The sequence below is a fragment of the Huaxiibacter chinensis genome, from assembly GCF_022171985.1.
Taxonomy (GTDB): Bacteria; Pseudomonadota; Gammaproteobacteria; order Enterobacterales; family Enterobacteriaceae; genus Enterobacter; species Enterobacter chinensis_A.
The window spans coordinates 1-91671 of record NZ_JAJVHF010000014.1 but is presented as its reverse complement, the minus strand read 5'-3'; the positions used below and the strand labels follow the sequence as shown (position 1 = coordinate 91671).

The window sequence follows — 91671 nt, the reverse complement described above, 5'->3', positions numbered from 1 at the left end:
CAGTGCGTTGCCTTTTTGCTTTGTCCTTGTGCGGCCGGGTGCCCTCACCCCGGCCCTCTCACACGGGGAGAGGGAGAAAACAGTGCGTTGCCTTTTGCTTTGGCCTTGTGCGGTCGGGTGGCCTCACCCCGGCCCTCTCCCACGGGGAGAGGGAGAAAAGCGGTGCTCTTCTGCTAAGAGAGGGCACCATACGGTTCCCTCTCCCTTAAGGGAGAGGGTTAGGGTGAGGGGGGGAACACGATTAACCGCCCAAATACGCGCTTCGCACCGCTTCGTTTGCCAAAAGCGCATCACCGGTGTCTTCCAGCACCACGTGACCGTTTTCCAGCACGTAGCCGCGGTCGGCGAGCTTCAGCGCCTGGTTGGCGTTCTGCTCGACGAGGAAGATGGTCATCCCCTCCTGGCGCAACTGTTCGATGGTATCGAAAATCTGCTGAATGATGATCGGCGCAAGACCGAGCGACGGCTCATCGAGCAGCAGCAGGCGCGGCTGGCTCATCAGCGCACGGCCAATGGCCAGCATCTGTTGTTCACCGCCGGACATGGTGCCTGCGCGCTGGATACGACGTTCGTACAGGCGCGGGAAAAGTTCGTACACGCGCTTAATGCGGCTTTGATACTGGTCGCGTTCGGCAAAAAAACCGCCCATCGCCAGATTTTCTTCCACCGTCATACGGGAAAACACGCGGCGGCCTTCCGGGACAATCGCCACCGCTTCGCGCATGATTCTGGCGGTCTGCCAGTCGGTAATCTCTTTTCCATCAAAGACAATTCGCCCGCTGCTGGCACGCGGATCGCCGCACAGGGTGCCAAGCAGCGTGGTTTTACCCGCGCCGTTCGCCCCAATCAGGGTGACGATTTCACCCTGATTAATGTGCAGGCTGACGTCGTGCAGCGCCTGAATCTTGCCGTAGTGGGCGCTGACCTTGTCAAACGTTAACATCGCTTTTTCCATCTTATGCCTCACCCAGGTATGCGCGGATCACGTCCGGGTTGTTGCGGATCTCTTCCGGCGTGCCATTCGCCAACGGCGTGCCCTGGTTCACCACGTAAATGCGATCTGAAATGCCCATCACCAGCTTCATGTCATGCTCAATCAGCAAAATAGTGGTGTCATGATGGTTACGCAGCTCAACAATCAGTTCGTCCAGCTCTTTGGTCTCTTTCGGGTTAAGCCCTGCCGCCGGTTCGTCGAGCATCAGGATTTCTGGCTGGGTCACCATACAGCGAATAATTTCCAGACGACGCTGGTCACCGTAGGCCAGGTTGCTCGCCTGACGGTTAGCATGCTGCAGCAGGCCGATACGGTCGAGCCAGGTGGCGGCGCGATCGAGCGCCTCATCCTGAGCACGGCGGAAGGCCGGGGTTTTCAGCAGCCCAGAGAAAAGGCCCGTTTTGAGCTGCTGATGTTGCGCCACCAGCAGGTTCTCAATCACCGTCATCTCACGGAACAGACGCACGTGCTGGAACGTACGCACCACGCCCATGCGGGCAATCTGCTGGCCCGGCAGCCCTTCAAGATGCTGATCGCGCAGCATAATGGTGCCGCCCGTCGGCTTGTAGAAACCGGTCAGGCAGTTAAACACCGTCGTTTTTCCGGCGCCGTTAGGGCCAATCAGAGAGACAATCTCTTTCTTGTGCAGATCCAGAGAGACGTTATTGACCGCCAGCAGGCCGCCAAAACGCATCATCAGGCCGTTTACGGATAATAATGGCTGACTCATGCCTGCTCTCCTTTTACTTCCGCATTTTTAAGCTTCAACTGCGGACGGGTCATCGGCAGCAGACCCTGCGGACGCCAGATCATCATCAGCACCATCAATCCACCCAGCATCAGCATGCTGTACTCGTTAAAGTCGCGCATCAGTTCACGCGATACCACCAGCAGAACGGCGGCCAGAATAACGGCAAACTGCGAGCCCATCCCGCCGAGCACCACAATGGCCAGCACAAAGGCCGATTCGGCAAAGGTGAAAGATTCCGGACTGACGAAACCCTGACGCGCGGCAAACAGCGTACCGGCAAACCCCGCAAACGCGGCGCTGATGGTAAACGCGGTCAGCTTGATGCGGGTTGGGTTAAGACCCAGAGAGCGACAGGCAATTTCATCTTCACGCAGCGCTTCCCACGCGCGGCCCAGCGGCATACGCAGCAGGCGGTTAATCACAAACAGGGTGATGACCACCAGCAGCAACGCCACCAGGTAGAGCCAAATCACGCGGTCTGATGGGTCATACTTCACGCCAAAGAAGTTGCTGAAGGTATCCCAACCGCCTTCACGCGCGCTGCGGCTGAACTCCAGGCCGAAGAAGGTCGGCTTGGGGATCTGGCTGATGCCGTTCGGGCCGCCGGTCACTTCGGTATTGTTGAGCAGCAGGATGCGGACGATTTCACCAAAACCTAAGGTGACGATCGCCAGATAATCACCGCGCAAACGCAGCACCGGGAAGCCCAGCAGGAAGCCCGCCGCGGCGGAGACCAGGCCCGCCAGCGGCAGACAGGTCCAGAAGCCGAGACCGTAATAGTGGTTCAGTAAGGCAAAGGTGTAAGCGCCAATGGCGTAGAATCCGCCATAACCCAGCACCAGCAGGCCCGACAACCCGACCACTACGTTCAGGCCAAGACCCAATATCACGTAAATCATGGTCAGGGTCGCGATATCCACCGTGCCGCGCGAGACCATAAACGGCCATGCCACCGCCGCCACCAGCAGCGCAATCAGGAACAGCTTTTGCTTTACGGTTGTGCCATCGATGGCGGGCAGAACAAACTTCGGCCCGCTGACGTTTTTCATCGTCTTCTGGAACACCGGACGCAGCAGCTGGAACAGGAAGACAACGGCAGTGCCGATTAACACCCACTGCCAGCGGATATCAGCGGCCTTATCGACCACCAGCTTCGTGCCATCCAGCTCTAACTGGACGCCCATAAAGACGCCCGCCAGGACGAAGAAGATGACGGCTGAGAGCAGCGCCATGGCAAAATGCATCGGTTTCATACTTTCTCTACCTCCGGGCGACCCAGAATCCCGGTCGGCATCACCAGCAACACCACAATCAGCAGGGCAAACGACACCACATCTTTATATTCCGTGCTCAGATAGGCTGAAGAGAGCGCTTCGGCCACGCCCAGGATCAGGCCGCCAATCATCGCGCCAGGGATACTGCCGATCCCGCCCAGTACCGCCGCGGTGAAGGCTTTCATCCCGGCCATAAAGCCGATGTAGGGGTTAATAACACCATAGAACTGACCGAGCAGGACGCCCGCCACCGCCGCCATCGCGGCACCGATCACAAAGGTCAGGGCAATGACGCGGTCAGTGTTGATGCCAAGCAGGCTCGCCATCTTCAGATCTTCCGCGCAGGCGCGGCAGGCGCGACCCATGCGGGAATAACGAATGAAGAGAGTCAGGGCCAGCATCGCCAGGAAGGTGACAACCCAGATAACCAGCTGCATGGTGGTAATAGAGGCAGAGAAGTTTTCGCTGGCTCCCACGATCCACTGCCCGTTAAACAGGCTTGGCAGCGCCACGTCGCGCGAGCCTTCGGTGAGGCTGACGTAGTTTTGCAGGAAGATCGACATCCCGATGGCGGAGATCAGCGCAATCAGGCGCTTGGAGCTACGCACCGGCCGGTAGGCCACGCGTTCAATGCTCCAGCCGTAGGCGCTGGCAATCACAATCGCGCCGACAAACCCGGCGGCGACCAGCATCCAGCTGCTGTCGATGCCCATCATCATCAGCGCGGCGATAATCATAAAGGAGACATAGCTGCCGATCATATACACCTCGCCGTGGGCGAAGTTGATCATGCCGATGATGCCGTAAACCATCGTATAGCCGATGGCGATCAGCGCGTAGGTGCTTCCCAGCGTAACGCCGTTAAACATCTGCTGCAGGAAATAGAGAAACTGCTCGGACATAAGAAAACCTTTTCATACCCGCCCGGCACTGCCGGGCGGTGGGATGATTATTTGGCGACCGAGGATGACCCGTCGGCGTGCCACTTAAAGACACCAAATTCAAATCCCTTTAGATCGCCTTTCTCATCCCAGTTCAGCGGCCCAATCACGGTGTTTGCCCCGTGCGCTTTTAAATCTTTCACCAGATCCAGCGGCTCTTTGCTGCCGGTACGATCCATGGCAGTGGCCAGAGACTGTACGGCGGCATAGGTGATCCAGACGTACGGACCACTTGGATCTTTTTTCTGCGCTTTAAGCGCCTCAACGATAGCCGCGTTCGCCGGATCCTGGTCATAGCGTTTTGGCATAGTGACCAGCATCCCTTCCGCCGCATCACCCGCGATGTTAGAGAGCGAAGCATTGCCCACGCCTTCCGGTCCCATAAACTGGGTTTTCAGGCCGGTGGCGCGCGCCTGACGCAGCATCTGGCCCATTTCCGGGTAGTAGCCGCCGTAGTAGACGAAATCGATATTCTCTTTTTGCAGACGGGCGATCAGCGCCGAGAAGTCTTTCTCTCCTGCGGTAATGCCGTCGAAGAAGACGATATTAGCGCCGCCTTTTTTCAGCCCGTCCTGAACGGAACGCGCCAGACCTTCACCGTACTGCTGCTTATCATGAATGATGGCAATGCGCTGCGGTTTGACCGTCTCAAGAATATAGTGGGCGGCGGTAGGCCCCTGAGAGGAGTCCAGACCAGCGGTACGCATGATGTGCTGATAGCCGCGCTGGGTCAGTTCCGGGTTCGTCGCGCCGGGGGTAATCATCAGAATACCTTCGTCTTCGTAGATGTCAGACGCAGGCTGAGTCGAAGAGGAGCACAGATGGCCGATCACATACTGGATGCCATCGTTAACGATTTTGTTGGCTACAGCGACAGCCTGCTTAGGATCGCACGCGTCGTCGTATTCCACGCCGACCAGTTTATCGCCCTTAATGCCGCCTTTTGCATTGATGTCTTTGATGGCCTGGCGTGCGCCGTTAAATTCCATATCACCCCACTGAGCAACCGGACCGGACATCGCACCCACTACCGCAACTTTAATCTCTGCCGCTAAAGCTGCCTGCGACATCGCCAGTGCAACCATTCCCGCGATAAATGTTTTCGCGTTCATTTTCATTTCTGAATCCCCACTCGTGACGTGTTACGTATATATTTTGTTTTATTATGGTTAAAAAGCATTCTGTACTTTTAATGAACAACGCTATTTTTACCAGTGCCTTTAATGGTTTAGCGCAGTTTTTTGGCAAAAACCAGACTAAAATCTCTATATTTCAGGCGATTAAGCAAAGATAATATTCTGAAATCAGGCAGAGATAAACAAATAAAAGTGCAGTTTGCAGCATAAAATAACGGTACAAAGCGCCGAATAAATCACTACCATTTAGGTTAAAATCCTGCTTATTTTTCAATCCATGTGTTTTCGAACTGCGCTTCGCCCCGCCACAAAACTAATCACCTGGTAAATGGACCAAAAAGAGAAAGCCTCTTCCCGAATAAATTGAGTACACTGCTACGACTTTTTTATGATGTGGACATTCAGCTAATGAAACTGACTATCATTCGTCTGATGACCTTTAGCGACCAGGATCAAATAGACCTGGGTAAAATCTGGCCGGAATATTCCCCTGCGTCGCTGATCGTTGATGAAACCCACCGGATCTATGCTGCCCGTTTTAACGAGCGGTTGCTGGGCGCGGTTCGCGTCACGCTGAGCGGCACCCAGGGTGCGCTGGATTCCCTGCGGGTACGCGAAATCACCCGCCGTCGAGGTGTAGGGCAGTATTTGATTGAGGAGATCGTCCGCGATAATCCTTCTGTCACCTCGTGGTGGATGGCGGATGTCGGCGTGGAAGACCGCGGCGTGATGGCGGCATTTATGCAGGCGTTAGGGTTTAGAGCGCAGGAACACGGGTGGGAAAAGCAGTAGGGTTTAGATTGTGCGGCCTGATGCCCTCACCCCTGCCCTCTCCCACGGGGAGAGGGAGAAAACACGACAGCCTTGAGCATCTGCGATCTAGTCCCCTCTCCCTGTGGGAGAGGGTTAGGGTGAGGGCATCAACCCGCACAGGACTGTCCCCTCTCCCTGTGGGAGAGGGTTCGGGTGAGGGCCTCAGCCCGCACCGGGCTGTCCCCTCTCTCTGTGGGAGAGGGTTAGTGTGAGGGCATCAGCCCGCACCGGGCTGTCCCCTCTCCCTGTGGGAGAGGGTTAGTGTGAGGGCATCAACCCGCACCGGGCTGTCCCCTCTTCCTGTGGGAGAGGGTTAGGGTGAGGGCATCAGCCCGCACACGGCTGTCCCCTCTCCCTGTGGGAGAGGGTTAGGGTGAGGGCATCAGCCCGCACCACACTCACTTAGCGTCAGTTGCCGTACCGTTCGCATGCCAGTCAAACACGCCGAACTCAAAGCCCTTCAGATCGCCCTTCTCATCCCAGGAGAGCGGACCCATCACGGTTTCCACGGTATTCGCTTTCAGCCAGGTGGCAATCTCAGCCGGGTCGGCTGACTGGTTCAGGCCGGCCTGCAGCGATTGCAGCGCTGCGTAGGTGGTCCACACAAACGCACCGCTCGGATCCTGTTTCTTCGCTTTGATCGCATCAACAACCGGTTTGTTCGCAGGCACCTGATCGTAGTTCTTCGGCTTGGTTACCAGCAGACCTTCTGCCGATTCGCCTGCGATATTAGACAGCGAAACGTTCGCCACGCCTTCCGGGCCCATAAACTGGGTTTTCAGTCCGGCCGCGCGCGCCTGACGCAGGATCTGGCCCATTTCCGGGTGGTAACCGCCGTAGTAAACGAAATCGATATTCTCTTTCTTCAGACGCGCAACCAGCGTGGAGAAGTCTTTTTCACCCGCGGTGATACCGTCGAAGAAGACCACATTGGCATTCGCTTTCTTCAGATTGTCCTGTACGGAGCGCGCCAGACCCTCACCATACTGCTGTTTATCGTGAACGATGGCGATACGCTTCGGCTTCACTTTCTCAACGATGTATTTCGCAGCCGTCGGACCCTGATCGGAATCCAGACCGGTGGTGCGCAGCACCAGCTTGTAACCACGCGCGGTCAGCTCCGGGGCGGTTGCCGCTGGCGTAATCATCAGGATGCCTTCATCTTCATAGATATCAGAAGCGGGCTGTGTGGAAGAGGAGCACAGGTGACCAATCACGTATTTGATGCCGTCGTTAATGACCTTGTTCGCCACGGCCACCGCTTGTTTCGGGTCACAGGCATCATCATATTTTACGATTTGCAGCTTTTCGCCTTTAATCCCGCCTTTAGCATTAATGTCGGCAACCGCTTGTTCAGCACCGGTAAATTCCTGGTCGCCATACTGCGCTACCGGACCGGACATCGCACCCACCACGGCGACTTTAATGTCAGCCTGCGCCATGGTGCTGAATGCCAACGCGATACATCCTGCCAGTAACGCTTTACCCTTCATATTCATCCTGAGATTCCCCATTATTATGGTTTTAACGATTGTTGTGATGTTGTTGTGCAGCGCTTTATTTCAGTTATAGGTGTGCCGCTCGCGCTTTTTCAGCACACTCTGCTAAAACATACCCCATTTTTATGATTTTGGAATAGCTAATTTGAAATGTATATATGATAAGCCCGGCGTTCTGTGACGCCGGGCAAGGCGCTTTAACGCGTCAGCGCAGCGAAGATAATATCCAGCGCTTTGCGGAACTGCGCTTCAGGCACCGTGAGGGGATAAAGGAAGCGGATGACGTTGCCATGGATGCCGCAGCTCAACAGGAGCAGCCCCTCCTGCAGCGCGCGCTCCTGCACCTGGCGGGTAAATTCCGGTGACGGCATGCCGGTTTGCGGATCGTTAAACTCCACTGCCACCATCGAGCCCTGAGCGCGTATATCGGCGATGAACGGACACGCTGATGTCGCTTTATTCAGCACTTCCACAAGGTGATGACCCAGATGCGCCGCGCGCGTGCACAGATCTTCTTCGTCTATCACCTCCAGCACCGCCAGCGCTGCCGCAATCGCCAATGGGTTCCCGGCGTAGGTGCCGCCCAGACCGCCGGACGCAGGGGCATCCATCACCTCAGCGCGACCCGAAACGGCGGAGAGCGGCATGCCGCCCGCCAGGCTTTTCGCCATGGTGATCAGATCTGGCTTCACGCAGTGATGTTCCATCGAGAATAACTTGCCGGTACGGGCAAATCCCGTCTGCACTTCATCGGCAATCAGCAGAATACCGTGGGTGTCGCATAGCGCCCGCAATCCCTGCATAAAGTCTGCCGGTGCGACGTTAAAGCCGCCTTCCCCCTGAACCGGTTCAATAATAATGGCCGCCACCTGATCCGGGGCGATATCCGCTTTGAACAGGCGATCCAGACTTTTCAGCGCATCCTGGGAGCTGACGCCGTACAGCGTGTTGGGAAATTGAGCGTGATAAACCGAACCGGGGAAAGGACCAAATCCGATTTTATAAGGCGCGACTTTACCGGTCAGCGCCATCGTCATAAAGGTGCGCCCATGGAAGGCGCCGCCGAAGGTGATGAGGCCAGGACGTCGGGTATAAGCCCGGGCAATTTTAACCGCGTTTTCGACCGCTTCAGCACCGGTTGAAAAGAACGCCGTCTTCGCCGGGCCGTCAATCGGGACGCGGGCATTGATTCGCTCCGCAAGCGCGATATAGCCCTCATAGGGGACAATCTGATAAGACGTATGGGTAAAGGCGTGGAGTTGTTTCTCAATGGCGGCAATGACTTTTGGATGGCGATGGCCGGTATTCAGCACCGCGATGCCGGCGGCGAAATCGATAACTTCATTGCCTTCGACGTCCCACAGCGTGGCGTTCTCCGCTTTGTCAGCGTAAAAAGGGCACATCACGCCAATGCCCCGCGGCGTGGCCTGTAAACGCCGTTCATTCAGTTCGTTATTTTTCACCCTGTCCCCCAAAGATGTCCGCATGCTGAGCGCATCTGTAAGTGTTTGCCAGGGGATAAGAATTCGCCAGAGCAGGCGTTAAAAAAACAAAACCCCCGAATTTTCATCCGAGGGTTATTATCCTTTACGGTTTAGATAAAGGAGAGCTTCGTCATCATTACGCTTCGATAGCGGCGCGAAGTTTTTTCATGGCGTTCTTTTCAAGCTGACGCACACGTTCTGCAGAGACGCCGTAGCGGTCGGCCAGCTCCTGAAGCGTGGACTTGTTATCTTCGTCCAGCCAGCGAGCACGGATAATATCCTGGCTACGTTCGTCCAGACCTTCCATCGCGTGGGTCAGTTTATTGGCCGCCTGATCTTCCCAGTTATCCTCTTCAATGCCGTCAGCAAAGTTAGAGGTTTTATCCTGCAGATACAGGACCGGGGCCATCGGCTGGCTGTCAGATGCGTCGTCGTCGGATGACATATCAAACGTCATGTCCTGTGCGGACATCCGCGATTCCATTTCACGCACATCTTTGCTGGTGACACCCAGCTCACGCGCAACCATTTCAACTTCATCCTGATTGAACCAGCCCAAACGCTGCTTGGCTTTACGCAGGTTAAAGAACAGTTTGCGTTGCGCTTTCGTCGTCGCGACTTTCACAATACGCCAGTTACGCAGAACGTATTCATGAATTTCAGCTTTGATCCAGTGCACCGCGAAGGAGACCAGTCGCACACCCACTTCCGGGTTGAAGCGACGCACAGCCTTCATCAGACCGATGTTACCTTCCTGAATCAAGTCTGCCTGCGGCAGGCCGTAGCCCGAATAGTTACGAGCAACGTGAACAACAAAGCGCAGGTGAGACAGGATCAGCGTTTTAGCTGCTTCCAGATCGCCCTGGTAATGCAGCTTTTCAGCCAGCTCCTTTTCTTCCTCAGCCGTCAACATTGGCCAGGTGTTCGCAGCCCGGATGTAAGATTCCAGGTTACCAACAGGGGCTAAAGCTAAAGTTTGCATTTCTTTGGTCATTCATTCCTCTCAATTCGATATCTTCTGGTCCAGGTTATCCCCATCAGGCAACAACCATGCCAAAGCATTTGAGCAACGAGAATAGCATTCACACTTTTATCAGACAGTGATTTTATCCACAAGTTCCCAGTGCAACAGTGAATAAATTACGCACAAAATGTGACACAGAGATGATACTGCGGGGCAGAGACAACAGGGATCTCTTTCCCTGCAGAGCGACGTTCTCATTGCAGGGAAAGATTATACCAGAAAATTTTTATTGGGGAGTAAAGTGGCGTAAATGTTGCACCGTTGCCAGCCATGCGGCGACCCAGCCAATCATGGAGCAGACCAGCAGCAATAACAGGCACTCATCAAAGCCTAACCCACTGATATCAAACCTGGTTCCGAAAACCTGCGCGACGTCGGTCACCGCCGATGACAGTCGCATCACCAAAATTTCTGACAAAATCAGTGAAAGAAATGCACCGGAAAAACCGAGGAGTGCGCCGCCATACAGGAAAGGGCGGAGGATGAAACCATCCGTGGCACCCAGCAGTTTTTGCACGTTGATGGTGTCGCGACGGGCAAAAATGCTCAGGCGGACGCTGTTACCGATGACGAGGAAGACCGCCGCCACCATCAGCACCCCAATCATTGCCGCAACGCGCCCTACCAGGCCGGTAAGCGAGGCCAGACGCGCAAACCAGCTGTCATCCATGCGGACTTCATCAATACCGTTGATACGGGTGATGCGGTCACGCAGCGTGTTGAGCGATTCCGTCCCCTGGAAATCCAGTTTCGGGATCACGACGGCCACAGCGGGCAACGGGTTCTCCTCCAGCATGTCCAGCGCGCCGCCAAACCCGGACCAGTTGCGGAACTCACCCAGCGCTTCGTCACGCGAGAGGTAATTGACCTTCTCCACGCCCTGCTCGGACTGGAGTTGCCCCACCACCTGCGCCGCCGCGTTATCGTCGAGCGCTTTATCCAGATACACCGTGATTTGCGGTGACGGATAATATTGTGATGCCGCCTGATGGACGTTTTTATAGACCATGTAGCACACGCTTGGCAGCGTCAGGGAGATGGCGATCACCATCACCGTCAGGAATGTCGCCAGCGGTTTGCTCTTCAAATCCTGCACGGCGCCCTGGAAGGCGTAGCGCACCTGTTCATTGAAGACGTTGGTTTTACGCGAATGCGGTTTTGGCGCCGCTTTCGCGCGCTTTGGCGCATTGCGGTTATTATCGCCACCGCCCGGGGACTTACGGAACCGGTCAAACCGATTGCCGAACTGTCGAATCTGGTTTATTGCGTCACGCTTATTCACCGTGGCCTCCGTGCAAGTGACCGTCACTGAGCGTCAGCATGCGGTACGAACGACGCGCAATGAGCCCCATGTCGTGCGTCGCCATCAATACCGTTACCCCTACGCGGTTAAACTCTTCGAACAAGCGTAAAATCCCTTCTGAGAGAGCGTCATCCAGGTTCCCGGTCGGTTCATCCGCCAGCAAAACAGCGGGTTTATTTACCACCGCGCGGGCAATACCCACACGCTGCTGTTCACCGCCGGAGAGCTGAATCGGGAAATTCTTCGCTTTGTCGAGCAGACCCACCTTGTCCAGCGCCGCGGAGACGCGACGACGGATATCATCAAAACTGGCGCCCGCAATAATGAGCGGAATCGCCACGTTATCAAAGACGGTACGGTCCATGAGCAAATGGTGATCCTGGAAAATCATGCCGATCTGGCGACGCAGGAACGGCACCTCACGATTTTTAAGGCGGCTAATGTCATGGCCGCTAAACATGATTTTCCCGGCGCTGGGCCGTTCGATCCCACAGATTAGCTTGAGCAGAGTACTTTTCCCTGCGCCGGAATGCCCGGTCAGGAATGCCATCTCGCCTGGCTGCAGGTGGAATGTCACCCCCTGCAGCGCTTGTCTCCCACCAAGATAGGCCTTGCTGACGTGTTCAAAGCGAATCATTGTTAATCCTCTCGGGCAAAGAGTGCCTCAATAAAGTCGTCCGATTTGAAGGGACGCAAATCCTCGATACGTTCGCCAACCCCAATATAACGGATTGGAATACTGAACTGGTCAGCGACGGAGAAGATCACGCCGCCTTTCGCCGTGCCGTCCAGTTTGGTCAGCGTAATGCCCGTCAGGCCCACCGCTTCGTGGAACAGCTTCGCCTGACTGACCGCGTTCTGACCGGTGCTGGCATCAATGGTCAGCATAATCTCATGCGGCGCGTCTTCGTCCAGCTTCTTCATGACGCGGACGATTTTCTTTAACTCTTCCATCAGGTGCGCTTTGTTCTGTAAACGCCCTGCGGTATCCGCAATTAACACATCCACGTTACGGGCTTTCGCGGCCTGGATGGCGTCAAAAATGACGGAAGCTGAATCGGCGCCGGTATGCTGAGCAATCACCGGGATATTGTTGCGCTGACCCCAGACCTGCAGCTGTTCTACCGCTGCCGCACGGAAGGTATCCCCTGCCGCCAGCATGACCGATTTACCCTGCTGCTCGAACTGACGCGCCAGCTTGCCGATGGTGGTGGTTTTACCCACGCCGTTCACGCCCACCATCAAAATAACAAAAGGCGTTTTGCCTTCAATATTAAGCGGTTCGTCAACTTTTGCGAGGATTTCGCCCATTTCGTCTTTCAGCAAGCCGTATAAGGCCTCTGCATCGCGCAGCTGTTTGCGACTGGCGCCTTCGGTCAGGTTCGCAATGATTTTGCGGGTGGTTTCGACACCCACATCGGCGATCAGCAGCTGCTCTTCCAGCTCTTCAAACAGATCATCATCGATTTTTTTGCCGCGGAAAAGACTGATAAATCCGGAACCCAGATTTTCTTTGGTTTTAAGCAGGCTGCGTTTCAGACGGGCGAAGAACCCTTCTTTGGTCGGTTTTTCCTGCTCCTGAATAATCTCTTCTACGGGTTCATCAACGTCGGCAACCGGCACGACCACTACCGCTTCTTCTGCCGCTTCAGCCGCCAGCGCCTGGGCTTCGAGCTCCTCGTCGGTCAGCGCAGGTTCGTTGTCAGCCTCTTCTTCGACGGCGTTGACGATTTCAACGGTTTCAGCTTCAGCCTGCCACTCTTCTGCAGAGACCACTTCTGGCTGGATCTCTTCCGGGAGCGGCAGCTCTTCGTGTTCCACGACCGCCTGCGGCGCTTCGGTAACAACCTCAGGCTCAACCGGTTCGGGCTTTTCGCTCTCCTGAACCTGTTCGGTGACGACCACCACCTCTTCAGCAAAGGCGTCTGTCTCTTCTTTGCTGTGCGCAGGCACTTCGGCTTCTATTACCGCTGCCGTCTCAACAGGCGTCTCTGGCAGTGACTGTTCTTCAACATTCTGCTGCTCGTCGATTTTCTGTTCTGTTTCTTGCTCTTTTTCGCCGAAGCCCAGCCAGGAAAAGAAGCCACGTTTTTTTTGTTTTGCCATCTGAGACGACACTCCTCGCGGTGCTATATACATAGAAGCTAAAAAAATGATGAAATAGTCTAACACTTAACTTAATTGACATCACCGCCTGGAATCGCAGGCCAATTGTTAGCAGAGCTTTCCTTAAAATGAAGAAACCTAACCGTGCCTCCGCCGGACAAATTCGCATTATCGGCGGCCAGTGGCGAGGCCGGAAATTACCGGTGCCCGACAGCCCCGGTCTGCGCCCGACCACCGACCGCGTGCGAGAAACCTTATTTAACTGGCTGGCCCCGTCCATGGTGGATGCGCAGTGCCTTGATTGCTTCGCCGGAAGCGGTGCATTAGGTCTGGAAGCGCTGTCGCGCTATGCAGCAAATGCTACACTCCTGGAGATGGAGCGCAGCGTCGCGCAGCAACTGCAGCAAAATCTCGCGACGCTCAAGGTCACCAATGCCAACGTGGTTAACACCAACACGCTGTCTTATCTGGCAAAACCCGGCACACCGCATAATGTGGTCTTCGTCGATCCCCCTTTCCGTAAAGGGTTGCTGGAAGAGACATTGGACCTGCTGGAAAAGAACGGCTGGCTGGCCGATGACGCGCTCATTTATGTTGAAAGCGAAGTCGAAAACGGTTTACCGCCGGTCCCTGTACACTGGGATCTGCATCGCGAGCAGGTCGCCGGTCAGGTCGCCTATCGTTTATATCATCGTGTAGAACAAGGAGAGTCCGATGCCCGTACTGATTAATGTAGGCCGCCTGTTGATGCTGGGCGTCTGGGCGTTTTTGCTGTTGAACCTGGTGCACCCCTTCCCACGCCCCATGAACATTTTTGTGAATGTGGCGCTGATTTTCACCGCTTTTATGCATGCTTTACAGATGGTGATGCTGAAAAACGGTTTACCAAAAGATGGCCCACCCATGACCGGCTGGCAGCAGCTGCGGGTGTTTATTTTCGGCGTGTTTGAGCTGCTGGTGTGGATGAAAAAATTTAAGGCGCAGGTGAAGAAGTAAAGTGCGGCCTGATGCCCTCACCCTACCCCTCTCCCACCGGGAGAGGGAACCGACCGAGCATTATTCCGGCCTGAACCCTTCAAATCGCGACCCTTTGTAGCTCAGCACTCCTTTCTCCCCCACCGTCAGCTGATGATACTGCTTCGCGTCCAGGCGAAACGTCATCTCCAGGCCGCCCTGTTCAGGTTTAAAGCTTGCCTCGTAGCGCATCGCACTGCCGGCTGGCGTCACCTGCTGCTGACGCGAACGGCGTTCATTGAGGGGTTTCTCTCGCTTGTTGCTCACCACGACGCGTTTCTGCGCCAGCGGCGCGGCGTCGTTATCGACCTTTTCGCGCCGCTGCTGCACAAAACGAAACGAGGCGGCGATCGCGATGATCGCCACCACGATGATGAAAAAAAGCGGCATCTTGCTCATTGTTGAATCCCATAAGATTATGCGGAAATCAGGATACCCTGCCTTCCCCGGCATTGCCAAACGGTCGCCCGCGTCACTACACTGGATAAGAAACTGATAATTCAGTCGCAACAGATACAGGGAGTTTATATGCTTTGGTCATTTATCGCTGTCTGTCTTTCCGCATGGCTTTTCGTCGATGCGTCTTATCGCGGGCCTACCTGGCAACGCTGGTTGTTTAAACCGCTCACGTTACTGCTTTTGCTTCTGCTTGCCTGGCAAGCCCCTATGTTTAGCGCCGTGAGCTATCTGGTGCTCGCCGGTCTGTGCGCCTCGTTGATCGGGGATGCGTTAACGCTACTTCCGCGCCAGCGTCTGCTGTACGCCGTGGGTGCGTTCTTCCTGTCACATCTGCTCTACACCATCTACTTTGCCAGCCAGATGACGCTGTCATTCTTCTGGCCGCTGCCGCTGGTGTTGCTGGTGGTGGGTGCGCTGCTTATTGCGGTCATCTGGACGCGCCTTGAAGAGATGCGTATGCCGGTGTGTACTTTCATCGCGATGACGCTGGTCATGGTGTGGCTGGCGGGCGAACTCTGGTTCTTCCGTCCTACGGCGCCTGCGATGTCGGCTTTCTTTGGTGCGGCGTTGCTGCTTGTCGGGAACGTTGTCTGGCTGGGTAGCCATTATCGTCGTCGCTTCCGGGCGGATAACGCCATCGCTGCGGCCTGCTATTTTGCCGGACACTTCCTGATTGTCCGTTCACTCTATATCTAAATAGCGCTTGACTCTGGAGTCGACTCCAGAGTGCATACTGCGGTTAATGAGAAAGTTATCATTTACCGGAGAGTGCCATGTCGACTCCAGATATTCCTAAAAAAGCGCCGCAATTCTCGACACTTAAGCTGAATCCCGTCGCGGCGAAAGCGCCTTGCTGCTGTGATAAGGCCTGTGAAACCCCACCCGAAACGCTGCCGGAAACGGGCATTCGCTTTAGTTGGATCGTCAACGGCATGGACTGTGCAGCCTGTGCGCGTAAAGTTGAAAACGCCGTTAAACAGGTTGCGGGCGTTCGCCACGTTCAGGTTTTATTCACCACTGAAAAACTGGTCGTCAGTGCGGATACCGACGTGAGCAAGCAGGTGGAAGCCGCCGTCAGCCAGGCGGGCTACAGCCTGCGTAGCGAAACGGCCCCTCCTGAAAAAAGCGCCCCGCTGCGGGAAAACCTGCCCCTTATTACGCTTATCGTCATGATGGCGCTGAGCTGGGGTCTGGCTCAGTTCAGCGCTTCGCTGGGTAATATGGCCTTTATCGCCACCACGGTGGTCGGGCTTTTCCCTGTCGCCCGTCAGGCGCTGCGCCTGATGAAAAGCGGCAGCTGGTTCGCCATTGAAACGCTGATGAGCGTGGCGGCGATCGGGGCGCTGTTTATCGGTGCCACGGCAGAAGCCGCGATGGTCTTGCTGCTCTTTCTGATTGGGGAGCGCCTTGAGGGCTGGGCCGCCAGCCGGGCACGAAAAGGCGTGAGCGCGTTGATGGCGCTGAAACCGGACACCGCCACGCAGGTTGTCAACGGCGAACGTAAAACGGTTGAGATTCAGGCTTTACGCCCGGGCGATATCATCGAAGTGGCCGCAGGCGGACGTCTGCCCGCCGACGGCGCATTGCTCAGCGACTATGCCAGTTTTGATGAAAGCGCCTTAACCGGAGAATCAATCCCGGTGGAGCGCGCCTCGGGCGAAAAAGTGCCCGCCGGCGCCACCAGCGTCGATCGTCTGGTGCAGTTCAGGGTCGTCTCCCGGCCAGGTGAAAGCGCCATCGACAGGATTCTTACGCTGATTGAAGAAGCGGAAGAGCGCCGCGCCCCCGTCGAGCGTTTTATTGACCGCTTTAGCCGGATCTATACCCCCGTTATTATGCTGATCGCCCTGCTGGTGGCCGTTATCCCACCGCTGCTCTTTGGCGGAACTTGGGATGCATGGATTTATAAGGGATTGACCCTGCTGCTGATTGGCTGTCCCTGCGCACTGGTGATCTCCACCCCTGCGGCCATTACCTCTGGTCTTGCCGCCGCCGCGCGACGCGGTGCGTTGATAAAAGGGGGCGCGGCGCTGGAGCAACTGGGCCAGGTGAAACAGGTCGCATTCGATAAAACCGGCACGCTGACCGTTGGCCAGCCGCAGGTGACGGGGATTTATCCTCATACTGTCAGCGAGGAGGCCCTCCTGACGCTGGCCGCGGCGGTAGAGCAAGGCTCCACCCACCCGTTAGCCCAGGCCATCGTGCGGGAAGCGCAGCGCCGCGGGTTAGCGATTCCGGAGGCCACCTCCCAGCGCGCACGGGTGGGGTCGGGCATAGAGGCCCTCGTTGACGGGAAGACCGTATTGATTTGCGCCGCCGATAAGTTTGCGGATAACGCCTTTAGCCAGCAGATCCCTACGCTGGAAGCGTCCGGGCAAACGGTGGTCCTGGTGGCGCAGGAGAATGCGGTGATGGGGCTTCTGACGCTCCGCGATACGCTGCGTCAGGATGCGCGGGAAGCGATCGACGCCCTGCATCAACTGGGCATTCAGGGGGTGATCCTGACCGGCGATAACCCGCGTGCCGCCGCCGCGATTGCCGACGAGCTGGGATTGTCGTTCAAAGCCGAACTCTTACCCGCCGATAAGGTGAACGCGGTGACGGAGCTCAACCAGCAAGCGCCGCTGGCGATGGTGGGTGACGGCATTAACGATGCGCCCGCCATGAAAGCGGCAACCATCGGGATTGCCATGGGAAGCGGAACGGACGTCGCGCTGGAAACCGCCGACGCGGCGCTGACGCACAACCGCCTGACCGGGCTGGCGCAAATGATTAGCCTGGCACGGGCGACGCACGCCAACATCCGGCAAAACATTGCGATTGCACTGGGCCTGAAAGGTATTTTTCTGGTTACCACCCTGCTCGGGATAACCGGACTGTGGCTGGCCGTTCTGGCAGACACCGGCGCGACGGTGCTGGTGACGGCGAACGCGCTGCGGCTGCTGCGTCGCCGGTAAAACAACCCGGCACGGCGTGCTCGCCGTGCCGGGCTTTCACTTATGAGACCCTGGTCGGGGTATCTCTTTTATTGCATCCCTAAAATACCCGGCAACCACAGCGAGATCGCCGGAATATAAGTCACCATCCCTAACACGACCAGCAGCATGGCATAAAACGGCAGCATGGCCCGCACCACGGTTTCAATCTGCTGTTTACTGACCGCACTGGCAACAAACAGCACCGAGCCGACCGGCGGGGTGATCAATCCAATCCCCAGATTCACCATCATGATCATGCCGAAATGCACCGGATCGATACCCAGTGAGTTGGTCACCGGCAGCAAAACGGGCGTCAGGATCAATATGATCGGCGCCATGTCCATCAGCGTGCCAATCAGCAGCAGCATGACGTTGAGATACATGAGGATCACATACTTGTTGTCCGACAACGACGTAAAGAACTCGGTGATTCGCGTCGGCAATTGCATGTAGGTCATCACGGCGCCAAAGGCTGCGGCAAAGCCAATCAGGATCATGACGATCGTAACCGTCTTCACCGTCCGGCACATTAGCTTCGGCAGCTCCCGCCACTTGTAATCGCGATAGATAAACATGGTGACGAAAAAGGCCCACAGGCAGGCGACCGCCGCCGATTCCGTGGCGGTGAAAATTCCCGTTAAGATGCCGCCAAGAATAATCACCACCGTCATCAGTCCCCACAGCGCATCAAGGAAGATTTTCAGCGCCTGCTTAAAGGGGATTCTTTCTCCTTTCGGATAACCACGCTTATGAGCAAACCCCAGGCACATCACCATCAGGCTGACACCCAATAGCAAACCTGGCAGCACGCCGGCAATAAACAGCGTGGCGATAGAGACCGTCCCGCCCGCCGCCAGGGAGTAAATCACCGAGTTATGGCTTGGCGGAATCAAAATCGCCTGTACCGAACCGCTGGCCGTCACCGCGGCCGCATACTCGCGTGGATAACCCTTTTTCTCCATTTCCGGGATCATCACGCTACCGATAGAGGCCGTGTCGGCCACCGATGAACCGGAAATCGCGCCGAAAAAGGTCGATGCGACAATGTTCACCAGCGACAGTCCGCCGCGAATAAACCCAACGAAGATATAGGCAAAATTGACCAGCCGCCGTGCAATTCCCCCTTCGGCCATGATCGCGCCGGCAAGGATAAAGAACGGGATCGCCAGCAGGGTGAATTTATTGACCCCGCTGGTAATCTGGATCATCAACGCCTCCAGAGGCAGTTCGATCCACAATGCGCCTACGACCGCGCTTAACCCTACGGCGAAAGCCACCGGCATACCCACCGCCAGCAACACGGCGAGGGTGAATAACAATACAAAGGCATCCATTGTTCACCCCTAGGCATGGTTGCCGATCATGACGATCGGTCGATTTTCCTGCGAGCCAAACAGCAGGCGCTCGAGGACAAACAGGATCAATATGGCTGAACCTATCGGCAGCGGCAGATAGCTCTCCCCGGAAGTGAGAATCGGGAATTCCGCCACCGGCTGCTCCCACAGCTCAACGCAAAGCCAGAAGCTGTACCAGAACATCAGCCCGGAAATCAGCAGCATCAGCAGGTCTACCAGACGGGCGCACAGGTATTGAAGGCTTGCAGGCAAGCGATCCGTGAGCATATTCACCGCAATGTGCGATCCGGCGCGGTAGCTGACCGCCGCGCCGATAAAGGTGAAGGTCACCATGCAGATGATGGCGATAGGCTCCGGCCAGGATTCTCCGCGATTGAGCACGTAGCGCGAGAAAATGCCAATCGGGATCACGATGGTCATGACTAATAGCGACACGCCCGCCACCGCCATGGCGAGCAGGTACAGGCGGTCCATCCACTTCAGGTAGCGTTCGGACATACGTCCTCCACGGAGCGCAAGTTACTTGACGTCAGCGATGGCTTTCATTAGATCCTGATGCTTGTCGCCATACTGGGCGCGCACCGGCTCTGTCGCCTTGATAAACACGGACTTATCGATTTCATGGAATTGCACGCCGCCCGCCTTCATTTTTTCCAGCGCCTGTTGGTTGTAAGCGTTCCACAGGGTGCGTTGTTCAAGCTGCGCTTCGTGCGCCAGCGTCAGAATTTTTTTCTGCTCATCCGCGCTGAGTTTGTCCCATTTCACTTTTGAATAAAGCAGCATTTCCGGCGTGATAAAGTGGCCGCTGAGCGTGTAATTTTTGGCAACCGGCATGTAGTTGTGAGCAACAAATGTCGGCGGGTTATTCTCCGCACCGTCGATCACGCCGGTCTGCATCCCGCTATACACTTCGCTCACGCCCATTGCCACGGCGTTCGCGCCCATTGCCTTCAGCGTCGCCAGCGCGACCGGGCTGCCCTGCACGCGAATTTTCATGCCTTTTAAATCTTCCGGTTTCACGACAGGGTTTTTAGTAATCAGGTTACGGGTGCCGGAATCCATCCAGCCCAGGAACACCAGGCGGGATTTAGGATTCGCCGTCAGTTTTTCGCCGATCTCCTTGCCGATATCGCCGTCGATCACTTTATGCATATGGTCTTCATCGCGGAAGACATACGGCAGCGTAAAGACTTCAATATCCGGCAGGATGGCGGCAACCGGCGCCATAGAGACGCGAATAATATCAATAGCCCCCATTTGCGCCTGCTCAATCATCTGCTTCTCATCACCGAGCACGCCGCCGGGAAACACTTTGATCTCCAGCTTGCCGTCGGTTTGTTGCTTGAGTTTTTCACCCATGTTCTGAACGGCGACTACGTTTGGATAACCCTCAGGATGGACATCCGCGGCTTTAATAGTTTGAGCAGAAACAGATGCAGCAATAGCAGAGAGGCACAGCGCAGCCAGTAACGGCTTGAGTGTCGTTTTCATCGGGTGAACTCCAGGGTAGTGAGATAAGCGTTAAAACGTCGTTTTATTTTTCCGCTTAAAAACTAGACTACGGTCTGGAAAGGAGAGGTGAAGCGCCTCACAAAAAAACGCTAAAATTTGAAACGATGGTTTGATTTCGTTAATGGCGTCACGCAAGACGAAAATAATTAAGGGTGAAAGCCGCCCCCCAGCAGGTAACCATACCCATACAGCACTACCATCACGCTCACTGAGAGCGAACAGATCGTGGTAACGAAGCGTGAGGCGAGTGTGGTGTCGATCCGCATGAAACGAAGGGCGAAAAAAAGCCCGGCGCCATTCATAATGGGGGCTGCCAGTAAGGTTAAGGCGTCATTCAGTGCAAAGCTTAACAACGTTATCCAGCCAATCAGGGATAACGCCAGGGGCATAAACGTTCTCATTTACAGCCTTCCTTTGCCTGTTGGAAAGAGAGAAACCTAACCCTTACGAATCAAATACCGATACGGCAGCCCTGCCGTCTCCTGCGCCACCAGCTCGTGTTCCATAAAGGTACAGAACCCGGGGATATCGCGCGTGGTTGCCGGATCGTCGGCAATAATCAGCAGCGTTTCGCCCGTTTGCATGGTGCGCACGGTTTTGCGCACCATCATGACAGGCTCGGGGCAACGCAGGCCCTGCGCATCAAGAGTGTGGTCTGGGCTGGAGAACAGGTCAGTCATTGTCTTCTCGTTCATGTAAAAATCGGCTGTAGTTTACGCCCCGGCGTCGTCAATGCAAACCAGGTTAACGATTGCGTGAAAATCAACCATTGCAAAGCATGATGAAAGCAGTATTATGCAGCCGTTTTCTGAATCCGGGCCATTAAGACAGGCAACTAAAATCGCCTTACAGGCCAGGTTCATATTGGGTTCCCTCACCCCAACATTTAAAAAGGTCACAATATGACGTCGTTCTCTCAATCGCAGCGCGTAAAAGCGTTGTTCTGGCTTTCGCTTTTCCATTTGCTGGTGATCACCTCCAGTAACTACCTGGTGCAGCTGCCGATCTCTATTTTCGGTTTCCACACGACCTGGGGCGCGTTTAGCTTTCCCTTTATCTTCCTCGCAACCGATCTGACCGTGCGCATCTTTGGCGCGCCGCTGGCCCGTCGCATTATCTTTGCCGTGATGTTGCCTGCGTTGTTCATCTCGTACGTGATCTCTTCCTTGTTTTATATGGGGAGCTGGCAGGGCTTTGAGGCGCTGCTGAGCTTTAACCTCTTTGTCGCCCGTATTGCCGCCGCCAGTTTTATGGCTTATGCGCTGGGGCAGATCCTGGACGTACACGTCTTTAACCGCCTGCGGCAGAATCACCTCTGGTGGATGGCCCCCACCGCATCGACGCTGTTTGGCAACATCAGCGATACGCTGGCGTTCTTCTTTATCGCCTTCTGGCGTAGCCCGGATGCCTTTATGGCCGAACACTGGATGGAAATCGCGCTGGTAGATTACTGCTTTAAGGTGCTCATCAGCATCGTCTTCTTCCTGCCGATGTATGGCGTGTTGCTGAATATGTTGCTGAAAAGACTGGCAGATAAATCTGAAAACTCAGCATTGCAGGCAGGTTAAGGGTTCGCCTTATCAGTTGTGATAAGATGGATGAATGAGCCGTTATGGCCGTTTATCGAAAGGAAGATGTCAATGCGCAATCTGGTTAAATATGTCGGGATTGGCCTGCTGGTCGTGGGGCTTGCCGCGTGTGATAACAGCGATACAGCGACCCCTGTTCAGGGCGCGTCTGCTGAAAGCAATGCGACCGGTCAGCCCGTCAATCTGATGGATGGCAAACTCAGTTTCTCTCTGCCGGCGGATATGACCGACCAGAGTGGTAAGCTGGGTACTCAGGCTAACAATATGCACGTCTATTCCGATGCGACGGGGCAGAAAGCGGTGATTGTGATTGTCGGCGACGACACCACCGAAGAGTTAAGCGTGCTGGCGAAGCGTCTGGAAGATCAACAGCGCAGCCGTGACCCGCAGCTGCAGGTCGTGACCAACAAAGCTATCGAACTGAAGGGCCACACCCTGCAACAGCTGGACAGCATTATCTCCGCCAAAGGCCAGACCGCGTACTCCTCTGTGGTGCTGGGTAAAGTGGATAACAAACTGCTGACCCTGCAAATTACGCTGCCTGCGGACGATCAGCAGAAAGCACAGGCCACGGCAGAAAACATCATTAACACCCTCGTGATCCAGTAATTTCGGTCACGATGACACGGTCTCCGTCGCTTGCGCCGGGGGCCGTTTTTTTAAACGCCATGTCAGAAGCAACGCCACCGCCACCAGCCCTGCCGCAGCCAGATAAATAACCGGTACACCTGCCCACGCCATCACCAGCCCTGCAAGCGGCCCGGTAATGCCTAACGACATATCCATAAACACCGTATAGGTGGCCAGCGCCGATCCCTGGTTTTGCTGTGGCACCGCGTTGACCGCTACCACCCCAAGCGCCGGGAAGACCAGCGAGAACCCTGCTCCCGCCAGAAATACGCCCACTTTTGCCATCCACGGCGCGTCAGCCAGGCCGGTGACCAGCAGGCCGACAATCTCCACGGCAAAACAGATCATCGCCACGTTCAATCCTCCCAGACGGTTGATGCCGTTAGGGAAAAGTAAGCGTGCGCCCACAAACGCACAGCTAAAGAGCGTGAGCGCAAAGGCGGCCCCCTCCCAGCCTTTTGCATCGTAGAACAGGGTGATGAACGTCGCGATAACCCCAAAGCCCGCCGAGGCGAGCGCGAGCGCCATACCGTACGGCCAGACGCGCCCCAGGACCGCGCGAAACGGCAAAGGCTTACCTTTACTGGCTTTAACTTTTGGCCGCGGCAGCGCAAGCAAAATGGCCAGAAGCGCCACGACCATAATGGTGATCGCCAGCCCCTGCAGCCCGCCCCAGGCATAACAGACCACGCCAAGCGGTGCCCCCAGCGCCATCGCGCCGTAGGTCACAATACCATTCCAGGAGATCACCCGTCCGATATGAGGAGCGCCCACAACGCCCACGCCCCACAACGTCGATCCGGTTCCGGCCAGGCTCTGCCCGATGCCCAAAATCATCCGACCCAGACAGAGCAGCAGCAGGCTGATCGCCGGCCATTCGCTCGTCTCAGCCGCCAACAGATAGCTCAGACCGCTCAGGAAGCAGCCGCATAGCCCAACGACAACGATGCTTTTTGGCCCAAAGAGATCCGCATAACGCCCGGACTGAGGACGGCTTAAAAGGGTGGCGAAATATTGCAGGCTGATCACCAGCCCCGCCCAGAAAGCGCTGTATCCCATTACGTCATGGACATAACCCGGCAACACCGCAAGGGGAAGACCAATCGTGAGGTAGCTGGCAAAGTTAAACATGACGACGGAGACAATGCGCAAATTAAGGCGCAATCCAGTGAGCGCCGGTTCGGCGTCGGGTACGGACATGAGGTTCTACCTGGCTTTTTACAACAGTGTTTCACTATTACCACGTCAGACGATGAAAATCAGCACGGACTTTCAGATTATCAACCCAGACGGCAGACCGCCGGCGCACTACACTTAAGGCCAAACACCAAAAGGAATTCGTATGAAAGCCACTCAACCCGACAAAGCGGGTCTACACATTTTGCTCAAACTCGCCTGTCTGGTGGTGATCCTTGCCGGTATTCATGCGGCAGCCGACATCATTGTTCAGCTTTTACTGGCGCTCTTTTTTGCCATTGTCCTCAACCCGCTCGTGACCTGGTTTATTCGTCGGGGAATTAAAAGACCCGTGGCCATTACCATTGTGGTGATGGTGATGCTGGTCGTGCTGACGGCGCTGTTTGGCGTTCTGGCGGCGTCACTCAGTGAATTTTCGACCATGCTACCGAAATACAATAAAGAGCTGACGCGTAAACTTATCGACCTGCAGGAGATGCTGCCGTTTCTCAATCTGCATATCTCTCCCGAAAGAATGTTGCAGCGAATGGATTCTGAAAAAGTGATGACCTTCGCCACCACGCTGATGACGGGCCTCTCCGGGGCAATGGCCAGCATTCTACTGCTGGTGATGACGGTCGTCTTTATGCTGTTTGAAGTCCGCCATGTGCCGTATAAGCTACGTTTCTCACTGAACAATCCGCAGATTCATATTGCGGGCCTGCACCGTGCGTTAAAAGGCGTCACCAAATATCTGGCGCTTAAAACATTGCTCAGCCTTTGGACCGGCGTGATTATCTGGCTCGGCCTGACGCTAATGGACGTACAGTTCGCCCTGATGTGGGGCGTGCTGGCCTTCTTGCTGAACTATGTCCCTAATATTGGGGCCGTGCTTTCCGCCGTGCCGCCGATGATTCAGGCGTTTCTGTTTAATGGTATCTACGAATGTATGCTGGTAGGGGCGCTGTTCCTCTTAGTGCATATGGTGCTGGGGAACATTCTTGAGCCGCGCATGATGGGCCATCGCCTGGGTATGTCGACTATGGTGGTCTTCCTGTCATTGCTGGTCTGGGGATGGTTACTGGGGCCCGTCGGTATGCTGCTCTCCGTACCGCTGACCAGCGTCTGCAAAATCTGGATGGAGACCACCAAAGGCGGCAGCAAGCTGGCGATCCTGCTTGGCCCGGGCCGACCCAAAAGCCGGCTTCCCGGATAATATCGTTATTTGTAACCTACCCTGATGGGTAGGTTACAAAAAGACTCAGTCCTTTATTATATTCGCCGATTTTTAAAGTCGGCTTTTTATTGTTTTCCCTTCTCAATGCCTGGCGCGATTTTTTAATTTCTTCTTTGCCAAATCGTTAATAAATCACATAATAGCCGCCGCTACCATTCAGAGGCATGTTTAATCGGCCCGGCGAATCCTGATTTGATTTAAATACTCTATTAGTAAAACTATCTGGCATTAATTGTTATTATTGATACGGAGTTGTTGATGAAAAAGCTTATAAAATGGTTTACTGCCTTCGCGATTATTGGCGCCCTGGCAGGGTGTGCACGTACTGCTCCAGTTGAGCAGATTCACTCCACGGTCAGTGCAGGTCATACCGCCGATCAGGTAAAAACGGCGATACTGAAAGCGGGTCTCCACCGCGAATGGATTATGTCTGAGGCAGGTCCTGGCGTGATTAAAGGCCGCCTGCAGGCTCGCGATCACTCTGTTGAAGTTCGTATTCCTTATTCCGCCACCCGCTATTCCATCCTTTACGAAAGCAGCATGAATCTGAAAGCCAAAGACGGCAACATTCATAAGAATTACAACCGTTGGGTTCATAACCTTGACCACGATATTCAGCTGAATCTCTCCGCCGGTGCTGCGCTGTAAATTCCGCTAAAGTTGGGCCTGAAAGGGCCCGATAACCTCTTCTCTCGCGCCGGAAAGGTGACGCAATCATGTACGAAAAGGATACGCTCAGCGCGTTGGATGCTATTACAGAAGCACAACGCATTGCCTTTGCGCCTATGCTGTTTCAAACCGCGCTTTGTTTGCGTAACTCGGGCGTGCTGGCCTGGCTGGATAAACAAGGTTCGCAAGGTGCCAGCCTTGACGAAATTATCCCCCACTGCACGCTGAACGATTATGCCGTCAGCGTTCTGCTGGATATGGGATTAAGCGGCAAAATTGTCACCCACCGCGAGGGACGCTATTACCTGGCTAAAGTGGGCCATTTCTTGCTGCATGACAGCATGACGCGCGTCAATATGGATTTCACCCAGGACGTCTGTTATCAGGGACTTTTCCATTTAGCCGATTCGCTGGAACAGGCTAAACCGGCAGGATTAACCGTCTTTGGCGACTGGCCAACAATATACCCGGCCTTATCGCAACTGCCCGCCAAAGCAAAAGAGAGCTGGTTTGCATTTGATCATTACTATTCCGACGCCGCTTTCGACGCCGCCCTGCCATATATATTCGCAAGCTCGCCGACAAAATTGTACGATGTGGGCGGCAATACGGGTAAATGGGCCATGCGCTGTTGTCAGTATGATGAGAACGTCGCGGTCACGCTTCTGGATTTGCCCCAGCAAATAGCGCTGGCGAAGGAAAATATCGCAAAAGCAGGTTTATCTCATCGCATCGGGTTCCATGCTGTCGATATGCTTAGCGACGCCCCGTTGCCGGGCGAAGCGGACACCTGGTGGATGAGCCAGTTCCTGGACTGTTTCTCACCCGAACAGATCGTCACCCTGCTGCAAAATGTGGCCAGGGTCATGAAGCCGGGTGCCCGACTGTGCATTATGGAACTGTTCTGGGATGCACAGAAATTTGAAGCGGCATCCTTTAGCCTGAATGCGACCTCGCTCTATTTCACCTGTATGGCGAATGGTAACAGTCGCTTTTACAGCGTAGAGAAGTTTATTGACTACTTGGAACAGGCCGGATTCCGCGTGGAGCAACGACTGGATAATCTCGGAATAGGTCATACCCTGCTGATTTGCCAGAAAAACGATTTATAAACCTTAACCACTCAGGCGACTTTATTCGCCCCTTGATGACGGATGTATCGCGGACGCGCGCTGATGAAATTTGCATTCAACATTGTCGACTGGCAGGCCCGGGCACCCGGCCTCAGTGATGCCCTTCAGTGGCAGGCATGGTCACGTCAGGATCAGACCATCGACCCTGCTGCCCCGCTGGCAAAGCTGACGGACCTGCCGATGATGACCGCGCGACGCCTCAACTCTGGCAGCAAACTGGCGGTTGATTGCGGTCTGGCAATGCTGCGTAAACAGCCCATCGACGCCGTGGTCTATTCCAGCCGCCACGGCGAGCTGGAGCGCAACTACCGCATCCTGCACGCCCTGGCGACCGGGCAGGACGTTTCCCCAACCGATTTCGCGATGTCAGTGCATAATTCCGCGGTCGGTAATCTCACCATCGCCGCACGGCAGCCGATTGTCTCTTCCTCGATTTCTGCCGGACTGGAGACCTTTCAGCAAGGCCTCATTGAGGTGATGACGCTGCTACAGGCCGGGTATTCCCGCGTGTTGCTGGTTGATTTTGATGGCTCGCTGCCTGCGTTTTATCATCCTCACCTTCCGCCATCCATGCCGACATGGCCCTATGCGCTGGCGCTGGTGATTGAGGCAGGCGATACCCTGCGCTGCGAAACCCGTGCGGGCAGCGACGGCAAGGAACCTTCTCTGCCACAAAGCCTGGCGTTCCTGGGCCACTATCTCAGTGACGCTTCCTCCTTTGTCATTCCCGGCGAGCGGCTGCTCTGGCAGTGGACGCGGAGATGAACAGGATCATGGCCTCTCTTAATCGGTTATGGCGTCTGGTCATGACCGGATTCTGCTTCGCGCTGTTTGGCACAGGCGGGCTACTGCTGTCGTTGGTCTGGTTCAATTTACTGCTGCTGGTTCAGCGTAATCGCACCAAACGCCGCCGACTGGCACGCCGCAGCATTTCTGCCAGCTTCCGCTTCTTCCTGGGCGTGACCCGTTGGCTTGGCGTACTGGATTACCGCATCCAGAATCTCGATGCGCTGCGCAGCGAGCGCGGCTGCCTGATCGTCGCCAACCATCCCACGCTCATTGACTATGTGATTATTGCCTCGGTGATGCCCGAAACGGACTGTCTGGTGAAAGGCGCCCTCCTGCGAAATCCTTTTGTCAGTGGGGTGATCCGCGCGGCAGATTACCTCATTAACAGTGAAGCAGAAACGCTTCTGGCTGCCAGCCAGCACCGCCTGGCGCAGGGAGACACGCTGTTAATCTTCCCTGAAGGCACCCGCACCCGTAGCGGCGAAGCCATTACTTTGCAGCGCGGCGCGGCCAATATTGCCGTGCGCTGCCAGCGTGATATGCGGCTGGTGATCATTCATTGCAGTGAACATCTGCTGGATAAAAAAAGTCAGTGGTACGATATACCGCCGAAAAAACCTATTTTTAGCGTGAATGTGTGCGAACGCGTGCAGATTCATGATTTTTACGATGCACACCAACAAGAACCGGCGCTGGCGGCAAGACAGTTAAACCGGCATTTGCAGCATCGATTTACATCAGGCCTTCAATCTTTGTCAGGAATTAATGATGCAAGCGCTTTATCTTGAAATAAAAAATCTTATTATCTCAACGCTCAATCTGGACGAACTCACCGATCAGGATATCGATACAGATGCGGCGCTTTTTGGGGATGGTCTGGGTCTCGACTCTATCGACGCCCTTGAGCTGGGTCTGGCCGTAAAAAATCAGTACGGCGTCGTGTTATCGGCGGAAAGTGAAGAGATGCGCCAGCATTTCTATTCCGTCGCCACGCTCGCCTCTTTTATCCAATCCCAACGCGCCTGAGAATTGACCCGTTATGACAGAAAAACACGCCATTTATCAGGAAGTCACCGAACTTCTGGTCAAACTGTTTGAAATCGCTCCAGAGGATATTACCCCTGAGGCACGCCTGTATGAAGACCTTGAACTGGACAGCATCGACGCCGTTGACATGATTGTTCACCTGCAGAAGAAAACCGGAAGAAAAATCAAACCGGAAACCTTCAAGTCTGTCCGCACCGTTCAGGATGTGGTGGACGCGGTAGAACAACTCCTGCACGACGAGTAATTCGCGTGCGTGGTGAACGGACGTTTCCAGCGATCCCGTTACTGACAGGATTAATGCTGCTGGCCTGGCCCTTTCTGATCGGCTTTGGTCTTACGCATAACAGCCTGCACTGGCTGCTGCCGCTTATGGCACTCCTGCTGGTATTACGCCTGCGTCAGGCTCGTCGTCTGACCGGCCCCATGCGCTACGTCATTCAGTGCGTTGCGCTCGCCGGGATCGCGCTCTGTGCAGCAAGCTATCTGTTAAAAGCCCATCAATGGCTACTGCTGTATCCGGTGGTCGTCAACCTGGTGATGCTGGTCGTTTTCGGCGGATCGCTGTGGACATCGATGCCGCTGGTTGAACGTCTGGCCCGTATCCGTGAGCCCCTTTTGCCGCCTGCCGGGGTGCGCTACACGCGACGTGTCACCCAGGTGTGGTGTGGGTTTTTTATCGGGAATGGCGCCATCGCGCTGTTTACCGTTGTCCACGGCGATATGCACCTTTGGACGCTGTGGAACGGTCTGGTCGCCTACCTCCTGATGGGGTCGCTGATGGCAGCGGAGTGGCTGGTACGCCAAAGGGTGATAAAAAAAGAGATGCCGAATGAATAAACCGCCTCTTCCTCTGAGCCAGTGGGTTAATGCGCCTCGCGCGGATAACACGCCCATTGCCTGGCTTGGCGAGCGCACCTGGACGCTTGGCGCGTTACGTCACGACGTAACCCTGCTAATGCATATACTGCGCCAGCAGGAGGGGGAGCGCTGGGCATTATGCTTCGAAAACAGCTATCTGTTTATTGTCGCCCTGCTGGCCACGCTCCACGCCGGGAAGACGCCGGTGATTCCCGGCCACAGCCGCGTCTCGCTTCTGGAAGAACAACGCGGATTATTTGACGGCATCGTAAGCGATCGCACGCTTGGTTTCACTGGCCGGCTGATTGTCGTCGCCGCCTCTCAGGGCGAAGCGGCGCCGTTTGTGCCCTTGCCCGATATTGAGGATTCGCGCGTCATCGAACTCTTTACCTCGGGTTCCACCGGTGCGCCACGCCGGGTGGTCAAACACATCGCCAGCCTCGATCGCGAAGCCGTCCTGCTCGCCACCCGCTTTGGTGAACGTCTTCAGGGCTGCAGCATCGTGGCCTCCGTGGTGCCACAGCATCTCTATGGCCTGACCTTCCGCATCTTTTTACCGATGGCGTCAGGGCTGGAGCTGAACGCCGCCATGCTCTATTACGCTGAACAGCTTGCGGCGCTGCCGCAAAACCGTCGTTACCTGTTTATCAGCAGCCCGGCGTTTCTGAAACGACTCGATACCGATCTGCCTGCACCGCCCGTTGAGATGCTGATCTCCGCAGGGGGAATGCTGCCCTGGGAGGATATTTTCGCCACCCATAGCTGGCTCAACGTCTGGCCGGACGAAATCTATGGCAGTACCGAAACGGGCATTCTGGCATGGCGCCATCGCCAGGAGATGTCTATCCCATGGCTGCCGTTCCCTGACGTGACGTTCATCGCCGAAGAGGAGACCTATCGCGTGACCTCTCCTCTGATTCACGAGGCCGAAGGCCTGTTGCTGGACGATATTCTCCACTTCGACGACAACGGTCAGTTCAACATTGCCGGGCGTCGTGGCCGGGTCGTTAAGATCGAAGAAAAGCGTATTTCCCTGAACGAGATTGAACAACGGCTGCTGGAACTGGAAGGCATCTGCGAAGCCGCCGCCCTGCCCGTCACCCGCGGAGGACGTCAGGGGATCGGCGTCCTGCTGGTGCTGGATGACAAGGCGCGCCAGCGCTGGCAGAAGCGGGGCAAACGCGCACAGGAGTTCGCCTGGCGTCGTGCCCTGCTGCCGTGGCTTGAGCCGGTCGCCGTTCCCCGCTACTGGCGCATCCTTGATGAAATACCGGTCAACACTATGAATAAGCGTGTCTATGCGCAGTTACAGGAGTTTTTTCATGAAGATTCATGAAATCGAGCGCCACCAGGCGCAGCCGCAGCATCTGGACATCGTTTTACATCTCGATCCTGGTCTGTTCTGGTTTAAAGGGCATTTTGCCGCACAGCCCTTGCTGCCCGGTGTCGCCCAGCTCGACTGGGTTATGCATTACGCCACCACATTACTGGCCCCTGAGCACCGGTTTCACAGCATTCAGAACGTCAAATTTCAGGCTCCGCTGTTGCCCGATACCACGGTGACGCTCACTCTCGACTGGGATGCCGGTCGCCAGATTCTGGCCTTCCGTTTTCAGCGTCACGACGGCAGCGAGCGGCATACGGCGAGCAGCGGGAAGATCCGTTTATGTCGTTAACCTTCCGTCCTTGCATCGTGATCCCCTGCTATAACCACGGCGCGATGATGGCGGGCGTACTTGCGCGCCTGACGCCGTTTAACCTGCCCTGTTTCATCGTCGATGACGGCAGTGAGGCGAGCACGCAGCAGGAGCTGACGCGATTGACCGCCGAGCACCCGCAGGTGACCTTGCTCCGGCTCGCCGAAAACGCGGGCAAAGGCATGGCGGTGCTTCAGGGGCTGGAAGCCGCGTCCCGCGCCGGTTTTACCCATGCCGTACAGGTGGACGCCGACGGCCAGCACGCCATTGAAGATATTCCCTCGCTGCTGGCGCTGGCGCAGCACCACCCGGACGACCTGATTTCCGGCCAGCCTGTGTATGACGACTCTATCCCCCGCTCACGCCTGTATGGACGCTGGGTGACGCATATCTGGGTCTGGATTGAAACGTTATCGTTGCAGCTCAAGGACAGCATGTGTGGCTTTCGGGTTTACCCTATCGCCCCAACGCTCTCCCTGGCGCAGCGCGTCGCACTCGGTAAGCGTATGGATTTCGATACCGAAGTGATGGTGCGTCTTTACTGGCAGGGCCACACCAGCCACTTTCTGCCGACCCGCGTCACCTATCCCCAGGATGGGCTGTCTCACTTCGATGCGCTTAAGGACAACATCCGCATTTCGCTGATGCACACCCGGCTGTTTTTCGGCATGCTGCCGCGCATCCCTTCCCTGCTTTTTCGCCATCGTCGTCAACACTGGGCGAAGCAGCAAGAGGTGAAAGGCCTGTGGGGAATGCGCCTGATGCTCCGCGTCTGGCAACTTTTCGGCCGTCGCGCCTTCAACCTGCTTTTATGGCCGGTCATTGGCGTGTACTGGCTCGTCGCCCGCCCGGCGCGTCAGGCGTCGCGGCAGTGGATTGCACAGGTGAAACAGACGCTGACGCAGCGGGAAATGGCCGAGCCGCCGCGGCTGAACAGCTTTTTCCACTTCATGCGCTTTGGTCATGCCATGCTGGATAAAATCGCCAGCTGGCGCGGTGAACTGCAGCTTAATCGCGATATTGTCTTTGCCCCCGGCGCCAGTGACGCGCTTGATATGACGGCCCCACAGGGCAAGCTGTTGCTGGCCTCGCACCTTGGCGACGTGGAAGCCTGCCGCGCCATGGCCCAACGGGAAGGCAGCAAGGTGATTAACGCGCTGGTATTCAGCGATAACGCCCGGCACTTTAAGCAAATCATGGAAGAGATGGCCCCGCAGGCCGGAATTAACCTGATCCCGGTGACCGATATCGGGCCGGAAACCGCGATCGCCATCAAAGAGAAGCTCGATCGCGGCGAATGGGTGGCGATCGTGGGCGATCGCATCGCGGTTAATCCGCAGCGCAATGGCGAATGGCGCGTCATCTGGAGTCCATTTATGGGACGCCTCGCCCCCTTCCCGCAAGGCCCGTTTATTCTGGCCTCTATCTTGCGCTGTCCGGTTTTGCTGATCTTTGCCCTGCGTCAGCAGAAGACCCTGACCATCCACTGCGAAACCTTTGCCGATCCGCTGTTATTGCCGCGCGGTGAACGCCAGCAGGCGTTGCAGCAGGCCGTCGATCGCTACGCCGCGCGGCTGGAACACTACGCGCTTCTGTCGCCGCTCGACTGGTTTAATTTTTTCGATTTCTGGCATCTGCCGGATGCCAAAGAGAAGGAGTAAAGGGTGCTGACCGATCCCCGCTTCACCGCAGAAGTAGAACTGACCGTCCCGTTTCATGATGTCGATATGATGGGCGTGGTCTGGCACGGCAACTATTTCCGTTATTTTGAGGTAGCCCGCGAGGCACTGCTCAATCAGTTTAACTACGGCTATCGCCAGATGAAGGCCTCAGGCTATGTCTGGCCCGTGGTGGACACCCGGGTGAAATACCGCGATGCCGTCACCTTTGAGCAGCGCATCCGCGTGCGTGCCCACATCGAAGAGTTTGAAAACCGTCTGCGCATCGCTTATCAGATTTTCGATGCCCAAAGCGGAAAACGTACCACCACCGGCTACACCATCCAGGTCGCCGTTGAGGAAGCCAGCCGCGAGATGTGTTTTGTCAGCCCGGCGATTTTGTTTGAACGAATGGGAGTGACGCCATGAGATGGTTGACCCTGCTTGCCCTCGTCATCAGCCCGTTCGTCAGTGCGGTTACGCTGGACGAGTTGCAGCAACGCTTTACCGAACAGCCCGTGGTGCGCGCGCACTTTGAACAAACGCGCACCATTAAGGACCTGCCGCAGCCGCTGCGCTCACAGGGCGACATGCTGATTGCCCGCGACAATGGCCTGCTGTGGGATCAAAAATCACCGTTCCCGATGACGCTGCTGCTGGACGATTCGCGCATGGTGCAGGCGATCAATGGCCAGCCACCGCAAACCATTACCGCAGAAAACAACCCGCAGATGTTCCAGTTCAATCATCTTCTGCGCGCCCTGTTCCAGGCCGACCGCAAGGTGCTTGAAGAGAATTTCCGCATCGATTTTACAGACGCTGGCGAAGGGCGCTGGTCGCTGGTCCTGACGCCTGTCACCTCGCCGCTGGATAAGATCTTCGCCACGATGAAACTGGGTGGGGCAACCTATCTGGAGTCTATTGAGCTCAACGATAAGCAGGGCGATCGGACGGATATTCGCCTTTCTCGCCACCAACTGACGCCCGCCAGCCTGACTCATGACGAACGCCAACGCTTTGCAGCCCCGTAAGGCTTTACGCCCGGCGCTGCTGTGGGCCATGGCCTGCCTCATCCTGGCGGGCGTGCTGGTATCGTTGCTGCCCGGCGCACGGCTGAACAGTAGCGTGCTGGCCATGCTGCCAAAACAGACGCTGGGGGCGATCCCCCCGGCGCTCAACGACGGATTTATGCAGCGGCTGGATCGCCAGCTGGTCTGGCTGGTCAGCCCCGGTAAACACCCGGATCCGCGCGTGGCACAACAGTGGCTGACGCTTCTGCAGGGCAGCGCAGCGCTGCACGCGGTGAAAGGCCCGATGGATGCCGCCGGGCAAAAAGCCTGGGGGGAATTCTTCTGGCAGCACCGCAATGGCCTAATCGATCCCGCGACCCGCGCTCGCTTGCAGAACGGCGGTGAAGCGCAAGCCCAGTGGATTTTATCGCAGCTGTACTCGGCGTTTTCGGGCGTCAGCGGCAAAGAGTTGCAAAACGATCCGCTCATGCTGATGCGGGGCTCACAGCTGGCGCTGGCGCAAAACAGCCAAAAGCTGCGGCTGATCGACGGCTGGCTGGTGACCAAAGACAACGCCGGAAACTACTGGTATTTGCTGCACGGTGAGCTGGCCGGTGAATCCTTTGATATGCAGCAAACGCACCGCCTGGTGACCACGCTGCGCTCACTTGAGGCAGAGCTGAAAGCGGGCTATCCGCAGGCTGAATTGCTCTCACGAGGCACCGTTTTTTATAGCGATTACGCCAGCCAGCAGGCGAAGAAAGATATTTCGACTCTGGGAACCGCCACGCTGCTTGGCGTGGTGCTGCTGATTGTGCTGGTGTTCCGTTCGCTGCGCCCCCTGCTCCTGTGCGTCCTTTCTATCGGTGTCGGCGCGCTGGCGGGCACGGTTGCCACGCTGCTGCTGTTTGGCGAGCTGCATCTGATGACGCTGGTGATGAGCATGAGCATTATCGGCATCTCGGCGGATTACACGCTCTACTACCTGACCGAAAGGATGGTACACGGCGCAGAACAGTCGCCGTGGCAAAGCCTGGCGAAGGTCCGTCACGCGCTGCTGCTGGCCCTGCTGACCACCGTCGCCGCGTATATGATCATGATGCTTGCCCCCTTCCCTGGGATTCGCCAGATGGCGGTGTTCGCCGCCGTGGGGCTAAGCGCGTCCTGTCTGACGGTGATTTTCTGGCACCCGTGGTTATGCCGTGGGCTGCCGGTGCGTCCGGTGCCCGCGATGGTGGTGATGCTGCGCTGGCTCGCCGCGTGGCGTCGGGAGAAAAAACTCATCATCGGCCTGCCTCTTGCGCTGGCCCTGGTCTCCCTTGTGGGCATCGTTCATCTGCGGGTGGATGATGATATCGCCCAGCTTCAGGCGCTGCCGCAGGCGATTCTCGCCCAGGAAAAAGCCATAACGGCCCTGACGGGGCAAAGCGTTGATCAAAAATGGTTTGTGGTGCATGGCGCATCGGCCCAGCAAACGCTGGAGCGGCTCGAAGCCTTTACCTCCGCGCTGGCACAGGCACAACAAGCCGGGGCGCTAAAAGCCTGGCGCACGCTGCCGCTGAACTCGCTTAAGCGGCAGCAAAGCGACCTGGCCCTGCTGCAAAACGCCGCGCCAGCCGTGATAAAGGTCCTGCAAAGCGCGGGGCTGCGCACCGTTTCACCCGCGTTGTCTGCCATGCCCGTTACCGTGGAGGCGTGGCTCGCCAGCCCGGCCAGCGAAGGCTGGCGCTTGCTCTGGCTGACGCTGCCTGGCGGAGAAAGCGGCGTGCTTGTTCCCGTGGACGGCGTTAAAAACAGCGCGGCGCTCGGCCGCCTTGCCGAAACGCACCAGGGCGTGGTGTGGGTGGATCGTAAGGCAAGCTTCGACACGCTTTTTGCCCTGTATCGTTCCATCCTGACCGGCCTGCTGGTGGTCGCCCTGGCGGTCATTGGTTGCGGGGCAATTGTGCGCCTTGGCTGGCGTAAGGGCTCGATCAGTTTGATTCCGTCCGTCCTGTCGCTTGGCTGCGGGCTTGCCGCGCTGGCGGCCAGCGGCCATCCGGTGAATCTCTTTTCCCTGCTGGCGCTGGTGCTGGTGCTGGGCATTGGCGTCAACTACACCCTGTTCTTCAGTAACCCTCGCGGCACGCCGCTCACCTCCATGCTGGCGGTCACGCTGGCGATGATCACCACGTTGCTGACGCTGGGTATGCTGGTCTTCAGCGCCACGCAGGCTATCAGCAGTTTCGGGATTGTGCTGGTCAGCGGTATTTTCACCGCCTTCCTGCTTGCCCCGCTGGCGATGCCCGCGAAAAGAGAGAGAAAACGATGATGACCCATTTTGGCCGCGCCGTGGCGCTGGCGGCCGCCCTGCTCCTGGCGGGCTGCAGCCACTCAAATAACAGTGACAGCACGCGTCCGCAGGCCTGGCTACAACCCGGCACAAAAGTGACGCTTCCCCCACCGGGGATCGCACCGGCGGTAAATTCTCAGCAACTCCTGACCGGCAGCTTTAACGGGCAAACCCAGTCACTGCTGGTGATGCTTAACGCCGATGCCCATAAAGTGACGCTCGCCGGGCTCTCCTCGGTGGGCATTCGCTTATTCCTGGCAACCTATGACGACACGGGCATTCATACCGAACAGTCGATTATCGTGCCACAGCTGCCGCCCGCCAGTCAGGTGTTAGCCGATGTGATGCTCAGCCACTGGCCGCTCAGCGCCTGGCAGCCGCAGTTGCCCAAAGGCTGGACGCTGAAGGACAAGGGCGATCGTCGCGAGCTGCGTAACCCACGCGGCGCGCTGGTGACGGAAATCGTCTACCTGCAGCGCAACGGCAAGCGCGAGCCGATCAGTATTGAGCAGCACGTGTTTAAGTACCACATCACCATTCAATACCTGGGTGACTGAGATGATTTACATTTCTGCGGTTGGCATGGTCAACGCACTGGGCAATTCGGCTGACGAAATAGCCCGTAACCTCACGGCAGGCATTGCGCCGGGTATGCGCAGCCGCAGCGGCTGGCTGCAGGGCTGCCCGGATGCGGTGCTGGGCGGCGTTGAGGGCGAATTGCCCCTCATCCCCGACGAGATGGCGGCGCACCGGACCCGCAACAACCAGCTGCTGCTGGCCGCGCTGGCTCAGATTCAGTCTGACGTCGATGCCGCCATTGCCCGCGTGGGCCGCGATCGGGTGGCGGTTGTGCTGGGCACCAGCACCTCCGGCCTGGATGAGGGCGATACGCACGTCAGGTTATCCCTGAAGGGCGAAGCAAGCCCGGCATGGCAGTATCCTCAGCAGGAGCTGGGCGATCCGTCGCGCTTTCTGGCGAAATGGCTGGCGCTGGAAGGCCCGGCGTACACTATTTCGACCGCCTGCTCATCCAGCGCCCGGGCGATCGTCAGCGGACAACGGCTGATTGACGCGGGGCTGGTCGATATTGCGCTTGTCGGCGGGGCGGATACCCTCAGCCGTATGCCGGTTAACGGATTTAACAGCCTTGAAGCGCTGTCGCCGACGCTCTGTGAACCTTTCGGGCGTGACCGTCGCGGTATCACCATTGGTGAAGGCGCAGCGTTAATGATCCTCACCCGTGAGCCGCAGCCCGTCGCGCTCCTGGGCACGGGAGAATCCAGCGATGCCTGGCATATCTCAGCGCCCCATCCGCAGGGAGAAGGGGCGATTCGCGCCATTCATCAGGCACTGCGGGAAGCGCGCCTGCAGCCTGCCGACGTGGGGTATATCAACCTTCACGGCACGGCCACGCCGCTGAACGATCAGATAGAGTCTCAGGTGATTCACGATCTCTTTGGCGAGCAGGTACCCTGCAGTTCAACCAAACATTTAACCGGCCACACGCTGGGTGCGGCAGGCATCACCGAAGCGGCGCTGAGCTGGCTTATCCTGTCGCGCAACCTGCCGTTGCCGCCGCAGGATTTTGGCCGTTACGCGCCTGACGCCACGCTGCCGCCTTGCGGAATTTTGTCTCAGCCTGAGCGGCTGGAAAAACCGGTGATTTTGTCTAACTCGTTCGCGTTTGGCGGCAATAACGCCAGCATTCTGCTGGGGAGAGTGTCATGACCTTTTTATCACCGGGAGAATATCTCCCTCACGACGCGCCAATGATGCTGCTGGGATCAGTAGAGAACGTGACGGAAGAGAGCGCCGTGTGCCGCGTCACCGTCAATGCGCAGAGCGTTCTCGCCCCGTTTTTAAACGCCGATGGCGATCTGCCCGGCTGGTATGCGCTGGAGCTGATGGCCCAGACCGTGGGCGTCTGGTCCGGCTGGCATCGTCAGCAGGACGGCAAGGCGCATATCGCGCTGGGTATGGTGCTGGGCGCGCGCGAACTGGTCTGTGCCGAAGGGCGTTTTATCGCGGGTACGACCTTAACGATTACCGTCAGGCTGCTGATGCAGGATGCGCGTTTTGGCAGCTTTGAATGCGCCATTACCGCCGGTGACGCCACGCTGGCAACCGGCCGCGTGAACACCTTCCAGCCCAGCGCGGAAGAACTTACTTCACTTTTTAATCAGGGATCTCGGACATGAGTCGTTCCGTTCTGGTCACCGGGGCCAGCAAAGGCATTGGTCGTGCCATCGCCCGCCAGCTTGCAGCTGACGGATTTACTATTGGCGTGCATTACCATCGCGATGCCGCAGGTGCCCGGCAGACGCTGGAGGCGATCGTCGCGGCGGGCGGCCAGGGTCGCCTGCTCTCCTTTGACGTGGGTAACCGGGCCGAGTGCCTTGCGGTACTGGAGCAGGAGATCGACACGCACGGCGCCTGGTATGGCGTGGTCAGCAACGCGGGGATCGCCCGCGACGGCGCGTTTCCCGCCCTCAGCGAAGACGACTGGGATAGCGTTATTCACACCAACCTCGACAGCTTCTATAACGTCATTCACCCCTGCATCATGCCGATGATTGGCACCCGTAAAGGAGGACGTATCATCACGTTATCCTCCGTCTCCGGCATAATGGGCAACCGCGGTCAGGTGAACTACAGCGCGGCGAAGGCCGGAATTATTGGCGCAACCAAAGCGCTGGCGATTGAACTGGCGAAGCGAAAAATCACCGTTAACTGCATTGCGCCCGGGTTGATTGACACCGGAATGATCGAGATGGAAGAAGCCGCGCTCAAAGAAGCGATGTCCATCATCCCGATGAAGCGCATGGGTCAGGCGGAAGAAGTGGCGGGTCTGGCCAGCTATCTGATGTCGGATATAGCGGGCTATGTCACCCGCCAGGTGATTTCTGTTAACGGAGGCATGCTATGACACGCCGCGTGGTCATTACAGGCATGGGCGGCGTGACCGCGTTTGGCGAGGACTGGCAATCCGTCTCCGCAAGGCTGCTGACGTATGAAAATGCAGTGCGAAAAATGCCGGAGTGGCAGGTCTACGCTGGCCTGCATACCCTGCTCGGCGCGCCAATCGATGATTTTAGCCTGCCGGAACACTATACCCGCAAACGCATCCGCTCCATGGGCCGCGTGTCGCTGATGTCGACCCGCGCCAGCGAGCTGGCGCTGGAGCAGGCCGGGCTGATTGGCGATCCGGTCCTGACCAATGGAGAGACGGGCATCGCCTACGGCTCCTCTACCGGCAGCACCGGCCCGGTGAGCGAATTTGCCACCATGCTGACCGAAAAGCATACCAATAACATCACGGGCACGACCTATGTGCAGATGATGCCGCATACCACGGCAGTGAACACCGGGTTATTCTTTGGTCTGCGAGGACGCGTTATCCCGACCTCCAGCGCGTGTACGTCCGGCAGCCAGGCGATTGGCTATGCCTGGGAGGCGATCCGCCACGGCTATCAAACCGTCATGGTAGCGGGTGGCGCAGAAGAGCTGTGTCCGTCAGAAGCGGCGGTATTTGATACGCTCTTTGCCACCAGCCAGCGCAACGCGTCGCCAAAAACCACCCCTTCGCCGTTTGATACCCAGCGCGATGGGCTGGTCATTGGCGAAGGCGCGGGGACTCTGGTTCTGGAGGAGCTGGAGCATGCGAAAGCGCGAGGGGCGACCATCTACGGGGAAATTGTCGGGTTCTCAACTAACTGCGACGCGGCGCATATTACCCAACCCCAGCGGGAAACGATGCAAATCTGCATGGAACAGTCGCTGAAAATGGCCGGATTGAGCGCCAGGGATATAGGTTACATTTCGGCGCACGGTACCGCCACCGATCGGGGTGATATTGCTGAGAGCCAGGCGACCGCTGCGATTTACGCGGATAACGTGCCGGTGTCATCGCTGAAAAGCTATTTTGGCCATACTCTGGGTGCTTGCGGCGCGCTGGAAGCCTGGATGAGCCTGCAAATGATGCGCGAAGGCTGGTTCGCCCCAACCCTCAATTTACGTCAACCCGATGAGCAATGCGGCGCTTTAGATTATATTATGGGTGAAGCCCGTCAAATCGACTGCGAGTATCTGCAAAGCAATAACTTTGCTTTCGGCGGCATAAATACCTCCATCATCATCAAACGCTGGGCCTAACTATGTACCAGTTTATACTGGGAAAAATCTCGACACTGAGCGCCGGGCCTGTGGCATCTGCGCTTGCAGAGCAGGCACCGCAAGGTGCACGACGTTCGCCCTGGCTTGCCGGCCGGGCGCTGCTCGCCCATGCTTCATCCCCCCTGCCCCTGCCTGAAATCGTACTGGGCGATCAGGGAAAGCCAGCCTTTGTCGATGACAATCCGTTCTGGTTTAACCTGAGTCATAGCGGAGATGACATTGCCTTGTTCATCAGCGATCGGGGTGAGGTGGGCTGCGATATTGAAGTGGTTCGCCCGCGCGAAAACTGGCAGGCTCTGGCCAATGCCGTTTTCAGCGTAGCGGAACATCAGGAGCTGGAACGTGAAGCGCCGGGTGATAAACTCCCGGCGTTTTGGCGGATCTGGACGCGTAAAGAAGCGATCGTGAAACAGCGCGGTGGCAGTGCCTGGCAGATTGTCAGCGTCGACAGCGCCGCCACGCAATTGCATTCCGTCAGCCATATCGCATTTGGTTCACTAAGCCTGGCGGTCTGTACTCCTACGCCGTTTACCCTCACGTCCGATCTTATTGCCCACCTGTAAGGGGTGTCAGCGGCTTCCCGACGCTTATTTTAAATTTTCCGGGAAGTTCTCTGGCAGCTCGCTGGCGGCACGGTCGATCACGCTCTCATTGTTTGCGCCACAGTTGCGTACAAAGGTAATGGTGGCGAATTCATCAATGACCTCCGTTGGGTAAGCCGGACCCGCATCACGATATGCATTCATTTGCGGAATGTGATCGTTCTGGAAGCAGACCGTTTTTTCAGGGTTATTCATCACCCAGCGCGGGAAGAAAATGGTGCCGTGGAACAGTTTATCCCCCAGGTTAACAATCAGGCTGACGTCTGTCCCGGTGGGCTCAGTCCAGGAGATTTTGTAGATGCTCTCCCCAACACGCACAATGTAAGCCTGCTGGTCTTTCACCCAACGATTTGCCACCAGCCCGCTGTGAATACGGTAGTCGAGGGTGTTTTCATTTTTAACGTAAATTTCATAGTTCCAGCCGTTGTCATAGGTATACACCAGATGTTTACCCACGAAGCCGCTCAGGTCATGTTTGTCGAAAGTGTTCATAAATCCCTCCTTTGTTTTGATGAAACGATCGTACCCCTTTAAAAAATGGATGAATAACGCTAAGTTTGAATCAAATACATCCAATTTTTAGATGAGTTATGCATAAAACGACGCTTGAGCAGTGGGCGCTTCTGGAGAAAGTGACCGAACTGGGGAGTTTTGCGCGCGCGGCGGAAGAGACGCACCGCAGCCAGTCTTCTGTGAGCTACAACCTGTCTGTCTTGCAGGAACGACTCGGAGTAGCGCTGCTGGTGCCGGAGGGACGACGTGCGGTGCTGACGCCTGCCGGAGAATTGCTGCTCAATCAGGTCAAGCCTCTCCTGAAGGCGTTCTCATATGTGGAAACCCGCGCCGCGACCCTGCGCAGCGGCATGCGTACCCGCCTTGACCTGGTGGTGGATAGCATCTTTCCCCGTCGACGCCTTTTCGCCATCCTGCGTCAGTTTCAGAGCCGCTATCCGCAGACGCAGGTGCGGCTGACGGAGGTGCTGGAAAATGCCCGCATGGATGCTGCCAGCAGCGAAGCGGACGTCATGGTGCTCACCCGCCGCCAGGACATTACCGGCCTGGGAGAGTGGCTGATGAATATCGATTTTGTCGCCGTCGCCCACCGGGATCACCCCCTTTTCTCGCTTGATACGCCCCTCAATGACGATCTTCTTCATCGTTGGCCGCTGATACAAATCGCCGACAGCGCGGCCTCCGGGCAGGCGGCCGGAGAGTCATGGACATTTTCGACCATTGATGCGGCCATCGAGGCCGTGATGTATCAGGTGGGCTATGGATGGCTGCCGGAGGAGCGCATTCAGAGCCAGCTGGATCAGGGGATATTGCGCGTTCTCCCGCTCAGCCACGGTATTCGTCGCGCCACGCCGCTGCATCTCATTGTGAAGCGCACGTTGGTCCCGATGGATGAGCAGGTCGAAACCCTGCTGAGCCTGTTTAATCAGCCGCCGGAAACCTCACCTGCTACGCTTTAAGGTCTGAACTTTTCACATCAAAAGGAACAGACCATGAAAATCGATCTTACGGGGAAAGTGGCCTTAGTGACCGCGTCAACGGGGGGAATTGGATTCGCCATTGCGCGTGGGCTGGCGGAAAGCGGGGCAGCCATTATTCTCAACGGGCGCAGCACAGAGTCCGTTAACAGAGGTATCCAGCATCTTCAGCAGGTGATACCGGGCGTTGACGTACGTGCCGCGATTGCCGATTTGTCCACGCCGGAAGAGGTGGAATCGCTGCTTAAGGTAGCGTCGGGCGTCGATATTCTGGTGAATAACGCCGGGATTTATGGCCCGCAGGATTTTTATTCGACCGATGACGAGACCTGGAATAACTACTGGCAAACCAACGTGATGTCCGGTGTGCGTCTTTCGCGCGCCCTGTTGCCCGGCATGGTAAAAAAGGGCTGGGGACGGGTCGTGTTTATCTCGTCAGAATCGGCGCGCAATATTCCCGCCGATATGATTCATTACGGCGTGACCAAAACGGCACAGCTCTCACTGGCACGCGGGCTGGCCAAATTTGTTGCAGGCAGCGGCGTCACGGTAAACAGCGTCCTGCCGGGGCCGACGATGTCGGACGGTTTTGCCGATATGATGAAAGAAGAGATGGAAAAAACCGGCAAATCCCTTGAGCAGCTGGCCAAAGAGTTTGTGATGGCGCATCGTCCGAGTTCGGTTATTCAGCGAGCGGCGACGGTCGAGGAAGTGGCCAGTATGGTGGTGTACGTCTGTTCGCCTCAGGCCTCTGCGACCTCTGGCGCGGCGCTACGCGTCGATGGCGGCGTCGTGGACGATATTATTTAAGCCCTTCCGCCCGTCACCCGGCGGGCGGTTATGAAGTGCGGGGGTGGCGATAATATCGTCAGCTCATTTTTATCCCATCGATATCGAGTCTAAAATCGGACTCCCCTTCTCACTCACAAGAATGAGAAAAAAAGCGCCCGGTTATAAGGACTGACGGGGCAAAACAGGTAAACTAATGAGCAGAATATGTATTTCAGCTAAGACATTTTTATGACCAATATGATTGCCGATGAAACAGTGGCGAAATCCAAAGTCTTGTCAGTCTTTGACTTTGATGGAACCCTGACGCATCACGACAGCTTTATTCCCTTCCTGCGTTTTGCCTTTGGTAAACGCTATTTTGCCGGACGCCTGGTGCGTATGGCGCTGCCGACGCTCCACTGCGTGCGCCGCAAGCTGACCCGTGATGAACTGAAAGAAGTGCTGATCAGAACGTTTCTGACGGGCGTTGATGAACGCTGGATGCGCCAGCAGGCAGAGATGTTTTGTGAAAAATACTGGAACAAGCTGATGCGGCCTGCCGGGGTCATGGCGGTGGCGGCGGAAGTCAATTCCGGTGCGGAAGTGACGATCTGTTCGGCCTCTCCGGCCCTGGTGTTACAGCCCTGGGCGGATAAACTGGGTATTAAGCTGATTGGCACCCAGCTGGAAGTGAAGGACGGCAAGCTTACCGGGCGTATTACCGGCCATAACTGCCGGTGTGCCCAGAAGGTCGCCAGACTGGAGAGCGTCTACGGCGATCTCAATGATTATCACCTGCGCGCCTGGGGCGACACGCGTGGCGACCACGAACTGCTGGCCGCCGCGCAAGATCCGCACTGGCGGCATTTCCACCCGCCAAAAGCACGCCGGAACTCCCCGCTGAAAAAATCAGGTGCGGCCTGATGCCCTGGCCCTCTCCCTTGGGAGAGGGCGCGGCGATTAGTGTGCTTCCCGTTTTCCCGGGAACATCACGCTGGCAATAATCCCCAACGCCAGAACACCCAGTACCACAAACAGGCTGGCGGTGGCGGAGATGCTAAAGCCATGGTGCCAGAAGTGATCGGTCGCATTCAGCCCCAGCTTAAACGCCACAAAGAACAGCAACAGCACGACGGCCTTTTCAAGATGGACCAGGTATTGCTTCAGCGCTTCAAGCACAAAGTAAAGTGTACGCAGACCGAGAATGGCGAACATCATCGCGCTGTATATGATTAACGGTTCACGGCTGACGGCGATAATGGCCGGCACGGAGTCAAAGGCAAACATCACGTCCGACAGTTCAACGACCGCCACGCACAGCAGCAAGGGGGTGGCATATCGCTTTGCTTTCTTCACGCGGCCCACCATGACGTCCTGGTTTTCCGGTTTTTCCAGCTCCGCATCGACCTCTTTCTGACTCAGAATAAAGGCATTGCTGCCGATTTTGGGCCAGACTGGATAGAAGCGTTTTACCAGCCGATACGCCAGATGGTTGGAATAATCTTCAACCTCGTCACTCTCTTCGTTGCGTCTGAGCATCATCACGGCGGTCCAGCCGACCACAATGGCGAAGATCACCTCGACATACGGCCCAAGGCTTAACAGGCTGGTTCCGATGGCGACAAAAATCCCGCGGAAGACAATCGCCCCCAGCACGCCCCAGTACAAGATACGGTGACGATACTTATCCGGTACGCCAAACCAGGCAAAGATAGCCATCATCACAAACAGATTATCAACCGACAGCACCTCTTCTAACGCATACCCCGTCAGGAACAGGCTCGCCACCTCGGCGCCGTGGTGAACGTACAGGAACCCCGCGAAGGCCATCGCCATCAGGATCCAAAAAACGGACCACATCGCGGCGCTTTTCAGCGAAATCGGTTTATCGTGACGGTGCATAAAGAGGTCGATAAACATCGCCCCAACCGCCATTACTACAAATACAACAACGGTTTCCGTCGGGAAACCGAGATGAGCAGATGCCATAAAAACGTTCCTTTCTGATTAATCTGTTGCCAGCGCCTGCGCACAGGCCCAGGCGCTGGCCCAGGCCCACTGGAAGTTATAGCCGCCGAGCCAGCCGGTCACATCCATCACTTCACCAATAAAATAGAGCCCCGGTACGTTGCGGGCCTCCATGGTGCGTGAAGAGAGTTCGTCGGTATCCACGCCGCCCAGGGTGACTTCCGCCGTTCGGTAACCTTCGGTCCCGTTTGGCTGTACGCGCCACTGGGTCAATGTCTCGACCAGGGCGTGTTGTTCGCGGGTATTCAACTGCCTGAGCGTGACGTCCGGAATCTGTCCCAGCAGTTGCAAACACTCAATCAGCCGCTTCGGCAGCTGCATCGCCAGCGTATTTTTCAGGCTTTGATTCGGGTGCGCTGCCCGTTGTTCGTCAAGGAAGCTCTCCAGATTGCAGTCTGGCACTAAATTGACCGTAACGTATTCACCGGGTCGCCAGTAGCTGGAAATTTGCAGCACGGCGGGGCCGGACAGCCCGCGATGGGTGAAAAGGAAGTTTTCGCGGAAAACGGTCCCGTCTTCGGCGGTAATGGTGGAGGCAACGGAGACCCCGGAGAGCGTCTGAAGCTGCTCAAGGAGCGGTTTGTGCAGCGTAAAGGGCACCAGACCCGCGCGCGTCGGCAGCACCTTAAGGCCAAACTGCTCGGCAATTTTATAGCCAAACGGCGTCGCGCCAAGGCCCGGCATCGACAGCCCACCGCTGGCGATAACCAGATTCTCGGCGCTGACCGTATCACCGTTCAACTCCAGGGTATAGCCGTTTTCGTCACGGGAGACCGCCAGCACTTCGGAACGCAGACGCATCGTGACGCCGCCCTTCCCGCACTCGGCCACCAGCATGTCGACAATCTGCTGAGCAGAATCATCACAGAAAAGCTGGCCCAGCGTTTTTTCATGCCAGGCGATGCCATATTTATTGACGAGGTCAATGAAATCCCACTGGGTATAACGCGCCAGCGCAGATTTACAAAAATGTCGGTTTTGACTCAAATACGCCGCCGGCTCGACATACATATTGGTGAAGTTGCAGCGTCCGCCGCCGGACATCAGGATCTTGCGCCCAGGTTTTTTACCATTATCCACCAGCAGCACCCGGCGACCCGCCTGCCCAGCCATGGCTGCACAAAACATACCCGCCGCTCCGGCGCCAATTACCACGGCATCAAACCTTTCCACGTCTAAATCCTCTTGTTTTCGTGGCGCGAATTGTAAAGTTTCCTCTGTGGTCACACCAGCGCAAATATCCGAGATCGCAGTCATTTAATTGAAATATAAAATATATTTCTTTACTTGATGCAGACAAAGCAGAAGGAATATCAAAAAAAAGCTATATTTCACTTTGCCCGTTGCGCATTTGTCCTGGATAATGCGCCGCGTTCATGTCCTCCAAAATGGCGTAACGTCCTATGCTACATTTGTTTGCTGGTCTGGATTTACATACCGGGCTTTTACTTTTGCTTGCTCTGGCATTTGTCTTGTTCTACGAAGCGATCAATGGCTTCCACGACACGGCAAACGCAGTCGCAACGGTTATCTACACTCGCGCACTGCGATCGCAAGTCGCGGTTGTGATGGCCGCTGTGTTTAACTTCTTTGGTGTGCTTCTTGGTGGTCTAAGCGTAGCCTACGCCATCGTTCATATGCTGCCGACAGACCTTCTCCTGAACATGAGTTCAGCCCACGGTCTGGCAATGGTCTTTTCCATGCTGCTTGCTGCGATTATCTGGAACCTCGGTACCTGGTATTTCGGCCTGCCCGCATCCAGTTCTCATACGCTGATCGGCGCAATTATCGGTATCGGGTTAACCAACGCCCTGATGACCGGCACTTCTGTCGTGGATGCGCTGAACATCCCTAAAGTTTTGGGTATTTTCGGTTCTCTGATTGTCTCCCCTATCGTCGGTCTGGTTGTTGCGGGTGGATTAATTTTCATTCTGCGTCGCTACTGGAGCGGAACCAAAAAACGCGCCCGTATTCACCTGACGCCTGCAGAACGTGAAAAGAAAGACGGTAAGAAAAAGCCGCCATTCTGGACCCGGATTGCCCTGATCCTCTCCGCCATTGGCGTCGCATTCTCTCATGGTGCGAACGATGGTCAGAAAGGCATTGGCCTGGTTATGCTGGTGCTGATTGGTGTTGCTCCGGCAGGTTTCGTGGTGAACATGAATGCCTCCGGCTATGAAATCACCCGTACCCGTGATGCGATCAACAACGTCGAAGTCTATTTCCAGCAGCACCCTGCGCTGGTGAAGAAAGCGACCGGCGTGGATCAGCTGATTCCTTCTCCTGAAGCGGGCGCCGCCACGGCACCAGGCGAGTTCCATTGCCATCCGGCAAATGCGATTAACGCGCTGGAACGTGCGAAAAACATGCTGGGCGATATCGAAAGCTACGACAAATTATCCGTGGATCAACGCGGTCAGCTGCGCCGCATTATGCTGTGCATCTCTGACGTTACGGATAAAGTCGGCAAGCTGCCGGATGTGAGTGCTGACGACAAACGTCTGCTGAAGAAACTGAAAGGCGATATGCTCAATACCATTGAGTACGCGCCAATCTGGATCATCATGGCTGTCGCTCTGGCACTGGGTATCGGTACGATGATTGGCTGGCGTCGTGTGGCGACCACCATCGGCGAGAAGATTGGTAAGAAAGGGATGACGTATGCGCAAGGCATGTCCGCGCAGATGACAGCCGCTGTCTCTATCGGTCTGGCAAGCTATACCGGTATGCCGGTTTCCACCACGCACGTCCTCTCCTCCTCGGTAGCCGGGACGATGATTGTTGACGGTGGCGGTCTGCAGCGCAAAACCGTGACCAACATTCTGATGGCCTGGGTATTTACGCTCCCGGCCTCTATTTTGTTGTCAGGTGGTTTGTACTGGATTGCGTTAAAGCTGATTTAATCGGTTGAGCACGCCAAAAAAGCGGGTCAGGAAACTGACCCGCTTTTTTTTGTCCTCAGTGCCAAATCATCAGTGCGATCATGCTCACCACCACCAGGCCGCACAACGCACTGGTTAAGATGAACTGACCGCGCAGACGCTCGCAACGACGGATAAATTCGTCGTCATGATGGTCGCGATAGCGCTGGTAATAGATGTATCCCACCAGACGCATCTGTTTGCTGGGCTGTCCATGCGATGTGAAGAAGCCTCCACCATCCACATACTGATAAAGCAACGGATCGCAACCACGAAGTACCACTAACAGCGCACGTAACGACGAGAAATAGCGCGCCATATTCACTATGCAAATCACACATAAAGCCCAAAACAATGCGACGGTGCTAATCATACTTCCTCCCCGGCGTCCGCCCACGAAGCAAGGCTTCTGGACAACCGCACTCCAATGCCCTGACAGACAGTTCAGTGAAAGAATGACAAAAGTCGAGCGGGTTCACGTTTAATTATCCGAACGGCTCTTTAAATAGTGTAGGAGATCCCTTAATTTTTTTGCCACAAGGATAATCGTTATCAATACCAAAGCTTGAAAAATATGGTTTACTGGGTCGTAATAAAGGCAGATAGGCGATGGCTTAACACGTTAGCCATCGATAACTTAAGGAAGGAGTAACACTATGGCTTACAAACACATTCTCATCGCGGTAGACCTCTCCCCTGAGAGCAAAGTGCTGGTTGATAAAGCGGTATCCATGGCACGCCCCTACAACGCGAAAGTTTCGTTGATTCACGTTGACGTGAATTACTCCGATCTCTACACCGGCCTTATCGACGTCAATCTTGGCGATATGCAGAAACGCATTTCCGAAGAGACGCATCATGCGTTATCTGAGCTGTCCACCAACGCAGGTTACCCTATTACCGAAACCTTAAGCGGCAGCGGCGATCTGGGCCAGGTGCTGGTCGATGCGATTAAAAAATACGATATGGATCTGGTGGTGTGTGGTCATCATCAGGACTTCTGGAGCAAGCTGATGTCTTCAGCGCGCCAGCTGATTAACACCGTTCACGTGGATATGCTGATTGTCCCGCTGCGTGACGAAGAAGACGAGTAAGTTGAGTTTCCCTCACCCTAACCCTCTCCCAAAGGGAGAGGGAACCGATCGAGCCTGACTTCTGTCTGGAAAGAGCGCCCCCTAATCGCCCCGCTGAACGGGATTGAGTGAGGGCACTGCACTCGCCCCGCTGCACGGGAATATGTGAGGGCACTACTCGAGCCCCTCTCCCTGTGGGAGAGGGGTTGGGGTGAGGGCATCAGACCGCACCCCCCCCATTCGCGCTATTCCGGCGTCCCCGAATAAATATCAAACCGGTGCCCTTTCGTCACCACCGCATTGGTCGTCGCCACCTCCGCTAACGGCGGCGCATAGTCCGGGCGTTTCACTACCACGCGTTTGGTCGCCAGCTGACGCGCAGGCAACAGTAAACCATCGGCATCCAGATCGGGCCCTACCAGCGACTGAAACACGCGCATCTCTTTTTTCACCAGCGCACTTTTCTGCTTATGCGGGAACATAGGATCCAGATAAACCACCTGCGGGCGAGGCGTGATATCCGTCAGGGCCGTCAGGCTTGAGGCGTGTATCAGCTGTAAGCGTGTCTGCAGCCACGGTCCAATGTCCGGGTCGGCATAACCGCGCCGCAGGCCGTCGTCGAGCAGTGCCGCCACCACCGGATGACGTTCCAGCATGCGCACATGACAGCCGACAGAGGCCAGCACAAACGCGTCGCGCCCCAGGCCCGCCGTAGCATCCACCACGTCCGGGAGATAGCTGCCTTTTACGCCAACGGCTTTTGCCACGGCTTCTCCACGCCCGCCGCCAAACTTACGACGATGGGCCATCGCGCCGCCGACGAAATCGACATAGATACCGCCGAGCTTAGGCTCATCACGCTTACGAAGCTCCAGATGCGTCGGTGTCATCACCAGCGCCATCAGGTTATCTTCATCGTGCTCCAGCTCCCAGCGGGCCGCCAGAACAGATAAGGCGCCGTCTCCGGCGCCCGTTTCATCTACTAAGTGAATCTTCACGAATCAACTAGCCCTTAATACCGTAGTGCTCCAGCATGGCATCCAGCTGCGGCTCACGGCCACGGAAGCGCTTGAACAGCTCCATTGGCTCTTCAGAACCACCGCGCGTCAGGATGTTATCCAGGAAAGACTGGCCCGTTTCACGGTTGAAGATCCCTTCCTCTTCGAAACGAGAGAAGGCGTCGGCTGCCAGAACGTCGGCCCACAAATAGCTGTAGTAACCGGCTGCGTAGCCGCCCGCGAAGATATGGCTGAACGCATGCGGGAAGCGGCCCCAGGTGGGTCCAGGAATCAACGCTACCTGCTTTTTAATCTCCGCCAGCGTGTCGAGGATTTTCGCCCCCTGAGCCGGATCAAACTCCGCATGCAGACGGAAATCGAACAGGCCGAACTCCAGCTGACGCAGGATAAACATTGCCGCCTGGTAATTTTTCGCCGCCAGCATTTTATCCAACAGCGCTTTTGGTAACGGCTCGCCCGTCTCGTAGTGACCCGAGATGAACGCCAGGGCTTCTGGCTCCCAGCACCAGTTTTCCATGAACTGACTTGGCAGTTCGACTGCATCCCATGGCACACCGCTAATACCCGACACGCCCGCGGCTTCGATACGCGTCAGCATATGGTGCAGACCGTGACCAAACTCGTGGAACAAAGTGATCACTTCGTCATGGGTAAACAGCGCAGGTTTGCCGCTGACCGGACGGTTGAAGTTGCAGGTCAGGTAGGCGACCGGTTTTTGCAGCGAGCCATCTGCCTTACGCATCTGACCAACGCAATCGTCCATCCAGGCCCCGCCACGCTTGTTTTCGCGTGCATACAGGTCGAGGTAAAAGCTGCCGCGCAGTTCATTTTTATCATCATACAACTCGAAGAAGCGCACCTCAGGGTGCCAGACATCCACGTCGTGGCGCTCTTTGGCGGTAATACCATAAATGCGTTTGACCACTTCAAACAGGCCGTTAACGGCTTTGTTTTCCGGGAAGTAAGGACGCAGCTGTTCGTCGCTGATGCTGTAGAGATGCTGTTTCTGTTTTTCGCTGTAATACGCGATATCCCACGGTTGCAGGTCATCCACGTTGAATTCGGCCTTCGCGAAGGCACGCAGCTGAGCCAGCTCTTTTTCACCCTGTGGGCGGGCGCGTTTCGCCAGATCGGTTAAGAAGTCGAGTACCTGTTGAGGGTTTTCTGCCATTTTGGTGGCAAGCGATTTATCCGCGTAGCTGTCAAAGCCCAGCAGTCCGGCCAGTTCATGGCGCAGCGCAAGGATTTCAGCCATTACCGGGCTGTTATCCCATTTACCGGCATTTGGCCCCTGGTCAGAAGCGCGCGTGCTGTAGGCGCGGTATAACTCTTCGCGCAATGCCTGGTTATCGCAATAGGTCATCACCGGCAGATAGCTTGGGATATCCAGCGTGATCAGGAAACCTTCCTGCTCTTTCGCTTCAGCCTGTGCTTTCGCCGCGGCCAGCGCGCTTTCCGGCATACCGGCCAGCTCAGATTCATCGGTAATCAGTTTCGACCAGCCCATGGTGGCGTCGAGAACGTTATTGCTGTACTGGTTGCCCAACTCAGACAGACGCGCGGCAATCTCACCGTAGCGCTGCTGTTTCTCTTTCGGCAGACCAATACCGGATAGCTCAAAGTCACGCAGCGCGTTATCTACCGCTTTTTTCTGCGCAATATCCAGCGAGGCATAGTGCTCACCGTCCCGCAGATCGCGATAAGCGTTGTACAGCCCTTCATTCTGCCCAACCCAGGTGCTGTATTCAGAGAGCAGCGGCAGCGTTTGCTCGTAAGCTTCACGCAGCTCCGGGCTGTTTTTCACGGAATTCAGATGGCTGACCGGTGAAAACAGGCGACCCAGCACGTCATCCACTTCAGCCAGTTTCTGGCACAGATTTTCCCAGGTGTACGGCCCGCCCTGCGCAACCACGCTTTCTACCGCTGAGCGGCAATCATCCAGCGCTTTGGTGACCGCAGGGACCACATGTTCAGGCTGGATTTCAGAAAACGGTGGCAACGTAAACGGGGTCAGTAATGGATTGGTCATAAGCGCTGTCCTGTTGAAGAAGGTGAATGAAGCGCGCATCCGGCGCTATGCATATTCTGTTTAGAATGGGGGATAGTTCCGTGAATTTCAATGCCAGGCGTTGCGCTTTCGCGGCGCTGCCGACTTTTCTGTATACTGTGCCAATACGCACTCTTTTTGCCTGATGGCGCGCTGCTTTCGGGCCTACGCTTACAACCTGGAATACCTTTACCCATGCTCAGTTATCGCCACAGCTTCCACGCGGGCAACCACGCCGATGTCCTCAAACATACCGTTCAGAGCCTGATTATTGAATCACTGAAAGAGAAAGAAAAACCGTTTCTCTATCTGGACACCCACGCAGGCGCAGGCCGTTATCAGTTAAGCAGCCAGCATGCGGAGCGTACCGGTGAATATCTGGAAGGTATCGCGCGCATCTGGCAACAGGATGACCTGCCCGCCGAACTGGAGCCGTATATCAGCGTGGTTAACCATTTTAACCGTAGCGGCCAGTTACGTTACTATCCGGGCTCGCCGCTCATTGCGCGCCAGCTGCTGCGCGAGCAGGACAGTCTGCAACTGACTGAGCTGCACCCAAGCGACTTCCCGCTGCTGCGTTCTGAATTCCAGAAAGACGATCGCGCACGCGTGGAAAAAGCCGATGGTTACCAACAGCTGAAATCGAAGCTGCCTCCGGTCTCCCGTCGCGGCCTGGTGCTGATCGACCCGCCTTACGAAATCAAAACTGATTATCAGGCAGTGGTGACCGGCATTCATGAAGGCTACAAACGTTTTGCTACCGGGACCTACGCCCTGTGGTATCCGGTGGTCCTGCGTGCGCAGATTAAACGCATGATTAAGGAGCTGGAAGCCACCGGCATTCGCAAAATTCTGCAGGTTGAACTGGCCGTCCGTCCTGACAGCGATCAGCGCGGGATGACCGCCTCCGGCATGATTGTCATTAACCCACCGTGGAAGCTCGAAGGGCAGATGAACAACGTGCTGCCGTGGCTGCATAAAAAACTGGTTCCTGCCGGAACGGGCCACGCGACCGTCAGTTGGATCGTGCCGGAGTAATCGCAATCATCGGTGGAACCTATTGATTTCAGGTATACAATCGCGGCAATCAGACATTAAGGATAAGACCCATGAGCAAGCATTATGACTACATCGCCATTGGCGGCGGCAGCGGCGGTATCGCCTCTATTAACCGTGCAGCCATGTACGGCCAGAAGTGTGCGCTGATCGAAGCCAAAGAGCTGGGCGGCACCTGCGTTAACGTCGGCTGTGTACCGAAGAAAGTCATGTGGCACGCGGCGCAAATCCGCGAGGCCATCCATATGTATGGCCCGGATTACGGCTTTGACACCACCATCAATCACTTTGACTGGAACAAACTGGTTGCCAGCCGTACCGCTTATATTGACCGCATCCATACCTCGTATGACAACGTGCTGGGTAAAAATAACGTCGATGTCATCAAAGGCTTTGCCCGCTTTGTTGATGCGAAAACGATCGAAGTCAACGGCGAGACGATCACGGCCGATCATATCCTGATCGCTACCGGCGGCCGTCCTGCCCATCCGGATATTCCCGGCACGGAGTACGGTATCGACTCTGACGGTTTCTTCGAACTGCCTGCGCTGCCGAAGCGCGTTGCGGTGATCGGCGCCGGTTATATCGCCGTAGAACTGGCTGGTGTGATTAATGGTCTGGGCGCTGAAACCCATCTGTTCGTGCGTAAACATGCTCCGCTGCGCAGTTTTGACCCGCTGATTGTCGAGACGCTGGTTGAGGTGATGAATGCGGAAGGCCCCACGCTGCATACCCACGCCGTGCCGAAAGCGATCGAAAAAAATGCCGATGGCAGCCTGACGCTGACGTTAGAAGATGGCCGCAGCCAGACCGTAGATTGCCTGATCTGGGCTATTGGTCGCGAACCGGCGAATGACAATTTCAACCTGGCGGTGACCGGCGTTGAAACCAATGACAAAGGCTATATCGTTGTTGATAAGTTCCAGAACACCAGCGTGCCGGGCATTTATGCGGTGGGCGATAACACCGGGGCCGTCGAGCTGACGCCCGTTGCCGTTGCCGCAGGCCGTCGCCTGTCCGAGCGCCTGTTTAACAATAAGCCGGATGAGCATCTGGATTACAGCAATATCCCGACCGTGGTCTTCAGCCATCCACCGATTGGCACCGTGGGCTTAACCGAACCGCAGGCACGCGAGCAGTATGGCGACGACCAGGTAAAAGTGTACAAATCGTCCTTTACGGCGATGTACACCGCGGTGACCTCTCACCGTCAGCCCTGCCGCATGAAGCTGGTCTGCGTCGGCCCGGAAGAGAAGATTGTCGGGATTCATGGTATCGGCTTCGGCATGGACGAAATCCTGCAAGGCTTCGCCGTCGCGCTGAAAATGGGCGCGACGAAGAAAGATTTCGATAACACCGTGGCGATCCACCCTACTGCGGCAGAAGAGTTTGTTACGATGCGCTAGCATCCATTCGCTTCACGCGCAAAAACTGGCCCCCTGCGGCCAGTTTTTTTTTGCCTGGCCCAGGGTCACCGGGGATATGAGGCAATGAACCAATGAATGAAATGTACAATCGGTAACAAATTTGTCCGTCGCAGAAAGCCAGTTTAGCTACGCTTATCTTCAGCCGAATCATTCACCTGTGAACAGACAATGAGACAGAAAATGCACGTAAAAATTACCGCCAAACTGATGGCGAAATTTCATCTGACCCTGGCTCTGGTCTGGGCGATGTTGACCATCCCTACGCTGCTCTGGTGGAAAAACAGTATCCTTTGGGTTTCGCTGATGAGTATTTACGCTATCGTTATTTCCCACCTGGCGGCGTACAGTGCAGCACATGCGGAAAAAGCGGCCAGCCAGGCCCTGAGTGAAAGCGCGGGCGCAAATGAAAAAGCGCAGCAGAATAGCGCCAAACTCAACCAGGATTCCCGCCACGCCTGAGGGAGATCTTCCACGGGGTGAACGACATTTCAGGGCGTTTTTCATCAATATTGGCTAAACGAATCTTCTGAATTTCCTGGCACCCGCATGTTCCGTATTTTTACCATTCCTGCATGACTATCAGTAAGATACCGTGATTTTCGGGGAACGTGATGGCGAATCAAAATGTGATCTACCGCACACTTCGCTCCACATTCACCGAAGCGAGTGTCTAAACTTAATACATGTCCAAGAAACACCCGTATTTGTGACGACGCAAACCGGAGGTCCTAACCACCATGTTCAACCAGAAACTACACGCCGCTGACATCGTAGAATTCGAAATCGCAGAAGAGCTGCGCTACGAAACCGATCCCTGCGAGTTAAAACTGGATGAAATGATCGAGGCGGAGCCGGAACCGGAAATGATTGAAGGGTTGCCCGCCTCTGACGCGCTGACCCCTGCCGATCGTTATCTGGAATTATTTGAGCACGTGCAGTCGACACGTCTGTTTGCCGACAGCAAAACCTTTCCTGACTGCGCGCCCAAGATGGATCCGCTGGATATTCTCATTCGTTATCGTAAGGTTCGTCGTCACCGGGATTTTGACCTGGCCCGCTTTGTTGAAAACCACTTCTGGATGCCCGATTCGCTGACTACTGAATATGTCTCGGATCCGAGCCGGACGCTGAAAGAGCACATTGATAACCTGTGGCCGGTCCTGACGCGCGAGCCGCAGGATCACATCCCTTGGTCGTCGCTGCTGGCCCTGCCGCAGGCATATATCGTGCCCGGCGGACGCTTTAGCGAGACCTACTACTGGGACTCTTACTTCTCCATGCTGGGGCTGGCAGAAAGTGGCCGTAACGATCTGCTGAAATGTATGGCGGATAACTTTGCGTGGCTGATTGAACGCTATGGTCATATCCCTAACGGCAACCGCACTTACTATCTGAGCCGTTCTCAGCCGCCCGTCTTCGCCCTGATGGTGGAGTTGTTTGAAGAGGATGGCGTACGAGGGGCGAAGCGTTATCTGGACCATCTGAAGATGGAATACGCCTTCTGGATGGACGGTGCGGAATCGCTGATGCTGAACCAGGCGTACCGTAGCGCGGTGCGTATGCCGGATGGATCGCTGCTCAACCGCTACTGGGATGACCGCGATACGCCGCGCGACGAATCCTGGATTGAGGATGTCGAAACCGCACGTCATTCCGGACGACCGCCGAATGAGGTCTATCGCGATCTGCGTGCCGGTGCCGCGTCCGGCTGGGATTACTCGTCGCGCTGGTTGCGGGATCCTGGCCGTCTCGCCAGTATACGCACGACACAGTTTATCCCTATCGATCTGAACGCCTTCCTGTTCAAGCTCGAAAGCGCGATAGCCAATATTTCTGCCTCCAAGGGCGATAAAGAGACCGCTGACCTGTTCCGTCAGAAAGCGAGCGATCGCCGTGCTGCGGTTAACCGCTATCTGTGGGATGAGGAAAACGGATGCTATCGCGATTACGACTGGCGTCGTGAAGAGATGGCCCTCTTTTCTGCCGCCAGTATTGTGCCTCTCTACGTTGGCATGGCGACTCACGAGCAGGCCGAAAAACTGGCCGACGTGATCAAAGCGCGCCTGCTGACGCCAGGCGGTATTATGGCGACCGAGTATGAGACCGGCGAGCAGTGGGATAAGCCTAACGGCTGGGCGCCGCTGCAGTGGATGGCGATCCAGGGCTTTAAACAGTACGGCAACGATTCACTGGGCGATGAAATTGCCTGGAGCTGGCTGCAAACGGTGAATCATTTTTATAAAGATCACCATAAGCTGATTGAAAAATACCATATCGCCAGCAGCACGCCGCGTGAAGGCGGCGGCGGTGAATATCCGTTACAGGATGGCTTCGGCTGGACTAATGGCGTGGTACGCCGCCTGATCGGGCTGTACGGCGAACCTTAACGCGACATGCGGCACTAGCGAATGACATCATAAATGGCGGTCTGAATAGACTGCCATTTTTTTGTATTGCTGTCAGGCTGGGCCAGCGCGCGTCGTTTTGCCTGCTCGGCCTCATATTTCTGGCGTTGCACCACGGCAGGCACGGTACAAAATGCCTGCAGAAACGTTTTACGCATCGACGTCAGCTCGTCACCGTTCGCCATGGCGTGACTGAGCGTGGTGATAAAGCGACGACACGGCTTCTGCTCCACCATTTGCAGGCGATAGCGCATCAGTATCTCCAGCACGTCTTCGTGGTTCTGCGACAACGCCTGTTCGGTCCAGGAGAGCTTCCAGTCCATTCCCCCTTGCAGGAAAAGCAACGCCACGCGTGAATCGTTACGCTCGATGGCGGAACGGAAATTACTCTCGTCCCAGGTGATCCCCATCCTGGTGAGGGTCTCTCTGGATGACGGTTTCTCACGCATGGTCTGCGGCGGCTGTGCTGCCTGACTCTCCATGCTGACCTGCGCTACCGGTGTGGCCGGCTCACTGCTGGTGACCAGCCAGACGCCGCCCGCAATAATGGCGATCACCATGACGCCGACGGCCCCCCAAAGGGTGGTAGAGATCAGCTGATCGCGCTGCTCAGGCGTACGGGGAGTCCGCTGCGTCGGTTTTTCAATGCTGTCGCGCACCTCAAACAGATCGCCGCCGGTCTGCCGATCTCTTTTCTGCGCCTCTTCCCAGAAGTTGTGCAGCTCACCCGCATCGACCGACATCAGCCCGGCCGGGTTTATACGCGTGCGCCCTTCTTCAAACGCGCGCTGAACCGGCCCCGCAATCTGCGTATAGTAGTTGTCGAGCAGCAAAATTTGCGCGGAACTTAACGGTTGCTGAACCGTGAGCGCGTTGCGTATCTGACGTATATCATCCAGGAAAGTCTGTAAGGTTTTGCGCGGCTCGACCAGCAGCGTCAGCATGGTGCGGTCATTAAATATCGGCGAGTAGTAGCGGCTGAACTCTTTTTTATCCACCACCATCTGGGCCAGTTCGCTGAACATCATGCCGCTGAGCACGTCGTTACGCTCCGCCTGCTTAAGCCAGCGGCGCACGCGATCGGCATTGAACAGGGTTTTCAGATGATTGTTCAGCCGCACCGGATCGGGCCATGCCTGCAAAATCAGCGATTTCAGGATGAGCTCCAGCGCCCGCACCTGTTTGTGCGCCTGCTGTTGCTGCGAATCGCTGCCGGCTATGAGCTCGGTGTTATAGCCCAGCAGGGGTTGTTGCAGGCGCAAATGCTCCAGCGCGGTCACAAACCGCACGGCGGCAATAAGCTGATTCTCACTTACGTCCTGACCGCTTTCATACTGCGGAACGCGCTGCTGTAACAGCCTGAGCTGTAAGGTGAAGTCCGACATTTCGGCGTCATTCAGGTTCAGGCGTTTTGCCACCGCGCCCCATCCTCCCAGGGCCAGGCGCGCAGAATCGAGTTGTTCCAGGAACCAACGTGGATCTTTACCTTCCGCAACGTGAACATTCAGAAGCAATAAGATTTCTATTGAAGCCTGCCGGATAATAGCCAGACAGTGTTCAAATTGTTCGCGGATGTGGTGCGATGGACTCAGTGTCATCATTTTCCTTAACGTACATTGGCAGCGAATTATGCTGGCCAAAAAAAGTCATTTTTCTTTTAATTTCTGCGTACTTAAACCATAACTGAGTTTATAGATAAATAAAGTGACAGCTCTATAATCAATGAAAATTATCCCTGGAGAAAACCTATGCTTGCCCTGACCACTCCGCGCCTGACCTGTTCTCCCCTACGCGAGGAGGACTGGCCCTTTTACCTGTCGCTGCAGCAGCATCCTGACGTTATGCGCTATGTCGATGAGGCCAGGCCAGTCGCTGCGATTCGGCCAGCATTTGATGCGCGTCTGCCCGAGTGGCTCCCCGGCAGTCCGCACTGGCTTTGCCTTGTGGTGCGAGAAACAGCTACCCAGACACCGCTCGGCGTCACTGGATATATTCATCGGGAAGATGATTGTGCCGAAGTCGGGTTTCTGTTCGCACCCGAAGCGCAGGGAAAAGGATTTGCCGGAGAGTCACTGCGGGCTGTCTGCGACTTTGCCTTTACCCAGGGCGGGATCCGACGCCTGATCGCCACGGTCACCGTGGGCAATATCGCCTCAAGACGACTGCTGGAAAAAGTCGGCTTTGTACTGGAAGGGGAGCTGAGAGAGAGCTATTTTCTGGCTGGCCGCTGGCAAAACGACTGGATTTTTGGTCTGCTCAAAAGTGAATATCATCACGATCAACCGCCATTTGGCTGATAGGCCCTGCGCCCTGTTTCCTCTACAGTCTTCCCTGACTGAGAGGAAACGATAATGACAGGTCATTCACTTACTATCTCTTATGAAGGTATCGCGCTCATTAAGAAACACCATGGACTTTCCCTGGAAAAATATCGGGACGAAAAAGGGCTGTGGGTTATTGGATATGGGCATGTCATAACGGCATATGAGAATTTACCGACGATCATTACGCCGGAAATGGCCGACATTCTTCTGGTAGAAGATTTAGCGGAATGCGAAAAAGTACTGAGTAAAATGAATATCTCCCCGCTGCAACCCGACGAGCACGACGCGCTTATCGCGATGCTGTTCAGCAGGGGGATTTCACGCGATCTTGCGTAATATCATTCTCATCTACTGCATGGGTGATATCAGGCCACGCGGCTATAAAGCAGCGCTGCCTGCGTCCGGTTTTTAACGTCCAACCGACGGAATAACGCTTCTAAATGTGCCTTAACGGTCGCCGCACTGATATTAAGCGCCCGGCCAATCGCTTTGTTCGATTCACCGTCAGCGAGTAATTTCAGAACATCCAGCTGGCGTTCGCTCAGGCAGGACAACCCCTGCTGGCCTGCAGCGGACGATTTAAGCCATTTTCCGGGGATGCAGGCCATGCCTAAAGAGACCATCTGCAAAATAGACGTGTACAGATCCGCAGCGGCATTACGGGGAATAATAGCCAGCACATTTCGTTGAATAAGCTGCTCTATCCATTCGCTATTTTTCCGATTCAATACCACCACTTTGCTAATAGCGGGAAAACGGCTGCCGATCTCTTCCAGCAGCCATAAACAGTATTCGTGATGCATTTCCCCATCGACCATCACGATGCCGGTGGGCGTCGAGGACAACAGTGACCATAATTCATCTGTCTGACTTGTCCCCTCAATATGCCACTCCGGAGTGATGGCGTGTAAATGGGTAACCACTCCCTGAATAAATATTGGCTGCCTGTCAAAAATGACAATGTGCATTATTTTCTTCTCCTGTAAATCGGCATAGCGACTCATTTTACAGGGGACGTTAATAAGAAAAAGCGCCCACTCAGGAAGGGTTACAAAACACCCGGCTCATGAGACATATCTTAAACTTTGACATATATGCCTTAAGGATAATCTCAAGACCCGGAAAAACCATTACAGGAACATGCCGCCTGAAACTTCAATACGTTGCGCATTCATCCAGCCCAGCTTATCGCTCAACAAGGCCGCAATGGCATCACCAATGTCATCCGGCAATCCAACGCGCCCCAGAGCCGTTTGTGAGGCCAGCATTTTGTTTAGCTCGCCGTTATCCCGCACGCGGCCACCGCCAAAATCGGTCTCAATCGCGCCAGGGGCAATAATATTTACCGAGATCCCCCGTGCGCCCAGCTCTTTAGCCTGATAACGCGTCAGCACCTCCATGGCCCCTTTCATGGCCGCATAGGCGCTGGAACCAGGCTGTGCAAAACGGGCAAGCCCGCTGGAGACATTCAGAATACGTCCGCCATCTTTGATTAAGGGTAAGAGCCGCTGAGTCAGGAAGAACGGCCCCTTAAAATGAATGTTTAACGCGTCATCAAATTGCGCTTCAGTGGTGTCTGCATACGGCGCGTATAAACCGGTGCCGGCATTGTTCAACAAATAATCGAAGGCGTCGCGCTGCCACACATGCTTAAGCTGCGACTGAACCTCTTTGGCGAAAGGCTCAAAGCGGCTGACATCGCCCACGTTTAGCTGCAATGCCACGGCCTTTACGCCTTTTTCTTCAATTTCACGTACCACAGCGAGCGCCTCTTTCTGGCTGCTGTTGTAAGTGAGGATGATGCCTGTGCCCATTGCTGCCAGCTTCAATGCCGCGTTCTTGCCCAGTCCGCGGCTGCCGCCAGTCACTAATGCGATACGTTCTGTCATAAGAAACCTCGTTTTAGCTGTGATGTAGATTGAGAAAGAGCTTATTAGGTGATAGAAAATCAATAAAGATGCTCAAAAACGTTTTACTGTTTCAGTTGCAACAACAATGAGGGCAGGCTATGGATAAAATTCACGCAATGCAGCTCTTCATTCGCGTCGCCGAACTGGAAAGTTTTTCCCGCGCAGCGGACACGCTCGGCCTTCCTAAAGGTAGCGTATCGCGTCAGATACAGGCGCTGGAAAACCTGTTAGGCACGCAGCTTTTGCACCGTACCACGCGCCGCGTGAGCCTCACGCAGGACGGTATGGTCTATTACGAGCGGGCAAAAGATTTGCTGGCAAACCTCGATGAACTGGACGGACTATTTCAGCACGATCCCGCCAGTATCAGCGGTCGACTACGTGTCGATATGCCCGTCGGCGTTGCACGAAATTTAATCATCCCCAAACTGCCCGCGTTTCTGCAGCAGTATCCGGGCATTGAACTGGAACTCAGCAGCAGCGATCGTCTGGTTGACGTGGTGCGCGAAGGGTTTGACTGCGTGGTACGGGTCGGGACGCTCAAAGACTCGGGGTTGATTGCCCGTCCGCTTGGCAAACTGTCGATCGTCAACTGCGCCAGCCCGGATTATCTGACGCGCTTTGGTTATCCGCAGAACCTGGACGATCTCGCCTCGCATGCGGTGATTCACTACTCGGTTAATCTGGGTACACGACCACAGGGTTTTGAGTTTTTTAACGGCGATACCACGCACTGGATCAAAACCGGGGGGATTCTCACCGTAAACAGCACCGAGACCTATCAGGCTGCCTGCCTCGCCGGGCTGGGCATTATTCAGGTGCCTCGCGTGGGGGTTCGGGAAGCCCTGCGGGCGAAAAAGCTTATCGAAATTTTGCCGCAATATCGTGCCGAAGCGATGCCGGTCTCCCTGATTTATCCTCACCGCCGCAATCTCTCCCGGCGAGTCCATCTGTTTATGGAGTGGCTGACAGAACTGATGAAAACCTATGTCGACTAGTCACAAGCTATACTTTCATTTACATCCAGCCAAACGAAAAGGAAATGACGCGTGACGCCGGAAAACAACCCGCAACGACCGACCCCTGAAATTGATTTCGAACCCATCAAAAAGATGGAGACCAGGCCAGAGCCGGAAAAAGAACCCGGCAAGGCAAACAAGGCGCTGGCGACCGTCACGGATACGGCAGAGAAGATCCAACGCCGGCCGATGATTGCGCATATTATTCGCGCGGCAGAGCGTTTTAGCGACCGTATGGGCAACCAGTTTGGTGCAGCGATTACCTACTTCTCGTTCCTGTCGATGATTCCGATCATGATGGTTTCGTTTGCCGCCGCGGGTTTTGTGCTTGCTTCACACCCCACGCTGCTGCAGGACATTTTCTCTAAAATCCTGCTGAACGTCAGCGATCCCACGCTCGCCGCCACCCTTAAAAGCACGATCAACACGGCGGTGCAGCAACGTACCACCGTGGGTATCGTGGGGCTGTTAATTGCGCTTTATTCCGGGATTAACTGGATGGGGAACCTGCGTGAAGCCATTCGCGCCCAGTCGCGTGACGTCTGGGAGCGGAAACCGCAGGATCAGGAAAAGATATGGGTGAAATATTTACGCGATTTCGTGTCGCTGATTGGCCTGCTGTTTGCCCTGATTGTCACGCTGTCTATCACCTCTGTAGCCGGCTCAGCGCAGCAATTAATAATCTCCGCGCTGTATCTGGATAACATCGAATGGCTTAAACCCGCGTGGCGGGTGATTGGGTTAGCCATCTCTATATTCGCGAACTATTTGTTGTTCTTCTGGATATTCTGGCGTTTGCCGCGTCATCGCCCGCGTAAAAAAGCGTTAATTCGCGGTACCTTGATCGCCGCCATCGGTTTTGAGGTCATAAAGATTGTTATGACCTACACCTTGCCCTCGCTGGTTAAATCCCCTTCTGGCGCGGCATTTGGTTCAGTACTTGGCCTGATGGCCTTTTTCTACTTCTTTGCCCGTCTGACCTTGTTCTGCGCGGCCTGGATCGCCACGGCAGAGTACAAAGACGACCCAAGAATGCCCGGCAAATCACATCGTTAATACACTGAGTGGGCTGAAAATTTCAGCCCAACTTTCCATTTCAGCATATAAATCCAGCCCGTAACTTTTATTTAACCAAAAACCAGTTTTATTCACTGATATTAGAAAAACGTGAAGCATTTCATAGAAGTGATTTTGCTGGTCTGAAAATTATCCCCTTTTTGCCTCTTTTTTCACCACACGCCGGGATTGTTACACATTGAAATGTCGGTTTTGCTGTGCGTAATATGGCCCTTCGTTCGTCTAAAAATAAGAAATTACTATGCAAGCCACAGCCACCACTCTCGATACTGAACCGGAAAGCACGCCGGTAAACTCGCGTAATAAAGTCGTCGTTGCCTCTCTGATTGGCACCGCGATCGAATTCTTTGATTTCTATATTTATGCGACCGCTGCGGTTATCGTCTTCCCGCATATCTTCTTCCCACAGGGCGACCCAACCGCTGCAACGCTGCAATCGCTGGCAACGTTCGCTATCGCCTTCATCGCCCGCCCGATTGGCTCTGCGGTCTTCGGACACTTTGGCGATCGCGTGGGTCGTAAAGTGACCCTCGTCGCCTCGCTGCTGACGATGGGGATTTCTACGGTGGCGATCGGTTTGCTGCCGACCTATGACACCATTGGTATTCTGGCCCCGATGCTGCTGGCGCTGGCACGCTTTGGTCAGGGCCTGGGACTGGGAGGCGAATGGGGCGGTGCGGCCCTGCTGGCTACCGAGAATGCCCCGCCGCGTAAACGTGCCTTATACGGTTCGTTCCCGCAGCTTGGCGCCCCTATTGGTTTCTTCTTCGCTAACGGAACGTTTCTGCTGCTCTCCTGGCTGCTGACTGACGAGCAGTTTATGAGCTGGGGCTGGCGTATTCCGTTTATTTTCTCTGCCGTGCTGGTTCTGATTGGCTTGTATGTGCGAGTCTCGCTGCATGAGACCCCGGTGTTCGCCAAAGTGGCGGCGGCGAAAAAGCAGGTGAAGATCCCGCTTGGCACGCTGCTGACCAAACATCTTCGCGTGACGGTGCTGGGCACCTTTATCATGCTGGCGACTTATACTCTGTTCTACATCATGACGGTCTATTCAATGACCTTCAGTACCGCCGCCGCGCCGGTTGGCCTGGGTCTGCCGCGCAATGAAGTGCTGTGGATGTTGATGATGGCGGTGATTGGATTTGGTGTGATGGTGCCGATTGCCGGCCTGCTGGCGGACAAGTTCGGTCGCCGCACCACCATGATTGTGATTACGACGCTGATCATTCTGTTCGCGCTGTTTGTCTTCCCGCCGCTGTTAAGCTCCGGCAGCCCGGCGCTGGTGATGGCCTATCTGCTGATTGGTTTAAGCCTGATGGGGTTGACGTTTGGCCCAATGGGCGCGCTGCTGCCTGAACTGTTCCCGACCGAAGTGCGTTATACCGGGGCATCGTTCTCCTATAACGTCTCGTCTATTCTGGGCGCGTCGGTTGCACCCTATATCGCCACCTGGTTACAGGCGAACTACGGATTGTTCTACGTGGGGGTTTACCTGGCGTCTATGGCGGCACTCACGCTGATCGCGCTGCTGTTAACGCATGAGACTAAACATCAGGCTCTGTAATTGTTGATGGCCGGGGGGCGGCGACGCCCGACCCGGCTTACTGTTCTGTTCCAGTATGATGCCCTCACCCCGACCCTCTCCCACAGGGAGAGGGGGAACACCCTGCTGCACCTTCTTCTTGTGGGAGAGCGAGCGAGTAGAAGGGAAAACCGTGCGGTTCCCTCTCCCTGTGGGAGAGGGGGAACACCCTGCTGCACCTTCTTCTTGTGGGAGAGCGAGCGAGTAGAAGGGAAAACCGTACGGTTCCCTCTCCCTGTGGGAGAGGGGGAACACCCTGCTGCATCTTCTTCATTTGGGAGAGCGAGAGGGTAGAAGGGAAAACAGTACGGTTCCCTCTCCCTGTGGGAGAGGGCTGGGGTGAGGGCATCAGCCCGCACATCACTTTTTCATCTGCGACAATATCGTCCGGCATTGATTCGCATCGCCTTCCGACGGGGAAATCAGCGCCAGTAACGCCGCCGCTGGCGTCACCAGCGTCGCCAGAGCGGCTGCCACTGCACCTCGTGCAATCAGCGGCCCGGCTTTTACGCCCGCCTGCGGATTTTTGAAGGTGCCCCGGACATACAGCGGTGAACGCAACGTAATAATACGGAACCCTTTACTCTCCGGATTAATGGTCAAATCAAGCTGTTCAGAGGCCATACTCGCGGTGCCCGTGACGTTAATCACTGCATTCTCGGTGTCAAAGGCAAAGATCTGCGGACGCGCCACGCCATTGACCAAATCCAGGTTGGCTGCCGCACAGTTTACCCGCACCTCATCATCGCCAAAAATCTGGCCGATAACGAAGTTACCCACGTTCAGCCCCAGGATTTCCATCAGGTTACGGCTCACCAGCCCGTCATTCATCAACAGCTTGAGATTACCGTTGCCGCTGCCAAGCAGTGCTGCGACAGAGTTCCCGACGCCGCGAATCTCCGCGTCGCCGTTCATTTCACCAAGCGTTTTCTGCATCAGCTCCACGTCAGGCATCAGCTCTTTAAGCTTCAGCTTGCGGGCCTTAATGTCAGCGCGGCCCTGCATCGGCTTTTTATCCCCCTCAAGGTGGATATTCGCGCTGATGGTTCCGCCTGCCATGCCAAATTTCAGCGGCTGTAAGCGCAGGTCGCCGTTTTTGAGAATAACGTGGGTGGACAGGTCGCTCAGCGGCAGAGAACTGCCATGCTCGATTTTACGCCCTTTGAAACGCACATCGGCGTCCATCACGTCCCACTTATCGGTTTCAAAGCGATCGTAAGGCAGCACTTTGCCCGCAGGCTGAAGATCTTTTTCACCCTTTTTCTGCTCTGAATTTTTCGATTTTTGCGCCCCTTTACCGGAGTCGACACCAATCAGCGGACCTAAATCGGCCAGGCGAAGCTGGCGGGATTCCATATCCCCTTCCAGTTTTGGCCGTGGCTTACCGGTGGTATAGGTCAGGGAGCCGTGAATATCGCTGTCGCCGATACGGCCATTAAACCCGCGATAGTCAAATACGGAAGATTTTTCAGCATCGATCTTCGCCACCAGCCGACCGTCCGTTTCAAACGGCGGCGTATCCGGCAGCAACACGCCAGTGAGATCGTAAAGTTCACCCAGCGAATCGCCGGCAAATTTCAGCTGGAGATCCACGCCGCCCATGTTCATCGGGTCGTTAACGGTACCCACGAAGGCCACACGGGTATTGCCGGAGCGGAAATCAGCCTGCACCGGGAAAGGCGTGCCTTCGCTGCGTAACGCTAACATCCCGCCTATTTTCCCTGAACCGGTCACCGCCTGGTCGTTGTAGCGCCCTTTCGCTTTCAGGCCAAAGACATAATCACCAATCCGATTTTTATCATCTTTGCCTTTGCTGCCAGAGACTTCACTAAACGGGAGCGGCTTCCCGAGCGGATCAACCAGGATCTCCACGTCGGCTTTGCTGACCTTATCGTCGATCGCGATCCGTCCGCGATCGAACAAAATATTATCCAGACGGAAAGACCACGACGACGGCTGCGCGTTGGGATCTTTTTCGCCGCTGCTCGCCAGGTTGAACGTCCAGTTGTTGTTTTTTTCCGACAGGCGGATCAGCCGCGCATCCGGTTGTTGCAGTTTGATCCAGGGTAAATAGACGGTTTTCGTCAGCAGCGCCAGCGGCGCCAGCGTGGCTTCTACGCGGGGCAGATGCACCATCGTCACTTCAGGAATGTCTGGCGGATTGCCGAGGACAATATCGTTGGCATGAACGTGCGGCCAGGGCACCCAGCTTCGCCAGCCGGTTTCCGTTTTCTGGCGTTCCCATACCACGCCTAAATCCCCGCGAATCGCGAAGGGCCGGTTGAGTTCAGTGGAGACTTTCTGGTTGATGGTCGGTTTGAGACGGTTCCAGTCAAACGTCGCAATAATGATGATTGCCACCACAATCAACAACAAGAAGATCCCTACTATCCAGGTGATAATCCTGGTCGTTTTAGTCATTGCTCTGTTCCTGCCTTATTACCTTGCCTTTCATGAATATAGTTCAGACAAGGAGAATCGGCAGGCTCTAGAGCGTGATTATGACGCTTTCAAGCGTCTCCATCGGGACCGGTCGGGAAAGAAAATAGCCTTGCGCGGCGGCGGCAGGGGACTGTTGCACATCACGCCACTCTTCCAGGGTTTCGACGCCTTCAACGATGACCCCCTTGCAGTAGCGGTTCATCAGCTGTAATAACAGCGTAAACAGATTGCGGCCTTCAGAGGTTTGACGCAGCATGATGAAGAGATCGCGCGCGACTTTGATGTAGTCGTATTGCACTTCACTCAGCGCGGAGAAATTGGCCATTCCCGTGCCAAAGTCATCCAGCCAGAGCGGACCAAATTCACACATCGTGGCAAAGGAGGAGTCCTGCGGCAGCCGTACGTGTTCGACCAGTTCAAAACGCATCCAGGGCAGCGAGGCAACCAGATCCAGAAGAGACGGGTTCTGGCGTAACGCAAGCAGCGTTGGGCCGTCGACGTTTACCGAAGCCAGGATGTCATGCTGTCTGAAGAAGGCGGCGTAGGTAGAAAGCATTTTAAGCTGCTCTTCCAGCACATCCAGACGCTGGCGCACGCTCACTTCTGCAAAATAGCGATCGGGAGCAATACGTTGTCCGGGGTTTGATGGGTGCGTTACGACGGTCAGAATTTCGACAGCCATCAGTCTTCCATCGATACGGTAGATGGGCTGATAAGTATAAGCACGCTCACATTGCAGCCAATAGCGATGCTCCTGCAAGCATTCAATACTTGCTTCAGGAGTGGTGCTTAGCCGCTGGATAACCTGCTCTGACTTCATTTCAGATGCCCTGTTGAAAAGAGATGACCTGTCTGGACTCGTCAAAGAGTTATCGGCGCACCAGGTGAGAACTTTATGTTCAGTTGAATTTGAAAATGAAATTAAGATGACAGAATCTTTCCGGAACACGCGCTGGCTCAAAAAAATTTCTGGAACGTCGTTTTAATATAGTTGACCACAAATTTCTCCCAGCGCACACTTACGTTAATTTATCTGTTCAGGTTCACGACTATGTCTAAGAAAATTGCCGTGATAGGCGAATGCATGATTGAGCTGTCACAAAAAGGCGCGGAAGTGAGCCGCGGCTTTGGTGGCGACACGTTAAACACGTCCGTTTATATTGCCCGTCAGGTGGCTCCTGAAGCGCTGACGGTGAACTACGTTACCGCTCTGGGGACCGACAGCTTCAGTCAACAGATGCTGGATGCCTGGAAGGCAGAGAACGTGAACACCGCATTGATTCAACAGATGGAAAACCGTCTGCCGGGTCTCTACTACATCGAAACCGATAGCACGGGTGAGCGGACGTTTTACTACTGGCGTAACGAAGCGGCGGCGAAGTTCTGGCTGGAAAGCGACAGTGCGGCGGCAATCTGTGAAGAGCTGGCAACGTTCGACTATCTGTATCTGAGCGGCATTAGCCTGGCGATTCTTAGCCCTTCCAGCCGCGAGAAATTACTCTCTCTGCTGCATGAGTGCCGCGCCAATGGCGGTAAAGTGATTTTCGATAATAACTACCGCCCACGTCTGTGGAGCAGCCGCGAAGAGACACAGCAGGTTTATCAGCAGATGCTGCAATGCACCGATATCGCGTTTTTAACCCTCGACGACGAAGATGCGCTGTGGGGCGAAAAACCGGTTGAAGAGGTGATTGCGCGTACGCATGACGCGGGCGTGACCGAAGTGGTCATTAAACGCGGGGCCGACTCTTGTCTGGTTGCCGTGAAGGGCGACGCGTTGATTGACGTGCCGGCTGTAAAACTGGCGAAAGAGAACGTAGTGGATACCACGGCAGCGGGTGATTCCTTCAGCGCAGGATATCTTGCAGTCCGTCTGACCGGTGGATCGCCGGTCGAGGCGGCTAAACGCGGGCATTTAACGGCCAGCACCGTTATCCAGTATCGCGGGGCGATCATTCCCCGCGAGGCAATGCCTGCTTAAGCTCTTACCTCACCCTGACCCTCTCCATACCGGAGAGGGTTCACATGAGGCGTGTCTTACTGCCCTTGTGGAATATCCGATGCATCCTGATGCAGATCGTCCGTCACTGCGGGCTGTGACGCCTGTGAATCCGGCGTCATGATCCCATTCCAGGTAGCCTGCAGGTCTTTCATGTTGTATTCCGGCTCACCTTTCGGCTGAAGCAGAATCAGGGCCATATCCTGAGAAAGCTGCTGACGTAAATCCTGATTAATGGATTCCACGGTGAGACCATTCAGGAAATCCTGGCGTAGCTTCTGATACTGCTCTGGCGCGATGTCCACCACCTGGTTTTGCAGGGAGCGGATGCGCTGGCTGATCAAGATATCCGTGTCGGTACGGGCATAGGTGGCGAACAGCTTTTGCAGCTCAAGATTTTTCTGCGCCACCAGCGCGTCAAACTCTTCTTTTGCTAACCCCTCTTTGCGCACTTTCAGCAGCTCTTTCGCCACGAGACTCAGATTGGTGTTCAGCTTGTCGGTAGGAGATTCAACGTTGATTGCGCATTGCGCACGCTGGAACAGCACCCGGCAATCAAAGCCGATGCCAATGTCCTTCGCGTTGGATTTGCTCAAGGTTTGCTGAACGTGCCAGAAGAGCGCTTCGCGCGCCAGATCGGCACGCCAGTAGCGCAGGAGCGCCGCAGATTCACGGATCGGCTGCCATGGGGTATCCCACATCAGCGACAGACGATCCTGGCGCACGGTATCGGTCATAATGCTGACCGGCTCAGGGCGCAGCGGAGAGAGCGTAGGCACCGGCGCAGGGACTTCGCGTTTCCCTTTCATCTCGCCAAAGGTTTTGTTGATTTGTTCGATGACGTTACGGCTGTCAACGTTACCCACCACAATCAGCGTCATGGCATCCGGGGTATACCATTTCTGATAGAACGACTTCAGCTGTTCAATATCAACAGGCTGCTTTAACGGCTCTGCCGGGTCGTGGCCCAGCATCGTGGAACCTTTCAGACGATAGCGCCACCAGCCCTCTTTCGTATCCGCAGGCCAGGTTGCCACCATATCGCTATTGCTCAGCGCGTAGTTCACCGTTTCTGGCGTGATCGCGACTTTTCCTGCCGTATCGCCAAGCCAGGTCAACGCCTCTTTAAGCAGGTCGTTGCGGTTGTTAGGCAGGCTGAGATTAAACATGGTGTAGTCATAAGAGACAACGGCAGGTGGAAGGGGACGTTTCGGGTCAATACCCTGCTGCCACAGTGAACGCACCTGTACCGCTTGCAGACTGCCGCTCTGGTTGAGCGCCAGTCGAGGAATAAAATGGCTCATCCCGCTTTGCTGCGTGCTTTCAGTGAGGGAACCGGTATTGATAGAAAGTCGGATTTCAACGCGATCGCTGGGACGCTGCGGCGTGGCTAAAACCTGCCACTGGAATCCATTTGCCAGAGTCCCTTGTTGCCAGGCCGGGTCGGGCTGGAGCGCATCTGCCTGCACATAACTGGCTGCTGCCATCATCAGCAAACCGCCGGTTAAGAGTCGAATTTTTGTGCCCTGCATGTGAACCCCTGATCAACATTCCTGGTTAATTAAGAGTGTCTCAGGATACCGAGCACTCTAAAGATGACGTGTAAAACACTTCGATTAGACCGCGAGTTAGGTAAAACGTCACGGCAAGAAGTGAAATATACCCGAAAAAATCTTGTCACTTTATGTCAGGTATGAGGGGGTATTATGCGCAGCAGCCCGTCCTCCCACAAGGGAGGACGGGTATAAGTGTTGATTTTATGAGGACATTCCCTGCGTTTTGCTCTCTGGGACACGGTTATTCAGCGTGTCATCCAGCTTTTTGTGATCCAGCTCTTTCACCCATTTTGCCACCACCACGGTAGCCACACCGTTACCGACCAGGTTGGTCAGCGCACGCGCTTCAGACATAAAGCGGTCAATGCCCAGAATCAGTGCCAGACCTGCCACCGGTAAATGACCCACCGCAGAGATCGTTGCCGCCAGCACGATAAAGCCGCTTCCCGTCACCCCTGCAGCCCCTTTCGATGACAGCAGCAGCACCACCAACAGCGTGATCTGGTGGAAAATATCCATATGGCTGTTCGTCGCCTGCGCAATAAACACCGCGGCCATGGTGAGGTAGATCGACGTGCCGTCCAGGTTAAACGAATACCCGGTCGGGATGACCAGCCCGACCACCGATTTACGGCAGCCCAGCTTCTCCATTTTATCGAGCATGCGTGGCAGCGCGGATTCCGAGGAGGAGGTCCCCAGCACAATCAGCAGCTCTTCACGGATATAACGGATAAATTTGAAAATACTGAATCCGGTCGCTCGCGCAATGGAGCCGAGCACCACCACCACGAACAGAATACAGGTGATATAGAAGCAGATAATCAACTGGCCCAGCTGAATCAGCGTCCCGACGCCATATTTACCGATGGTAAAGGCCATCGCGCCAAATGCGCCAATGGGCGCCAGACGCATGATCATATTGATAATGCCGAAGATGACCTGCGAGAAGCTCTCAATGACGTTAAAAATAAGCTGCCCTTTGCTGCCCAGACGATGCAGGGCGAAACCAAACATCACCGCAAACAGCAAGACCTGAAGGATATTGCCGCTGGCAAAAGCCCCGATGACGCTACCCGGAATAATATCCAGCAGGAAGCCGACTACGCCCTGATCTTTTGCCTGCTCGGCGTAAATCGCCACTGCTTTTGCATCCAGCGTTGCGGGATCGACGTTCATCCCCGCGCCGGGCTGCACCACGTTCACAATGATAAGGCCGATAATCAGCGCGATGGTACTGACCACTTCGAAATAGAGCAGTGCGACGGCACCAGTACGCCCGACCGCTTTCATGCTCTCCATGCCTGCAATGCCGGTCACCACCGTACAGAATATGACCGGTGCAATCACCATCTTAATAAGCTTAACGAAGGCGTCGCCAAGCGGTTTCATCTGCGCGCCGAGTTCAGGGTAGAAATGGCCCAGTAAAATACCGACCGCAATCGCTGTCAGGACCTGAAAGTAGAGGCTTTTGAAGAATGAGGTTTTCATAGGGTGTCCTTGGGAAGAAAAACCACAGGCATAGTAAGGTTATGTTTCACCTGCGGCTTTAAAATAACACCCGTAAAACAGGACAGAAATAAACTCGGATCAAATTTGAAACACAAATGTTAAGAAGTTTGAGCTGGCTCGCACAAGCCAGCAACAAAACTACGCTTTTTCGTGATGACGCGCGTCGGTGAGATAGCGCTGTTCAAACTGATCTGAAGGGACTGCACGCGCAAACAGGAAACCTTGACCGATTTCCACGCCCGCCTCCGCCAGCCAGTCGCGTTGCGTATCGGTCTCGATACCCTCTGCGATGATCGTCAGGTTGAGGCTACGCGCCATCTGAATAATAGCCTGCACCAGGCTGCTGTCCTCGGGGAGGCCGTCAACAAAGGTCTTGTCGATTTTTAACACGTCGACAGGCAGCGTTTTCATGTGCTGAAGCTGACGCAACCCGGCATAGCCCATGCCAAAATCATCCAGCGCGATACGGATGCCTGCATTGCGCAGAGGCTTCAGAATGGCGACGGCTTCGTTAGGATCGTCAATTCGGCGGCTCTCCGTGATCTCAAGAATCAGCGTATCAGGCTTGATGCGGTAACGATTGATCAGCTCCAGCACCTCCGACACCATCGTTGGATGCATCAGTTGTAAAGCCGATAAATTCACCGACAGTGGCAGCGCGATCCCGCGTTCTTGCCATGCCGAAAGCAGGCGACAGGACTCTTCCAGCACCCAGTGTCCCACTGTGACCATTAATCCGCAGGATTCAATGTCATCGATGAGACCATCCGGCAGCTCCCAGGAACCATCCGGCTGTTGCACGCGCAGAAGCGCCTCGGCGCTCTCGACGCGCCCGGTTAACAGGCTCACCTGCGGCTGTAGCCAGATAGCGAAGTGGTTATTGTCCAGCGCGGTGAGGATATCGCTCTCCTGCGTCAGGCGCTGCTGCGCTTTCTCCATCTGCTCCGGTTCAAAGAACTGGATCTGGTTTTTGCCTTTGCGTCTGGCAGAGAACGCGGCCGAGAAGGCACGCCGGTAGAGTTGCTCCGCCGTGAGGTCGCCGTAATACATGGCGATACCAATGCTAGCGCTGGGGCGAAGCTGAATCCCCTGAATCGGTAAACGCTCATTAATGACAGTGAGCACTTGCTGACCTAACGTAATGGCATGCCACGGCTCTTTGACCCCGTGCGCCAGAATCACAAAGTCATAACCGCTAACCTGCGTCAGGCTCATGCGCGGGGCCAGCACCGATTTAATTTTTTCCACCAGCGTTAACAGCAGCATTTCACGCTGGCTCTCTTTCAACACCCCTGCGGTGTCCTGCAACGTTTCACAGGCGACAACCATTAACGCCGTGGTCTGCTGGCGCTCGACCGCCTGTTCCAGCATCGCCATCAGGAAAGCCTTATTCGGCAGTTCCGAGACCGGGAAGCGCGTAGCATGGCTGTTCAGCTCGTCATGCTGACGTAACAACCGCTGCTGATTGATGTTGTAGCTGCGCACCAGCATGCCAATTTCGTCGTCATGATGCAGCCGGGGCAGCGGAAGCTGATGCCCCACCTGATCCTGCGGGGATAAATCATTTAGCTCGCGGGCAATGCGCCGCAGCGGGTGAACAATAAGCCGATTGATACACCAGGTGAGCGCGACGGTGAGCATCAGCGTTAAAAGTAAGTAAGTAGTTACTAACGTTGAAATCCAGCTCATAACAAACTTATGCATGCGGTAAGAGTCCGCCTGCAGAACCAGATAAGCCAGGGGCTGCGGATTTGCGGGCCGCTCAAGCGAGTAAACCGGAAGAGAAATCTGCACCGGCAGTTCGAACAACCGCATGATCATCATGGGCACAGGGCGCTCTGGGATAAAGCTCATCCGCAGCGCCTGAAACTGATTGGGCAGGACAACGTCAGCCCGGCTGACAATGCCGGCAGGCTGTATACCCTGCAAGATGGTTTCGGCTTGTGGGATATCCCCTTTAAGAATGGCCGCAGAGAGCGGCCCTCGAACCGAACGGGCAATACTTTCCAGTTGCGAAGCCGTGTTGTAGCGATTCTGCTGCACGGAGTGGAACAGCAAAATAACGCAAAATATGAAAACAAACAGCATAGTGACGGCAGAAACCATCGCCATCTGTTTGATAGTTAAAGAACGGCTGACACGCAAATTGACTCTCCACAAAACCCGATGCGTAGGGTAACAAAACGTTACCCTACTGCCGCCAGAGTATACCCGATCGCAGAGATTTTAAGAGAGACTAAGGAATCTATTAAAGATAATTCTCATTACCAGTCTGCATACGGTGTGAGCGGTTGCGGAGGCAAATTCATATCGCCCTGCCAGCCCGCAGCGGAATAGCGCACATACATCAACGCATGACTCGGGGTATAGTCTTTCGCCTCCTGAATATCGACGCCTAATCCCACAAACCAGTTTGAGGTGATCCGGCGTTCAATAATGGCCCGGGCGGTATAACCTGTACCCGAAGAGCTGCTGCCCGTTTCCCTTTCGCGTTTATCGGAATACATCAGATCGTTATTACTGTCGTAGTTATCATCCGGGATTAGCCCCTGTTTCGGATAACGCAGGCCATCTTTGGTTTTTGAGTGTGACCAGGAGACCGACCCGCCTAACTCCCAGGACCAGTTCTCGGTGCGTTTACGCCAGGTAACCGGTAGCGCAAAGGAGACATATTCCTGAGGACTGTAATAGCCGCCTTGCCCCAGCGTATACGCGCTGAGATCTTTGTCGTAATGCCAGAGCATATTCGACACGCCTACGGTCAGGCGTTCGTTATTGTCATTAATCAGCTTGTAGTAGTAACCGGTCATCCAGCGGATACGCCAGTTATCTTCAACGTTTTTCCCTTCAAGGGCGTCGACATTCAGGCTGGACCACACGCCATGGGCTTCGCCTTTATCGTAGCTCACGCTCGCCCCGCCCCCCGTGGCGCGTACGCCGCCCCAGGTGGTGTCGGTGTTCGGGTCTTTTTGACCCGCGAACGCCAGCAAGGAGCTGGGGACAGGACGGCGGTGCGCGTTCAGGGTGTAACCCAGCGGGCCGATATCGCTGCTGTAACTGACTCCCCCAACCACATCCACCACGTCAAAGCCCATTGGCGTGGTGCCAATGTCCATGGACCATGTTTTGTTTTGCCAGCCAACCGCGACGCTGGTGCCGTTCTGTTTCTGGCTGGTGCTCCCGCTGCACGGCGTTTCGTAGCAGGTCCCCCATTTCGGATCGTAGGTTCCGCCATCGGTATCAAACGAACCGGCATCCATATTGACGTTATCGCTTCGGAAGAACATTCGTCCGTCCGCCAGAGGCGCATCCACCTGCAGCATGGTCGTTTGCGCTTTCAGGTCTGAATAGCCGCCCGTTCCGCTGGACCCCCAGTAGTCGTATTGCAGCGTAACGTTCACATCCTGCTGTTGATACAGTTCCCCCGCGTCGCTGCGCACGCCGCGCTTCAGCCAGTCGTCGTTTTTGTCGTTACGCGTCAGACGGGTAAAGCTGTCGTTATCGGCAGGCCGTGTGGTCGTCACGCCGGAAGCAACCATCGCGTCTTTGTAGGTTTCCAGCGCCTGCTGCGGCTGACCACTGGCGGCCTGGAATCGGGCCGCATCGCGCAGGACTAGCGCGCTGTCCATCGATGGCGGCTGCGCTTTGGCCTGCGGGACAAGCGTATTGAAGGTTTGCTGTGCCGCAGCGGTATCCCCCAGGGATGCCTGTGCCAGCGCCACCCGACGCTGCAGATTGACCGACGGAGGCTCGCCGTTCTGGCTGGCGGGCAGTTTCGCCAGCTGTGCCCGGGCCGCGTCTTTATCGCCCTGGGCAAGGTAGACTTCCGTCAGGCCAAGGATGGCATCCGTATTGGTTGGCTCGCGCTGTAACACGGTGTTATAGGCCGACGTCGCGGCGGTGTTATCGCCCCGCTGCTGCGCCCAGTCGGCCAGCGTTAAATCAATACGCGTCGAGGTCGGCTGCTGGCGTAAAAGCGTTTCCGCTTCAGCCTCTTTACCGCTGTCACGCAGGCGGTTGGCCGTTTCCAGCACCTGGTTGCTTTGCAGGCGATCGGCCAGTTCCTGAATATTGCTGTTCCACTTTTCCCGCGGCAGCGCGTTGAGATGCGCCAGAGCGGCGCGATCCTGATCGTTACCGGAAAGGTATAGCGCGTTGGCGTAGACCTGTTCCGGATCGCCCGGTTTCTGATTCGCCAGCTGCCGCATTTGCGTGTCGGCCTGACTGCGCTGACCGGCGCTGTAAAGATCGCGTGACAGTCGATAGGTGATCCAGACGTTGCCCGGATCGAGAGCCAGACGACGGCGCTGTATTTCTGCCGCCTGCCCGTAATGACCCTGGTTCTCAAGCTGTTCGGCCTGTTGAGCCAGTTTTTCGTTGTTCAGACTGCGTTCGATATCGTCAATGCTACGGCGCTGGCTGGCCGGGAGCGACTGAATAAACTGGTCCGCTTTTTCCGGCGATTCGGCGCGATAAATATTGGCAAGGCCGCGCACCGCGTTGCTGTTGCCGCTGTCCATTCGCAGGGCCTGACGGTAGTAGCGCTCGGCGGCAGCATTGTCCTTACGGGCAACCGCGGCATCGCCTAAACCTAACACCGCATAGCTGTCCGTATTATCCGTACTGCGCGCCTGCTGATAATAGCGTTCTGCCTGCGCGACGTTATTTGCCTTAAGAGCCGCGTCACCCTGCTGAATCAACAGCCAGTAACGGTTGACCTTAAGCAGGCTGTCCCATTTGCCCCGGTTATCGCTTTGCGGATCAAGGGCTATCGCTTTTTCGAGCTGGGCCACGGCGCGGGCGCGATCGCCGCGCTGAGAGTACGCCTGCCCGAGTGCGCCGACGGCTTCGCTGTCAGCATGGTTGGCGCTCACCGCTTTTTGCAGTTCGGCGACGGCTTTTCCTCCCTGCCCGGCTTCCACGGCAGCCAGCCCTTCGGCTTTGGCCCGGAAGGCCGGATCGGCCAGTTGCTTTTGCTGCTCATCCAGTTTTGCCCGCGCGGCGGTGACGCTGTCGCCTGCGCTAAAGAGCTGTAAATACTCCTGTAAGGCCTTCACGCTCGCCGCGCTCACCGGCAGCTCGCTGATTTGCCGATACCAGAGATCGGAAGCCGCTTCACGCCCGGCATTGGCGTTCGCCATCTGTTTCAGTACGGCGAACCCTTCATCACGGCGGCCACTTTCAAAGAGCAGTTGCGCCAGCGAATTTTGCAGCTGCGTATCGCCAGGATTTGAAGCGTTTATCTTTTGAAGTTGATTGATGGCGTCGCTACGGCGGGCAGGAATTTTGGCCGCAACGGTCCAGTATTCGGCGGCAATATCACCCTCTGGCGGATTCCCGCCAAAAATTTTGTCGTAAGCGTCGAGGGCTTCCTGCGCGTGGCCCGTCGTGGCTAACAGACGAGCCTGCTGCAAGGCCTGTCGTCCATCCGGCGTTGAGAGCAGCTGGGTATTGCGGGACGATTTATAGGCGGTGGAGCTGGGGGCCATGCTCTTCAGGCGATCCAGCTCTTTTTGCGCACCGGCATTATCGCCCTGGCGCAAAAGATAACGAAAACGGGCGGCAATCACGTCCGGGTTATTCGGATCGATTAATTCAAGACGGTAGAGTGACTGGCGCACCAGGTCTTCACGGTGCGTTGATTCGCCCAGGCGAACCTGATCCAGAAGCTGTTGCTGCTGCGGTGAATTGGCCGCGTAGGCCAGCGGCATCAGCGTCAGGCCGAGCGATAAACTAAGTAAGCTTAATGAGAACTTGCGCATTCCTGGCCCCAGTCAGGGTGTAACTCACCCTTGGCGGTGAAACGAAAACGGTGCTGATCCCATCCTTGTCCGAACAGAGTCAGTACATAACTGTAGTAGGCGTCATTACCGGGAAAATGGTCGGCGACGCGCTGACGCTGAACCGCTTGTTCATCACGATTTTGCAGGAAAGGCAGCAGGGAGGCCGAGAAGCCCACCGGGCCATTATCCGTGGTCTTGCCGCTGATAATATCGATCTTTTCAGGCGGCAAACCTGTTTTAGCGGTTATCGTCGCCATCGGCTTAAAGCGTGCCAGAAGACGGGCTTTCTGAGGATCCTGGTCGTGCATCATCCCCACCCACAGATAGACACGAATCGCATCATAGCTGCCGATAAGTTTTTTCTCCGGCTTCAGTTGCCAGCCTTTTTTAAGCTGATACTCCACCCAGTTGGGAGAAAACCCTTTTGGTGCGGTTTCAAGCAACAGACGCAAATTGGTTTCGCGCAGCGTGGTCCAGGGCGCGCCGAAGCGGGTGAAGTAGCTCGCCAGCTGCGGCGGCAAATAGCTTGGATTAAAGCGCCACGCGTTCTTTTCAGCAAACCCCACTTTACCCGGCAAAAGCATGAACCCTAATCCCGGTACCTTAACCACTTCTTCGCTGGCAATCCGTTTCAGCAGGCCTTGACCCATATCGGTATAGGCGGGCGTCTTCCACAGGCGCCCCGCTTCAAGCAGAGTCCAGGCGATCCAGATATCCGCATCCGACGCGGAATTGGTATCGATCACCGCCCAGGTATCAGCATCCTTTTTCCCCCATAACCAGGCTGGCAGGTGTTGACGTAAATCTCCCTGGGCAAGGTTATTGTTCGTCCAGTTCAACAACCGATCGAACATCGGGCGGTCGTTCGCTGCGAGGGCAAAAAAGAGCGCGTAGCTTTGCCCCTCGGAGGTACTGATCTTGCGCGCATCGCTCGGATCGATGACCCGTCCGCCCTCGCTGATGTAGTCCTGTTTAAACTGCTCCCATGAAGGCCACGAGCAGGCGGCGCGAACATTTGCCGCCGCCAGTATTAATGTGGCCATCACGCACCAACGTAAGGCGTTCATTCGCAGTTACTCATCGTCCGAATGAAGGCGACGACGGCTGATAATGCGCAGCAGACGCCACATCACCCAGGCCAGTAGGACAACGCTTATCGCAGCAAATATCGCCAGCAGCACAGGATGGTTTGCCAGTGCATACCACATGCGCTCGAACCACGGCAGGTGGCCTACATAGTAAACATCACCTACGCGCAGGCTGTTAACGCCGGATTCACGAATCACCGACACCGAGCCGAACATCGCCGCCCGTTTGCCGCTGTCGTTCATCGCGTTGTTAAGCAGTTCGTAACCACGCGGGCTGTCGGCTAACAGCGCAATAACGCTTCGCTGGTCATTGTACGGAGACTGGAAGCCGACAATGGCTGCCATCGGACCGCTGGAGTTCACGCGGGTTTTAACGGTCGCCTCACGGTCAATTTTATCCGGCATGATGCTGGGGAAATCCGACTGGCGCAGCGGGGTATTAACCCAGGACTCGGTCGCCTGAACCAGCAGATCGATGCGTTTATCATCTTTCAATTTATCCGGAATCGTTCCGATCACCATAATGTCGGCGTCTTTATCCTGAATCTTGCTGCCATCGTCGGTTAACGTTACGTTAACAGCCGGTAAGCCAGTTTGCCCGCCGACCGACGCCATAGCATCCAGCAGCGTGGAGACCTGCCCTTCGTTCGGGGTTTTTGGCATCACGACTATGGTTTCAGACAGGTCGGCCATGCGGCTGAACGGGAAGCTGGCATTGGCAAAGGCCCGCAAGTCTGGCATCGCGAGGAAGTGATAATATTTTGAGAAGTCGATCGTGGAATCATCACCGATGACCACATGATTCTGCACCGGCTGGAAGGTAATACAGTTATCCACCGATCCACCCGGCATCGGGTTCATATACTGGAAATCGAAACGCAGCTGATTCACCGCGCCCAGCTTCAGCGCCGGAATAGAGACATCGGTTTTACCATCCAGCAGCCCCTGCAACACCGGCAAACGGAGCAGCAGTTTATTGGTATCCAGCGTGCTGGTCAGCGGCCAGGATTGCAGGAACTGGTTGTTCAGGCTGATATCCATACGCGAGCTGTCTTTTGTCGGCGGCGCGGTATAGCGATAGTTCAGATCGAGATCGATGCCATTACTGCGCAGCAAATAAAGATCCGGCGGCAGGTTCAGCGACAGATTGATCGCCGATGGCTCCAGGCCGGTTGATTGCAACTGCTCTTCATAAGTTTTCAGCTCACCGAAGGTCACAGGACGATCGGTCCGGATCCAGTTTGGCGCATCGTACGGTTTGCGTGCCAGCAACGGTTTTACCTCACCAATGGTGACGCTATTCCCGCGGAAGAGGACATTCCCCTGGGCAATCCCCTTCGCGGCCTGGACCAGATCGTTATCATCACGACCAAAGACCACCAGCAATTTCACGTAAGGTTTATCCGGGTGGCTGATCATCTCCACGGTAGGTGCTTTCACAGCCGGATGATCGCGCAGGAAGGACGGGCGCTTTTCGTTCGTCGCAAAGACGATGGCATTTTGATCCGGCAGCTTATCGAACATGACCGGGAAACTCTGCCCACGCCAGCCCGAACGGGAACCAAACCAGGACGCCACAATGGTCGCGGCCTGTTGTTGAGTGATGTCAGGCGAACCTGCGAAGACCATCGGCAGGTTTAACGGACGGTTATCCCGCGGGTCGAAGAACGGGATCGGGAACGCGGAGAGATCGTTTTTCACCGATAACGTCTGGTAGGTCATATTCAGGGAGCTATTACGCCCGACATCCACCCACAGCGTGCTGCTGGCCGGGTTTTCACAGACATCGCGATAATGACCGACAAACTCCAGCCGCACGCGGTTAAAGTCGGTGATGAACAACGGGTTAATAGGCATCTGGGCCAGCGTTTTCTTGCCCAGTTGTTCTTTAGTGACCGGGAGTACGCCCATCAGTTCATCATTGAGATAAACCTTTAACTGCGACTGAACAGGTAACAACGAAGGTGACGGCGTATATTCCAGGTTAAGCACGGCATTCGACACCACTTCGTCGCTGCGCATACCAAACTCAACGCCGCCATTTGGGTTGATGCCGCGCAGCACCATGCTGCCCGGAGGCGGCGCAATTTGCGCAAAGCTGAGCTTCACGTCACGCGATGGCGCATTGTCTGCCACAATCGGGGCATTCGCGCCTTTCACGCCAGGCATCACCTGACCTACCTGCGCATCAGGCGGCAAGGTATTGCCGTCTACCGGTTGGTTTGGCACAACGTTTTCGGTTTGCGACGGCGCCGCGGTGACAACCGGATCGGTTGCTTGCGCCACGACAGGAACCGTTGGCGCAGGCGTTGCCGCCGTGTTTTCGGGCGCGGCATTGACCATCATGGAAGGTAGCGTACCCATTCCAACCGCCACAGCACATATCCAGGAAAGTTTTCTTTTCATCGCATTATCATCATTGTTGAGCCATAACCGGGTCCGGCTGTTGTTTTGCCTCATTGCGCTCAGGGCGACGAGGAATGAACGACACCACCCAGGAAACCAGCGAGGTAAGTGACCGGAAAATTATTTTCACTGACTGCGGAGCAAATTCTGCCAGGTGGCGATAGCCGCGGAATCCCAGTTTCAGAATATCCATCAGGCTTTCCAGAGGCTTATCTTCAGGGAAGCTATCCTGCCAGAGCGCCCAGGTATCCGCGCGAGCAAACGTACACTGCACAAAATCAATATGTTGCTTTTTGGTGAGCGGCATTAGCTGCAACCCAACCTCATTACCGGACACACGGACCACCTGCGTCGGGAATACATACTCTTGCTGACCACGTTTGAGCAACAAGTTAACTTTTTGGCCTTCCAGCACTTTTGCCGGACCGTTGATCTTGATGCCCAGCCCCCCGTCAGAGAAGTCCTGTACGGTACAGGAGAAGAGGTGTCCATCTTCGCGGGCGATGGCCGCAGGCATGGAGATCTCCACCCGGTGCGCCCGACGAACCTGTTTGCTTTCTACGGATACCGCCACGGCACCGCCAAGGATAATCAGGTTGTAGAAGACCCATGCAAGGCTGACAAATACGGTCAATATTTCGTTTTCCGGCCCGTAGAAGTAGCGCCAGATCCCCACCAGTACACCAACGAGGTTCAACAGAACCAGGAAGATGTAAGGACGCGAAATCACCCAGTCGACGTACTCCTCTTCAACCAGCCCCCCTTTCGCGGTGACGTTGAATTTGCCCTTATGCGGGTTAATCAGCGCCACCATCGTGGGCGGTGCGATATACCAGGCCAGCACGGTTTCATAAATTTCACTCCAGAAAGAGTGGCGATATTTGCCCTGAATCTTTGAGTTGGTCAGGCTGGCGTGGATCATGTGCGGCAGTACAAACAAGGCGATCATCAGGGCAGGAGCATAGATGATGTACGCATGCAGCAGCAGGAAGGCCAGCGGCGCGGTCAGGAAGATCAGCCGCGGGATACCCGACAAGAAGTGGAACATGGCATTGACGTAACAGAGGCGCTGCGCCAGCTTGAGTCCTTTACCGGTTAACGGATTATCGAGACGGAAAATTTGCACCATCCCGCGCGCCCAGCGGATACGTTGACCGATGTGCGCCGACAACGACTCCGTCGCCAGCCCCGCCGCCTGAGGAATGCGCATGTAGGCCGAGGTGTAGCCCCGACGGTGTAAACGCAGCGAGGTGTGCGCATCTTCCGTCACCGTTTCAACCGCAATACCGCCGATTTCATCCAGCGGTTTACGCCGAATGACCGCACAGGAGCCGCAGAAGAAAGTGGCATCCCACATGTCGTTCCCGTCCTGCACCAGGCCGTAGAACAGCGTGCCTTCGTTTGGCGTTTTACGGAAACGCCCGAGGTTACGTTCAAACGGATCGGGAGAGAAGAAGTGGTGCGGCGTTTGCATCATCGCCAGCTCTTTCTCTTTGAGGAACCAGCCCATGGTCATTTGCAGGAACGAGCGCGTAGGGACGTGGTCACAGTCGAAGATAGAGACAAACTCGCCGGTGGCATATTTCAGGGCGTTATTGATGTTCCCTGCTTTCGCGTGCTCGTGCGTGGTACGGGCGATATATTCCACCCCCACGCTTTGCGCAAACTGGCGGAACTCTTCGCGACCACCGTCATCGAGAAGCCAGATTTTAAGCTTGTCTTTCGGCCAGTCGATACCGAGTGAGGCGTAAATGGTGTTTTTCACCACGTTTAAATCTTCGTTATAGGTCGGGACAAAAATATCGACCGTCGGCCACTTCTCCGTATCTTTTGGCAGCGGCACGGGCTGGCGATTGAGCGGCCAGACGACCTGGAAATAGCCCAGTATCAACACGATCCACGCGTAGGTTTCCGCAAACAACAGCACCAGACCACACACCAGGCTTACCGGATCGTCCCAGTTTAGCGTGGAGGTGTAGCGCCACCAGATATAGCGGCAGGAGACGGTCAGCGAAAGAACGATCAGCATCAACGCGGAGAAACGCCCCGGAATACGGCGCACCAGCAGCGCCACGCCCCAGAGCAGCACCAGGAAAATGAACTGCGCCAGCGGGTTGAACGGCTGCGTAATGCAGACCAGCGCCAGAATCAGGGAGAAGACGATGATCACTCCGAGAATAAAACGGCGTAAGGCCGGGTGCAGATGCCCCAGCTCTTTCTGGTTTTCAAGATGCGTGGTTCGGTGGGTGACGCGTTCAGGCAGCGTGTCCAGCCACTGGTGATAGCGGCCGAGTAACTTCGTAAAATGACGGGAGCGCCGCTTGCGTGGCTCTGCTTGTTCCGGTTTACCCGAGGTCACCACCAGCCATAATGTTTGCAGCGCATAGCGAGCAGGGTCCAGGGGCCTTGGTCTGTCAGGATTAAGGTGTGGATAGAGCTGCTGTTGGCGTTCACGAATGCGCTGCCAGCGAGGATGTTCAAGCGGAATGAATGTCCAGGCCAGAATCATCCAGAAACAGCCCATCGCGGCACTGAAAGCAGACGCACCGTGAAGGCGATAGTTTCGATAGCGCTCGCCTAAGCGGGCGCTCACCGGTGGAATCAGGAGCCAGGAGGTCAGGCGACTCATGTCATGCTCCCGGTCGGCTCAGGCCGCCCGGTGTAGTGAAGCAGGCACCAGTTTGCCAGCGTCAGGATCTCTTCCGCGGCAAGTGAGTCACTGCGGTATTCACCCAGCGGCTGTTTCGACGCCAGGCATTCGGCGATAGCCTCATCGCGATGGATAACCATCGGCAATAACCGGCGCTGGCTTTGCAGCCAGACCTGATAGAGGTCGTCCTGAATCTGGCTGCCTATGCGCAGATCGTTGATTAATATATGTGTCCCGGCCGGAAGCGCCTGCTGATGCAAACGAATATGGCTGTTTGCATCGGGGTTAATGACGGTAAGCGTGTGGTCACACTTCTCGATAAACTGCCGCGTCAGCGGGGTGAACCCGGCCGGCAGATCGAGTAAAATCCACTGGTAATGGCTTTTTTCCTGCAGGAGCTGGAGTGCGTCGGCAAAATAGCCCAGCGTGCCATAGCGCGTATGCAGCGATTCGTACTCACCCGGCGTCAGTTGGCCGAAGGGCAGTAGATCGAGCTGAGAGGTATAGCGCTGCGCCGAATCACGCCAGTCCTGGCCATCAAGCAACGCACGCGCCCAGCCATCGCTGCAGTCATAATTCACATTGAATGACATGCGCAATAAATTATCGGGGCAGGTGTCGATCACCAACACGGACTCGCCCAGACACTGTAATGCCCAACCCAGTGCTGCTGTGAGGGAGGTTGTGCCTACACCACCACGAATGCCCTGTAATCCAAGTATGGCCATCAATGGCTCCCTTATTGTTGACGGGCAAATTCAGCTAATAATGGCCAGCGTTTTATAGCCGCGGCCAACTGTTCCCGCTGGGAAATATCGGTGTAATCTATTTCAGGCAAAGAAAATGCCTGGCTAAGCGCCACGAAATCGTTTTGGAATGTGTACCCCAGACTGGTATCAATGGGCGTACCGGGTTCGTTATTATGCATTTTAGTTTCATTCCTTTATAAAACTCAACGAACAAACAGATGTAGCAAGGCATCCTGCCCAGAAAAAAATCATTTATATGCTAAATCTGATGCGCTTTAATTTCAATGTTAGGTTTATTTCTGTGCTTTCGCTAGTAAACTGAGAGACAGGTGAATAAGACACAAAGAGGGACACCGTGAACCCCATATTTTCAATTGGCATTCAGTCATTATGGGATGAATTGCGTCACATGCCCGCCGGAGGTGTCTGGTGGATCAATGCCGATCGCAATGATGACGCAATAAGTCTGGTCAATCAAACCATTGCAGCACAAGCAAAGGATGCGCATGTCGCGGTGGTCAGTATGGGGGAAGACCCCAATGAAATCATCACGCTTTCTGATACCGCCGGGCCAGATAAAGTGCGCCTTTTTTCCATGCCAAACGAAAAAAGTGGTCTATACTCTTTGCCCCGCGATATTCAGTGCAGTATCGATCCTCGACATTATTTAGTGGTGCTTAAATGCGCAAATAATGCCTGGCAAAATATATCCTTTGAGGATCTTCGTAGTTGGCTGGAAAAAGTCAATAAATGGGCGCGGGTTCAAAAATGTACGCTGTTAGTGATTAGCCCTGGTATTAATAATGATAAACAGTTCTCATTTTTGATGAGTGAATATCGTTCGCTCTTTGGCCTGGCGAGCCTGCGTCACCAGGCTGAAGGACATCTGTTCGATATTGCGTTCTGGTGCAATGAAAAAGGGGTGAGTGCCCGGCAGCAAATCACGCTGAAACAGATTCACGGCGAGTGGCATGTTGCCCAGCAGGAAGAGATGATTGTTCAGCCGCGTAATGATGAAAAACGCATTTTGAGCAACGTTGCCATTCTGGAAGGCGCGCCCCCGCTCTCTGATTACTGGACACTGTTCGAAACGAACGAGTCCTTATTCAATGAGGCGCGCACCACCCAGGCGGCGACGATCGTTTTTTCACTGATGCAAAATAATCAGATCGAATCGATAGCCCGCCACATCCATACCTTACGCCGTCAGCGCGGAAGCGCGTTGAAAATCGTGGTGCGCGAAAACACGGCCAGCCTGCGCGCGACCGATGAGCGTCTGCTTCTGGGATGTGGTGCCAATATGGTGATCCCGTGGAACGCTCCGCTTTCCCGCTGCCTGACGCTTATCGAAAGCATTCAGGGCCAGCAGTTTAACCGCCATGTTCCTGAAGATATCTCCACCCTGCTCTCCATGACGCAGCCGATGAAGCTACGTGGTTTTCAGAAATGGGATACTTTCTGCGATGCCGTCGGCAATATGATGAGCAATACGCTCCTGCCAGAAAATGGCAAAGGCGTTATGGTCGCGCTGCGTCCGGTGCCGGGGATTCGTGTCGAGCAGGCGCTCACGCTCTGTCGCCCGAACCGTACCGGGGACATTATGACTATCGGCGATAACCGGCTGGTGTTGTTCCTCTCTTTCTGCCGCGTTAACGATCTCGATACGGCGTTGAACCATATCTTCCCGCTGCCGACAGGCGATATCTTTTCTAACAGGATGATTTGGTTCGAAGATAATCTGATTAGCGCCGAACTCGTGCAGATGCGGATGCTCGAACCACAAGAGTGGGGAAACCCCCTGCCGTTGGCGAACAACGCGAAACCTGTGCTCAACGCCACGCACGATGGTCATGTCTGGCGGCGGGTACCTGAGCCGCTTCGCCTGTTGCGGGATACAGAAGAGAGGGCATCGACATGAATCTTACCGATATCATTCAGCTAGTTATCGTGTGCGCGCTCATTTTCTTTCCACTTGGCTACTATGCTCGCCACTCTTTACGTCGTATCCGTGATACCACCAGATTGCTTTTTGCCAGGCCGCGCTACGTAAAATCAGCCGGAATACTGAAAAGGGCCAAAACACGTCAAGGCAACCCGAAAAAATGACTAATTCTCCTCATGCTGCTTCGCCTCTCTGGCAATACTGGCGCGGCCTTTCTGGCTGGAACTTCTATTTCCTGGTGAAATTTGGCCTGCTCTGGGCAGGTTATCTGAACTTCCACCCGCTGCTTAACCTGGTGTTCATGGCATTTCTGCTGATGCCGATCCCAAACCTTAAACTGCACCGTTTACGCCACTGGGTCGCGATTCCGATTGGTTTTGCCCTCTTCTGGCATGACACCTGGCTGCCGGGTCCGGAAAGTATTATGAGCCAGGGGTCACAGGTGGCGGGCTTTAGCGCAGCCTATATCCAGGATTTGATAGAGCGCTTTATCAACTGGCAGATGATCGGTGCGGTTTTCGTCCTGCTTGTGGCCTGGCTGTTTCTTTCGCAGTGGATCCGCGTGACGGTTTTCGTGGTCGCCATTCTGGTCTGGTTGAACGTACTGACCATTGCAGGGCCTTCTCTCTCTTTTTGGCCTGCAGATCAGACTACCACAACGGTGACAACCAGCGGGGCAAGCGCGGCGCCAACCGTAGCGAAAGCCGGTGACACTGCGGTGGTGGGAGATATTCCTGCACAAACCGCACCGCCGACAACCGCTAATCTGAGTAACTGGCTGAACAGTTTCTATAGCGCAGAAGAGAAACGCCAGACGAAATTCCCTGACGCGTTACCGGCCGATGCGCAACCCTTTGAGCTGTTGGTCATTAACATTTGCTCGCTGTCGTGGGCCGACGTCGAGGCCGCTGGTTTGATGTCGCATCCGCTGTGGTCTCACTTTGATATCTTATTCAAAGATTTCAATTCTGCGACCTCCTACAGCGGCCCGGCGGCGATTCGTCTGCTGCGCGCCAGTTGCGGGCAGCCCTCGCACAAAAACCTTTATCAGACTGCGGGAAATCAGTGTTACCTGTTTGATAACCTGGAAAAACTGGGCTTTAAACAGCACCTGATGTTAGGGCATAACGGTGTTTTTGGCGGCTTCCTGAAAGAAGTTCGCGAAAACGGTGGTATGCATGCCCCGTTGATGGATCAGACAGGCCTGCCTGTTCCGCTGTTAGGCTTTGATAATTCACCCGTCTATGACGATACGGCTGTGCTCCAGCGTTGGCTGCAGACGGTCAGCAAAGAAGGTGATACGCGCAGCGCTACGTTCTATAACACCCTGCCGCTTCACGACGGTAACCACTTCCCGGGTGTGAGCAAAACTGCGGATTACAAAGTACGTGCGCAGAAGCTCTTCGATGAACTGGATGCTTTCTTTACCGAGCTGGAGAAATCAGGTCGTAAAGTGATGCTGGTCGTTGTACCGGAACATGGCGGGGCGCTGAAAGGAGACAGAATGCAGGTTTCCGGCCTGCGTGACATCCCTAGCCCGTCGATTACTAATGTCCCAGCGGGGATCAAATTCTTTGGTTTGAAGGCTCCGCACCAGGGCGCACCGATTGAGATCGCTCAGCCAAGCAGCTATCTGGCGGTTTCCGAGCTGGTCGCCCGCGCGGTGGACGGTAAGCTGTTTGTTGAAGATAGCGTGAACTGGAATCAGCTCACCAGCGGCCTGCCGCAAACGGCTGAGGTCTCGGAGAACGCGAACGCGGTGGTGATTCAGTACCAGAATAAACCCTACGTTCGTTTGAATGGTGGTGACTGGGTGCCTTATCCACAGTAAGGGCTGCACCACAGGAATGAGGTTATGTGCAAACTGCGTAACCTCTTCCTGACGTCTTAATGAATCAGACCTCAAAACAAAAAAGGAGCCGCTGGCTCCTTTTTTTTATTCTGCGCTTCGTAGTGAAATTTCCCCACCAACCCAGGGCTTCACGATGCCATCTTGCTCCAGCAACAACGCCCCCTGGGCATCAATGCCACGGGAAGTGCCATAAATTTCTTTATCACCAATGATCAATTTAACCGGGCGATGAATAAAGTTATCCAGTTTTTCCCATCGTGACAGGAAGGGTAAAAGTCCTTCTTGCTCAAACTGCGTCAGTGAACTCCTAAGCGCTTTGATGAGGCGAATAGCAAGGTCGTTACGATCGATGCTGATGCCGGCTTCCTGAAGATTAATCCATGCCTGATTGACCACATCGGCCTGCACGTTACGCATCACCATGTTGATACCGGCACCAATTACGATTTGTGCGGCGTCACCGGTTTTACCTGTCAGTTCCACCAGGATGCCGGCAAGTTTTCGATCGTGCAGATAGAGATCGTTTGGCCATTTCACCCTGACGTGATCCGCCCCTAACGACTGGAGCACTTCAGCCATCACGATGCCGATAACCAGGCTCAGGCCCATAGCGGCTGCGGGCCCCTGTTCCAGACGCCAGAACATAGACAGATAAAGGTTTGCACCAAAAGGCGAGAACCATTTGCGACCACGACGGCCGCGGCCCGCCTGTTGATATTCCGCCACGCAGCTGTCCCCAGACTGCAGCTCTGGGATACGATCGAGCAAATACTGGTTGGTTGAATCGATCACCGGCAGAACGGTGACCTTTCCCTCATTCAGCTGGCTGCGGATCGCGTTTTCATCCAGCAGCTTGATCGGCTCAGGCAGACTGTAGCCCTTACCAGGCACGGTGAAAACATCGACGCCCCAGTCACGCAGCGTTTGAATATGCTTGTTGATTGCCGCCCTGCTCATGCCAAGACGCTCACCCAGCTGTTCGCCCGAGTGGAATTCACCGTCAGATAAAATGCCGATGAGCGTTAATGGAACAGTGTTGTCTTTCACGCAATAGTCTCCACGGCACTGACTTCACCGGTACGCCCGATAAAGCGGACTTCTGGCTCCAGCCAGACGTTAAATTTCTCGCCAACGCGCTGACGCACATAATGCGCAAGCTGCACGACATCGTCGCTGGTCGCAGCGTTTTCATTGATTAATACCAGCGCCTGCTGACGATGAACCGCCGCGCCGCCTTTCACCGCGCCTTTAAGCTGACACTGATCGATAAGCCATCCCGCAGCCAGTTTTACCGTGCCGTTTTCTTGCGGATAATGCGGGGCGTTTGGCCAGGCATTCAGCAGAATGTCTGCCGTTTCGCGGCTGATGACCGGGTTTTTGAAGAAACTTCCGGCATTTCCATTCACTTTAGGATCCGGAAGCTTCGTCATGCGCATATGGCAGACTGCATCAAATACCTGTACGGGCGTGACGGTTTCCGGATCGAGGCGGGTTAAATCACCATAGGTTAAAATGGGCTGCCAGCGTTTCGCCAGGCGCAAACCGACCGCGACAATAGCAAAACGATCCTGGTACTCATGTTTGAAGATGCTGTCACGATACCCAAACCGGCATTCTTCTGCCGTCAGGCGGCTGGCTTTTCCGGTTTCAAGTTCGATGCAATCAACGTATTCACAAACATGCTTCAACTCGATGCCATAGGCACCGATATTTTGAATAGGGGAGGATCCTGCACAGCCGGGGATAAGCGCCAGATTCTCCAGGCCTGCCATCCCTTTTTCAAGCGTGAACTGCACCAGATGGTGCCAGTTTTCACCTGCGCCCACATGTAAATGCCAGCTTTCATCCGATTCATGGATATCGATCCCCATGATACGGTTAACAATGACCGTTCCGGCAAAATCCTCAAGAAACAGGACGTTACTTCCTTCACCCAGAATCAAAACAGGCTGCTGGCTGGCTGTTGCGGATGTCCACGCATCGAGCAACTGCTGAGCAGAGTCGGCACGTACAATGTGACTGGCATTACGTTGTATGCCAAAGGTATTCCAGGGTTTTAGGGAGTGGTTCATGGACGCTATCCTGATGCAAAATCGCCGATAGTTTACCGTATATACGCTGGGATAGGTGATTAGTTTGTAGAAACGAGGAAAGGATAAAAACGCAAAAAGGCCATCCTTCCGGATGGCCTCTTCACTAAATTAATGCCTGGCAGTTCCCTACTCTCGCATGGGGAGACCCCACACTACCATCGGCGCTACGGCGTTTCACTTCTGAGTTCGGCATGGGGTCAGGTGGGACCA

At 55.5% G+C, this 91671-nt stretch carries 85 protein-coding genes and 1 rRNA gene; 45 read left to right on the top strand and 41 right to left on the bottom strand.

The features are described 5' to 3' along the window. Positions 1–241: 241 nt before the first annotated feature. The 5 genes from livF to livK are packed head-to-tail and all read right to left on the bottom strand — an operon-like array spanning position 242 to position 5078. Positions 242–955, bottom strand: coding sequence for a high-affinity branched-chain amino acid ABC transporter ATP-binding protein LivF (gene livF / locus LZP96_RS20895; protein WP_064327788.1), 714 nt, complete (start codon positions 953–955; stop codon positions 242–244). Between the two features lies 1 nt (position 956). Continuing rightward, complete coding sequence (livG, locus tag LZP96_RS20890; RefSeq protein WP_064327789.1) at positions 957–1724, bottom strand: high-affinity branched-chain amino acid ABC transporter ATP-binding protein LivG; 768 nt, start codon at positions 1722–1724, stop codon at positions 957–959. Then, positions 1721–2998, bottom strand: coding sequence for a high-affinity branched-chain amino acid ABC transporter permease LivM (locus LZP96_RS20885; RefSeq protein WP_064327790.1), 1278 nt, complete (start codon positions 2996–2998; stop codon positions 1721–1723). Before LZP96_RS20885 ends, livG begins: the two co-directional genes overlap by 4 nt. Beyond that, on the bottom strand, positions 2995–3921 hold the full coding sequence (gene livH / locus LZP96_RS20880; RefSeq protein ID WP_064327791.1) for a high-affinity branched-chain amino acid ABC transporter permease LivH: 927 nt from the start codon (positions 3919–3921) through the stop codon (positions 2995–2997). The genes LZP96_RS20885 and livH overlap by 4 nt, the downstream gene beginning before the upstream one ends. A 47-nt stretch (positions 3922–3968) precedes the next feature. Further along, positions 3969–5078 carry a high-affinity branched-chain amino acid ABC transporter substrate-binding protein LivK gene (gene livK / locus LZP96_RS20875; protein WP_064327792.1) on the bottom strand — a complete coding sequence of 370 codons (1110 nt, stop codon included), beginning with the start codon at positions 5076–5078 and terminating at the stop codon, positions 3969–3971. A 426-nt stretch (positions 5079–5504) separates the two neighbouring features. Here livK and panM point away from each other — a divergent pair, with 426 nt between their 5' ends. Then, the gene (panM, locus tag LZP96_RS20870; protein WP_064327794.1) at positions 5505–5888 is read left to right on the top strand and encodes an aspartate 1-decarboxylase autocleavage activator PanM; all 384 of its coding nucleotides are present in this window, start codon (positions 5505–5507) and stop codon (positions 5886–5888) included. 419 nt (positions 5889–6307) lie between these two features. On the opposite strand, the gene livJ is transcribed toward panM, so the two are convergent. The 6 genes from livJ to ftsY form a co-directional block, all read right to left on the bottom strand. Continuing rightward, the gene (livJ, locus tag LZP96_RS20865; protein ID WP_157685367.1) at positions 6308–7408 is read right to left on the bottom strand and encodes a branched chain amino acid ABC transporter substrate-binding protein LivJ; all 1101 of its coding nucleotides are present in this window, start codon (positions 7406–7408) and stop codon (positions 6308–6310) included. Positions 7409–7605: 197 nt separating this feature from the next. Then, positions 7606–8871 carry a 4-aminobutyrate--2-oxoglutarate transaminase gene (locus LZP96_RS20860; RefSeq protein WP_064327796.1) on the bottom strand — a complete coding sequence of 422 codons (1266 nt, stop codon included), beginning with the start codon at positions 8869–8871 and terminating at the stop codon, positions 7606–7608. 157 nt (positions 8872–9028) lie between these two features. After that, positions 9029–9886 carry an RNA polymerase sigma factor RpoH gene (rpoH, locus tag LZP96_RS20855; protein WP_064327797.1) on the bottom strand — a complete coding sequence of 286 codons (858 nt, stop codon included), beginning with the start codon at positions 9884–9886 and terminating at the stop codon, positions 9029–9031. A 256-nt stretch (positions 9887–10142) separates the two neighbouring features. Next, positions 10143–11198, bottom strand: a complete 1056-nt coding sequence (ftsX, locus tag LZP96_RS20850) for a permease-like cell division protein FtsX (protein ID WP_064327798.1) — start codon at positions 11196–11198, stop codon at positions 10143–10145. Beyond that, positions 11191–11856 carry a cell division ATP-binding protein FtsE gene (gene ftsE / locus LZP96_RS20845; RefSeq protein ID WP_064327799.1) on the bottom strand — a complete coding sequence of 222 codons (666 nt, stop codon included), beginning with the start codon at positions 11854–11856 and terminating at the stop codon, positions 11191–11193. The genes ftsX and ftsE overlap by 8 nt, the downstream gene beginning before the upstream one ends. 2 nt (positions 11857–11858) lie before the next feature. Next, positions 11859–13325, bottom strand: a complete 1467-nt coding sequence (gene ftsY, locus LZP96_RS20840) for a signal recognition particle-docking protein FtsY (protein ID WP_064327800.1) — start codon at positions 13323–13325, stop codon at positions 11859–11861. Positions 13326–13453: 128 nt separating this feature from the next. On the opposite strand from ftsY, the gene rsmD reads away from it, so the two are divergent. Both rsmD and LZP96_RS20830 read left to right on the top strand, forming a co-directional pair. Further along, positions 13454–14056 (top strand): 16S rRNA (guanine(966)-N(2))-methyltransferase, encoded by a 603-nt coding sequence (gene rsmD / locus LZP96_RS20835; RefSeq protein WP_064327801.1) that lies wholly within the window; start codon positions 13454–13456, stop codon positions 14054–14056. Next, complete coding sequence (locus LZP96_RS20830; protein WP_064327802.1) at positions 14040–14321, top strand: DUF1145 family protein; 282 nt, start codon at positions 14040–14042, stop codon at positions 14319–14321. Before rsmD ends, LZP96_RS20830 begins: the two co-directional genes overlap by 17 nt. Positions 14322–14381: 60 nt before the next feature. On the opposite strand, the gene LZP96_RS20825 is transcribed toward LZP96_RS20830, so the two are convergent. Next, a complete protein-coding gene (locus LZP96_RS20825) occupies positions 14382–14738 on the bottom strand; it encodes a DUF2500 domain-containing protein (RefSeq protein WP_064327803.1) in 357 nt (118 codons plus the stop codon). Between the two features lie 129 nt (positions 14739–14867). Between LZP96_RS20825 and LZP96_RS20820 the strand changes: the two genes are divergently transcribed. Both LZP96_RS20820 and zntA read left to right on the top strand, forming a co-directional pair. Then, a complete protein-coding gene (locus tag LZP96_RS20820; protein WP_064327804.1) occupies positions 14868–15494 on the top strand; it encodes a lysoplasmalogenase in 627 nt (208 codons plus the stop codon). A 77-nt stretch (positions 15495–15571) separates the two neighbouring features. Continuing rightward, positions 15572–17755, top strand: a complete 2184-nt coding sequence (gene zntA, locus LZP96_RS20815) for a Zn(II)/Cd(II)/Pb(II) translocating P-type ATPase ZntA (RefSeq protein WP_064327805.1) — start codon at positions 15572–15574, stop codon at positions 17753–17755. A gap of 68 nt (positions 17756–17823) precedes the next feature. Here zntA and LZP96_RS20810 read toward each other — a convergent pair whose 3' ends face one another. The 5 genes from LZP96_RS20810 to tusA all read right to left on the bottom strand — a co-directional run bounded on the left by LZP96_RS20810 (position 17824) and on the right by tusA (position 21323). Next, complete coding sequence (locus LZP96_RS20810) at positions 17824–19110, bottom strand: TRAP transporter large permease (protein ID WP_064327806.1); 1287 nt, start codon at positions 19108–19110, stop codon at positions 17824–17826. A 9-nt stretch (positions 19111–19119) separates the two neighbouring features. Further along, on the bottom strand, positions 19120–19629 hold the full coding sequence (locus tag LZP96_RS20805; RefSeq protein ID WP_064327807.1) for a TRAP transporter small permease: 510 nt from the start codon (positions 19627–19629) through the stop codon (positions 19120–19122). A gap of 21 nt (positions 19630–19650) precedes the next feature. Beyond that, positions 19651–20622, bottom strand: a complete 972-nt coding sequence (locus LZP96_RS20800; protein ID WP_064327808.1) for a TRAP transporter substrate-binding protein — start codon at positions 20620–20622, stop codon at positions 19651–19653. A gap of 167 nt (positions 20623–20789) precedes the next feature. Then, positions 20790–21044: a hypothetical protein gene (locus LZP96_RS20795; protein WP_258926336.1), complete on the bottom strand. Its 255-nt coding sequence runs from the start codon at positions 21042–21044 to the stop codon at positions 20790–20792. A gap of 36 nt (positions 21045–21080) precedes the next feature. Then, entirely contained in the window at positions 21081–21323 is a 243-nt protein-coding gene (tusA, locus tag LZP96_RS20790) for a sulfurtransferase TusA (RefSeq protein WP_064327810.1), read from the bottom strand. Positions 21324–21545: 222 nt separating this feature from the next. Between tusA and LZP96_RS20785 the strand changes: the two genes are divergently transcribed. Both LZP96_RS20785 and LZP96_RS20780 read left to right on the top strand, forming a co-directional pair. Then, complete coding sequence (locus tag LZP96_RS20785) at positions 21546–22211, top strand: 7-cyano-7-deazaguanine/7-aminomethyl-7-deazaguanine transporter (protein ID WP_258926335.1); 666 nt, start codon at positions 21546–21548, stop codon at positions 22209–22211. Positions 22212–22283: 72 nt separating this feature from the next. Then, positions 22284–22841: a DcrB family lipoprotein gene (locus LZP96_RS20780; RefSeq protein WP_064327812.1), complete on the top strand. Its 558-nt coding sequence runs from the start codon at positions 22284–22286 to the stop codon at positions 22839–22841. A 6-nt stretch (positions 22842–22847) separates the two neighbouring features. On the opposite strand, the gene LZP96_RS20775 is transcribed toward LZP96_RS20780, so the two are convergent. Continuing rightward, a complete protein-coding gene (locus LZP96_RS20775; RefSeq protein WP_258926334.1) occupies positions 22848–24062 on the bottom strand; it encodes an MFS transporter in 1215 nt (404 codons plus the stop codon). A 142-nt stretch (positions 24063–24204) separates the two neighbouring features. Between LZP96_RS20775 and LZP96_RS20770 the strand changes: the two genes are divergently transcribed. The 20 genes from LZP96_RS20770 to acpT all read left to right on the top strand — a co-directional run bounded on the left by LZP96_RS20770 (position 24205) and on the right by acpT (position 41204). Further along, positions 24205–25254, top strand: a complete 1050-nt coding sequence (locus LZP96_RS20770; protein ID WP_258926333.1) for an AI-2E family transporter — start codon at positions 24205–24207, stop codon at positions 25252–25254. A gap of 279 nt (positions 25255–25533) precedes the next feature. After that, positions 25534–25923, top strand: coding sequence for a lipoprotein (locus LZP96_RS20765; RefSeq protein ID WP_258926332.1), 390 nt, complete (start codon positions 25534–25536; stop codon positions 25921–25923). A gap of 68 nt (positions 25924–25991) precedes the next feature. After that, entirely contained in the window at positions 25992–27056 is a 1065-nt protein-coding gene (locus tag LZP96_RS20760; RefSeq protein ID WP_064327816.1) for a methyltransferase, read from the top strand. 63 nt (positions 27057–27119) lie between these two features. After that, the gene (locus LZP96_RS20755) at positions 27120–27842 is read left to right on the top strand and encodes a beta-ketoacyl synthase chain length factor (protein ID WP_258926331.1); all 723 of its coding nucleotides are present in this window, start codon (positions 27120–27122) and stop codon (positions 27840–27842) included. Continuing rightward, a complete protein-coding gene (locus LZP96_RS20750; RefSeq protein ID WP_258926330.1) occupies positions 27839–28654 on the top strand; it encodes a lysophospholipid acyltransferase family protein in 816 nt (271 codons plus the stop codon). Before LZP96_RS20755 ends, LZP96_RS20750 begins: the two co-directional genes overlap by 4 nt. After that, positions 28635–28892: a phosphopantetheine-binding protein gene (locus LZP96_RS20745; RefSeq protein WP_064327818.1), complete on the top strand. Its 258-nt coding sequence runs from the start codon at positions 28635–28637 to the stop codon at positions 28890–28892. Before LZP96_RS20750 ends, LZP96_RS20745 begins: the two co-directional genes overlap by 20 nt. 13 nt (positions 28893–28905) lie before the next feature. Continuing rightward, the gene (locus LZP96_RS20740) at positions 28906–29157 is read left to right on the top strand and encodes an acyl carrier protein (RefSeq protein WP_064327819.1); all 252 of its coding nucleotides are present in this window, start codon (positions 28906–28908) and stop codon (positions 29155–29157) included. Positions 29158–29210: 53 nt separating this feature from the next. Continuing rightward, positions 29211–29750, top strand: a complete 540-nt coding sequence (locus tag LZP96_RS20735; RefSeq protein ID WP_374230161.1) for a COG4648 family protein — start codon at positions 29211–29213, stop codon at positions 29748–29750. Continuing rightward, positions 29743–31107 carry a class I adenylate-forming enzyme family protein gene (locus tag LZP96_RS20730; protein ID WP_258926328.1) on the top strand — a complete coding sequence of 455 codons (1365 nt, stop codon included), beginning with the start codon at positions 29743–29745 and terminating at the stop codon, positions 31105–31107. The genes LZP96_RS20735 and LZP96_RS20730 overlap by 8 nt, the downstream gene beginning before the upstream one ends. Then, complete coding sequence (locus LZP96_RS20725) at positions 31094–31447, top strand: ApeI family dehydratase (protein ID WP_064327822.1); 354 nt, start codon at positions 31094–31096, stop codon at positions 31445–31447. The genes LZP96_RS20730 and LZP96_RS20725 overlap by 14 nt, the downstream gene beginning before the upstream one ends. Further along, a complete protein-coding gene (locus LZP96_RS20720) occupies positions 31438–33129 on the top strand; it encodes a glycosyltransferase family 2 protein (protein ID WP_258926327.1) in 1692 nt (563 codons plus the stop codon). The genes LZP96_RS20725 and LZP96_RS20720 overlap by 10 nt, the downstream gene beginning before the upstream one ends. Positions 33130–33132: 3 nt before the next feature. Beyond that, positions 33133–33555, top strand: coding sequence for an acyl-CoA thioesterase (locus tag LZP96_RS20715; RefSeq protein WP_064327824.1), 423 nt, complete (start codon positions 33133–33135; stop codon positions 33553–33555). Beyond that, a complete protein-coding gene (locus tag LZP96_RS20710; protein WP_258926326.1) occupies positions 33552–34157 on the top strand; it encodes a LolA family protein in 606 nt (201 codons plus the stop codon). The genes LZP96_RS20715 and LZP96_RS20710 overlap by 4 nt, the downstream gene beginning before the upstream one ends. Then, positions 34126–36447 carry an MMPL family transporter gene (locus tag LZP96_RS20705; protein ID WP_258926325.1) on the top strand — a complete coding sequence of 774 codons (2322 nt, stop codon included), beginning with the start codon at positions 34126–34128 and terminating at the stop codon, positions 36445–36447. The genes LZP96_RS20710 and LZP96_RS20705 overlap by 32 nt, the downstream gene beginning before the upstream one ends. Beyond that, on the top strand, positions 36447–37025 hold the full coding sequence (locus LZP96_RS20700; RefSeq protein ID WP_064327827.1) for a DUF3261 domain-containing protein: 579 nt from the start codon (positions 36447–36449) through the stop codon (positions 37023–37025). The genes LZP96_RS20705 and LZP96_RS20700 overlap by 1 nt, the downstream gene beginning before the upstream one ends. Before the next feature lies 1 nt (position 37026). Continuing rightward, complete coding sequence (locus LZP96_RS20695) at positions 37027–38196, top strand: beta-ketoacyl-[acyl-carrier-protein] synthase family protein (RefSeq protein ID WP_258926324.1); 1170 nt, start codon at positions 37027–37029, stop codon at positions 38194–38196. Then, positions 38193–38666, top strand: coding sequence for a hotdog family protein (locus LZP96_RS20690; RefSeq protein WP_064327829.1), 474 nt, complete (start codon positions 38193–38195; stop codon positions 38664–38666). The genes LZP96_RS20695 and LZP96_RS20690 overlap by 4 nt, the downstream gene beginning before the upstream one ends. After that, complete coding sequence (locus tag LZP96_RS20685) at positions 38663–39394, top strand: 3-ketoacyl-ACP reductase FabG2 (protein ID WP_064327830.1); 732 nt, start codon at positions 38663–38665, stop codon at positions 39392–39394. Before LZP96_RS20690 ends, LZP96_RS20685 begins: the two co-directional genes overlap by 4 nt. Next, positions 39391–40620: a beta-ketoacyl-ACP synthase gene (locus tag LZP96_RS20680; protein ID WP_064327831.1), complete on the top strand. Its 1230-nt coding sequence runs from the start codon at positions 39391–39393 to the stop codon at positions 40618–40620. The genes LZP96_RS20685 and LZP96_RS20680 overlap by 4 nt, the downstream gene beginning before the upstream one ends. 2 nt (positions 40621–40622) lie before the next feature. Further along, a complete protein-coding gene (gene acpT, locus LZP96_RS20675; protein WP_258926323.1) occupies positions 40623–41204 on the top strand; it encodes a 4'-phosphopantetheinyl transferase AcpT in 582 nt (193 codons plus the stop codon). A 24-nt stretch (positions 41205–41228) separates the two neighbouring features. On the opposite strand, the gene LZP96_RS20670 is transcribed toward acpT, so the two are convergent. Further along, positions 41229–41735: a phenolic acid decarboxylase gene (locus LZP96_RS20670; protein ID WP_258926322.1), complete on the bottom strand. Its 507-nt coding sequence runs from the start codon at positions 41733–41735 to the stop codon at positions 41229–41231. Positions 41736–41833: 98 nt separating this feature from the next. Here LZP96_RS20670 and LZP96_RS20665 point away from each other — a divergent pair, with 98 nt between their 5' ends. From LZP96_RS20665 to LZP96_RS20655, 3 genes are all read left to right on the top strand, one after another. Then, on the top strand, positions 41834–42715 hold the full coding sequence (locus LZP96_RS20665; protein WP_258926321.1) for a LysR family transcriptional regulator: 882 nt from the start codon (positions 41834–41836) through the stop codon (positions 42713–42715). Positions 42716–42748: 33 nt separating this feature from the next. Beyond that, complete coding sequence (locus LZP96_RS20660; protein WP_258926320.1) at positions 42749–43543, top strand: SDR family NAD(P)-dependent oxidoreductase; 795 nt, start codon at positions 42749–42751, stop codon at positions 43541–43543. A 210-nt stretch (positions 43544–43753) separates the two neighbouring features. Next, positions 43754–44428, top strand: coding sequence for an HAD family hydrolase (locus tag LZP96_RS20655; RefSeq protein WP_258926319.1), 675 nt, complete (start codon positions 43754–43756; stop codon positions 44426–44428). 36 nt (positions 44429–44464) lie between these two features. Here LZP96_RS20655 and LZP96_RS20650 read toward each other — a convergent pair whose 3' ends face one another. After that, entirely contained in the window at positions 44465–45493 is a 1029-nt protein-coding gene (locus tag LZP96_RS20650) for a TerC/Alx family metal homeostasis membrane protein (protein ID WP_064327836.1), read from the bottom strand. An 18-nt stretch (positions 45494–45511) separates the two neighbouring features. Further along, entirely contained in the window at positions 45512–46705 is a 1194-nt protein-coding gene (locus tag LZP96_RS20645; protein ID WP_258926318.1) for a BaiN/RdsA family NAD(P)/FAD-dependent oxidoreductase, read from the bottom strand. A gap of 230 nt (positions 46706–46935) precedes the next feature. Here LZP96_RS20645 and pitA point away from each other — a divergent pair, with 230 nt between their 5' ends. Next, positions 46936–48435, top strand: coding sequence for an inorganic phosphate transporter PitA (gene pitA, locus LZP96_RS20640; protein ID WP_064327838.1), 1500 nt, complete (start codon positions 46936–46938; stop codon positions 48433–48435). 55 nt (positions 48436–48490) lie between these two features. Here the strand turns inward: pitA and uspB are convergent, their stop codons facing one another. Then, positions 48491–48826, bottom strand: a complete 336-nt coding sequence (gene uspB / locus LZP96_RS20635) for a universal stress protein UspB (protein WP_064327839.1) — start codon at positions 48824–48826, stop codon at positions 48491–48493. A gap of 283 nt (positions 48827–49109) precedes the next feature. Here uspB and uspA point away from each other — a divergent pair, with 283 nt between their 5' ends. Further along, the gene (gene uspA / locus LZP96_RS20630; RefSeq protein ID WP_003861223.1) at positions 49110–49547 is read left to right on the top strand and encodes a universal stress protein UspA; all 438 of its coding nucleotides are present in this window, start codon (positions 49110–49112) and stop codon (positions 49545–49547) included. A 224-nt stretch (positions 49548–49771) separates the two neighbouring features. Here uspA and rsmJ read toward each other — a convergent pair whose 3' ends face one another. Together rsmJ and prlC are read right to left on the bottom strand one after the other, a co-directional pair. Beyond that, positions 49772–50524, bottom strand: a complete 753-nt coding sequence (rsmJ, locus tag LZP96_RS20625) for a 16S rRNA (guanine(1516)-N(2))-methyltransferase RsmJ (protein WP_258926317.1) — start codon at positions 50522–50524, stop codon at positions 49772–49774. Positions 50525–50531: 7 nt separating this feature from the next. After that, the gene (gene prlC, locus LZP96_RS20620; protein ID WP_258926316.1) at positions 50532–52574 is read right to left on the bottom strand and encodes an oligopeptidase A; all 2043 of its coding nucleotides are present in this window, start codon (positions 52572–52574) and stop codon (positions 50532–50534) included. Positions 52575–52787: 213 nt separating this feature from the next. Between prlC and LZP96_RS20615 the strand changes: the two genes are divergently transcribed. From LZP96_RS20615 to LZP96_RS20600, 4 genes are all read left to right on the top strand, one after another. After that, positions 52788–53630 carry a 23S rRNA (adenine(2030)-N(6))-methyltransferase RlmJ gene (locus LZP96_RS20615; RefSeq protein ID WP_064327842.1) on the top strand — a complete coding sequence of 281 codons (843 nt, stop codon included), beginning with the start codon at positions 52788–52790 and terminating at the stop codon, positions 53628–53630. Between the two features lie 71 nt (positions 53631–53701). Then, positions 53702–55054, top strand: coding sequence for a glutathione-disulfide reductase (gene gorA, locus LZP96_RS20610; RefSeq protein ID WP_064327843.1), 1353 nt, complete (start codon positions 53702–53704; stop codon positions 55052–55054). 201 nt (positions 55055–55255) lie between these two features. After that, positions 55256–55534: a monooxygenase gene (locus LZP96_RS20605; RefSeq protein ID WP_258926315.1), complete on the top strand. Its 279-nt coding sequence runs from the start codon at positions 55256–55258 to the stop codon at positions 55532–55534. Between the two features lie 278 nt (positions 55535–55812). Then, positions 55813–57462 (top strand): alpha,alpha-trehalase, encoded by a 1650-nt coding sequence (locus LZP96_RS20600; RefSeq protein WP_258926314.1) that lies wholly within the window; start codon positions 55813–55815, stop codon positions 57460–57462. A 14-nt stretch (positions 57463–57476) separates the two neighbouring features. Here LZP96_RS20600 and LZP96_RS20595 read toward each other — a convergent pair whose 3' ends face one another. Further along, positions 57477–59078, bottom strand: coding sequence for an STY4199 family HEPN domain-containing protein (locus tag LZP96_RS20595; RefSeq protein WP_258926313.1), 1602 nt, complete (start codon positions 59076–59078; stop codon positions 57477–57479). A gap of 150 nt (positions 59079–59228) precedes the next feature. Here LZP96_RS20595 and LZP96_RS20590 point away from each other — a divergent pair, with 150 nt between their 5' ends. Beyond that, positions 59229–59777 (top strand): GNAT family N-acetyltransferase, encoded by a 549-nt coding sequence (locus tag LZP96_RS20590; RefSeq protein ID WP_064327847.1) that lies wholly within the window; start codon positions 59229–59231, stop codon positions 59775–59777. Positions 59778–59831: 54 nt separating this feature from the next. Beyond that, positions 59832–60140 (top strand): lysozyme, encoded by a 309-nt coding sequence (locus tag LZP96_RS20585; protein WP_258926312.1) that lies wholly within the window; start codon positions 59832–59834, stop codon positions 60138–60140. Positions 60141–60169: 29 nt separating this feature from the next. Here LZP96_RS20585 and LZP96_RS20580 read toward each other — a convergent pair whose 3' ends face one another. Both LZP96_RS20580 and LZP96_RS20575 read right to left on the bottom strand, forming a co-directional pair. After that, positions 60170–60772 (bottom strand): response regulator transcription factor, encoded by a 603-nt coding sequence (locus LZP96_RS20580; protein WP_258926311.1) that lies wholly within the window; start codon positions 60770–60772, stop codon positions 60170–60172. Between the two features lie 162 nt (positions 60773–60934). Further along, positions 60935–61693, bottom strand: a complete 759-nt coding sequence (locus LZP96_RS20575; protein ID WP_064327850.1) for an SDR family NAD(P)-dependent oxidoreductase — start codon at positions 61691–61693, stop codon at positions 60935–60937. Between the two features lie 119 nt (positions 61694–61812). On the opposite strand from LZP96_RS20575, the gene LZP96_RS20570 reads away from it, so the two are divergent. The 3 genes from LZP96_RS20570 (at position 61813) to LZP96_RS20560 (ending at position 65374) form a co-directional block, all read left to right on the top strand. Further along, entirely contained in the window at positions 61813–62712 is a 900-nt protein-coding gene (locus LZP96_RS20570; protein WP_064327851.1) for a LysR family transcriptional regulator, read from the top strand. 51 nt (positions 62713–62763) lie between these two features. Then, positions 62764–63789, top strand: coding sequence for an inner membrane protein YhjD (gene yhjD / locus LZP96_RS20565; protein ID WP_258926310.1), 1026 nt, complete (start codon positions 62764–62766; stop codon positions 63787–63789). A gap of 262 nt (positions 63790–64051) precedes the next feature. Then, positions 64052–65374 (top strand): MFS transporter, encoded by a 1323-nt coding sequence (locus LZP96_RS20560; RefSeq protein ID WP_064327853.1) that lies wholly within the window; start codon positions 64052–64054, stop codon positions 65372–65374. Positions 65375–65752: 378 nt separating this feature from the next. On the opposite strand, the gene LZP96_RS20555 is transcribed toward LZP96_RS20560, so the two are convergent. Then, positions 65753–67813: an AsmA family protein gene (locus tag LZP96_RS20555; protein WP_258926309.1), complete on the bottom strand. Its 2061-nt coding sequence runs from the start codon at positions 67811–67813 to the stop codon at positions 65753–65755. A 67-nt stretch (positions 67814–67880) separates the two neighbouring features. Then, positions 67881–68654: a cyclic-guanylate-specific phosphodiesterase gene (pdeH, locus tag LZP96_RS20550; protein ID WP_258926308.1), complete on the bottom strand. Its 774-nt coding sequence runs from the start codon at positions 68652–68654 to the stop codon at positions 67881–67883. 231 nt (positions 68655–68885) lie between these two features. Between pdeH and kdgK the strand changes: the two genes are divergently transcribed. After that, complete coding sequence (kdgK, locus tag LZP96_RS20545) at positions 68886–69815, top strand: 2-dehydro-3-deoxygluconokinase (RefSeq protein ID WP_258926307.1); 930 nt, start codon at positions 68886–68888, stop codon at positions 69813–69815. Positions 69816–69871: 56 nt separating this feature from the next. Here the strand turns inward: kdgK and LZP96_RS20540 are convergent, their stop codons facing one another. The 9 genes from LZP96_RS20540 to bcsR form a co-directional block, all read right to left on the bottom strand. After that, complete coding sequence (locus LZP96_RS20540) at positions 69872–71365, bottom strand: M16 family metallopeptidase (RefSeq protein WP_258926306.1); 1494 nt, start codon at positions 71363–71365, stop codon at positions 69872–69874. 225 nt (positions 71366–71590) lie between these two features. Further along, positions 71591–72877 (bottom strand): dicarboxylate/amino acid:cation symporter, encoded by a 1287-nt coding sequence (locus LZP96_RS20535; RefSeq protein ID WP_064327858.1) that lies wholly within the window; start codon positions 72875–72877, stop codon positions 71591–71593. Between the two features lie 159 nt (positions 72878–73036). After that, the gene (gene hmsP, locus LZP96_RS20530; RefSeq protein ID WP_064327859.1) at positions 73037–75043 is read right to left on the bottom strand and encodes a biofilm formation regulator HmsP; all 2007 of its coding nucleotides are present in this window, start codon (positions 75041–75043) and stop codon (positions 73037–73039) included. Between the two features lie 119 nt (positions 75044–75162). Next, the gene (gene bcsC, locus LZP96_RS20525) at positions 75163–78660 is read right to left on the bottom strand and encodes a cellulose synthase complex outer membrane protein BcsC (protein ID WP_258926305.1); all 3498 of its coding nucleotides are present in this window, start codon (positions 78658–78660) and stop codon (positions 75163–75165) included. After that, the gene (bcsZ, locus tag LZP96_RS20520) at positions 78642–79748 is read right to left on the bottom strand and encodes a cellulose synthase complex periplasmic endoglucanase BcsZ (protein ID WP_258926304.1); all 1107 of its coding nucleotides are present in this window, start codon (positions 79746–79748) and stop codon (positions 78642–78644) included. Before bcsZ ends, bcsC begins: the two co-directional genes overlap by 19 nt. 6 nt (positions 79749–79754) lie before the next feature. Next, entirely contained in the window at positions 79755–82175 is a 2421-nt protein-coding gene (gene bcsB / locus LZP96_RS20515; protein WP_258926303.1) for a cellulose biosynthesis cyclic di-GMP-binding regulatory protein BcsB, read from the bottom strand. Between the two features lie 10 nt (positions 82176–82185). Further along, positions 82186–84804 (bottom strand): UDP-forming cellulose synthase catalytic subunit, encoded by a 2619-nt coding sequence (gene bcsA, locus LZP96_RS20510; protein ID WP_258926302.1) that lies wholly within the window; start codon positions 84802–84804, stop codon positions 82186–82188. After that, on the bottom strand, positions 84801–85553 hold the full coding sequence (gene bcsQ, locus LZP96_RS20505; RefSeq protein WP_258926301.1) for a cellulose biosynthesis protein BcsQ: 753 nt from the start codon (positions 85551–85553) through the stop codon (positions 84801–84803). The genes bcsA and bcsQ overlap by 4 nt, the downstream gene beginning before the upstream one ends. A gap of 11 nt (positions 85554–85564) precedes the next feature. Continuing rightward, positions 85565–85753 (bottom strand): cellulose biosynthesis protein BcsR, encoded by a 189-nt coding sequence (gene bcsR / locus LZP96_RS20500; RefSeq protein WP_064327865.1) that lies wholly within the window; start codon positions 85751–85753, stop codon positions 85565–85567. 176 nt (positions 85754–85929) lie between these two features. Here bcsR and bcsE point away from each other — a divergent pair, with 176 nt between their 5' ends. The 3 genes from bcsE to bcsG are packed head-to-tail and all read left to right on the top strand — an operon-like array spanning position 85930 to position 89347. After that, the gene (bcsE, locus tag LZP96_RS20495; protein ID WP_258926300.1) at positions 85930–87492 is read left to right on the top strand and encodes a cellulose biosynthesis c-di-GMP-binding protein BcsE; all 1563 of its coding nucleotides are present in this window, start codon (positions 85930–85932) and stop codon (positions 87490–87492) included. Beyond that, positions 87489–87680: a cellulose biosynthesis protein BcsF gene (gene bcsF, locus LZP96_RS20490; RefSeq protein ID WP_064327867.1), complete on the top strand. Its 192-nt coding sequence runs from the start codon at positions 87489–87491 to the stop codon at positions 87678–87680. Before bcsE ends, bcsF begins: the two co-directional genes overlap by 4 nt. Beyond that, a complete protein-coding gene (gene bcsG / locus LZP96_RS20485; protein WP_064327868.1) occupies positions 87677–89347 on the top strand; it encodes a cellulose biosynthesis protein BcsG in 1671 nt (556 codons plus the stop codon). Before bcsF ends, bcsG begins: the two co-directional genes overlap by 4 nt. A gap of 105 nt (positions 89348–89452) precedes the next feature. Here bcsG and birA read toward each other — a convergent pair whose 3' ends face one another. The 3 genes from birA to rrf form a co-directional block, all read right to left on the bottom strand. Next, positions 89453–90415 (bottom strand): bifunctional biotin--[acetyl-CoA-carboxylase] ligase/biotin operon repressor BirA, encoded by a 963-nt coding sequence (gene birA / locus LZP96_RS20480; RefSeq protein WP_064327869.1) that lies wholly within the window; start codon positions 90413–90415, stop codon positions 89453–89455. Then, positions 90412–91440 carry a UDP-N-acetylmuramate dehydrogenase gene (gene murB, locus LZP96_RS20475; RefSeq protein ID WP_064327870.1) on the bottom strand — a complete coding sequence of 343 codons (1029 nt, stop codon included), beginning with the start codon at positions 91438–91440 and terminating at the stop codon, positions 90412–90414. Before murB ends, birA begins: the two co-directional genes overlap by 4 nt. Before the next feature lie 134 nt (positions 91441–91574). Then, positions 91575–91671, bottom strand: a 5S ribosomal RNA gene (rrf, locus tag LZP96_RS20470); the annotation flags it as partial.

Coding starts and splice junctions, on each gene's coding strand:
- livF (WP_064327788.1), bottom strand. CDS start 955: ATGGAAAAAGCGATGTTAACGTTTGACAAGGTCAGCGCCCACTACGGC.
- livG (WP_064327789.1), bottom strand. CDS start 1,724: ATGAGTCAGCCATTATTATCCGTAAACGGCCTGATGATGCGTTTTGGC.
- LZP96_RS20885 (WP_064327790.1), bottom strand. CDS start 2,998: ATGAAACCGATGCATTTTGCCATGGCGCTGCTCTCAGCCGTCATCTTC.
- livH (WP_064327791.1), bottom strand. CDS start 3,921: ATGTCCGAGCAGTTTCTCTATTTCCTGCAGCAGATGTTTAACGGCGTT.
- livK (WP_064327792.1), bottom strand. CDS start 5,078: ATGAAAATGAACGCGAAAACATTTATCGCGGGAATGGTTGCACTGGCG.
- panM (WP_064327794.1), top strand. CDS start 5,505: ATGAAACTGACTATCATTCGTCTGATGACCTTTAGCGACCAGGATCAA.
- livJ (WP_157685367.1), bottom strand. CDS start 7,408: ATGAATATGAAGGGTAAAGCGTTACTGGCAGGATGTATCGCGTTGGCA.
- rpoH (WP_064327797.1), bottom strand. CDS start 9,886: ATGACCAAAGAAATGCAAACTTTAGCTTTAGCCCCTGTTGGTAACCTG.
- ftsE (WP_064327799.1), bottom strand. CDS start 11,856: ATGATTCGCTTTGAACACGTCAGCAAGGCCTATCTTGGTGGGAGACAA.
- ftsY (WP_064327800.1), bottom strand. CDS start 13,325: ATGGCAAAACAAAAAAAACGTGGCTTCTTTTCCTGGCTGGGCTTCGGC.
- rsmD (WP_064327801.1), top strand. CDS start 13,454: ATGAAGAAACCTAACCGTGCCTCCGCCGGACAAATTCGCATTATCGGC.
- LZP96_RS20830 (WP_064327802.1), top strand. CDS start 14,040: ATGCCCGTACTGATTAATGTAGGCCGCCTGTTGATGCTGGGCGTCTGG.
- LZP96_RS20825 (WP_064327803.1), bottom strand. CDS start 14,738: ATGAGCAAGATGCCGCTTTTTTTCATCATCGTGGTGGCGATCATCGCG.
- LZP96_RS20820 (WP_064327804.1), top strand. CDS start 14,868: ATGCTTTGGTCATTTATCGCTGTCTGTCTTTCCGCATGGCTTTTCGTC.
- zntA (WP_064327805.1), top strand. CDS start 15,572: ATGTCGACTCCAGATATTCCTAAAAAAGCGCCGCAATTCTCGACACTT.
- LZP96_RS20810 (WP_064327806.1), bottom strand. CDS start 19,110: ATGGATGCCTTTGTATTGTTATTCACCCTCGCCGTGTTGCTGGCGGTG.
- LZP96_RS20805 (WP_064327807.1), bottom strand. CDS start 19,629: ATGTCCGAACGCTACCTGAAGTGGATGGACCGCCTGTACCTGCTCGCC.
- LZP96_RS20800 (WP_064327808.1), bottom strand. CDS start 20,622: ATGAAAACGACACTCAAGCCGTTACTGGCTGCGCTGTGCCTCTCTGCT.
- LZP96_RS20795 (WP_258926336.1), bottom strand. CDS start 21,044: ATGAGAACGTTTATGCCCCTGGCGTTATCCCTGATTGGCTGGATAACG.
- tusA (WP_064327810.1), bottom strand. CDS start 21,323: ATGACTGACCTGTTCTCCAGCCCAGACCACACTCTTGATGCGCAGGGC.
- LZP96_RS20785 (WP_258926335.1), top strand. CDS start 21,546: ATGACGTCGTTCTCTCAATCGCAGCGCGTAAAAGCGTTGTTCTGGCTT.
- LZP96_RS20780 (WP_064327812.1), top strand. CDS start 22,284: ATGCGCAATCTGGTTAAATATGTCGGGATTGGCCTGCTGGTCGTGGGG.
- LZP96_RS20775 (WP_258926334.1), bottom strand. CDS start 24,062: ATGTCCGTACCCGACGCCGAACCGGCGCTCACTGGATTGCGCCTTAAT.
- LZP96_RS20770 (WP_258926333.1), top strand. CDS start 24,205: ATGAAAGCCACTCAACCCGACAAAGCGGGTCTACACATTTTGCTCAAA.
- LZP96_RS20765 (WP_258926332.1), top strand. CDS start 25,534: ATGAAAAAGCTTATAAAATGGTTTACTGCCTTCGCGATTATTGGCGCC.
- LZP96_RS20760 (WP_064327816.1), top strand. CDS start 25,992: ATGTACGAAAAGGATACGCTCAGCGCGTTGGATGCTATTACAGAAGCA.
- LZP96_RS20755 (WP_258926331.1), top strand. CDS start 27,120: ATGAAATTTGCATTCAACATTGTCGACTGGCAGGCCCGGGCACCCGGC.
- LZP96_RS20750 (WP_258926330.1), top strand. CDS start 27,839: ATGAACAGGATCATGGCCTCTCTTAATCGGTTATGGCGTCTGGTCATG.
- LZP96_RS20745 (WP_064327818.1), top strand. CDS start 28,635: ATGCAAGCGCTTTATCTTGAAATAAAAAATCTTATTATCTCAACGCTC.
- LZP96_RS20740 (WP_064327819.1), top strand. CDS start 28,906: ATGACAGAAAAACACGCCATTTATCAGGAAGTCACCGAACTTCTGGTC.
- LZP96_RS20735 (WP_374230161.1), top strand. CDS start 29,211: ATGCTGCTGGCCTGGCCCTTTCTGATCGGCTTTGGTCTTACGCATAAC.
- LZP96_RS20730 (WP_258926328.1), top strand. CDS start 29,743: ATGAATAAACCGCCTCTTCCTCTGAGCCAGTGGGTTAATGCGCCTCGC.
- LZP96_RS20725 (WP_064327822.1), top strand. CDS start 31,094: ATGAAGATTCATGAAATCGAGCGCCACCAGGCGCAGCCGCAGCATCTG.
- LZP96_RS20720 (WP_258926327.1), top strand. CDS start 31,438: ATGTCGTTAACCTTCCGTCCTTGCATCGTGATCCCCTGCTATAACCAC.
- LZP96_RS20710 (WP_258926326.1), top strand. CDS start 33,552: ATGAGATGGTTGACCCTGCTTGCCCTCGTCATCAGCCCGTTCGTCAGT.
- LZP96_RS20705 (WP_258926325.1), top strand. CDS start 34,126: ATGACGAACGCCAACGCTTTGCAGCCCCGTAAGGCTTTACGCCCGGCG.
- LZP96_RS20700 (WP_064327827.1), top strand. CDS start 36,447: ATGACCCATTTTGGCCGCGCCGTGGCGCTGGCGGCCGCCCTGCTCCTG.
- LZP96_RS20695 (WP_258926324.1), top strand. CDS start 37,027: ATGATTTACATTTCTGCGGTTGGCATGGTCAACGCACTGGGCAATTCG.
- LZP96_RS20690 (WP_064327829.1), top strand. CDS start 38,193: ATGACCTTTTTATCACCGGGAGAATATCTCCCTCACGACGCGCCAATG.
- LZP96_RS20685 (WP_064327830.1), top strand. CDS start 38,663: ATGAGTCGTTCCGTTCTGGTCACCGGGGCCAGCAAAGGCATTGGTCGT.
- LZP96_RS20680 (WP_064327831.1), top strand. CDS start 39,391: ATGACACGCCGCGTGGTCATTACAGGCATGGGCGGCGTGACCGCGTTT.
- acpT (WP_258926323.1), top strand. CDS start 40,623: ATGTACCAGTTTATACTGGGAAAAATCTCGACACTGAGCGCCGGGCCT.
- LZP96_RS20670 (WP_258926322.1), bottom strand. CDS start 41,735: ATGAACACTTTCGACAAACATGACCTGAGCGGCTTCGTGGGTAAACAT.
- LZP96_RS20665 (WP_258926321.1), top strand. CDS start 41,834: ATGCATAAAACGACGCTTGAGCAGTGGGCGCTTCTGGAGAAAGTGACC.
- LZP96_RS20660 (WP_258926320.1), top strand. CDS start 42,749: ATGAAAATCGATCTTACGGGGAAAGTGGCCTTAGTGACCGCGTCAACG.
- LZP96_RS20655 (WP_258926319.1), top strand. CDS start 43,754: ATGACCAATATGATTGCCGATGAAACAGTGGCGAAATCCAAAGTCTTG.
- LZP96_RS20650 (WP_064327836.1), bottom strand. CDS start 45,493: ATGGCATCTGCTCATCTCGGTTTCCCGACGGAAACCGTTGTTGTATTT.
- pitA (WP_064327838.1), top strand. CDS start 46,936: ATGCTACATTTGTTTGCTGGTCTGGATTTACATACCGGGCTTTTACTT.
- uspB (WP_064327839.1), bottom strand. CDS start 48,826: ATGATTAGCACCGTCGCATTGTTTTGGGCTTTATGTGTGATTTGCATA.
- uspA (WP_003861223.1), top strand. CDS start 49,110: ATGGCTTACAAACACATTCTCATCGCGGTAGACCTCTCCCCTGAGAGC.
- prlC (WP_258926316.1), bottom strand. CDS start 52,574: ATGACCAATCCATTACTGACCCCGTTTACGTTGCCACCGTTTTCTGAA.
- LZP96_RS20615 (WP_064327842.1), top strand. CDS start 52,788: ATGCTCAGTTATCGCCACAGCTTCCACGCGGGCAACCACGCCGATGTC.
- gorA (WP_064327843.1), top strand. CDS start 53,702: ATGAGCAAGCATTATGACTACATCGCCATTGGCGGCGGCAGCGGCGGT.
- LZP96_RS20605 (WP_258926315.1), top strand. CDS start 55,256: ATGCACGTAAAAATTACCGCCAAACTGATGGCGAAATTTCATCTGACC.
- LZP96_RS20600 (WP_258926314.1), top strand. CDS start 55,813: ATGTTCAACCAGAAACTACACGCCGCTGACATCGTAGAATTCGAAATC.
- LZP96_RS20595 (WP_258926313.1), bottom strand. CDS start 59,078: ATGACACTGAGTCCATCGCACCACATCCGCGAACAATTTGAACACTGT.
- LZP96_RS20590 (WP_064327847.1), top strand. CDS start 59,229: ATGCTTGCCCTGACCACTCCGCGCCTGACCTGTTCTCCCCTACGCGAG.
- LZP96_RS20585 (WP_258926312.1), top strand. CDS start 59,832: ATGACAGGTCATTCACTTACTATCTCTTATGAAGGTATCGCGCTCATT.
- LZP96_RS20580 (WP_258926311.1), bottom strand. CDS start 60,772: ATGCACATTGTCATTTTTGACAGGCAGCCAATATTTATTCAGGGAGTG.
- LZP96_RS20575 (WP_064327850.1), bottom strand. CDS start 61,693: ATGACAGAACGTATCGCATTAGTGACTGGCGGCAGCCGCGGACTGGGC.
- LZP96_RS20570 (WP_064327851.1), top strand. CDS start 61,813: ATGGATAAAATTCACGCAATGCAGCTCTTCATTCGCGTCGCCGAACTG.
- LZP96_RS20560 (WP_064327853.1), top strand. CDS start 64,052: ATGCAAGCCACAGCCACCACTCTCGATACTGAACCGGAAAGCACGCCG.
- LZP96_RS20555 (WP_258926309.1), bottom strand. CDS start 67,813: ATGACTAAAACGACCAGGATTATCACCTGGATAGTAGGGATCTTCTTG.
- pdeH (WP_258926308.1), bottom strand. CDS start 68,654: ATGAAGTCAGAGCAGGTTATCCAGCGGCTAAGCACCACTCCTGAAGCA.
- kdgK (WP_258926307.1), top strand. CDS start 68,886: ATGTCTAAGAAAATTGCCGTGATAGGCGAATGCATGATTGAGCTGTCA.
- LZP96_RS20540 (WP_258926306.1), bottom strand. CDS start 71,365: ATGCAGGGCACAAAAATTCGACTCTTAACCGGCGGTTTGCTGATGATG.
- LZP96_RS20535 (WP_064327858.1), bottom strand. CDS start 72,877: ATGAAAACCTCATTCTTCAAAAGCCTCTACTTTCAGGTCCTGACAGCG.
- bcsC (WP_258926305.1), bottom strand. CDS start 78,660: ATGCGCAAGTTCTCATTAAGCTTACTTAGTTTATCGCTCGGCCTGACG.
- bcsZ (WP_258926304.1), bottom strand. CDS start 79,748: ATGAACGCCTTACGTTGGTGCGTGATGGCCACATTAATACTGGCGGCG.
- bcsB (WP_258926303.1), bottom strand. CDS start 82,175: ATGAAAAGAAAACTTTCCTGGATATGTGCTGTGGCGGTTGGAATGGGT.
- bcsA (WP_258926302.1), bottom strand. CDS start 84,804: ATGAGTCGCCTGACCTCCTGGCTCCTGATTCCACCGGTGAGCGCCCGC.
- bcsQ (WP_258926301.1), bottom strand. CDS start 85,553: ATGGCCATACTTGGATTACAGGGCATTCGTGGTGGTGTAGGCACAACC.
- bcsR (WP_064327865.1), bottom strand. CDS start 85,753: ATGCATAATAACGAACCCGGTACGCCCATTGATACCAGTCTGGGGTAC.
- bcsF (WP_064327867.1), top strand. CDS start 87,489: ATGAATCTTACCGATATCATTCAGCTAGTTATCGTGTGCGCGCTCATT.
- bcsG (WP_064327868.1), top strand. CDS start 87,677: ATGACTAATTCTCCTCATGCTGCTTCGCCTCTCTGGCAATACTGGCGC.
- murB (WP_064327870.1), bottom strand. CDS start 91,440: ATGAACCACTCCCTAAAACCCTGGAATACCTTTGGCATACAACGTAAT.